This is a genomic window from Natrialbaceae archaeon AArc-T1-2 (assembly GCF_030273315.1).
Classification (GTDB): domain Archaea; phylum Halobacteriota; class Halobacteria; order Halobacteriales; family Natrialbaceae; genus Tc-Br11-E2g1.
On the sequence record NZ_CP127174.1, the window covers coordinates 400,857 to 512,433 of the forward strand.

A 111,577-nucleotide genomic window follows, 5' to 3' on the forward strand; every position below is an offset into this window, starting at 1 on the left:
GTCGGCCCGGATCGTCGCACGGTCGTCGACGACGACGGAGGGACTCTCGAGTCTCGAGGCGGCGACGGCGGCGTCGATCGCCGTCTCGAGGTCGAGCCGGGAGCGACGGCCGACGGCGGTGGCGTTACGGGCGAACTCGCGGATGTCGTCGACGAGCCGTTCGGTCCGGTCGAGCGTCGACTCGACGGTATCGTCGGCGAGTGGGAACTCCCACTCGGCGGGTGCGTCGTCTTCGAGCGCCGTCTCGACGGCCTCGAGTTGGCGTTTGAGATCGTTCGAGAGCACGTCGGCGACGGCCTCGAGCCGCTCGGTCTGACGCTCGAGACGTTCGGTGCGGTCTCGGAGCACGCGCTCGCGGTCGGCCCGGTCCAGTGCCGCACGGACGTTCTCGACGAGCGTCGAGACGAGGTCGACGTCGGTGTCGTCGAACGCGTCGGGCTCGAACGAACCGGTCATGAAGACGCCGTGGGTTCCGATCGGTGCGATGATCTCGGAGCGAAGCGGCGTCGCCTCGTTGTACAGCCCGTCGACCTCGCGGAGGTCGTCGAAGCGCTCGAGTTCGCCGCTGTCGTAGACGTCCCAGACGAGTCCTTCGCCCGTCTGAAACCGCGGAAGACCGGTGAACGTCTCGTGAGCACCTGCCGTGCCGGCGACGGGATCGAGATAGCCGTACTCGTCGTCGAGCAGCCAGACGCCGCTTATCGGGAGCCCGAGCAGGTCGCTGCCGGAGTGGACGGCGATCGCACAGATCTCCTCGGGATCGTCCGACCGGAGCAGCCACCGGGTAACCTCGTGTAACGAGTCGACGACGCGTTCGTACTCGTACTGATCGGTGACGTCCCTGACGACGGCGGCGATGTTCCCATCTCCCTGGTCGATCGGGACGAGCCGGACCTCGCCGACCCGGTCGGTGCCGGCTGCATCCGTAAACTCGATCTCGATCCGGCGACGGGTGGCGTTCCCGACGTCAACCTCGTTGATCGCCGTGCCGATCGCGACCGCGTCGCTGTCGTCGACCGCGGCCGCCTCGAGTACGGTCTCGAGGTGGTCGCCGACGACGGTCTCACGGTCGAGGTCGAGCGTCTCTTCGACGGCGTCGTTGATCGAGACGATCCGGGTGTGAGAATCGAGCGTCACGACGCCGTCGTGAAGGGCCTCGATGACGGCGTCGTGCTGGGCGAGTTTCGTCTCTCGCTCCTTGCGTTCGGTCACGTCGCGCATATAGACCGACAGCCCGGTCTCCGAGGGATAGGCACGGGCCTCGAACCACGTCTCGAGCGGTGTGTGATAGACCTCGAAGGAGACGGCGACCTGCTGGTCCATCGCGTGATGAAAGCCGTCGGGAAACTGCGTTTCGACCGTCTCGGGAAACGCATCCCACATCACGCGGCCGATCAACTCCCCACAGCTGCGTTTGAACAGACCTTCGGCGCGCTCGTTGAGATACGTGAACCGCCAGTCGGTGTCGAGAGCGAAGAAGGCGTCCGTAATGCGGTCGACCATCGGCTCGGAACGTCGGATCACGTGCGCTCACCGCCCGACGAGAGCGCGTGACGCCACGTCCTCGAGCACGAGGAGGTCGTCGTTTCGATCATTCCGACTGCTAACCATCCGTACTTGATCAGCCCGGTATTTCAGTGCCGTGGATAGTCGTCGACAGAACGCGTTCGTCCATCGGGATAGGCTTTCGAGTCCGGGTTTCTCCCGGGCAATATTGTGTAGTAAAAACAATATCAACACGAGAGAAGTACACAACGGCAGCTCCGACCTACACCGAAAACGCACCACAAATCGCCTGATATGTTACACCATCTCTCTCACTCGCCCGCACAAAGGAAACGGCATCTCCAATCACTCTACAACTATATTGTGTGATTAAGGGAATACTATGTAAACCCTTATGTGCAAGCGGCCAGTAGCAACGACTACACACTATGGCCGGTATGGACTTCCCGACCCCGGGCGTCTCTATCGAGTCGGTTACACCCGGGGAACTGAAAGAACGCATCGACGGCGAGAGCGTCGCGTCGATCGACGTCCCCTCCTTCGAATTCCTCGAGGAGGGTGACGACGGCGCACCCGAGGGGGCACGCCAGCTCTACGAGACGCTCCAGGAGCGCGTGATCATCTTCCTCGACGACGCCCTCACCGGGAGCGCTCACTACAGCGATGCCACCAGCCAGGAACTGCTCGCCGGTGACTGATCGACACCGAAGATAGATGATGATAGTCGAAGCCCTCCCGCTGTCGCTGGTCGCTGAACTGTTCCCCAACGGGATCGAACGCTACGCCGTCGGCGGACTGCTCGTCGGACTCGGCGCGGCAGTGATCTACGTCGGTACAGGGATCGCCGCTGGTGCGAGTACGTTCCTCGAGTCGACGCTGTCGTACGTCTCGAAGAAGTCGCGGTTCCAGCAGTTCCGATTCTCCCGGGACTGGCGGATCGTCTTCACCGTCGGGATCATGTTGGGTGCGTCGATCTACGCCGTCTTCTGGCAGGGCGGGGCCTGGACGACCGACGTCCAGCCCTGGCGGCTCCTGCTCGGTGGCGTCCTCGTCGGGATCGGTACTCGAATCGGGAAAGGCTGTACGTCGGGCCACGGCGTCTGTGGCATGGGATCGGCCTCCAGAACGTCGATCGTCGGCGTGATGACGTTTCTCGCCGTCGCGATCGGCACCGCACAACTCGTCCAGGCACTGGGGGTGAGTCCGTAACCATGCATCGACATCACCCGCTTTTCATGCCGTTGATCCTGCTTGGCGGCGTGATCTTCGGCTTCGGGCTCGCCTACAGCCACATGGCCCGTCCCGAGGTCGTGTTGGATTTCCTCCAGTTTGCCGACTTCGGGCTATTGTTCGTGATGTTCGGTGCGGCGGCCGTCACCGGCGTCACGTTCGCGCTCGTCCCGCGGTTGCGCGGTCGCGCGCCGCTGACCGGCGACGAGTACCGTCGCCGGCTCAAGTCCTTCGACCGGAACGTCCTGATCGGTGGTGCGATCTTCGGCGCTGGCTGGGGCCTGTCGGGTATCTGTCCCGGTGCGGCCTACGCCAGCCTCGGGATCGGGAACGTTACCATCCTCTGGGCGCTCGCCGGTATGTTCGCCGGCGCGTACCTCCAGGGCGTCTGGCGGAGCCACCGTACCGGCTCCGAGACCACGCCGGTCAGCGCTGACTGATTCGCTTTCCGTCTCGGTCGACGCCGTCCCGTCGAAGCTACGTCTCGTCCTCGACACTCTCGAGCACCCGCCGTGAGAACTCGACCTCGGTGAGGTCGTCGCCGAGCCGACGGAACCAGTCGGCCTCGACGCGCCAGGTTCCGCGGACCTCGCCGTCGGTCGTGAGCGACGTCGCCTCGAGCGTGACCGGGCTCCAGGTGTCGCGTTCGTCGGCACACTCGAGCAGCGTCCGGACGACGGTGCCGACCTCGTGGCTCGTGACCGACGACGGCGCTGCAACGGTCTCGTACTCAAGAGTCACGGTCTCGTCCTCGTGGGCCCACTCCGAGAGGTAGATTCCCTTTCCCATGAGCCGATTCTCGAGCGCCACGTCGAGTGGCCGCTGCTCGGTCATGGGATGACTTCGGTACCAGTCGGGAAAGAACCTCGTGTCGATCGCGTCGGATCGGTTCTACAGCGGTGCGACCAGGTCCTCGAGTGCGGCTCGTGGGTCGTCGGCTTTCGCGACGCCGCTTGCGAGCAAGACGCCGTCGGCACCGAGTTCGCCGGCAGCGGTTACGTCCTCGCCGGTGCTGATTCCGGCCCCACAGAGCACCGAGACGTCATCGTCGACGTTCGCCGCGGCTGTGACGGCATCTTCGACGACGTCGGGATCGGCCTGGCTGACGGGCGTCCCGGTACCGATCAGTTCGGGCGGCTCGACGGCGACGGCGTCGGGGCCGAGCGCCGCAGCGGCCCCGATCTGGGCGGGATTGTTCGCACAGACGACCGTCTCGAGGTCGGCTCGTTCGGCCGCCCGGACTGCACCGTCGACGTCGGCGAGTTTCAGCCGGTGCTCGGAGTGGTTGATCAGGGTGCCGACGGCTCCGGCGTCGGCGACGCCCTCCGCGAGCGTGTGGCCGGTGTTGCTGCCGTACTCGACCGGATCGACAGTCTGGGCCCACGTCTCGACGCCGGTCTCTGCGACGCGTTCGATGTGTGGAGCCTGCGGCGCGACGGCGATGCGTGCTGCATCCGTCGTCTCGTGTACGTCGCGGGCGGCTTCGGCGACGGCGACCGGGTCACACGGATACGTCTTCAGGTTGACGAGGACGAACATACTCGAAGGGGGTTTCGCTCGTCGGAAATAGTTTCCGAGTCGAAATCGGGACAGCAGACCGTATCATAACGACGGCTGTGAATCGGTACCGGTGCAACCGAGACCCATCTTGCGGTTGCACCGGAACGTAGTCACAGCCCTCATTATCAGTCCTTGCGCTCGACGACGTCACCGAGCGTGTAGCTTCCACTCGCCGAACCGCCGCTCCACTCCGTGTCGTCGCTGCTTCCGGATTCGCCGCTGAGACTCACCTCGAGGTGACGTTCGAGTTTCGCCTGTACGTCGTCACTCGGGAGAGTGTCGCCGCGCTCGAGTTTGCGAATCAGACTCGCTTTCTCGTTGAGCTGGTTCGCGAGCTCGGACTGGCTCAGTCCTTTCTGCTCGCGAGCCCGACGGATACGATCGTCGTAATCGGTCGCGAGCTCGTCCATGTCGTCGAACATGTCCGAACGGCGTTGAGAACTGCCGGAGCCACCGCTCGTACTCGAGTTACCCGAGGCGCCTCCGGTCGATCCGGATCCGGACCCCGATCCACCCGACCCTGTCGAGTACTTCGTCGAGGTGCTCGAGCTCGAACTCCCCGTCTTCACCTCGGTACCGAAGTCGGTACAGTTAGAACAGACGTCCAGTTCGGCACCTTCGACCTTGATAGTCTTCGGGGTCGACGTCTCGGCACCACACATCTCACACTGAACCATGTGAAAATGTATATCGTGCGGAGGTATAAACCATACGGCGACCGGTCAATCGCAATCGCGGTCGTAGTCCGCGCATCGCCGTCACTCGAGCGCTCGCCAGGCGTAGTAGAACCGCTGGACGGCGGTGAGGTGTCCGACAACTGCGAGGAAGACGAGCAGCCAGCCGACGAGCGTGAACCCAGCGTACGTCCCCGAAAGCGGATACGCGAAGACGGCGACGACGCCGATGATCGCGAGCCGATCCGCACGACCGACGACCCCCCCGTAGACGCGCTCGAGGCCGACCGCCTCGGCCTGGGTGCCAAGGTACGAGGTCATCACGACGCCGGTGACCGCTGCGAACCCGAGCAGGTAGTCGCCGACACCTGCAGCGAGGCCACCGACGACGACGATGTCGGCGTACCGGTCCAGCACGTGATCCAGCAGATCTCCACCGGCGGAGGCAACGTTCTGTTCGCGCGCGAGCGCACCATCGACGACGTCGAGCCAGCCGTTCAGAAAGACCAGAGCGGCGGCGACGACGTACCAGATCCGATCCGTCGTCCCACCGAGGTAGAAGGTGACGGCGGCGGCGACTGCCATCCCGAACGCCAGCACGCTAACGCCGTTTGGCGTCATCCCCATCCGATCGAAGCCGGTGACGAACGGATCGAGGACGTTCGAGACGTACGGCCTGAGTTTGTCGAGTGTCATGAGAGGAACTCGAGGAAGTCAACCTCGCCGGCACTCGGTTCGCGCTCGCCTGCGATTACGGCCTCGAGGTCGGCTGCTACCGCCTCCGGCTCGCGGCCGGTCGTGTCGATCTCGTAGACCGACTCGAGGCCGTGATTCTCGACCGCCTCGGCGAGGATCACGTCGAGCGCTTCGCTCTCTGCGTTCTCGGCGGCCTTTTCTTCGCTCTCGCCGCGATCGCTGAGTCGTCGCTCGAGCTCGTCGGGACGACAACGTAACACCGCGACCCGGTCGGCTTCGAGGTGGTGGGCGAGGTGGGACTCGATCACGACGTCCTCGCGCTCGGCGAGTCGCTCCTCGAGGGCCTCGAGATCGGCGACGACGCTGTCGCGGTCGGCGTCGACCGCCTCGTATAACCCGTCGTCCTCGATCAGTTCGTTGAGATGGAGTACCTCGAGACAGGTCTCGAGGCGGTCCGTTGCGGTCGTCTTCCCCGTTCCCGGCGTCCCGGTGACGGCAACTCTCATCGTGGGCTCACCTCCGCGCTCACACGTCGGTCACCTCGGTCTCTCCGTCGGCGTCTTCCGCTCCGGTCGCGAGCACCTCGTTGAGCGTCTCGATCGCGCGATCGGTCTCGTCTTCGGTACCGCAGGTGATCCGGATGCACTCGGGGAGCCCGAAGCTCGAGCAGTCGCGAACGATGACACCGCGTTCTTGCATCGTTTCGGCGACCGCCGTCGCATCGCCGACGTCGACGAGGACGAAATTCCCCTCGCTGTCCCAGACGGGGGCGTCGATCGTCTCGTACATGGCCGTACGCGATTTGCGGGCCGTCTCGACGGTACGCTCGACGTGTTCGTCGTCCTCGAGGGCAGCCAGTCCGGCCCGGCAGGCGAGTTCGCTCGCCGCGAAGGGGGTGTTCACCCGGGCGTAGGCCTCGCTCCACTCCCCAGGGACGACGGCGTACCCCAACCGAACGCCGGCGAGACCGTAGGCCTTCGAGAACGTCCGCAAGACGGCCACGTCGTCACGAGCGTCGTATCCGTTCCGTCCCTCGATTAAGTCCACGGCGCTGTCGTGATCGGCGAACTCTCCGTACGCCTCGTCGACGACCACGAGCGTCTCCTCGTCGGTTTCGGCGGCCAGGCGTTCGATCTCCGCAAGCGCCATCGTCGACCCGGTCGGGTTGTGCGGGCTCGTAACCCAGACCACCCGCTCGCCGTCGTAGCTCTCGAGGACCGTCTCGGCTGTCTGTGCGAAGTCGTCGGCCCTCGAGAGGGCGTACTCGCCGACTTCGCCGTGGTGATAGCGCGCGCTCATGCCGTAGTAGGCGAAGCCGGGCGTGGGCACGAGCACGCCGTCGCCCGGCTCGAGGGTCGCCCGATGGAGGTAGTCGATCGCGCCGTCGCCGCCGTTTGCGAGCCAGACCTGCTCGTCGGTGACGCCCCAGCGCTCGGCGATGGCGGCGACGAGGTCGGTGTGGGCGGCCTTGGGGTAGGAACTCACGTCCAGGGCGGTGTCGCGGATCGCCACGACGGCTGCAGGCGAGGGGCCGTGTGGATTCTCGTTCGAGGCGAGCTTGACGAGATCGGCGGGATCACACTCGAGTTCGCGAGCGACTTCCTCGATCCCGCGACCCGCCTCGTATGCGACGTGGTCGGACAGGTCGCGCGGGTGCATACGCCTACGGTTTTCTTCGACGGGTCTTAAGGGTGCTCACCTGTTCCGACCGCGATGGATACCTCGAGCGAGTCGCCGTTCACCATGGTCTCGAATCTCGAAAGCGGTGCTCGAGCGGACGGCCGGGTTCCTCTGCAGTCGAACTTCGAGGGGTTTATCTATCCCCGTCGGGTACGATGAAATGCGAAAGCGGGCTCGTAGATCAGCGGTAGATCACTCCCTTGGCATGGGAGAGGCCCCGGGTTCAAATCCCGGCGAGTCCATCCGAAATTAATTGTCTCAAGCTCTGTACCTCTTGATTTCCACACTTCAGGGGTGTTCTAACGGCTATCGATACCACAGTGCTGACAGCGGCGTTCGTGCTGGCCATGTTCCTGTTATAAATCTTCGATGAAATCGCGTCGCTGTTCCATCTTCTCACGGTCCGTCCGTCGGTCGTAGTGGCGCTCGAGGACTTCCGAGGAAACGTCACACCGGTCGCTGACGATCTCCTCGGGGATGTCCTCGCGAAGCTGGTACGTGATCGCGCCACGTCGAATCGTATGCGGCGACATGCTGCTCGGACACTTCGAGTAGTATCCGTAGTCGCGAGCTTCGCAGCTGACTGGCTTGCGCCCGTGTGGACACTCCTCGAGCAAGCAGGGCTGGGTGATCCGGTAGACTTCCATCCTGATGGGATCGGACCCCAGCCGGCCTTTCTCGCTCGTGATGAGCGGCTCACGGCCGTATTCATCGGTGACGTTGTTCCGGTGGAACCGGATGAACTCGTCGAGGACGTCACAGTAGTAGTCATCGAGCGCGAGCGGTCGCTCGGCCGGCTCCTGGTTCTTCAACGGTGTACCGGTATCAGGGCGATGCCGGAGCCAGATACACTGTTTGTCGGGTTCGTAGTCCTCGAGATCGATCGCCCGAAGGCTTCCCAGCCGGATGCCGGTGTGCCAGAGGACCGCGATGATGACGTGCTCGCGGCTCGCACGCTTGTACCGCTCGAGGTAGCCGATGATCTTCCGCGCACGCTCCGCGTCGAGCATCTCGTCGCGAGCCTCTTCACCGCGATCGACCTCCGGGAGTTTTACCCGCTCACGCATACCCGGCTCGACGGCGTCGATCGATGCACAGAACTCGAGGAACACGCGCAGTGTGGCGAGCTGTCCGCGAAGCGTGACGACGTTCACGTCCTGCTGTCGCCACACGCGATAACGGTGGAGATCCCGCCCGGTGAGGTCGTTGAGGTTGTCGATCCCGACCTCGTTGCACCACTCGACAAAGGCGTCGAGCCGGTACTTGTGGTTCTGGAGCGTCTTCTCACTCACCTCGAGTTCGCGGTGGGCGACGTAGAGTTCGACCGCCTCGCGTGGCGAGATGGGCTCGAGGTCGCTCATTGGTCACCTTGCTCGAGTTCACTTTTCGCGTCTACTGAACGATTCTCACCTACTGACCACCCTACATGTTTTTTATGCTGTGGGTCTTTGCCTGTGGATATGTCCCCGATAGAATTCGCTCTTGCGCTAATAGTGTACCTGCTGACCCTATCCGTAGTCGTTGTTGCTGGTTTGCTGTACGGGCGCTCCAACCTTGCCCCCAAAATACACAAGAGAGTTCGAGCGTTCTTGCCAGGACGTTCGACTAGGCGGCGTTGAATCTCTCCTGTACGGCGTTCGCTCATGCGTCCACCTCCCCGAGTTCGGACTGGTCGTCGGCGAGCCGACGCCGGCCGCGGGAGTTCTCGGGCTGGATGTCCCGAACCTCCTCGGCCCAGTCCTCGAGCTGGCGACGGACGCGCTCGAGTTTGTGCTCGAGTTCGTCGACGGACGCGGCACTCACCTCGGCTTTGATCTTGTCGCGGTCGTCGGTCGACGTCCCGCGGGTGAGCTCGGTCGTGATCGAGATCTCGTCGCTGTCGTCGCTCATACCTACACCCTCCTAGTCGCGTAGTTCTGGAGCGACCGGAAGACGCCGCCCTGACGGACTTCGCTACCGTCGTCGTAGGCGATGTGACCGCCAGCGTGGCACTCGGTACAGCGGTAGCAGATGGCGTTCGTGGTGCCCCAGGTCGTCCGACACGCGGTGCCACCACAGGTTTTGCAGGTGACGGTCTCAGGCGCGTCGATCATGCCGATCCCTCCAGGTCCTCGAGGAGGTTCGCGAGGTCGTCCGCGACGTCCTTGCGCTGGGCGTGCTTGGCGTTGATGTACGCCAGGTCGACGCCCCTGCCCCACAGTTCCGACGTCCGGAGGTCTCGAGCGAAGTCCGTCACGACGTGGTCGACGTCGCGGTGACCCTCGCCGGCGAGCCGGAGCCGGTCGGCGATCGTCTTCGGGAGGTCGCTGTCTCGAGGGTCGTCCCCGTCGTAGTCGATCATGGTCTCCGCGAGGCCGACGTAGGCCTCGACGCGACCGTCGACGACGACGTCCCAGCTGTCGATGTGGTCCTCGGTGAGTTCGTAGGTCGTCAGCTCGTCGTCGCTGTCAAGCAGCGTCTCGACCGCGGCGGCCTTCCAGCGGCGCTTGTTGCGGAGCTTCCAGAAGTCGGCGAACTCGGACAGCGTCTCGAGGTGGCGCTGGATCGTGACGTCGGCGCGGACCTTCTCGATCGTGTCGTCGCCCCGTTCGGTGACGCGAGTCACCGGGCCGGAAGCATCGACGAGGAACGAGTGCGGGAGCTCGAGCGTGCCGGGATCGTCGGCCGTCTCGAGTTCGTCGGCGAGCGTGTTCGCGTCCGACGTGACGACGCCGCCGTCGGGGATCGGCTCTTTCGACTCGTACTGTCGCTCGAGTGCGTTCGCACACACCCGACAGACGTAGCCGTCGGGCGTGATGACCTCCTGCCAGCCGTCACAGCCGGGCGTGTCACAGCGGTAGGGGCTGTGGTCGTTCATTGGTCACCTCCGTCGGTCGAGGTCACCTCGAGCCCACACGCCTCGGCCCGGCGGTGAACGCTCTCCTCGAGCAACTCCCTTGCGTCGGACGTGAGTGTGTAGCTGTTCGTCCGGCCGTCGAGCTCGCTACGCTCGAGGAGCCCGTCGGCGATGAGTGCGTCGAGGTTCTGGTACAGCCGCGGCGGGTTCACGTCGCTGTAGTGCTCCTCGAGTCGGTTCTGGATCGCGAGCCCGTAGGATTCCTCGCTGCTCGACTCGAGGTGAGCGATGGCCTCGAGCACGTCGCGCTGGAAGCTCGAGAGATCGCTCCAGGAAGTCGAGCGCTCCGTTTCGGCGACCGTCATTTCGACTCACCCCGATCGCGGGTGACCGCGTGGTCGTCGATCGCGGTGTTGATCGCCGTCGCCGAGCGCATCCCCTCGCCGTGGATCAGGTCCAGCGTGTTGATGACCTCGGTGAGAACGGCGTTCTGGTACTGCAGTTCCTTGGCGACTTGCTCGAGCGCATCGGCCTGGCGTTCGTCAGGGGACGGTTCGTCCTCTTGGTCGCCAGCCACTTCACGGAGTCGTCGGGGATTGTTCGAGACGCCGTCGGGAACGCCGCCGTCGCTTCGAGTCCGCGCACAGATTCGACACGCGGGCTCGTCGCGACGGGCGTCGTAGCCGTCCGCTCGAGCGCCACAGGCGCAGCGAGCGTCAGTGTTATTCCGCGGCGATGCCTCTTGTCGCGTGTGGGGAAGTGACCCCACAGAGGTTCCGTTGATCATATTCGGCTCCACGGAGCCACCTTCTGGGCGGCGTTCCAGCGCCGCCCGGTCTCACGTACCAACAAGAGTCATCTTCAGCCGAGTTGGTAGCTCCTCACCACCACAATTAGTGGACTATTGCATAAATGCATCGGTTAGGCAGTAGTAGCTGGATCTGTTTTTATCAGTAGATTCCGCACCATTAGGTCCGTATATCCCTTTATGGGAAGTAATGAGGCAATCCGGGACATGGATGACAATCTGGGATGACCGAATTCTCGAGATCATTCGGGATGAGGACGCCGGTCGAGTCGGTGATCTGACCGAGCGGGAAGCCGTCCGCATTTCGCAGTCTTCTGTCTCTCGCCGTTGCAAGAAGCTGGCAGAACACGGGCTGCTCCGACCGCTTGGCAACGGTGTCTATACGATTACCGAGAAGGGCGAGGCATATCTCGAGGAAGAGTACGACGCTGAAAACGAGGTCTATATCAACCGCAACGACTCGAGAGACGGCCCCACCGCAAGCGAGACCTCAGAAACGTGACGGACCGAAAGCCAGCCCGGTGGATGTGCACGCTCGACGAGCGCATCCTCGAACACCTCGAAGAGGAGTCGTGGTCGACGCCGCGCTACATGGAGCAGGCTATTGAACTGTATGCCTCGCGCGCTCGGATCCAGGAGCGGTGCCAGATGCTTACCCAAGTCGGACTCGTCACACCTGCCTTCGGTGACTACCACATGTATGAGATCACGTCGAAAGGTCAGGAGTACCTCGAGGGTGAGCTGGACGTCGAGGATCTCCCTCGACCTACGATTCATCGTCTTCTCTAGCTCGCATATGTGACTTGAAAAAGTAGTCTACAGTTACCAAAACCAATAAGTCTCCTGGATTAACATTCTTGAAACTGTTAGACATGGATCTTAAACGTCGCTCGATGTTGGCCGCGATCGGGTCAGCCGGAGTCTTATCTGGATGTCTTGCAACAGATGACGACGAACAGGACGATTCTGAGCCGGGTGGGTCAGGCCAAACGGACGAACCTGCACAATCAGCCGACGATGTTCTCGATCTTGGACCCGACCAAGACGGATCGGAGAACGAGCAGACTGCCCAAGACCTACTCTCAGACGAGGTCGATCCAAGTGTAGTTGAGGTCTATGCGACAAGGCCGAGATTGATCAGTATGGATGAAGACATGGGAACAATAAACGAATACACAGTTACGGTTCAAAACACCGGAACCAGTGGTGAAGTTGGGATCGAATTCCTGTGGGTCGAAGATATGGATGGCCCGATAGATGGCGTCGATGGGTTCGGAAACACACAGAAATCGAACGAGCGGATACTGTACTTCGACGCGAACGAACGACGGGACGTATCGTTCGTGGGTACGCCTCCAAGGGGATACGAGGGCTACGCGTTCGATCTATTCACAGCGACATTTGAGGGCGAGGTTCGGAACAGGGGTGGCCCCGGTGAAGTTGAAGTAAGACTCAAAGATCCAAATCTGATAGACGCTATTGTCGAGAGAAGAACTATTATTCTTGACGAAGGCGAGACGGAGCGAGTCGAGTTCACTGTTGAAAATCCTCTATCGGGTGATGAGTTCGAGATCGAAGCGGTTCCTGCGACGACGTAACCCCTTCTTCCGGCCTCAAAGCCAATTCACTTTGTTCCGTTCCCGTTGTTGAGCTTCTGGACTGTAGCTTCCCCGATAGTGCTCGAGGAACGTCTCGAGGTCGTTCCATCCGCCCCAGTCACACACCAGGAGTGGATCGACGTCAGCCGACGCGAGCGCAGTCGCCCACGTCCGACGGAGATCGTGGAACCCGAGGTGTGTCCACCCAGCGTCTCCGGTCTCCTCGTGCAGCTGGTCAGCTGCCGATCGGACCCACCGTCGGAGTGAGCGCGTACTCGAGACCTCGACGAGTGATCTACTGGCGGGCGCGTCTCGATAGTCGTCGATCGTACGGATGGTCGTTGCGAGATCTTGCGGCACCGGCGTCTCGCGGAACTTGTCACCTTTCCCGTGCCACACTCGGAGCATACTTCCCGCGTCGGTGTCGACGACGTCCTCGGGAGCGACGTCGAGGACCTCGTGCGAACGGAGTCCACAGCGAGCGCCGAGGGCGAACGCGATCCGTTGCTGGGTCCCGTCGGCAGCCTCGAGAAGTGCCGACACTTCATCTTGACTGAGCCACACTTTCATATCGTCGCGCTTCTCGTGCTGTTGTAGATTCATGGTGTCCGGCTTGCCTGCATGTCGGACAAAAACGGCCAGGAATCTAGTTTTTTCGGTGCTGCTCGAGGGTGGAATAGGGCTGATTCCGTCCGACTTTGGAGGAGTTCTCGGACAGCCGATTCACACGCAGTGTATTATTTGCTCGTCAGTTCGTCGTACTTTTCGAGCACGAGATCGAGATATTCGTCAGTCATTCGGCGAGGGTTCTGTACAGTGTGGAAGTCATCTAAGGCGAACGCGGTCTGCTCTCGGTCGAGTCCATAGGCGTGGAACGCCCCGGCATCGAGTTCGGCCTGGATCTCCTCGCGTTCGTCGGGATCGGTCGCGGCCTCAATCCCAAGCCGATCGCGCATCTCGGCGAACTCCTCACCGTAGCAGTTGAGACGAGCCGCTCGAGTCCAGATGTGTTCGAACCACTCGTCGCCTTCTGTGAGGCGGGGAACCTGTGACTCCTCGAACTTGTACATCACTATGTGGGTGTCTACTTTCGTCCTCATCAGGTAATCGAACGGGATGCTGTTGATCAGACCTAGAGCGGCGAAAAGCGATTCGTCCGTGAAGACACGTTCGTAGACGGAGTGCAAGGGCAACTCCTGCAAGTCCTCCTTATCGGGATTGATTTCATAGGGACGAAGGGTATGCAACGTATTCGTACAGACTGTTCCTGGAGGAATCACCGAAGCGATAATCGTTCGTTCGTCGGATGCTCTCGCAATGTCTCGGAAAACGATACGGTACTCAGTGCAGTCGAGGAGCACGTCTTGTTCGGACAGTTCTTCGCCGCGATGTTCATCAAGTAGATCGTTCACGAAGCCGATCTGTGAACCGCTGCCGTCGAACGCATCGTAGAGCCCTCGCTTGAGTTTCCGGAGGTTCTTTTCACGGATTCTGCGTTTGGCGCTCTTTTCAGGATTTGCGTCTTCGTCGACGCTCCAGAACTCGGGCGACTCTATGTCGACGAACGACGGATCGTAGCTGAACTGGTAGACGTTACTTCCACCATAGACGGGGTAATCGCCCTCGTCAGAATCCTCGACGAAACGATCGGTATCGCTGGTTCGGTGCAGTTCAGCATACGGTTCTGCGTACCATTTCCCATCCCGTTTTTCACTGATTGGTGGCTGTGCGAGTATGGTGTTGAGAACGTCCACTTCCTCCTGCGACTGGAGATAAGGGAAGATGCGCGCTTCCGGTGAGTATTCGCGAAGAACTCGCCTGGGGATGCGTAACGCATTCTCTTCAATATCGTCAAGAACATCCATTCCCACTTGCTGAAATATGCCTCGCAACTCCTCTGTCTTATATGAGTTTTTGAAAGTAACTATGCCGAAATTATACTGGTTGTGTATTTCGGGGAATATAATTCCTCTATTCTCGAAAGTCACCAATGACTGGATTGTCGTTTCGTCAAGGATGTGCGTTCGAAGATCCTTCGTCGATGCCCCGTTGAATATCGCCCCTGGCAGCACCTGTGCAGCGAACCCTCCCTCTCTGGTGAGCTGGAAAATTCGCTCGAGGAACAGAGCAGACAGGTCGTTCTCCGTTCCCTGTGACGTTCCGCCGATGGTCGGTTTCTGCATCGTGTACTCCCCAGACTCGTGGAAGTATTCGGAGACCACCTCGATCTCGTGTTGGTACTGCTCCCAGCCTTCGGCGATCCCGGGATCCTCGAGTAGTTCTTCCTGTCGGCGTTCCTTCTCCTCGGGGAGATACGACTGGAACTTCTCGTCGTAGCGGACGAAGTAGTCGTCGCGGGTCGGTCGGAGCCGATCCCACGGTGGGTTACCGACGATGACGTCGAACCCGCCGTCGGCGTACACTTCGGCGAACTCGAGCACCCAGTGAAATGGCGTATAGCTGTCGAGGTCATCTTGGGTCACGTCGTCGACGACGTCCTGGAAGTCGTCAAGGATGTCCTCGTCGAGTTCTTCCCGGTACTCCTCGAGCAGCTCGAGTGCGTTCTGCCGGTGCTGTTCGGCCTTCTCGGGGAAGGCTTTGTACTCCTCGTGAAGCTGGATCTCCTCGATGACGTCCTCATATCGAGAGCGAACGCTGTCTTCGGTCCAGCGCTCGAAGGTCGCGAGTCCCTCTTCAGTCTCTTCAGGGAAGCCGACGTAGCCGATCAGCGAGTTCCCCTGTCGAACGTTGAAAGTGATGTTCGGGAGTGCCAGCTCCTCGGTGTCCAACTCCACCAGATCTTCCGCCTCGAGTTCGGCAATGATCGAGAGCCACAGCCGGAGCTTGCCGATCTCGACGGCCGGCTCCATGATGTCGACGCCGTAGATGTTGTTCTGGACGGTCGTCTGCTTCAGCCGATGCCGGTGGGGATACTCTTCGGTCTTCTTCCACAGTTCTTGGCGGATGTTGGTGATTTCCTCGACGACAGAGGTCAGGAAGTGTCCGCTGCCCATACCCGGGTCGACGACATAGAGTTCGTCGACGTCGGTCAGTAGTCGGGTAATGAGATTCGTTGAGCCCGGAAGGTCGTCGATCAGTTCATAAACGGTTTCATATTGGTCGACTTCGGCTTTCGGCCACTCTCGTTCCTCGACGAGTGTCTCTTGGAACTGTTCTTTGAGAGCAGGCCGAACTGTCTGTTCGGCACTGAAACGCGTGATTTCTTTTGGCGTGTAGTATGCACCCAGATCGGCGTTCTGGTCACCGGGGTCGGTAGTCAGATAGTTGATCGTCTTCTCGAACACGGATCCCAACACGCTAGGGTCGATGTCGGTCGGACCACCGTCAGCAGAGAACTGGTACCGCTCGAGTAACTCGATGATGGACTCCAGGACGCTGTCCCGAACGTCGAAGTCCTGCTCGTCGATGTCGTTGTCGGTGCCTAACTCCGGACGGAACAGGCCACCGTTCAGGTAGGGAATATCGTCGTAGAGTTCAGTGTTTTCGACCTGTGATGGCCGGTCGTTCGGCTTCTTATTGAGAACCTCGTAGAACAGCGGATCGAAATACGTCTTGTACAGCGACTGGGGCTGAATGCTTGGATCGTATGTCTCGACGAGTCTGCTCAGAAGATTGGGGTCGACGATACCTTTGTCCTCGAGGAACTTGATGAAGATCAGTCGATTCATCAGATCGACGGAGAACAGACGCGTATCGTCGCCTGTCGCGTTCGGCGGTGCATCAACGCCGTCACCGACGAGACTCCTCGCACGCCGTTCTTCCTCCGTATCAGTGACGCCGAAGACGTACTTGATGTAGTCGTCATAGAACTCGTCTGTGATCTCCTCTTGCTTGCGTTTGATGACGTCCTGTGCATCGTCAATGATAGAACAGAAATTCTGGAAGTCAAACGTCCGGATCAGCTCGGCAACGCGTTCGCGTTCGTCGGCAGAAACCACCTCCATCGGGGGGTCGCCACGAGTCGTCTCGTTCTCGTAGAGCGTCTGAAAAACGGGCTGCAGATCCACCTTGCTGATGATGTTGTGAGTATACGAGTCAGGGTCGTACCGAACGAAGGCCCAGACCAGGCCGTCGGTCGCAAAGCCGAAGTCGGATTCGAACTCGCGCTGGCTGAGCCATGACTTCACCTGATCGAGCCCGTGTCCGCGGCCCTCGAGTTGTTTCTTTAACGGCTCCGCTTCGATCAGGAGACGTGACGAATCGACGCTTGGAATATCACGAAGCGAGACCGCGTAGTCAGCCTGCTCGCCTCGGGTCGTAGAAAACCCGCCCGCCTCGTATCCGTAGTTCTCGTACTGGAGTGCATCCAGTAGTGGCTCGATTACTCGATCCTTGGTGGTCGGTTCGGGATCCAATCGATCCCTCGTGTATTCCGACTTGAGAGTGTACTCTCCACGACCACGCGAGAACGTTTCGTCGAGAATGTCGTCGTCGATCTGTTCTCGAAGCTGGCGAATAGACTGTGCGACCGTCTCGATGATCCGGTCTTCGTCTGCTTCAGAGACCTGTGTCTCGAACTCCTCGATATTGAACTCCGTTTGAACCTCCCCTACCGACATTATATGACTCCCCGTTTCGAGTCATTGGAAAAGAAAGTATGCCTCTTGATTCCCGCCAGGTCCGCGGTTTCACTTCTGATCAGGTGTCCTCGATTCTCACTTCTGCCCCTACAGAACATGAAAGATGAGGTTATCAGTACGGGAATCGGACCCCGATCGCGGGTGAAATGTCCTCGAAGAGGGGGTTCGCGGACACTCGATAGTGATCTCTACGTTCTCGGCAAGTCACCTGGGTGAGTTCATGTGCGTACTGAAGGGTCTGGTATCGCTCGTTTCCAAACAGCTTTGGGAAAAGGTTAGTAACTGCCAGGTGCTTACCGGAAACCAACTTGGACAAGTACATCGAATGCACGAGCTGTGGGTTTGTTCTTCTCTCTGGGAGCATAACTGACCCAACACCGAAGAATTGGGACTTGTGTCCCGACTGCGGAGGAAATGAATTTAGTTTTACTGGTGGGTGATTCTCCTATACATATCGTGAACAATTCGTCCTTGAAGACGGCCTTCGCGGACAGGTTTATTTCCCACACGTGAGATGACGCAAGTCATGACGCGAATGACTGCCGAGGGGTTTTTCGGTGGGGCTGATGATCGGATCCCGAACCTTCAGTCAGCCCTCCGATTCGTTTCGAAACAAGAACCAACAGATGCAGCTCTTACGAACTGGATAATAGGAAACACAACTGCTACCTCAGAAGAGAATGTTCGATCGAATATATCGTTCCTCGAGTCGATCGACCTACTCGAGGCCACTCCTGACGGCTATCAGACCACGAACAAGGGCGAAGCCTTCTGGAGACAGGGCGAGCCGCAAGTCATGTACGAAGGGCTTGCGACAGCAGTCGACGGGTTTCGCGAAATCTGTCGAGCTATCCCAGCTGGTCACCGAACGATAGAGGACATACAGCAGCAACTTCGGCGTGCTTATCCCGACTATGAGTTACCGAAGGGCGTTGTCAGCAGGCACCTCGGCTGGCTCGAATCTCTCGACCTGGTCACCAAACAGGACGGTGTTTACTCGATCCCGATCGAAGACGGCGAGTTCGAAGTTGGTGAGACGTACAGTCGGTGGTTCATCCACGACGTCCTCAAGGGCGAACGGTACAAAGGAATCGCAACACCGAGTGAGCACCCTCTGATCTTCATCTTTACCGGTGAATCCGGTAGTGACTATGGATACGAAGACGAGTTCCTCGAGGACGATACCTTCCTCTACACCGGAGAAGGAACCGAGGGCGATATGACGATGGACGACGGGAACAAGGCGATCCGCGACCACAAGGAGAACGGTGACGATATCCACCTCTTCGAAGACACCGATATGCCCTGGATCGTCACGTATCTCGGCGAGTACGAATATCTCTCACATCGAACCGAGACACTGGTGGACGAAAACGATGACCCTCGCGACGCCTTCCGTTTCCGGTTAGCTCCCGTCGGCGGAACTGAGATCGAGAGCGAGGAGGGGACACCTCGCTCGCTGTCGGATGAGGAGCTGTTTCAAAAAGCAAAGCAGAGCTCTCCGTCAGGATCAACGACCTCGACGGGCAGCTCGAGCGGTAGCCGTTCATACCCGCGATCCGAGTTCGTCCGGGAATTCGCCCTTCGAATGGCGGACGGTGTGTGCCAGGGCTGTGAGGAAGACGCACCGTTCGTGAGCAAACAAGGTGAGCCGTTCCTCGAGGTCCATCACCTTACCCGTCGGAGTGATGGAGGGCCTGACGATCCGGAGAACGTCATCGCCCTGTGTCCGAACTGTCATCGCCGGGTGCACGAGGGCCGTCATGGCGACGAGTTTAATCAAAGGCTGAAGGAAAAAGTCAAGTCACGGAACGAAAAGTACCTTTAAACCCCTCAGAGACCGGCTTTGAGGACATCCGTCAGCACCGGTAAATCGATTCTCGAGTGAGGATGTCTCTCGTCTAAATAGGGGAAGGTCTCTCTGTTCTCTACTAATTGGTGAATTTGGAAAGTACCAAAAGAATCCTATACTCGAAGCATGTAGGTCCCACTAATGAATTCCAAGCTCCTCCCACTAGCACTCCTTGAGGTGAACGATGAGGAGCCAATAGAAGGAATAACCAGATTCATGAAGCTGGTTTTCCTGGCGCAAGAGGAGCGGCTAGGAAGAGATATCTACGAATATGTTCCTGGCCAATACGGACCCTTCTCAAAGGAACTCTATGATGATCTGGATAAATTAGAAAGAAAAGAGTTCGTAGAACGAGTTGATGAGCCGACTATCAAAGAGAATGATAGGCAGGTTTACCAGATCACGGATAAGGGAAGAAGAACTCTAAGGCAGGCAAGAGAGATTCCGGATAATGACTTTCCAGAAGCTGTAGAGTCAATCAGTGAATTAAAAGATAGTTATAATTCAATGGACTTGTGGGACTTGTTAGAGTATGTTTATGCGGAATATCCACACATGGCTGAAAACAGTGTCCTTGATATTCCTGTAGAGGCCTAATTGACCACTATTCGCCTTCATTGTTTTCCACGTCCTCCTCTTGTGCTTTCGCCATATCCTCTAACTCTTCAGTTTCATCATCGTCGTCATCCTTGGGTCGGTCATCAAATTTCCATCTCATAACTCTATCAGCATCCCTTATGTCGTCAAACTCTACGTGAGATATCTGAGCGTTGTGAAGATATGCATACCCTGTGAATTTGTAATGGTGTACAATCTCCCCATCTTGATTGTAAAAAAGCCGCCGTGGATTTTCTAAGAGAATATCCCTATCAGTGCTTATTTCGCCTTTATCTTCGATTCTTCCTTGTAGCTCATCTCCGTTTTGCATACGCACACGAACTTGGTACTTTTTCTTGGAAGACTCCGTTTCTATTATCGAGAAGAATTTATACCAGAGTCCTTGCCTACTTGCAACTCGGTCTCCACCAAATTCAGTATATCCTAATATTGCTCCCTGTACAGCCGAAATGAGAATAATAAACATATACACACCAATGGCAGATTGCGGTTCGGAAACAAGTTCTATTAGATCTCTATATGAGGCGAACCCTAGTTTATAGTTGCTATATAATAAGTAAAATATAACAACTGATAAAAGGCTTATACCAAAGCTTAGAGCAATTGTATCTGTTCGATTGAGCCAATCAGCACGATCAGTAATTAGAAGTCCTATTTTCACACCAGCTATACCAGGAAGTATCAACAATATAAGTGAGACCAGGTTCAGACCCAGTGAAATACCACTTACCATAGTCCTTGGGAGACTTTTCGTACATCAGGTACGTAAATGATACTACTGGACAAAACGATTCACACTCGACCGCACTCGAACGGCCGTCGCGAGCGGCGACGGGCCGTAAGACGCGATCGAGTGTTCAGTGACTTTTGTTCGGCAGTATGAATCGGCAAGTCAAAAATAGGAGCGAGTTACAGTCTATCTACGGGTAATCATCTGTATTTATAACAGACACTTCCCATGTCTCTGCATCTGTTCGGGTTACTCGAACCGGCTGATCTTTCACATTGCCCTCCTCGTCTACCAACCCCAGCGCCCGAAGCTCGCTCTTCGGGAGCACGACACCGCCCGACGTCCGACCAACTTGTACCAACTTGTGGATGGGCATGGCTACGTTTGTGGCTGGTACTGAATCTGTTTAAACATTGGTCTCACCAGTACGAGACTATGATATTCCCGGTTGCTATCACCACGGGCGTCCTCCTCGAGGTGAGGTGCTCGGAACACAGGAATGAGCGATTCCAGCCCAATGGATTGGTCGTGTCCCAAACTCGTCTAGAGTCGTAACTGACTCCTGTGGAAACAGGGTCACCTCTGGTACCTACCCCGAAGTGACCCATGCACGCCACAATCGACGCGCAAGTCACGGTTAGCATCGACTTAGACAAAACGCTACCGCTTGCCACTCTCGCTGAATCTCTCACAGAGCTTCACCTCGAGGCGACGATCCTCGAGGAGCTTGTCAAAAGCCTCGACGAGCGCCTCGTCGAGGCGTACTGTGGGGAGAAACACGCGCGCGGAAACGGCGATCGCCGTTTCCAGCGCGCCGGAACCACAACACGAACAGCTGTGACAACCGCAGGAGAGCACGAATTTTCCCTTCATCACGTCAAAGACACCGCTGCCACCGGTGACGATCCTACCTACTTCCGCCCTCTCGAAGATCTCATCAAATTCGACGGGCAGCGCATCTATCAAGAGGATATTTCGCTCCAGAGTACCGAACTCGCTACGTCGCTCAGCTTTCGTGATGCCGTTGCCCACGGCGACGGCTTCACTCCGATGCCTTCGAGAACCACGATCAACCGCCGAGTCCGTGAGTACGGCAGCAAACTCGGTGACTTCGTTCGTGATCGGCTTCCTGGGACGAATGCAGACACTGTCGTTCCTGACGGAACGAAGTGTCATAGCCAGGACGATCACTGCACGTACCACGACGTCAACGTCACTCTCGGACAGATCACCGAAGACAACGCGGAAACCACGCTCTTAGACGTCAATGTCAACGAACCGTGGGACGATACAGCAGAAGATCTCGAAGAGAACGAGGCGATCACTGACGACGCGACGGTCGTCAGTGACGCCGAGGAATCCCTCGTCGACGCCTTCGAGACCAGCTATCGATCTCATCAGCTCGATCTCGTTCATGTCGGTCGAACGCTTGGATACAAGCTGTGGAAGGACGGTACCTTTTCGCTCGAAACGCGGAAAGCGATCGCCTCAGACGTCACAAACGACTTGTTCCATCTGAAAAACTCGGTTGCGCTCCATGCATCGAGGAATGAGCGTTTGGCGATCCGCGAGCGGATCGACCAAACGCTCGAGAACCTCACGAAGGAGGCGTGGCGCTTAGAGCAACAGGACTCTCCAAAAGCAGCGGCGTACCTCCGAAAATGGGCACAAGCAACCGTCACATTCGCCGAACTCGCACTCGAGGGACAAGAGGTTCTGTGGACATCGAACGTGGTTGAACGAGCCATGGGCGAAATCTCGAAGCGGTGTAAAAACCAGTGGATGAGATGGACAGAGTCCGGCTTAGAATCGCTCCTCTGGCTCAATCTCGTGAGATATGCCGATTCCGAGCAGTTCGCGGCGTTCGCCGACGAACTGCTCGAGCGTTCAGCCAAAACAGCCATGACATTGGAGGTGTCAGTTGACGCTACCAGAGGCGAACTCTAGACGAGTTTGTGACGGGACCAATGGATTGGTCACGGAATTGGAACGCACTCGCCCGGACGCCAGGCGGCCTCGCCGCTCACGTCGTCGCGGCCGTCGACGGCAAGGTCGTCGCGAGTGCGTGCGGTCTCGAGTCAAATGAGTGGACCATTCTCGACCGTACAGACAGCCCCGTCCGCCTTTGCGGAACGTGTGCGAACCATTTCGGCGGAACCGGTCCCCGCCCGGTCGCCCTCGAGGAGACGGTGACCGTCCCGGTCGATGGCGTCGACGTCGCCCCGATCGGGACGTCGGCGACCCTCACCGACGCCTACCCGGGTGAGAGAGCGTGAGCCGGGACGATCTCTTCGCCGGCGTCGACGACGTCCAGGACGACGACTCGAGCAGCTGCTCACGGGACGATCGCGACGGCCTCGAGGGAACCGACTACGTCAACCCGCTCGAGTGGGCTCGTCATCTCGAGTACGACGAGGTCCACTCGTTCACCGTCGGGTTCGCCCCGGCGTTCCTGGCGATCGTGCTGGGCGAGCCGACGTTCATGTTCCTGACGGCGCTGATCGTCGCCGGGGCGTTCCTCCCGTGGCTACTCCGCAAGCGGCTCCGGTACTGTCCCCGGGAACCCCACTACTGCGTCGGCGGCGCTGTCCTCGGTGTCGTCGCGGCGGTTCCGGTCGGACTCGCCCTCGATCTCGTGGGGGTGCTACCCGCGTGACGGACACCGACCGTCGGCTCGAGGTGTCCGACGTCGCCGTCAGTCTCCTTGCCGCCGCCAGCACCGCGGCGTTCGCGATCGGCCGGCAGCGAGCCGACGCCAATCCCCGCGAGCTCCCGGCCGACCCGGACGACGACAATCGCGATGATCCAGACGAGATCGTCCTCGAGAAAGACGGGTCGGGGATCTACCGCCCATGAGCGAGGAAAAGACCCTCGAGGAGGTCTACACCGACCGCAACCTACTCGCCCTGGCGGCGGCAGAAATGGCCGTCCGGCTCCATCTCGCCCTGGGCCCGCCCGAGTCGGCGTACTTCGACGGCGGCTGGTATCGTCCGGAGGCGGACGACGCCGACGCCGGTGAGTGGGGAGTCGTCTCCCTCGAGACGCCGGAGGGACAGGCGAGCTGGCACGTTCCGATCGACCTCGCCCGGCGGTCGCACCTGACCGAGACCGTGCCCGACTGGGACGGTCACACCCGGCAGGTGAAGAACGACCGCCTTCGGCGTTTCACCGGTCTCGATTACTGACGCTGTTCGGCCCTCCAGGTCCTGACGCGAACGTCACGGCCCGGCCAATTTCCGTGTCCAATTTCGCCATTACGTCTCCCGATTCTCGGATTTTCTCTAATCTATTTCGACGCGTCCCGGCTACTACTATCGTGCATGGGTTCCCGCAGCGCGACCAGCGAACAACACCGCTCTCCTTCGGGGCCGCCCGACGGTGACGATCAGGCCGGCCCGACGCCCGAGGTTCCGGAGTCGGTCGCTGGCTACGATCTCGAGGAGCGATCAGAGACCGCGATCGAGTGGGTCGGTCAGAACGGCGGCGTGCCGCCGGTCCACATCGATCGTGACGGCTACGAAACCACCGTCCGGGCCCGATCCGACGGCACCAGGCGACACGGCCACCGATGGTACGTGACGGTCTACTGGGACGACGGCAACGAACGCGCCCAGCAGACCATCGCGAGTCGGCGGCTGGCGTTGGACGAACCCGACGACGGCTTTTCTCGAAACCGGGACGCCGCCCTCGAGTCCGCACTCGAGTGGATGAAAGAGAACCCGGCTGACGACGCAACCGACCAAGATGATACGATGAGCGACGACACCAGCACCTACGATCCGATAGCGGAGTGGAGCGACGGACAGCAATCACTCGATGGCGGCCCCGCGGCCGGCCAGGCGACCTTCGACGCTCCGCCCGACACGTCCGACCCGGAAATCGAGAGTATCGACGAGGTGAACGAGGGCGGGCTCATGGCCGACGAGCGGGAGTCGACTGGTGACCCGACCACGGCCGAACAGGAATCACTCGAGGTCGGGGCCGAAGCTCGCCGTGATCCCGAACAGGATGGTCTCGGTGAGTCCATTCCAGACGACGCAGGCACCGACGAGCCGGAGGACGAAGACCGCACACACGACGCTGTCGACGGCGACGAAATTCGATTCGGATCGATGGCCGTGGCCAACTCGTTTCGTGATGACAACGCGGAGCACCTCGGGCCGTCGGACGACCGCCGAACCAAGACCGTCTCCTTGGCGTCGGATGCCCCGGACCACGTCGTCGACGAGGCCGTCCGTATCTCAGAATCTGAGAAGGCCGAAGACGCCCAAAAGTTTGGACAGAACGAGCTGACCGACCACGAACGCGAGCAACTCGAGGACCGGGGGTCGTGGAAACCACATCGGCACTTGTTCCACGCCCAATCCGCGAAAGCGATCCTCCAGGGCCACGGAATCGACGACTGGCTCTCGTTCTACGATCCCGAGCTTTCGACCGACGAACACCGGAGCCACGCCGACGAGTGGAAACAACAGGAGGTCGGGGATCGACTCGACGTCGCCGACGAGCAACAGCAGGCCCGCATGGCGAAACAGGCCGAAAAGGTCCACGGCGAGATGTGCAACAACGCCGAAGACGCCTGTGCTGATGGCGAGCAGCCGGCGTGCGAGGCGCTTCTCGAGCAATGTGGGTACGACGAGGATGACATCGCGGAGCTGCTCGAGGCAGTCGAAGGGCTCGACGAGGACCCGGAAGACGTCTTCGCCGTTTCCGACGATGGCGACAGCCCCGACCTCGAGGCCGAGTCACGGTCGTTCGAGGCGTGGGCCCGTGACGTGATGCCCGAACCGCCGGAAGAACCGACCGACGAGGAACTCGCCCGGATCGCCCCGACGCCCGACCCCGACGACGTCGGCCGCGATCGGCTCCCAGGTCCAGCACTGGCGGCACTCAAGAAAGCATGGTCCGGGTACAAGCTCAGCCGGACCGAAGCACGCGACGCCCAGGACGACGCCGAGCACTACGCGGAGGTCATCAACGGCATCCGGGCCGTCCACGGTCAGAATCCGCTCGAGTTCGACGACCTCGAAGGGTTCGAGGGAGGCGAGATTCTACCCGACGACCCCGACGAAACGTACCCGACTGCAGACGGTGAAATGACAATGGAAGAAGCCGGCGCTCTCGGTCGGTTGGGGAGTAGTCTTCAATCGACGTTCGACTCGTATACGGGTGGTGACTGTCCCGGTGGTGAGTGCTACGACCCGATGGCAGAGTTCTAGACCGGCAACGCGTCGTCTAACAGCCCGTCGTCACCACTGAAGTGGGGTCGTTCCCGACCGCAGTTGTCGGTATCGACCTTCTCGAACTCGCCGGAGTGTTTGTTCTCGACAATCGCCTCGCGAGCCGTCAGGTCCTTCAGCTCGTTCGCGTCGAAGACACTCGCCTTGTTGATTTTCTCGATGTCCCGCTGCTCGCTCACGTGGAAGTAGACCCGACGGTCGGACTGTGAAAGGATCGTCAGCGGCATCAACGCCGGCCGCTGGGTTAGGTGGATCGTCTCGACCCCGTGTTTCCGGCCGCCGGTCTGCATCCGGTTCACGCGGCTGTCGAGCTTGTTCTTGTCGAGCACCTGGTGTGCCTCGTCACAGGAGACGAGTGCCGAGTCCGGGGCTTCGTCGATCTCGAGGTCCTTGCACAGCGCCATCGCGGCGGCACTGATCCGCCCGTACAGCTCGGCGATCTCCTCGTCGTCCAGCGCGTCGGGCACGACCCGGACCCGACGGTGGTTGAACAAGCATTTCGGCCAATCAATTGACTCGAATCGCTCCTTATCGACGACCAGGGTGCCGTAGAGGGCGTTGCCTTCGACCGAGAGCCCGCCTTCCTCGTCCTCGAGGTCGAAGTGGACCGCGATGTCGAAGTCCGGCACGCGGTCCTCGAGGAGTGCGCCGGTGTAGTAGCTCTTGCCGGTCCCCGACGCGCCGATGACGCTTACTCGAGCCATCGTTAGATCTCACAGCGGTAAATGCGGTTGTCGGTGGCCCACTGGCGGACGTCGACCGGATCAACCTGCCGGGGTGGCGATCGATCGATACCGAGGATCGGGTGGGCAGTCGCCATCGTCACCCACCAGTCGCCGTCGACGTTCGCGACGATCGCGAACTCGCCGACGAACGTCGATGCCCGCTTGAGTACCAGCCACTCGCGGCGCTCGAGCCCGTCCTCGAGGAGTCGATCGACGTCCGACAGACCGAGTCGCTCGGCCGTTAGGCACTCGGCAGCGCCTTCGATCGGCAACACTGCCGGTGGGATCAGGCTATCCATCGGTCTCACCCGGGCCCGTGTTCTTGACCCGCTCTTTCGCTGCGGTGAACTCCTCGAGCTCCTCCGCTTCGAGCATCTCCGCGAGAAGCTTCTCCCGTTCGGCGGCCTGCTCGTTGAACAGCTCGAGCAGCGGCTCCCATTCGCCGTCGACGATACCGGCGACGTAGAGGGCCATCTTCTCGGGCGTCACCATTTCGACGTTGACGTCAACGTCGTGCTCCGCTCCGATCCGCCGGAGGTCGGCCCGTTGCATGTTCACGAGGTCGGCCATGATGTCCGCCGGCGAGTCGCCCGTCTCGCCTTCCTGGAGGAGCATCTGTGCGATCTGCTCGGGGTTCGAGAGCGAACTCGCAATGCCCTGGGGCGTCATGTCGATCCCGAGGCTCGAGGCGAGTCCGTCCTGTCCACCCATCATGCCGATGCACCTCCGAGATTGGCTGCCTCTTTCAGCCGGGCAATCTGTTCGTCGCTGTCGGGACGCATCGCGACGGCGACGGCGGCACACGCGAGCGACGAGCCCAGCAGCGCCCACGCCGGATCGACGTCGTCGTCCCCGTCGACGAGGATGTACTCGTTTGCGAACTCTGCCCCGTAGTAGCCGAGGCGGAACGCCGAGAAGACGTCCTGAAGGTCGTCCTCGAGGGCCTCCTGTGTCTCGTCGTCGAGCCCGACCGTCGCGAGTTTCGCGGCGCCGTCCTCGATGGACGTCTGTAGCTTCGACGTCGGGTTGTCACCTGAAAACGTGAACTCGTCGGCCGGATTCGACTGGTCGGACGTCGACTCCTCGCCGGTCTCGTCGTCCTCGTCGTCCTCGACGTCGTCAACGCCAGCGAACAGATCTCCATCGGCCAAGTCGTCGTCGGTGAGTTCGACCTCCTCGATCTCGACATCGTCGGAATCCGGTTCGGACTCTCCCTGATCGTCGTCGACCGCGTCCTCGAGGGCAGCTGCCGTCTGCTCGTCGTCGGGTTGCGTTTCGAGTTCCGCCTCGAGTTCGTCGACCGTCTCGTCGAGTTCGTCAGCACGGGCCTGTTCGTCGGCGATCTCCGGCTGCGGCATCAGCTACCGCCTCCGTTGATCTTTCCGCGTTCCTTGAGCCCCTGTATGACCGCCCGGTCCGCCTCGAGCGGCTGGTTCGGATCCTGTGGGACGACTATTTCGCCACATTTCGCCTCCGACTCCTCGTCCGTGTCGGGCTCGAGGGTGACGTCGACGTCGTGGTCGTCAGAGTCGCTCGAGTCCGACGTCGAGCCGGACGAACGGGACCGATACCAGTAGACGGCCGCTGCGACGAGTACGACGCCGCCGAAGATTGCGAGCGTTCGTTTGGAGACGCCAAGCGACGGACCGCTCGAGTCGTCACCGTCGTCGTCTGCTGTCGGCTGCTGATTGCGGTTCTGCTGTTCCTGTTCGTACTGTGCTTCGATTTCGTCGATGGAGTCACTCATGGTGAGAACAGTCTGAATCGTCACAGTCGTCGCCCCAGTCATAGGGGACTTGACAGTGTGGACAGTGATCGGGATACCCGGTGACCGTGGTCGCGCAGCTTGGACACTCGAACGCGTGAACGTCCGGCTCCGGGTCCGGGTTTTCGTCGGGCGCTTCCTTGGTGTGATCGATGACACCGCCATCAGTCCGGGCCCGATCAGCCCGGCGATCGACGACGTCGTCGACGAGATCCTCCCACTCGGCTTCGTAGTCGTACTCCTCGAGCGGGATGACGTCTTCCGGATCGTCGGGGTCGCCGTCCGCGGGGAGGACGTGCGGATGCAGCGACTCGCGGAAGTGCTGTCCCGAGGTCATCGGTCCCCAGGACTCACACCCCCAGCAGAACGTCCGGTACTTGTTCCCCGGCTTCTCGCTGCGCTCGATGCGCTTTACGAGTACCGGGACAGTGCGAAGACTCGAGCAGTACCGACACTCTCGTCGGTCGGTCGCACCGTCACTCACGGTACGCACCGGCGGCTCGCCAATTCTCGGGTGCAGTTGCTATCCGGATCATCGATGGAGGGCGGCGTGAAATTGGGCGGTGCTTGGAGGGCCGCCTGTCTCATCATTCGTCCGTTTCTTTAAGTAGCTAAGCCCAATTCTGCCAATTCCCAATTAATTAGGCCGTATATCCGATGGAACGCCCTCGGTTGGGAACGCAATGGCGACGGTAAACGTTAGCCGGGCGACGAACACGCTTTCGTCGTCGGCATTCCTCAAGTCCGCTGTCCTCATCGTCGGGGGCAGCCTCGGTGCACAGCTGGCCACGAGCTATCTGCGATCGAACGTTTACGACGTTCAGTTCGCCGGCGGTGACGCTGTCTATGCGCTCACCGCTGCGTTCGTCACACTCGCGGTCCTCCCACAACAGTACTCCCGACCGCTCGCTCTCGGGATGGGTGCGACGTCGGTGCGCGTCATCCTGGCCGACTACGGTGTCGTCTGAGGTGATCGAACGCATGGAAATCCATCAAACCGACGTCGAGCAGGAAACGACGCTTCACTCCGGCCTCCCGTTCGTCGAGATGCAAGACGTCGCGGCCGGAGATCATCGAACGGCCGCCATCGAGATCACGGGCCCCGAGGGGTATCTCGTCGCGATTGACGCGGGCACCAACATCGCACCCGAGTTCCGCGACGACACGGGCGAGAAGCTCGACGGCTCGACGAAGGTCACCCTTCACAAGTGCTCGAAGCAGGGTGATCCGCTTCCGGGCGGACAGGTCTTCTCGGACACGCTGAACCGCTTCAAGTACGAGAAGATGCGGGTCGAACCCGACTACTTCCGGTACATCGACGACGAACTGATGATCGCCGAGCGCGAGATCGTCAAGCTGTTCGTCGAGATTCCGGAAGATGCCGCGGACTTCAGCGCCGAACAGTCCCGGCTCCACATCGGTGACGACACCAGCGACTTCGGGACGCCGGTATCGATCCTCGACACGGACAACCTCACTCCCGAAGAGAAAGCCGCCGTCGACATGGCGGCACAGCGGTGATCGACATGGCAGGAGACATCCAACCAGAGACCCTCAGCCACGCCACCGACGACGTTGACGTCGACCTCAACCAGAACCTCCTCGATCCGCAGCGCCACACTCGCGTCATCGAGTTTCTCGTCCCGGACAACCTCGAGTGGGTCGAGTACGACGCTCGACGTGACCCGGTCCGGTTCGTCCCCCGAACGATGCAGGAGTTCGAGAGTGCGGACTTCGACGACGGGACTGTCGCTGTCGACGCCAACCTCCAGCCGATCGCCGGCGAAACTGACCTCGAGGACCAGGAGTACCCCGCCGTCGTCGCCGTCGACACCGGAACGGGCGAGGAGGTCGACGTCGAGTCGATCGACTACGCCCTCAACGAGGTGACCCTCGAGGAGGTGCCGGATGCGGTGAAGCTCTATCCAATCATGAGCGACGGCTACCTCAAAGTCGAGGGTTTCAACCAGTTCGATCAGCCCCAGGGGACGCTGTTCCCGTGGGGCTTCCCGCTGTTCCGGTTCCACGATATGGAGCAGGACCGACGGGGACGCGAGATCAACCTCCACGGCTACGCTCGCTGGGATCGTCACGAGACGCTCGCGTTCAAGATCGACGCACCCCAGCAGATCGTCTGGGAGGACGAACACTACCCCGACAGCTACGTTTCGACCTTCGAGGTCGACGTGCGTATCGGCCTGTAAGCACCAATGGGCGTTCGTACCAGCGATTCCGTGGAGAACGGGACGACGGACGACGCCCGACCCTCGGACGAGCGCGACCTGTCGCCCGCCGATCCCTTTCTGATGGGATACGATACGTCCCGGATCAAACTGGATACGAACGCAGCCGAAGAGATCGGCGGCCTGCTCGTGCTCGCCTCGAGGGTTCTGTAACCGCGACATATGGGAGTTAGAGACCAAATCAGAAACTCCGAGGAGTATCAGCAGATCGTCGCGGAGCAGAGCCAGCAACAGCAACAGCACGCCTCGAGCCCCGGTGAGGCCGTGGCCCCGGTCGTCTCGCTCGAGAAGACCGACCTCCACTTTCTCACCCAGCTCGCGATCCTGTTCATGCTGGTTCTGATCTACCGCGAACTGACCAGCCGAGGTGAGATATAGTGCCGCTACCATCGGGGGACGACCTTCGCGACGCGGCAGACAGTGGTCTCCGGACGGCAACCGGAGATCGCGTCGGTGTCTCCGACGATTTCACCAGTACGGAAGACGCGACGGGCAGCGACGTCTCCCTCTCGAGTGACTTCACGTCGACCGACGACTCGGGCGGGGTGTTGAACGTTCTTTCCAGCGGTTACTCGGCAGCCGACTCGGCCACCAGGTCGATGTCCGACACCGTTCTCGACAACGAACGGTTCAGCATCCAGGACACGGCTCGGACAGGGCTGGCACAGGCCCCGATGTCGGCTGCGTACAGCCTCCGTGAAGGTGAGGCGACGTGGCTGGATGACGACGAAGTCGCAGAAGGGTTCCGCCAGCTCGACGACGAGATTACCGAGACAGTCGAGGGTGCCGTCGAAGGAACCGCCCTGGATAACACCGGCACTGATGCCCTTCGATGGGCTGGTGACAACATCGTCCTTGAGGGCGCTCGCATCGGGATTGGTACCAGCACCGGTATCGATACCCGTGAGGGAGAGACCGACTATACGCCCGGCCTGGCCGAAGCCGCCGATATCGGTCTGACAGTCGGGACCGCCGGTGCGGGTGCAGCAGCCACTCGAGGACTCCGTTCGGCCGACGAAGGCTCGGGGGCTCTTAGCCGCCTGACGAGTCGTTTCGGCGACGATGCCAGCGACGGACAGCGAATGATGACCGACGGCGGTCAGCCGGCTGACGGTGGCTTGCCCGACGTGTTCAATCCGGGGCGAGACGGCGACGGTGTGCTCCCGGCAGTTCGTGACGGTGATGGAGCAGCGACCGCGACTCGGTCAACGGACGACGCCACACGAACCGCAGAGGATGGTGACGCACTACTCCCGGCGGCCCGCGACGGCGATCGAGCAGGCGATCCGTTCACCAGGGCTGGAAACCGCTTTGGTGGCGACGATGCAGCCCAGGCCGGCACTCGAAGCAGCGACGACGCCCTGACGGCGACACGGTCCGATGACGGCGTCTTCCGGGTCGACGATGCGAGTCGGGCCGGAACACGAAGCGGTGACGACGCGGCCCAGGTCGGAGCTCGAACCGGAGACGACGCTGCCAGCGCCGGCTCGAGGACAGGTGACGACGCTGCTCGAGCTACTCGAACGGGGGACGACGGCGGGTCGCTCTCCCAACGGATTCGTGACCGCATCGGGCAGGCGAGTGCACGCACCGAATCGGTCACGAGCCGGGCGGGTCAGGCCAGTGCTCGAGCGAGACAGCGGGCTGGCCAAGCACTCCGTGGCGCGACTCCGAGCCGACGGACAGCGGCGCTCGTCGGTGGTGGCGCTGCGGCTCTCGTCGGTGGCGGTGCACTGTACGATACATTTCGTGACACCGGTGAGATGGTCGTCGAGACCGAGGACGGCGACCATCTTCGGATCATGGAAGAAACGAACTATCCTGAAATCGAGGAACATCGCCCTCACGGCGGTACCCTCGTATCGGTGCATCAAGACGGAGCCAAACGCGGCTACTCGATCATCACGCGAATCGAGGGTCGGACGGTGTACCTTCTCGACAGTGACGGCGAAGAGATCTCGTCGACGGTCGACATGGCCGAGTTCGAAGAGGCGTTGCAGCGAGGAGTGACCGCACGTGAGGATGCGACTGGCCGCGATCTAACGGGTGAGACCGATGAGTGACTTCAAAGCGCCCTTCGCGACGATTTCGGAAGCCGAACGGGCATACTTCCCGGACGAGGAGTCTGCCGGACCGACGGGTGACGACGGAGACGGCGGCTGGGGAGAGCTCGAGACGGTCGACGAGCTCGAGTTCGGCTGGGTTCTCCTGAAACAAGAACGGATCGACGGCTCTGATCGTCGATTCTTCCTCACTCGTGGCCACGAGAGCGGTATCGAGGTGATCGTCTCCGGTGGTAGTACCGAAGTCGTCGGCGAACAGACGCCGCTCGAGGACGTTCCCTCACACCCGAAGGAATCGGACGCCAGAACGGCGTACGAGAAGTGGCTCGACGAACACGAAGAGGAAGAACGCGACGATGAGGAGGCAGCCTGGAGCGAGTGGGAAGAGATCAACGTCGTCGAACCGTGGCACATCTACGGCCGATCGCACGAGGACGGCGAACGCGTCGAGTTCGTCGTCTCCGGTGTCCTCGAGGACGAGACCGTCGTCTACCTCGGACCCAACGGGGACGTCCGCGACGAGGCACACATCTACACGAGCATCGACGACGTCGAGGCCGCCCTCGAGGCGTACTTCCAGCACGTCGAGGACGCAAACGTCCCTGACGATCGACAACCGACCGGCGACGCACCGCCGATGGACGCCGTCGACAGCGGTACGCCCGCACCCGGTTCCGGCGGACTCGTCGATAGGGTCACCTCGAGCCCGGCACTCGCAATCGGCCTTCTCGGGGTTGCTGCTGGTGGCTACTACGCCTACCAGGAGGGATACCTATGAGCCGGATCAGGCTCGCGAAAGAGATCGCAGAACAGACCGGCAAGTCGGTTACCGATGCACTGCGGTACATCCGCGAAGTCGGTCCCCGAAAGGCCCGAGCATCGCTCCGAACGGCCAAAGAGGGTGGAAAGCGGTACTGGAAGCCGACTGCCATCGTCGGTGGGGTGTACGGCGGTGCCTACTACTGGCGCGAGCAGAACATCCGCAAGGCCGAACACCTGGCAGAAACCGCCGAATCCGACCAGGAAGCCCTCGAGAGCCTGATCGATTCCGATCTTCCGCCGGAAGCAAAACGGGATCTCATCGATCAGTGGGTCGACGAAGGAGTGTCCGATAGTGATGACGATGACGGCCCGCTCGACGGTCTGCTTGACGGGTTGATGGACGACGTCGTCACGATGGTCGTCGTCGTCATGGTCGTCGGAGCCATCTTGAACTACGCGCTTTCACAGACGTCGGTAGGTCCAAACTCGGTCAACGCTGGAGGTGCATCGACGTGATTCCGTCTGCGAGAGACAACGTTGACCGGATGGTCCAGCTGCTCGAGGACATCGCTCGGAATACCGGAAACATCGACGTTGACGTCGACAATGACAATCAGTCGGCTCAAGAATCGCTCCCGATTTCGATCGATCCACGAGATTTCCTCGTCATCGAAACGCCACAACTCGAGGGTTCCAACCCCGATGGTACGATCACGATCGAGCCGGGTGAGGTGGTCGAGATCGCACGGTTCGATACCGTCCCCTGCCATCTGATCGGCGTCGGAGCAAAAAATCAGCTGGACGTCGTTTACCGCCTCGAGGTCGACCATCAGAAAAGCCTCGCTGGTGGGTGGCGAAGTATGCCACTTGGCACGATGGGGTCGCCGTACTCGTTCGTCAAAGAGCTCGGCGTCACGTTTCCGGTTGAAGATCAGATCGTCTATAAGGCGAAATTATCCGAAGCAGCCGAGTCAACGGTCGACGTCAGCGGTAAAATCCTACTCAGACTATGACCACGGAAATATCGGACTGGTACGACTTGGATAGCATTAGAGACGATCTGAGCGGTGACTACGTGCTTGTCAACGATCTGGACGAGGATACTGACGGGTACAGTGAAGTCTCTGGCCTCGAGTGGGAGCCGTTGGGTGGCCCAGACGACCCGTTCACGGGAGACTTCGAGGGGCAGGGCCACGCCATCGAGGGGATGACGGTCAGCGGAGACTACGACGCGGCAGGCCTGTTCTCGGTGCTGGCTGGAGCCGAGATAACGGGTCTGGTACTAAAGGACGTCGACGTCGAGGCCGAGGGAACGGCTGGCGCACTCGCAGGAGGCGGGACCGCAGCGATCCAAGCCGTCCACGTCACCGGCTCGGTCGAATCGACAGACGGCACAGCAGGCGGCATAATCGGCAAACTAACCAACCACGAGGAGGTTTAAAAAATGGGTCGTGTCCCAAACTCGTCTAGAGTCGTAACTGACTCCTGTGGAAACAGGGTCACCTCTGGTACCTACCCCGAAGTGACCCATGCACGCCACAATCGACGCGCAAGTCACGGTTAGCATCGACTTAGACAAAACGCTACCGCTTGCCACTCTCGCTGAATCTCTCACAGAGCTTCACCTCGAGGCGACGATCCTCGAGGAGCTTGTCAAAAGCCTCGACGAGCGCCTCGTCGAGGCGTACTGTGGGGAGAAACACGCGCGCGGAAACGGCGATCGCCGTTTCCAGCGCGCCGGAACCACAACACGAACAGCTGTGACAACCGCAGGAGAGCACGAATTTTCCCTTCATCACGTCAAAGACACCGCTGCCACCGGTGACGATCCTACCTACTTCCGCCCTCTCGAAGATCTCATCAAATTCGACGGGCAGCGCATCTATCAAGAGGATATTTCGCTCCAGAGTACCGAACTCGCTACGTCGCTCAGCTTTCGTGATGCCGTTGCCCACGGCGACGGCTTCACTCCGATGCCTTCGAGAACCACGATCAACCGCCGAGTCCGTGAGTACGGCAGCAAACTCGGTGACTTCGTTCGTGATCGGCTTCCTGGGACGAATGCAGACACTGTCGTTCCTGACGGAACGAAGTGTCATAGCCAGGACGATCACTGCACGTACCACGACGTCAACGTCACTCTCGGACAGATCACCGAAGACAACGCGGAAACCACGCTCTTAGACGTCAATGTCAACGAACCGTGGGACGATACAGCAGAAGATCTCGAAGAGAACGAGGCGATCACTGACGACGCGACGGTCGTCAGTGACGCCGAGGAATCCCTCGTCGACGCCTTCGAGACCAGCTATCGATCTCATCAGCTCGATCTCGTTCATGTCGGTCGAACGCTTGGATACAAGCTGTGGAAGGACGGTACCTTTTCGCTCGAAACGCGGAAAGCGATCGCCTCAGACGTCACAAACGACTTGTTCCATCTGAAAAACTCGGTTGCGCTCCATGCACCGAGGAATGAGCGTTTGGCGATCCGCGAGCGGATCGACCAAACGCTCGAGAACCTCACGAAGGAGGCGTGGCGCTTAGTGGCGTTCAAAGCCTGAACTGATGGGTGAAACCGAGTGCGGTTGACCGGTTTCACTCATCAGTCGACGCTTGGAACGGTACTTAGAGCAACAGGACTCTCCAAAAGCAGCGGCGTACCTCCGAAAATGGGCACAAGCAACCGTCACATTCGCCGAACTCGCACTCGAGGGACAAGAGGTTCTGTGGACATCGAACGTGGTTGAACGAGCCATGGGCGAAATCTCGAAGCGGTGTAAAAACCAGTGGATGAGATGGACAGAGTCCGGCTTAGAATCGCTCCTCTGGCTCAATCTCGTGAGATATGCCGATTCCGAGCAGTTCGCGGCGTTCGCCGACGAACTGCTCGAGCGTTCAGCCAAAACAGCCATGACATTGGAGGTGTCAGTTGACGCTACCAGAGGCGAACTCTAGACGAGTTTGTGACGGGACCAAAAAATGGCAACTGAAATCGAAGACTGGTACGACTTGGACAGCATTAGAGACGACGTTGAGGGAGACTACGTTCTCGTGAACGATCTGGACGAAGACACTGACGGCTACGACGAGCTTGCTGGACCTGATGCAAATGATGGAAGCGGATGGGAACCCATCGGGGACTTCGATGATTGGTTCAGTGGGTCACTTGACGGGGGTGGGAACACTATTTCAGGTCTAACTATAGAAAGGGGGGACGAGCATGACATCGGATTGTTTTCCGTGTCTGAACTGGCAACATTCAAGGATATAAACATAAAGGATGCGTATGTCGAGGGTGACCAAGTGGTCTCCATCATTTCAAGTACGGGATCACTGTGCAACTTTATAGGTATAAATATAGAAAGTTCTACTTTAATAGGGTCCACGGTTGCGGGAACGATATATGGGCGCACGAACGTCCAGAGTGGTGAAACAGATGTTAGATACAAGCATAAACACATTCGTGTCGGACCGGACGTTGATGTTATAGCAAGTGGTAGTGGATGGGTATATACAGGCGGATTGTTTGGCGAACATTCCCTGGATGATGGAGAAGGGTCAGGAGGGGATATAGAAAATTGCGTTTTCGAGGGGACGGTTGAGGCTGATTTCCACACAGGTGGTATTTTCGGTGGTTTCGCGAGTAACGATGGGGAGGGAACAGACTACAACATAAGGGACTGCCACTTCAGAGGGGAGATTAAATCGACAGACGGGAGTGTTGGTGGCATCTTTGGATCTATACGCGTTTGGGACTCGGTTAATGTCGAGAATTGTTCGTCTACTGGTCGCATCGAGTTCGAAGGTGAAGATGAAGCCGATGGTTTAGGTGGAATTGTTGGTAGCACATCATTCGTAGATGAAGACGCTGATGGGGAGATGCAAAAATGCCACTCTGAAGTTGAGATAGAGGTGCCCGAAGATGTAGATGTATCTCATGTGGGTGGGATACATGGTACGAGTGATACATTCAATCCAAATCTTCAGATTAGAGACTGTAAATTCACAGGGCTGGTGGAAGGGCACAGCCAGGTTGGGGGAATATCCGGAAATATATCTGAAGGGGAAGAGGTGATTGAAAAATGCTTTGTCACCAACGAAGCGTCCATCACGGTATTCGAGGATGATGGAGAGTCCGGGGTAATATTAGGTGTAGATAAAGAAGGCGACGGGTCAGAAGTTGACGAAGTATACTCCGATCTTGACACAGATTTGCCCTTGATAGGAGAGTTAGAAGAAGGTGACAATACAGGTACGACGGAGTTCCTAACTACCGACCAGATGACCGGCAACGACGCGCCGGGGTACATGGACGGGTTCGACTTCGACGAGACGTGGGATACCACGGACGAGTACCCAATCCTCGCGGCCCTCGTCACCACGCCCTACGGCTATCTGTCGCTGGTGTCTGCAGACGTCACCGTTTCAGCGTCGGAGTCGGCGGGTGGCCTGGTCGGAGAGGTCGAGGCACAAGCGCCAGATGGGGCCGATGGTGTCGTTGTCGACAGTCGGACGGTCGGATATGTCACAGGCGACTCTGGCGGGACGGGTGGCCTAGTGGGAGTATCGTCAGCATCCCTCACTCGAGCAATCACGGGTGCCTCGGTCTCGGGGGAGACGGAGGGGGCAGCAATCGGGGTTCTCGATGGGGAAGCAACACACGTCTACGCGGGAGTCGAGGACCCAGATGACGAGCAACTGGTCGGAGATGATGAGGGGGCGGCCCTGGAGGAGTCGGAGGTACACGATCTCTCGGATGTGACGGATCACGACGCCCTCGAGACGCTGGACGAGTTCGACTTCGATGACGTCTGGGTTCGGGAGGCGTACGAAATCCCGCATCTGCAATTGTTCTCTCCGGGTTCGACCTTGTATTACGGCACCGTCACCGACGTCGATGGACAATTGGTTGAGGGGGCCGCTATCGAGACGCCGTACGGCTGGGTTCGGACAGACGTAAATGGCCGCTACGAGTTCGGTGGGCCGATCGAATCGTTCGAGATCACGGGACTATCCGGCACCGTCGACAAGGATTCACAGCCGGACGTTGACGAGCCGATCGACTTTCAGTTTGGCGGTCTCGAGGTTGTCCTCGAGGACCCATCCTCGGGCCGGCCTCTCGAGGACGTAATCATCGAGATCGGCCACGGGGACTTCTACGTCCAAACAGACGAAAACGGCGAGGTCAGGATTCCAACAATGCCGATCGAGCAGAAACGAGTCCTCGCCTTCGACACCTTCGAGCGGTACGCGAACGTGCTCACGGAAGGCCGATTAGTCGAGATCGACTTTACCGACGATCTGCCGGAACCCGATCCCGAGGAACCCTCCTTTGAGGACATAGCGATCCTCGAGTTCGAGGTCATTGACGAGCGAAGCAATCCGATCAACGAGACGACGGCAGTGGTCGACATCTTCGGCGCGATCACCGTAAGCAATCGAGACGGCGAGCTGCTCGTTCCGGTTCCGACCCACTCCATAGAGCCGACGATCATCTTCGCAGACGATGATCCGAGATACCGAACGCGGCGACTTGAACTCGATCCGGCTGACGACCCTGACGTCGGCGAGTTCATCCTCACAGAAGCAACCCACTCGGTGAATTACTGACATGGAACGAAAACAATCCGATCAGTTTGCTGGATCGTCTCCGATCTCGTACCTGGCCGACTTCCCAGGCGCGAATCCGGCAGAGGACACAGTCGAGGTAACGATCACGGGAAGTGATGACCTAATCGAGATCACGCCATCAGAGGATATAACGGTCGACGAGATCGCCGAAACCGTTGATGTGCTGGTCTCTGGAGACGTCTCCGTCTCGTCGATCAGCGAAACGGTGACGGTCCAAGAGGACACTCCTCTGGACGTGTCTGGATCGACAGTCACGGTTCAGGAGGACACGCCTATTTCCGTCTCAAGTGACGAGACGCGAGAAATCGGAAAGGCTCGAGTCCAGGACTCGAGCGGCGTTCTCGTCGACCCGCTCGACGCAGACGACATGACTCCTGTTTCATCGATGACGTCAATGGTTGGGAAGGCTGACGCCGCTTCAATTGATCTGGGACCCCATCGCAAGGACGTCGACGTTTACTATGACGTCACGGGAGCGGCCACCGTCACGATCGAGGTGTCGGCCGACGGCGACACGTGGCGTGAGCTCAGGGAGATATCGACGGACGATGCCGAGACGTCGGTCGTCTCCGTTTCGACGTCGTACCAACACGTCCGAGCCTACGCCGATGAGAACCTGGAAACGATCGAAATAGCCTCAAAAGGATCCTAATACGGTGCACGATCTGATATGAGCACTGACTCGTCTAACGACGTCCCCTCGAATCACGAGCTGTCGGAACGTATGACCCGGATCGAGCAGAAACTCGATCACGTAGCCGACCTCCTCGAGCGGATGGAGGGTGACGTCGAAGAAGATCTCGAGGACGTCGAAGACGAACTCGAGGATATCAAGCCGAAGACCTCCCGGCTGTGGCTCCTCTACCGAGCAGGCAAGTGGACGACGGGCCTGCTGGTTGGCTCGGGGATTGCGGCAGCGGCGGTGACGACTGTCTTCTAAAACCGGCTCTTGCCTAACTTAGCGAAACAACCATCTATCTGCTGACATTGATACAGATTAGCGTGCAAGATATAGAGCATGAAGTCAGCAGAAGACTATAGTTCATTTCGAATCGTCAGCAGCGAAACAGCCGTTGGTACGTGTACATATCCCTCACAGAAGAGAACTCGAAATCAGAGCCACCCATCGGGAAGTTCATCTTGATGGTTATCAATTAGTTCAAGCAACGGTTCAATCTCGTCCCACTTTGGTCCTTTACTGATTTCGTTTGTGTTTCGGTCCCACGTGATGTAGCCCATCTCAGCAAGTTTCGGGAGATGGCTATGCACCAGTTCCGTTTTCAGAACCGTTGCTTCCTCGTTCTCTGAAAACTGATTGAGTGGGTCGCGGTCGTCATCATCCTGTGGATTATGCTCCAAGAGTGCCACAAGCAACTGTCGTCGGTACGGATTCGAGAGTGCGGATACCGCAGCGTCAAACGCTGTCTCTCGATTCACCACAGTCATACAACTACTAACGTAGCTACATGGTTACATGTGGGGCATGGTGTGCCAATGTTCCCGTCTCGAAGACTCCTAATACTGCAAGCGATTGCTCAGAGACCGTTCTGTGAACTCCTCTGTATTGGTCGTTTCAGCACCCTATCAGAGTTGTCTCTCCGTGCAAGATACGCGCGTTGTATTCATCACTCTACTCGTGATGGCTTGCTTATATGATTTCGGGGGGGGGGCGACCGACACAGAGACCGAATTCAGCACGACTGGGACATTCTATTCAGTCCCAAGGGGAACACCGAGGAGCGACCACACCGTTATCTGATTTGGTCGCCTACTGAGAATGATGCCAGATGACAAACAGGGCCGAGACGAGAAAGCAGAGGACGAAGAGCGACGCCAGCCAGAGCGGAAGCGAGAGGAAGTACGTGACCGCGTCCATGAAGAGCGAGCAATGGCCGGCGACCCTGATGGGCGGCTTGGTGAACTTGATAAAGCACTCGAAACCCAGAATTATCCAACCACGACAAACGAATTGGTTGAGGCCTATGGCGACTACGATATCGAAACACAGCGCGGGACGGAATCCCTCGAAGAAGTACTTGCCTCGACTGATGACCAAACGTTCGTCTCCGCCGATGACGTTCGAAGTCGGATACTGGGATTGATCCACCGTTAGGGAATGCAGCCCAATAGCCTCCGTCTCGCTAGTCGTTCCCCCTCCTGAATTAGAAACGTGTCTCCTCTGCATCCACCGATTGGGGCCGAACTGGAGTTCCTCGTTGATGAATACGCGCGTTATCTTGCACGGTAGGTTATGACAAATTTCGGGCATAACTGTTTCACTCAGTTCGGTAAGAGCCCTAAAAACGGAAGAAGGGACTATGCTGACGCTTTCTCTGCCGACATGACGACGTCTTCACCGTCGGTGTACCGCATTGGTGGGACGACGACCCACACGTTCTGGTTTCCGGGCCAGACGGACAGGAACCCGAGCTTCTCGAGCGGCTTGATCACGTCGTCGAGGACGGCCGACTTCGGCGTGTCGTTGTCGTAGAGCTTGTTCTTCGCAGTCTCGAGTTTCACACGTGGCTTGTCCTTGTACGGAGCATGGGCCCGCTCGTGGAGCGTCCGGTAGGCGTCGGCGAGCTGTTCGTCGTCGGGGAGCACTGGCTGTGGTCCCTCGAGGTCGCCTTTCGCTTCGACCTCCTTGCGAACCAGCTCGCGGAGCTTCTCGCTGCGGCTCTTCTCTTCGCGATCGGCGATCTCGTCGAGCTGCTCGAGCAACCCGTCGGGACAGCCGAACGACACCCGGCTCGAGGGGTTGTGATCCATCCGGCCCATCAGCGATTCACCCCGATTTGCATAAGCCGTGAATACGCAGACGGCGTCGACTTTCGCAGTTCGTATGCAAGGGGGGTATGGGTTCCTTCGGAGGCCTCTATCTCGCGGGTGTGCGTGCGCGTCATGGCTGGACCTCCCGGTCCTGCTGGACCCGTTCGATGTCGGTGTCGTGTGGGTTCCCCTCGAGTGCCTCGCCGGTCGCCTGGCGCATCTCGAGCTCGTCGTCGGGGCTGCCATCGGTCTCGGCGACGTCGATCCGGCCCAGGAACGTGGCCTTGCGAAGCGTACAGAGGTGGGCACAGGGACCGTCGTGGTACTGCCAGCCCTTGCAGTCACACCGACCGACGTACTCGCTGTCGTCGATCCCGAGCGCACAGTAGTGGACGTCCTCACCGTCCCGGAGCGTGACCTTGTACCCGAACCGGCCGAACGGTTCGATCAGGGCGTCGTCCGGGTGCGCTCGAGCCCACGACTCGGTCCGGTCGTCTCGTTCGGCCTGAAAGTCGACCGGTTCGACGTCCGACGGCTGCGGGAAGGTACTCACTGTTCGACACCTCCGCCGTACCGCGATTGATCACGGCCGAGGAAACCAAGTGCCCGCCCGGCGAGTCCATGATTCTTGCGCCGCGAACGAACTCGCGAGCGGCGCGAATCGTCGTCGGTGTCGTGAAATCTTTCGTCGGCCCCGGTTCGCTCGAGGGTGCGGTTTCCAAACGGCGTCTCGACGGGTCCAGGTTCGAGGGCCACGCTGTCGACGCATGACTGGACGTGGCCCTGCCTTAGCCTCGGTGATACTGTCGGCAATATGAGACCTCGTTCTCGCATATCGAAGAGCGCGTTGAAATGTGCAGTCGTATCCTGCATACGCACGCGGTGCAACTAAGACGCTTTTTCTGGTGTATTGTCCCGTGCTATCGCCACGTTCTCGAACAGCTGGGACGTCCCTCGAGTCTCGAACCGATGCGCGATCACCGACTGCACCGACGCTAATCCATTCATGACTGACATCGGCTATCACGTCTCACACGAGCAGTTTGCACCGAGCGATCTCCTCGAGTGGATCCAACGTGCACAAACACAGGGATTCGATCACGCGCTCGCGTCGGATCACTTCCATCCCTGGAGCGAGCAACAGGGCGAGTCGGGGTTCGTCTGGTCCTGGCTCGGCTCGGCGATGGAAGCGACCGACATGACCTTTGGCACGGTCAACGCGCCCGGCTACCGCTATCACCCCGCCATCGTCGCACAGGGCGCGGCGACGTTGCGGGAGATCTATCCCGGGCGATTCTGGCTCGCTGTCGGCAGCGGTCAGATTCTCAACGAGGGGATCGTCGGGACCGACTGGCCGGTCAAACGCGACCGGAACGCTCGCCTCGAGGAGTGTGCCGAGATCATGCGCCGACTCTGGGACGGCGAGGAAGTGACCCACCACGGTCGCGTCGACGTCGAGCAGGCGAAACTGTACTCGCGTCCCGAGACGCCACCGCCATTGATCGGTGCGGCACTTTCCGAGGAAACCGCCTCGTGGCTTGCCGAGTGGGCCGACGGGATGATCACGATCGCCACGCCGGATCACGAAGACGACGCCAGCCGCGTCGAGGCGTTCCGGGAGAACGCACCGGAGAAACCGGTCTACCTCAAGGCCCAACACTCCTACGACGAGACTGACGAGGCCGCACTCGGGGGCGCATACGAGCAGTGGCGCAACCAGTGCGTGCCGGGAACGGTGACACAAGAGCTCCGGACGCCCGAAGAGTACGACGCCCTCGGTGCCCAACTCTCCGAGGAACACGTCGAAGAACACGTTCGCGTCTCGGCAGATCCCAAAGAGCACGTCGACTGGATCGAGGCGGACCTCGAACTCGACGTCGACAAAGTGTTCCTCCACAACGTCAACACGAACCAGCCGGAGTTCATCGATACGTTCGGAGAGGAGGTGTTGCCCGCACTCGAGTGACGGCTCCGTCACGTGCCGATCCGCTCGACGTCTGCCACCTCGTCGGAATCGTCCTCGGTGGCGTAGCCTTCTGGTCGTGTTTGCGAGCCGTCCCGAACGGTACGTCTTTCACGCCAGCCTGGAAAGGGACGGTCGATGACGGACACGGTCGACGTCCAGGCGGTGACGATCGGCGTCGGAACGGTGGTTGCGATCCTCGCACTCGCCTACGGAACGCTGATCAGCGAGACGCTTCTGGGTGTCGCAACGATGACGATCGCGGCGGTGGCGTTTGCGGCCACGTTCGCGGCGGTCGCCGTCCTCCACGGGGCTTACGGCCGGTCGGATATGGCACTCGCACACGGGGGTGCGGCCGTCGGCTGGCTGCTCGTGGTGTTCGCCTCGAGGGCACTCGGCGTCGTCGCTGGCCTCCTCGTGCTCGCCGCCTGTGGGTCGTACATCGCCGTGGTGACGATCCGTGCCCGAAACGAACAGTCGGGCGACGTCTCCGGAACCTGATATTGGGTAGGGGAACGGCGGTCGGCCGACCGCGATCGAGCGAGGTCAATTCTTAACACGGTTGCACTCCCATCCTACGGTATGCATCGAGGTGTCTCCGGTGGTGAGTAGTCGTGGCATCGGTCGGTTCGCGGTCGTCGTCGTCGGGGCCGCACTGTTCGCTACGGTCGGTGTCGTGCTGTTCGTCGTCTTTCCCGACACGCTCGCGGATCTGTTCGGCGTGATCGTCGCGCTCGTCGTCGTCCTCCTGGGGATCAAGTTCGCGGGCAACGTCGCTGGCTCGCTGTTTCCCTCCTACGACGTCGCCGAAGTCGCCGTCGAGGGACCGATCACCCGTAGCGGGAGCGGCGGACCGTTGCCCTCGAGTCCACGGTCGACGCCGGCAGACGCCATCGTCGAGCAGATCGACCGGGCGGACGACGACGATAGCGTCGAGGCACTGCTGGTGAAGCTGAACACACCCGGTGGTGAGGTCGTCCCGAGTGACGACATCAAGCTCGCGGCAGAACGGTTCGACGGACCGACGATCGCCTACACGACCGACGTCTGTGCGAGCGGGGGATACTGGATCGCAAGCGGCTGTGAGGAACTCTGGGCTCGCGACGCGAGCATCGTCGGCTCGATCGGCGTTATGGGCTCGCGCGTGAACGCGAGCGATCTCGCAGAGAAGGTCGGCCTCTCCTACGAGGGGTTTACCGCAGGCGAGTACAAAGACGCCGGGATGCCCCTCAAAGAGATTGACGACGAGGAGCGCGAGTACCTCCAAGGGCTGGTCGACGACTACTACGATCGCTTCGTCGAACGCGTCAGCGACGGCCGCGAACTCGAGCCGGCCGAAATCCGCGAGACGGAAGCCCGGGTGTTCCTCGGTGAGAAGGCCCACGAGATCGGTCTCGTCGACGAACTGGGAACCCGCGAGGAACTCGAGGACGCCGTCGCCGACCGCCTCGAGCGAGACGAGGTCGCTGTCGAGGCGTTCGAGCCGACACGGCCGTTGATGCAACGCGTCGGGACGGGTGCCCAGCGCGTCGCGTACGCTTTCGGTGCGGGAATCGCGAGCATCGCGGACGACCGCGGGTTTCGGCTGCGGACCTGACGTCGGACCGGAAACGAGCCGAAAAACGAGTGAGTGGTTTTATCGTCGCGGGGAACCCATCGGAAACCGTGACTACGCTGGTCGTCTGCCTCGATCGGACCGACGACGTCGGCCGCAAGACTGGCCTGCGGACGCCGATCGTCGGCTGGGAGGCAGTCCGTGCGCTGGTGACCGACGTCGGTCTCGCAGACCCCGAGGACTCGAGTGTCAACTCGTTGCTCGAGACCTTACACGTCGCAAAGCGACTGCGCGACGACGACGAGGATCCGGTCGTCGCCGTCGTCTCGGGGGATCGCGACTCGATGGTGAGCGCAGACCGCGCGGTGGCGACCCAGCTCGACGACCTCATCGCGGAGTACGATCCCGACTCCGCGATCGTCGTCATCGACAGTGCCGAAGACGAACGACTCGTTCCGATCGTCGAGAGCCGCGTGCAGGTCGACTCGGTCGATCGCGTCGTCGTCCGGCAGGCCCGTGACATCGAGTCGACGTACTACCTGCTCAAGCAGTTTCTCGCCGACGAGGAGCTTCGACAGACGGTGCTGGTTCCGATCGGGCTCGCACTCTTGGTCTTTCCGTTGCTCGCGACGCTCGTCGGTCCCGCCGAGGGGGCGGCAGCGATCACGACCGTCATCGGGCTGTTCCTGCTGTACAAGGGCTTCAGCGTCGACGAGATCGTGACCGGACTCGCACGCCGGGTCCAGGAGTCGCTGTACACGGGGCAGGTGTCGGTCGTCACCTACGTCGTCGCCGGCGGACTCACGCTCGTCGGGCTGTTCGTGGGCGCACTCGGCATCTCCGGCCTCGAGGCGACCTCGGGCGTGTTCCTTCCGGCGATGAAGTTCGCCTTCGACAGCGTGCCGTGGCTGGCGATGGCAGCACTCACCGCGAGTGCCGGTCGACTGCTCGACGAGCTCATCGGCGACGAACCCATCAAGGGATCGTACCTCAACCTGCCCTTTATCGTCGTCTCGGTCGGGCTCGTCGTCCGCGGGTTCTCCGCGTACTTCCTCGAGCGTGGCGGGATAATCGAGCCGTTCGTCGTGCCGCCGATCGACGTCGGCGCACTCACCGTCGATAGCTTTGCGATCACGGCCGGCGAGCGTCTCGCCATGTTCGTCGTCGCCGCGTTCGTCCTCAGTCTCGTCGGCGTCCGCGTCGCGGCTTCCTTCGGCGGCACCGGCTCCGAGGACGTACGCGACGGAACTGACGTCTCGGACGCCGAACTGGTCGATGGGACTCCCGACTCGGGACTGACCGACGGCGGCGCGGCGTCTGACGTCGATCGCGAGGACGACGCCGGGTAGTCGTCGTCATCGTCATCCATTTCCTTTCACCGCGCTAGGTTCGGCCATGAGCGACGCGACCGGGGCGTGGATTGGCCTCTTTTCGGGCGGAAAAGACTCCTCGTGGGCGGTGTATCGGGCACTCGAGCGCGGATTCGACGTTCGGCGGTTGGTCACCGTCCACCCCTCCTCGGAGTCGTACCTCTATCACGTCCCCGAGACCGAACTGGCTACGCTCGCGGCCGAGAGCATCGGCATTCCGATCGTCGAGGTCGATCCCGAGGACTTCGACGCCGACGTTGCCACCGACTCGAGTTCGCAGGGCGACGCCGAACTCGAACCGCTCGAGGCCGCTCTCTGCGAACTCGACGACGAACTCGAGGGCGGCGTCGCCGGCGTCATCGCGGGAGCCGTCGAGAGCGAGTACCAGACGAGCCGCATCGAAGGGATGTGCGACCGCCTCGAGTGTGACCTGTTCGCTCCGCTGTGGCGCGAAGATCCCCTCGAGCTCGCCGAGGCGATGCTCGAGGCGGGCTTCGAGACGAAAATCGTCCAGGTCGCAGCCTACGGACTCGACGAGTCCTGGCTCGGTCGCACACTCGATCGGGAAGCGATTGGCGAACTCGAGGAGCTCAACGAGGAGTACGGCGTTCACGTCCTCGGAGAGGGTGGCGAGTTCGAGACCCTGGTGGTCGATGCGCCGCATATGGACCGGCGGATCGATCTCGAGTACGAGACCGAGTGGGACGGTACCCGGGGTCGGATTCGAGTGACCGATGCTCGGCTGTCCGGCTAAAAGAGCGGTTCGAGTTCGTCCTCGTCGTCCTCGACGAGGCTCTCTAGGTTCTCTTCGCTTTCGGCCTGGATCTCGTCGATGTTGTCCTGGGCTTCGATCGCGACCTGCTGGAGGCGTTTGATCCGTGGCACCTGGGTCACGCCCGACAGCAGGATCGACGCGGAGACTTCTGGGATCTCACGCGGGTAGTCGCCACCGCGAACCTCCATGCTGCCGGTTTCCTCCTCGAGCCACTTGCGACCGCGCTCGATCCCTTTTCGGTTGAGATACTCGCTGGGGCCGGAGAGAACGAGCAGGGCGCGCTCTGCACCCTCTATCTCACAGGGGAGGGTGAGTCGGCCGAGTGCGGCCTTGCGGACGAGACTGGTGATGCGGTTCGTCGTGTTCGCGGCGTCGAGTTCGGTTCCGTCAGTGCCGCTGTCCGTAAAGCGTGAGAGGAGTCCGCCGCCGGTGTTGAGTTCGACCTCCTCGGAGGCGTAGCCGACGGTCGAAACGCCACCCCCTGAAAGCGTGTTGATGATCTCGCTGGAGTCGACGACGCTCTCGGCGACATCTTCACCGCTGCCGACCTCGCCGGCACCGAAGAGGACGCCGAACCGGCGGACGATCTCGCCGTTGATCTGTTCGTAGCCCCCCTCGACGGACTCGCCAGCCGTCCGCCAGGAATCGTTGTCGAAGACGAGCAGGTTGTCGACCTCGCGAACGAACGTCTGAAACGAGCGGGCGGCGTTTAACGTGTAGATGCCGCCCTCGTCGGTGCCGGGCAACACGCCGAGACCGTAGACGGGAACCGTGTAGATCCGTTTCAAGTGTTTCGCGAGGACGGGAGCGCCACCGGAGCCGGTCCCACCACCCATCCCGGAGACGATCAGAAACGCGTCGACCTCGTGTGTCGGAATCGTGTCGATCGCGTTCTGGATCTCGTCGATGTCCTCCTCGGCGATCTCCGCGCCGAGTTCGTTGTCCGCGCCGACGCCGTGGCCTTTCACGCGGGCCTGGCCGATGAGAACCTGGTTCTCTTTCGGGATACGTTCGAGTCCCATCAGATCAGCCTTCGCGCTGTTTACCGCGACGGCTGCCCGGACGAATCCGCCGTCCGTTCGTTCGTCGAACTCGAGGAACCTATCGACGATTTTCCCACCTGCCTGTCCGAATCCGATCATCGCCAGCTTCATTGTTTGTCAGGGGGCTCCGTTGCCTTGAGAACAGAGTGATCGGAAACATAAACCTTGTGATGGCGTGAATGTCATCACGAATGGTGTATTTCGAGATCCGCCTCGAACCGGCTCACGAGAGGGTGACGACGCCGATCGTGATGATAGATGTATCAGACGATATCGTTAACTCAAGTCAGTATTTTTACAACAGCGTGCGACCGACCGAGTTCGGTCCGTCGGCGTCTGCTGCGGGTCAGCGCCGAACGAGATCGGAGATGCGATCAGTGAGACCGCCGTCGGCACCGAGTTTAAGATAGTAGGCGTCGCCGTCGTCTTCGTAGTAGTCGTCGATTCGGCGTTTGATCTCGAACCCGAGGTGTTCGTAGAACTGGAGCGCGTTCTCGTTCGTCGTCCGGGCGTGGCAGGTGACCGTGCTGTTGTCTTCGGCGACGCGGGCGACCAGTCGCTTGCCGACCCCCTCGCCGCGACGGTCCGGCGAGACGGCAAGAAAGAGGATGTAGCCGTCACGTCGGACGGCAGCGAAGCCGACCAGCTCGTCGTCTTCGGCGTAACAGTATACCGTTGCGCGTCGGAAGGCGTCGGTAAAGAACCCACGTCGCTGTTTCAGCACACCCTCTCGTTGGTGGATGTGCTCTTTCAGCTCCCAGGCGTCCTCGACGAGATCGTCATTACCCGGGCCGACGACGTGGATGTCGATCTCGACGCTCACTACATAGCATTAGCAGGGACGCAACTATAACTCCACCGGCACCGGACGGTGTCGGGAAGCGACGGACATACGGTTCGGGCCGTCGAATCCATCAAAGCATGGGTTTCGAACTGCGCGATCACACGGCCGACGTCGCCGTCGCCGCGACCGGCGACACCCTCGAAAAGACCGTCGCCGCGTTCGCGGACGGACTCGCGGCGGCCTGTGCCGAAGACGTACCCGACGTCGGCGATCGATTCGAACTCGCCGTACACGCCGAGAGTCGCGAGGCGCTGTTGTTCGATTACCTCGACGAACTGATCTACCTGCGAGACGTCCGTCGGGAGCTTCCCGTCGACAACCGCGTCGAGCACCTCGATGGTCCCGACGACGAGGACGGAACGTGGCGACTCGAGGCGACCGCCCGCGGCGTTCCGCTCGAGGAGGTAAGCGCCCGCGAGGTGAAGGCAGTGACGTATTCGGAGATGCGCCTCGAGGAGACCGCCGAGGGGTGGGAGGGGTACGTCGTGCTCGACGTCTGACACTCTGATGGCTGTGCCTGTGTTCCGGCGGGACCACTAAGACGTTCGCGGGCGACGATGCGCCGGCCGGACCGTTTTGAGGAGGGGAGACGTATCGCGTACACGTTCGACCATGTCACTTCGTTCGCGCTCAAGCACGCTCGCGTCGTTCGTCCTGATCTCTCTCGGATTGCTCGTCGCCGTCGATCCCGTAGCCGCCCACGAGGAGTACGTCGTCGAGGAGGAACGGAACGTCGGCGTCGCGGAGTTTTTCGCCGACGCGGTCGCCGATCCGCTCGTCGTCGGTCCGCTACTCGCCGGCGCGGTCATCGTCGCCGGCGTCGTCGCCGCCTACCTCGCGTTCGATCCAGCACCCCAGGACGTCGCTGCCTTCCGGTACGCTATGCGGGAGTACGTCGAGTACGTCCCGTGGCTGCTCCGGATCTCGGTCGGGATTCCGCTGATCGGCGCCGGGTTCGAGGGCTACTTCTTCAGCCCCGCCGTCGAGATTCAGATGCGCCTGCTGCAAGTTGCGCTTGGCTTTCTGTTGCTTTTCGGTCTGGCGACGCGAGCCGTCGCGCTCGTGACGCTCGCGGTCTATCTCGCAGGAGCCGTCGTCTGGCCGACGCTTCTGTTACAACTCGAGTTCGTCGGTGCGACGGTCGCGATCGCGATCGTCGGCAGCGGGAAACCCAGTGCCGATCACGTCCTCGCGCGGCTGGCGGGCGGCCCGGGAACGATCTACGGACGCATCGACGTAGTCTACGAGCGAGCGCGGCGGACCAAAGACCGTCTCGCACCGTCGGAAGCCACCGCTCCGACGGTCGTCCGCGTCGGACTGGGGGCAACGTTTGTCTTTCTCGGGGCGACCCAGAAACTCCTCCAGCCCGGACTCGCGCTGGCGGTCGTCGACCGGTACGATCTGACGGCAGTCGTCCCCGCCAGCCCCGAACTCTGGGTGCTCGGTGCGGGACTGGCCGAAGTGACGCTGGGACTCGCGTTGATCGTCGGGGCGTTCACCCGCGCCGGCGCGGCCGTCGCGATCGCGATGTTTTCGCTCACGCTGTTTGCCCTTCCGGACGACCCCGTCCTCGCACACGTCGTCCTCTTCGGGATGGCGTCCGTGTTGCTCATCACCGGCGGCGGGCCCTACTCCGTCGACAACCGGATGGAACGCCTCGAGGACGACCTCGAAGCGACCGTCCCGTCCACGGTGACGTAGATCTGGGAGCGACCTTCCAGCCGTCCGGACAGACGAACTTCTTTCACCGTCGGTGTCCGACGTAGACGTATGACCACGTTCGAAACAGACGGCATCACGCTCCACCAGGTAGAGGAGTACATCTGGGAGATCCCACAGGAGGGCGGGATGCGCGCTCCAGCCCGGGTGTTCGCGAGCGAGCGACTGCTCGAGGAGATCGCCGACGACAAGACCCTCGAGCAGTTGCAGAACGCGACGCACCTGCCGGGGATCGCCAAGTACGGCATCTGCATGCCCGACGGCCACCAGGGCTACGGCTTCCCCGTCGGCGGCGTCGGCGCGTTCGACGCCGAGGAAGGCTGTATTTCGCCCGGCTCAGTCGGCTATGACATAAATTGCGGAGTTAGAATGATGGAAACGAACCTCTCCTACGACGACCTGCAGGGTCGCGAGGAGGAACTCGTCGACTCCCTGTTCGCGAACGTGCCGTCGGGACTGGGAGCCGGCGGCATCGTCGAGACGGACGTCGAGACCATCGAGGAGATCTTAGAGGGTGGCGTCGAGTGGGCCCTCGAGAACGGCTACGCCGTCGAGGACGACCTGCGCTGCTGTGAGGACGAGGGCCACCGCGAGGAGGCAGACGCCTCGAAGATCACCCAGAAGGCCAAGGATCGGGGGAAGAACCAGGTCGGCTCGCTGGGGTCGGGGAATCACTTCCTCGAGGTCCAGCGGGTCACCGACGTCTTCGACGACGAGATCGGCTCGGCCTACGGCCTCTCCGAGGACCAGATCGTCGTGCTCATCCACTGTGGCTCGCGGGGACTGGGTCACCAGACCTGTAACGACTACTTGCGAAAGATCGAGCAACAACACCAGGGACTGTTGAACCAGCTGCCGGACAAGGAACTCGCAGCCGCACCCGCGGGCTCGCAACTCGCCGAGGACTACTACGGGGCGATGAACGCCGCGATCAACTTCGCGTGGGTCAACCGCCAGCTAATCATGCACCGCACCCGGAAGGTCTTCGAGCGGGTCTTCGAGCGCTCGTGGGAGGCCATGGAGATGGAACTGCTGTACGACGTGGCTCACAACATCGCCAAGAAGGAGACCCACGAGGTCGACGATGAGAAGCGAGAGTACTTCGTCCACCGCAAGGGTGCGACGCGGGCGTTCCCCGCTGGTCATTCCGAGGTGCCCGAGGTCTACCGCGACGTCGGCCAGCCCGTCATCATCCCCGGCAGCATGGGCACGGGAAGCTACGTCCTCTCGGGAGGCGACCGGTCGATGGAGCTCACCTTCGGCTCGACGGCCCACGGCGCGGGCAGAGTGATGAGCCGAACCCAGGCGAAAAGCGACTACTGGGGTGAGGACGTCCGGGACGAACTGCGTGACCAGCAACAGATCTACGTCAAGGCCGACTCCGGCGCGACCGTCGCCGAGGAGGCCCCCGGCGTCTACAAGGACGTCGACGAGGTCGTCCGCGTCTCCGACGAACTCGGCATTGGCGACAAGGTGGCACGGACTTACCCCGTCTGTAACATCAAAGGCTGAACGGCGACGAACCGAGCTCGGACTCGCTCCTCCGGCAGTACGCTATAGTTCCTGCCCGCCGATAGTACGATCCGATGTTCGAGACCGACGCCGATCGTCGAACCAGGCAAGCGGGTGAGCTGCCGTGACCGTCGAACTCGATGGCGAGACGCTCACGCCGGAGGACGTCGCCGCGGTCGCCCGAGACGACGAGGACGTTTCGGTCCCCGAACCCGCTCGCGAACGGGTTCGAAAATCGCGCGAGCGGATCGCGGACGTCCTCGAGCGCGACGAACCCGTCTACGGGGTGAACACGGGCTTTGGCGAGCTCGTCGACCAGCAGATCCCGGGAAACCGACTCGAGACGCTCCAGACGAATCTGCTGCGAAGCCACGCGGCCGGGACGGGCCGAGAGCTCACTCGCGAGGAGGTTCGAGCGACCCTCGCCGCACGGGTCAACGCCCTGGTGACGGGCCACTCCGGCGTGCGCGAGGTCGTGGTCGACCACCTCGTGGCGATGCTCAACGGTGGCGTCCACCCCGTCGTGAAATCCCGTGGGAGTCTCGGGGCGAGTGGTGACCTGGCACCGCTTGCACACGCCTCGCTCGTGTTGATCGGCGAAGGCGAGGCGGACGTCGACGCCCCGACGGACGACGACCCCGAGCGAACCCGTCGCCTCGAGGGCGCGGCTGCGCTCGAGGCGATCGACCGCGAGCCCCTGACGCTCGCCCCAAAAGAGGGGCTGGCGCTCATAAATGGCACCCAGCTGACGACCGGACTCGCCGCGCTGGCCGTCGTCGACGCCGAATCGCTCGCATCGACGGCCGACGTCGCGGGCGCGCTAACGACGGAGGTGACGCTGGGGACGACGGCGTCGGCGGAGCCGACGATCCACGACGTCCGGCCCCACGATGGCCAGCGAGCGAGCGCGGCGACCGTTCGACGGCTCACCGCAGGAAGCGACGTCGTCGAGGCCCATCGCAACTGCGATCGGGTCCAGGATGCGTACTCGCTTCGGTGTCTCCCACAGGTCCACGGCGCCGTCCGGGACGCGGTCTCCCACCTCCGCGAGGCCGTCGAGATCGAACTCAACAGCGCGACCGACAACCCGCTCGTCTTCGACGCGACGGGGATCGACGACCGCGCGTCGGGAACCGACCGGGCGGCGGTGCTTTCGGGCGGGAACTTCCACGGCGAACCGCTCGCGCTTCGACTCGAGTACGTCCGGCTCGCACTGACCGAACTCGCGACGATCTCGGAGCGACGGATCGACCGCCTGGTGAACCCGAACCTGCAGGAGCCACACCTGCCACCGTTTCTCGCCCCCGACAGCGGCGTTCAGTCGGGGTACATGATCGCCCAGTACACCGCCGCTGCGGCGGTCAACGAGCTGCGAGCAACGGGAACGGCCGTGACCGACAACACGCCCGTCAGCGGTGGCCAGGAAGATCACGTCAGCATGAGCGCCACGGCCGCGTTCGCCGTTCGTTCGTCGCTCGAGTCCGCTCGAACGGTCCTCGCGACGGAGCTCGTCTGTGGAGCGCAGGCTCGTGAGTACGTCGGAGACGCGTTCGACGACGTCGACGACCTCGAACTCGGCGCGGGCACCGACGCGGCCTACGACCTCGTTCGCGAACTCGTCGCGCCGCTCGAGACGGACCGTCCCGTCCACGCGGACGTCGAGGCAGTCGTCGAGGCGCTCGAGGCCGGCCTGCTCGAGGACGCAGTCACGGCGGCGTGTCCGGACTGGCTCGAGCGATCGCCGATCGACGCTGGTGGACCGACCGGGACGCGACGCTGACGACCGGATAACGTTATACCGTTCGGGGGCGTAGAACCGTTCGCCTCGAACAGAGGCAGTCCGGTACGAGGGGAACCGGAGCCTTGCTGTCACCACCACCTACCGCCTCTCGCCGGACAGTTGTGCGCTACGTGCGTGTAGCGACAATCGGTACGTCTCTTCCCTACTCAACGGTACACCCTAAACAGTTAGGCTAACAGTGCGTTCACTCGACGTCGGTTCCGGATTCCTCGAAAAACTCCGCCAACACTTCGTTCAGCGCCTTCCGGAGGTGTTGGTGCATCGTCGGCGGCGAGACGTCCATCGCCTCCGCGAGTTCCTCGCCGGTACTTGCCCGCGGCCAATCGAAGTAGCCGCCGTGATACGCAAACCGGAGGGCGGTGAGCTGTCGGTCGGTGAGCCTGTCGACGATTCGTTCCCGTCGCTCTTCGGCCGTGTGCACCGGCCGACCGACCTCCCGTCGTGCGGTAAGCGTCACGTCGTCGTACACCGACCGCAACGCGTCGATCAGTTCCCGGACGTCGGCGTCGTGGGGGACCTCGAGGAGGACCATCGCGATGCCGTCTTCGACGGTGATGTCCCGAATCGTCGCCCCGTAGTTCGCAAGCGTCCGCGCCCCCGATTCGTGAAGCCGGAGTTCGATCGTACACTGGTCGGCCCCGTCGTGGACGAGCCGACACTCGGCGACGGAGTCGTGGTCGGACGCTTCGGCCATCACCGTCTCCCCGTCGAGACCCTCGACCGTCACGTACTGGTAGATCTTCCCGCGTGCGGTCTCGCCGATCCACTCGAGCGAGCAGGTGCAATCGTACTCCTCGGAGAGATAAAAGGAAAGCGAGTCGCCGTGCTCGACGCGGACCTCGAGTTCGACGACGGTGTCGGCAAAGAGCAGCCGCCGATTTTTCACGGCGGTGATCGCGAAGCCGATCGTCTCGCCGAGCAGCCGAAAGGCGTCTTCCTCACGCGGGCTGAACGCATCGTCGCGACTCGCGTAGACGACGAGTGCACCGTAGCTCGTCGTATCGTGTTCGATCGGAATGGTAATCGCAGACCTGACGTCGTCCTCGCGAGCGGCACGACGGACCCGCTCCGAAATCCGCGGTTCGTCGGCCATCCGGTTGCTGGTCCGAACGACACCCGTCTCGAGCGTCTCGAGTACCGGCTCTCCGTCCCAACTCGACTGCTCACGGGCGAACTCGAACAGCGCCGTCGTTTCGCCCGCGGCGGTGCGAACGACGATATCGTCGCCGTCTAACTCGCCGATCCACGAGCCGGTGTACAGCTCTGATTCGACGAGCTGTCGACAGGCCTCCCGTTCGATGGCCTCCCGCGTCGGCGCTTCCACGAGCGTGTGAATGACCTGTCGGACGACCCGGTTAATGTCGTTGAGCGTCACGAACTGGTCGCGCTGGCGACGCAGCGTCCGCTCTCGTTCGACGCGTTCGGTGATGTCCCGACCCAGCCAGACGACCACTCGTCGGCCGTCGATCGTCTCGTCGAACGGGACGACGCGTGCCTCGTACCACCGCCGCCCCTCGGTCGTCTCGACCTCGTACTCGATCGACTGGACCTCCTCGGTCTCGAGGGTACGATCGAGACACGCCTGTAAGTCGGCGGCGACGTCGGCGGGGAACGCGTCCGAGAGGTGATGGTCGACCAGCTCGTCGGCCGAGACAGTGTACAGGTCGTCGGATTCGGGACGGACCGTCGCCTCGAGGTAGTAGCCGTCCTCGTCGATGAGAAACGCCTCGTCCGGCAGTCGTTCTGCGAGCAAGTCGCGAAACCGACTGCGCTCGTCGTCGGCCGCGTCGTCGTGTTCGTCGGCGACGGTCACGATCCGATCCGCGAGCGTCGCCTCGTCCGACGGCGGGACGTAGTCGGCCGCCCCGCGTCTGATCGCGACGGCCGCGAGCTGTTCGCTTCCCTCCCCGGGTGCGACCACGACCGGCGAGTCGACTGCGTCGTCGTCCTCGACCGCCTCGACGTCCTCGAGGAGCTCGCGTGCGACGGTTGGACAGTCGGCAGCGACGACGAGACAGTCCGTTTCAGGCGCGACCGTTCGATCGATCGCGTCCGGGTCGGGGCGGTGAACGTCGAACCGTGGGCTGTCGGTCAGCCGGTCGACCGACTCGACGTCGCAGTCGCTGGGCGCGAGAACGGCGACCACGATCTCGCGGTCGTCGGACGTCTGCCACGTTCGGTCCCCCTTATTTTCTGCGTCGGTCATTCATTCGAAAGGTCACTGTGGTTCCGACGGCACAGCGACGGTGTCAGCCGTGACAATCGCCGTCTAGACACGATCGAGCTCGATTCCGATATGGTTGGCGGCTATATGTAACGATACCTACTGCCATCAATTTCTCCACCGAGGAGCCGTCGAACTCCGTTCACCCCGTTCGAGTTGCTACCCCCGACGCAGGCGGCTCCGTGACCACTACAGGTGACCGTTCGATTTCAGCTCCGCGATGACGTCGTCGACGAGCTCGTCGGCGGTCTCGTAGGGAAAGTCCTCCCCGCCGGAGAGTTCGGCGTTTAGCTCCATCGCCGTCATCGAAAACTCGCCGGACTCGAAGGTCGTTCCCGGTCCGGCAGGCAGCGCGGGGACCAGTTCCATCGGACTCGAGACGGGATACTCCGCCCCGTCGAACGCGTCGGTTAGCTGCTCGCGAAGGTCTGTTTCGTCTACCATCGTATGCGTCGATTCCGGCCGACGGTAAAAAGAGGCGACGAATCGATCCGGAAGCAACGTGACCGCCGGATTCCCACAACAGTAATTATCACGGAGCGTCGTTATCGAAACATGGCAAAAGATACCGTCAGGTACCCCGACGAGGTCGTCGACGAGATCGACGCGCTCGTCGAAGACGGTATGTTCGAGAGCAAATCCGAGTTCTATCGCTTCTCCGCGGAGTACGTCCTCACGCTGATCAACCCCGACCACGACGTCGAGACGTTCAACTTCGAGGAGATCAGGGACGAACTCGAGATCGACGTCGGCGATCACGCCGCAGCACTCGGGGCAGACGGCGGCACCCTCTTTCTCGAGGCCGTGATCACCGTCCGCAAACACGGCCTGCGTGGCGATTACGAGGCCGCCGAACGGTTCATCGACACCCACTACGACGCGACCGACCAGGAGTGTCTCATTCTCGAGGAACTGCTCGGCACCTACCGAAACGGGACCGGAGAGCCGGCCTGACGGCCTCGCGTTATAGGAACGGCTCGCCGAGTGCCTCGAGGTCGACGTGGTCACGAACGAGCGAGGCGGCGCGGTCGTACGGCGACGTGGCCTCGCCGACGTCGTCGGTGGGCGGGCGCTCTCGGCCCGCCTCCCGGTAGACGCAGTCGAGAAACGCCTCGCGGACGGGATCCTCGTCGAACAGGCCGTGGAGGTACGTCCCCAGCACGGTTTCACGAACGGCGCTGTCGGGATCCAGCGGCGACGGGAGGTCCGCGAGCACGCGGGTGCGGCCGGCGTGGATCTCGTAGCCCGAGACGGTCCCGCGCGCACCCGCGATCGGCCCCGCGCCCGAGACCTCGACGGTCACCTGCTCGAGGCGTTTCTCCTCGCCGAACGCGGTCTCGACGGGCAACAGCCCGAAGCCGGGGACGACCTCGCGGTCGCCGGTCCCCTCGAGGGCGGCGTTCGTGATCCGCTCGCCCAGCAGCTGGTAGCCGCCACAGATCCCGACGACGGGGCCGTCGAAGCGCTCGAGGGCGTCCGCAAAGCCCGCCGCACGGAGCGCGAGCAGGTCGTCGACGGTGTTTTTCGTCCCCGGCAGGACGACGGCGTCGGCCTCGGCCAGTGGCTCGTCCACGTCTCCGTCGACGGGAACGTAGGCGACCCGCACGCCCGCCACGGCGGCGAGTGCCTCGAGGTCGGTCGCGTTCGAGAGCCGGGGCAGGCGCGGGACGGCGATCGTGACGCTGTGTGCGGGGTCGATCCCGTCGTCGTCGCCGTCGACGCGGCGCTGGTCGGTCGCCGGCAACGACACGCTGTCTTCCTCGGGCAGTCCCGGATCGTCGTAGGGGACCACGCCGAGGATCGGCACGCCCGTCCTGGCCTCGATCTCGTCGATGCCGGGCTCGAGCAGGGACGGGTCGCCCCGGAACTTCGTGACGACCGCGCCGACGATTCGCTCGCGGAGGTCCTCGGGGAGCAGTTCGATCGTGCCATAGAGGCTGGCGAAGGCACCGCCGCGTTCGATGTCCACCAGCAGGAGGATCTCGGCGTCGCCAAAGCGGGCGGTCTCGACGTTCGCGAGGTCTCGCTCGTGGAGGTTGATCTCGGCGATGCTGCCCGCACCCTCGGCAATTATCACGTCGTGATCGCGTGCGAGTCGCCGGTGGGACCGTTCGGCGGCTGCTCGAGCGCGCTCCCAGTGGCGCTCGTAGTACTCGCCAGCGGGAAAGTGGTCGATCGCCCGCCCCTGGAGAACGAACTGGCTCTCGCCGTCGCCGCGTGGTTTGAGCAAGACGGGATTGGCGTCGGTCGTCGGCGTGACCCCCGCCGCGCGGGCCTGGACGAACTGGGAGACGCCGATCTCGCCCCAGGCGTCGCCGTCGTCGCCGTCGTCGCCGTCGCCACCCTCGTCGGCCCGGGCGACCACCCGCGCGTTGTTGCTCATGTTCTGGGCCTTGTAGGGAGCGACGTCGACGCCCCGGTCGGCAAGCAGCCGACAGAGGCCGGCCGCGATCGTCGACTTGCCGACGTGACTCGCCGTCCCGGCGACCAGGATCGTCCGCGTCATCGGGTAGAGGCGGTCGCTCGAGGCTATTCGACCTGTCGATTCTCCTCACTCGCGTCGATACCGGCGACCCCAGCGCGGGCCGGCCCGACTCGAGAGGACGACCCCGACCGCACCGACCGCCAGCCCGGCCACGGCGAGCGCGCCGGCGACCGGCAGGGTGGGCGGGACGACGACGAAGCCAGCGACGAGCGTCGGCACGAGCGGGACGGCGACGCCGACGGTGAACGCGCCGAATCGGAGCGTGTCGAACAGGAACTCGTTCGGCGAGAAGCCGGCGATGAAGACGGTCAGCCCGTAGTAGTACAGCGAGTAGCCCGCGAGCACGACCGCGCCGACGGCCGCGTCGAGGGCGGTCGCGTCGAACCAGACGACGGCGACGAGGTAGGGCAGGGCCATCGTCGGCGCGCCGACCAGCACGAAGGCGGTGCGTTTGGCGTCGAAGACGGCCTCGAGGGTGACGGGGTGGATGCGGTAGGCCTCGAGCGAGTCGAACTGGGTCAGCCAGTTGTAGGTCGTGAACGCACAGAGCCCGAGCACGCCGCCGAAGAAGATCCCCGGCGCGGGCGCGACGCCCGTGATCGCGTCGACGACGCCAACGAGGAAGGCGACCAGCGCGAGCAGGATGGCCGCCGAGACGAACGGCTTGAGCACGCCACCCGAAGAGCGGGCCAGGTCCAGCAGCGTCTTCGCGACGAGTCCGTCCGCCCCGACGGGCAGGGCGTCCTCGAGTCGGCCGAACCGGTCGCTCGCGGTCCGGGTCGGCTCGCTGTAGGTCGGGTCGTACACCCGCAGCGAGAGTGCGCCGACGGCGACCGTGCCGACGGCGAGCGCGAGTGCCGAGGTGATACCGCCGTCGTCGCTCACGAAGATGCGCCAGAGGGTCCCGCCGTAGCCGGCCAGCCACGCGAGGGACACGACACCGCCCAGGGCCGCTCCGATCGCCCACGCCGGCACGCCACGCGTTCGCAATGCGATGCCCGCGACGGTGACGGCCATCCCGGCGACGAACGACAGCACGAGCGAGGCCCACAGCGTCCCAACCACGACCGGCGTCGTCGCCGAGAGCCCGACCAGCGGGACGATCCCGACCGCCATCGGCAACACGAACAGGACGCCGTAGTAGGCGGCGTCTTTCAGGAGGAAGGCCCCGAGCAGCCACCGCCGGGACAGCGGCAGCGTCGCCGCACTCGAGAGCACCAGCGTGAGCTCCCCGAAGACGTTCTCGAGCATGTCCGAGCCGGCGAAGCCGGCCGTCCCGCTGTAGAGGCCGAAGGCGAGCGCGAACGCGTGGAGGCCGGCGACGACCCGCTCCGTTTCCGTCCCGGTCGCCGCGAGTGCGGCCGCCGCCCCCGCCACGAAGGCCGCGATCAGGACGGGAAACCCGAGAAAGCGCCGGCCGCCGAACAGCCGCGCGTGGAGTCGCCACTCCTCGCGAACCAGCGCGGCGAACACCGTCCAGTCGGTCCGGCGGCTCATTCGACGACGGCCTCCGGGACGTCCCGCGTCGTCCCGTCGACGTGGGAGAGAAACGTCTCGAGCAGCGGCTCCTCGCGCCCCTCCGCGAGGTCGCGTTCGGCGACCAGCCGGCCGTCGGCGACGATGCCGACCCGGGTGCAGATCTCCTCGGCGACGTCGATGTTGTGCGTCGAGACGACGACGGCGTTGCCCGCCTCGGCGTACTCCCGGAGGAACTCCTTGACCTGCTCCTGGACGAGCGGATCGAGGTTCGCGAGCGGCTCGTCGATGAAGACGGCCTCGGGTTCGTGGAGGAACGCGGCCGTGATCATCACCTTCTGTTGTTGCCCCCGCGAGAGATCGGTGTGTAACGTCTCGAGTTTGCTCGCGAACCCGAGCCGGGCTGCCCACCGTTCGGTCCGTTCGCGAACCGTCTCGGTGGGGAGGTCACGGACCGTCCCGACGAACGCGAAGTACTCCCGCGGGGTGAGAAAGCTCGGCGGCGTCCCCTGCTCGGGGAGGATGCCGACGCGACGGCGGGTCTCGATCGGCTCGGCGACCGGATCGGTATCCAGCACCGTCGCCGTCCCGCTGTCGGGTCGGATCTGTCCCGTCAGCACCCGGATCGTCGTCGTCTTCCCGGCCCCGTTCGGGCCGAGAAAGCCAAAGAGCTCCCCACGTGCTACCTCGAAACTCAGCTCGACCAGCGCGTCGACGGACCCGTAGGCTTTCGCGAGCCCGTCTGCACGTATGGCGACCATCGAACGGGACGTCGTTTACAGGACGTGCCAATAACTGTGCTGGCAGCGGCAGACTGGCGACTCGCGCCCGCCTCGCCTCGAGGCCGTCGTTCACCGAGTGCGTCTCGCAGCCGAAGCTTTATCCCTCGAGTCCGAACCCGACCGTATGCCGACGCTGGGCGAGACGGTGGTCGTCGCCGCGCTCGCCGGCTGTGCGACCGGACTCGGCGCGTTGCCGACCCTGGTCACCGACCGGGTCAGCCACCGCGTCTACGACGGCGCGATCGGGCTCGCCGCCGGCATCATGGTCGGCGCGGCGGTGTTCGCGCTCGTGGTGCCCGGGCTCGAGCTCGGCTCCGCCTGGGAGGTCGTCGCCGGCGTCCTCGTCGGCGGCGCGTTCCTGCTCGCGACGAACGCACTCCTGCCACACGTTCACCTCCGGTTCCGGGCCGACCGCCTCGAGGGAACTGCGGCGCTCGAGGCCAGCGGGACGACGCCTCCGGACGACGACCTCCGGCGGGCACTTTTAGTCGGTGCGGCAGTGACGATCCACAACGTCCCCGAGGGACTCGCTGTCGGCATCGCCTTCGGAAGCGGCGAGGCGGGGCTTGGATTCCTCATCGCGACGGCGATTGCCGTCCAGAACGTCCCCGACGGGTTCGCGATGGCCGTCCCGGCGGATCGGGCCGGCGTCTCGTGGCCGAAGACGCTGCTTTACACGACGCTGTCCGGCGGCCTCCCGGAGCCGATCGCCGCCGCCGTCGGCTTCTCGCTGGTCGCCCTCGTCACCGGGCTCTTCCCGGCCGCCGCCGGCTTCGCCGCGGGCGCGATGATCGCCGTCGTCTTCCGGGAACTGGTCCCCTCGAGTCACGGCCACGGCTACGCCGACACTGCCACGGCGACGTTCGTCGCCGGCTTCGCACTCATGCTCGTCGTCGACACCGTCCTCGCGGTCTGATACTCCGTCTCTCGACTATCGAATCGGACGGGGAGACACACGGTGTGACCGACGACACGAGTCAGTCCCTGATCCGGACGATCCCCTCTTCGAAAACCTCCCGGTTCGGGACGATGTACTCCTCGGAGTCGGACTCGATTTTCGTCACGAAGAGGTCGACCTCCTGGACGATCCCCGTCCGGTCGCCGATCCGGATCCGGTCGCCGATGCTGTAGGGCTGCTCGAGCAGCAGGTAGATGCCGACTGCACTCGAGACGAGAAAGTCCTTGAAGGCGTATCCACCGACGAAGACGACGCCGGCGGCGTACACCGTCAGCAGGATGACGAGTGCGAGCACCTGGACGCCGACCTGTGCGAGCGCGATGAGGAAGGTGACGTACAACACCGAGTACTTGACGACTTTCGGAACGACCGAGACCTCGGGCAGTTTGACGCTCCGGAGGTACTCGCTGACGACCAGTTCGGCCTTGTCGGCGATGATGAAACCGACGATGAGCACGAGCACGGCGATGAAGACCTGCGGGATGAACGCGGTAAGCTGCAGCCAGAACGCGTCGGTGTCGATGAGCCGGGCGATGTGGACGGCGGTGAGGATGGCGATCCCGTAAATAAACCACGAACTCAATCGGGCGACGATCTCGACGGTCGACGTGCCGAGTGACTGGGCGGTCCGTTCGAACGGGGTTCCCTCGACGGCGTCGGGAACGCCAGCGGCGGCGAGCAGTTCCTCGTTGAGCCGACCGACGAGGTAGCCGACGACGAACCCCAACAGGAGCACGATCGCCGCGATGACCGCCGGCTCGTCGATGAGCGTCTGCCACTCTACCATATCAGTACTCCTCCGGGTCGACCTCGAGAACGAGTTCTCCGCCCTTGAACGCCCGTACCAATCCGTCGCTTTCTGAGAGGACGATCGCCGTCGCGTTCGTGTCCCGGGTGATCGCCCCGCCGGCCATGTGTCTCGCGCCGAGTCCCTTCGGGATGTCGACACCCTCCGCGGAGGGCTCGAGATAGCGGTAGGCGGAGACGATCTTGCCCGAATCCGAGATGACGAACGCGCCGTCGAGCCGGGAGAACTCCTTGAGCATGACGTTGACGATCGGATCCCCGACGTGGACGTGGGACTTCTCGAAGGGGTTGTACGACAGCGGCCGGGACTTGTTCATCACCTTCCCGGCGTCGCCGACGACGAACAACGCGCCGACGGGTTTGCCCTTCTGGCCCTTCTGACCGAGCTCGATCGCCAGCTCGAGGACGGCCTTGATCACGTCCGGCTCCGCCCGAGATCTGGCGAACAGGTTGTAGATGCCGGTCTGTTCGTCGGCGTCGGCTCGCACCCGCGAGACCGTGTCGATCTCGTCGCCGAAGACGCCGATCGCACAGGCGAGGACGTCGCCGTCGTCGATCACGCCGTTGTCGAGTCCGCCCTCGAGTGCGAACCGCACTCGGTCGGTGACGTCGGTGAACTCGATCGGGAGCTCGACGAAGGTATCGGCCCCGACCGCGTTCTCGGTGCCGACGACGACCACCTCGAGGTCGTCGGTCTCGGCGACTCGCTCGTGAAACGAACTGCTCGGCGAGAAAAGCGCAACGACGTCGGCGTCCGACAGAAGGTCTTCGAACACGTCGTCTAGTCCGGCCATTAAGTAGTACACCTGGCCCTGCTCGAATAAGCGTTGTGGACCGTCTGACACCTGCTATCGACTGTCCCGGAGATCACTCTCCCGCTCGAGGGTGCGACCGTCCGGACTGTTCGATCAGAACGGCTGTCGTTCGGGCGCGAGAACCTATCGTACAGCCGTTACAAAGGCATATTGGCGCATATCCCCGAGTCGCAGGTGATGGCCGTCATACTGCCGGCTGTACGTCGTGACAGATTCTCACCGCCACGGGGTGGCGAGAATCGTTACACAGTTACAGCCGATAGTATCAGCCCGTTCTCGAGACGGAGACGGACGGTGAGTCGTCCGTGACCGGTGACCGTGTCGAACGATACGCGAACGCGATCGTCTCACACAGTCGTCTCGTCGTCGTCGCCGTGTTGATCGTCACGCTCGTCGTCGCCGCTGGCGCGGCGGTCGGCGAGACCGAAGACGCCGGCATCGGCGAGTTCGAGACCGACTCCCCCGAGACCGACGCGCTCGAGGAGATCGAAGCGACCTACGGCACCGACGACGCCGTGGTCGCCCAGCTGGTCGTCCGCGAGGAAGATGGCGACGTCCTCACCCGGGCGTCGTTGCTCGAGGGGCTGTCCCTCCAGCAAGACGTCCGTGACGATCCGGCCCTGAACGCGACTCTCGAGGACGAGGGCTTTCTCGCCTTCGAGAACGCCGTCGCGACCGCCGGGATCAGAGGCGAGCAGTTCGAGGAGCTGAACGAATCCGCCGCGGAACTCGAGGCGGAGTTCGAGGCGTTCAACGAGACCGCCGAAACGCTCGAGGACGATTTCGAAGCGCTGAACGAGACGGCAGACGAACTCGACGAGCAGGAAGCAGAGATCGCGTCCCGTGAGGCCGCACTGGAGCGCTCGAGCGATCGCCTCGAACGCGACGCCGACCGGCTCGCGGAGGACCGCACACAGCTCGAGGCCGACCGGGCCGACCTCGAGGAACGCGTCGAGACGCTGTCGGCAGCGTTACACGAGACCGTCGAGTTGCAGACGGCCTACGACGAGGCCGACGCCGAGACCGAACGCGAGGCGATCGACGAGGCGATCGAGCAGACCTGGACCGACGCGGCCGCCGAGGCTGACCTCGATCCACAGCAACGCGAGGCGTTCGAGGCCGTCGGCACCGAGGTCCGCGAGCTGACGACCGAGGGCGGCGGGGATCCGCCGGCCGAGGACGCGATCGAGCGCGGGGTCGCAGGCGTCCTCGAGGACGAGTTCGAAGACCTCGAACAACGCGGCCAGGAGCTGGACGAACGCGCTCAGGAGATCGAAGAACGCAGCGAACGCATCGACGACCGCTCCCGCGAACTCGCGAGCGACGCCGGGGAACTCGGCGAGGCACGCGAGGCCTTCGGCGAGCGAGCCGACGACCTCGAGGAGCGCGCGGACGAGCTCGAGGCGTGGGGCGAGGACCTCCAGCAGCGTGCCGAGGATCTCGAGGCCGAGTTCGAGGCCGCCGAAGAGGCGGACGAACCGTCGCTCGAGGAACAGATCGAGTACCTCGAGGGCCTGACCGAGAGCGAGTTCGAGGAGCTACTCGCCGACGTCCTCGATCCCGACGCCGACGAGAGCGAGGACGCCTACGAGTTCCTGCCGACCGACTACGACCCCGGTTCGACGACCGCCGAGTCCCGGATCGCCCTTCTCTTTCAGGTCGACGACAGCGGTCCCGACGACGACCCACAGGCGGCATACGACGCCCAGGTCGAGATCGACGCGCTGGTCGAGGAGCGCTTCGACGACGCCTTCGTCTTCGGCCAGGGGATCAGTGACGAGGCGTCGGCGAACGCCGTCGGCGACAGCTTCGCGATCATCACGCCCGTCGCGCTCGTGCTCGTCCTCGTCGTCCTCGCGGTCACCTATCGCGACGTCGTCGACGTCCTCATCGGGCTGGTCGGCATCGGCGTCGTGATGGCCTGGCTCGCTGGAATCATGGGCTGGCTCGAGATCCCGATGAGCCAGTTGCTCATCGCGGTTCCGTTCCTGTTGATCGGGCTCTCGATCGACTACGCGTTGCACGTGGTGATGCGATACCGGGAGGCCCGGGCGGGCGTGCTCTCGGCGATCGAGGGCGAATCGACCGACGGCGGAACCGTCGGCGTCGCCGCGGGGATGGGACTCGGTCTGGGCGGCGTCGTCCTCGCGCTCGGGGCGGCGACGGTCTCGACCAGCGTCGGCTTTCTCTCGAACGTCGTCAGCCCGCTACCGGCGATCCAGGACTTCGCGGTCCTGAGCGCCGGTGGCATCGTCGCGACGTTCGTCGCCTTCGGCGTGTTCGTCCCTGCGCTCAAAGTCGAGGTCGACGGCGTCCTCGAGAACCGCGTCGGTCGCGACCGCGCGAAGTCGCCGTTCGGCGTCGACACGGGCGCCGCCAACCGCGCGCTGCGTGGCGTAGCGAGCGTGGCCCGCCGGGCACCGCTCGCAGTGGTCGCCGTCGCCCTGGTGCTCGCGATCGGTGGGGCCTACGGCGCGACCGGCATCGACACGGAGTTCAACGAGGCCGACTTCCTGCCCGAGGACGCACCCGACTGGGCACAGTCCCTGCCCGGCCCGCTTGCTCCCGAGACGTACACGATCGCCGACGACGCGGAGTACATCGGCGAGAACTTCCGCGACGCGGACAGCCAGACCCAGATACTGATACGCGGGGACGTGACCGACCCCGACACGCTCGCGGCGATCGACGACGCGACGGCCGACGTCGACGGTGACGGCACGATCCTCGTCGGACCGGACGGCGACCCCGCCATCGAGGGGCCACACACCGTGATCCGCGAGGTCGCCGCCGACAACGAGACCGTCGCGGCCGCCCTCGAGGATCGGGACGCGACGGGCAACGACCTGCCAGACGAGGACGTCGCCGGCTTCTACGACCGCCTCTTCGAGGTCGATCCGGACCGCGCCGAGGAGGCCCTCTACCGGACCGACGACGGCGACTACGAGACGGCCCGCCTGCTCGTCGACGTCCGCGGCGACGCCGCCGCCCAGGACGTCGCAGACGACAGCCGCGACCTCGCCGGGGCGATCGAGGACGGCGGCTCCGTGACCGCGGTCGCGACCGGCGGTCCCGTGACGACCGCCGTCGTCCAGGACGCCTTACTCGAGACGCTCGTGCAGGCCTTCGCCGTGACGCTCGTGGTCATCCTCGGGTTCCTGACCGTGCTGTACTGGGTGCGCCACCGGTCGCTCTCGCTCGGCGTCGTCACGCTCGCACCGGTCGTCGCAGCGCTCGCCTGGCTGCTCGGGACGATGGCGATACTCGAGGTGCCCTTCAACAGCGAGACCGCAGTGATCACGAGCCTCGCGATCGGGCTCGGCGTCGACTACAGCATCCACCTCGGCGAGCGCTTCGTCGCCGAACGGTCCGATCGGGAGCATTCGAGAACCGACGCCGACGCGAGCGACGACCTCGGAGAAGCGATAACTGCCACCGTCACGGGCACCGGCGGCGCGTTGCTCGGCAGCGCCGCGACGACGGCGGCCGGCTTCGGCGTCCTCGCGCTCGCACTGGCCCCGCCGCTGCAGCGGTTCGGCCTGGTGACGGGGCTGAGCATCGTCTTCGCGTTCGTCGCCTGCGTCGTCGTCCTGCCCTGCCTGCTCGTCGTCCGCGAACGACTGCTCGAGCGCTGGATCCGATACCGGTGACCGTCGGTCGGCGTAGGTTCAAGTACGAACGGCGGCCCAGTCTCGCCGATGAAACTCGATACGCCAGTACGACCGCGACTGCGATCGATCGCACCGCCACGTGATCTGCGAGCAGATGGGACGTAGAGCCCTCGTCGCCTACCGGCGACCCGACGCCCGGTACGACGTCCACTACAGCCACTGGGGTGGCGAGAGACTCTCGCTTGTGACCGCGCTGTCAGCCGACGCGCCGCTGGCCGACGGCGCGGTCGACGTCGATCCGCTCGCCGTCGGCGTCTCTCTCGAGTGCGTCCTCGCGTGCCACCTCGACCCCTGTACGTACGAGGCGCTGTATCTCGTCTCTCCCGACGTCGCCCTCACGCCGTATCGGGTCTGCTGGCTCGAGTGGGGCGACGGCCGCGACAGCGACCGAAAACGGGATCGAGACCGTGGTGCGATCGTCCCGGTCGAACCGGGCGGACGCGACCACGAGGTCCGCGCCTGGTTCCGAGCGATCAAGACGACGCTGTCTGACCTGTGTGAGATGGGCGCGATCCGGCGACAGGCGGCGACGGCGTACCTCGAGGCACGGGTGTGCGAGGACGAGCACGGACACGTCTACACCTACCGGCGAGGACCGTCCAGCGACGACGAGACGTGCGCCAAGGAGGGCGACGACACACCCGACGATCGCTCGAGGTAACGGACCTATCGTTGCCAGCGGGCGTCGGCGAGCGTTCGCTGGACGGTCTCCTGTCCGACGGCCTCAGCGGGCGTCGGCGAGCGTTCGCTGGACGGTCTCCTGTCCGACGGCCTCAGCGAGCGTCTCGAAGCCGGCCCGTTCGGTCCGGTCGCTCGCGTTCGCGAGCAGTCGCGAGACGATAAACTCGGGCGTCGAGCGGCCGACGGTGCCAAAGCGAGGCTGGTAGTCGACCTGCAGCTCGAGGTCGGGATCGAGTCCCTCGGCGAAGATGCCGTCGACGCGAGCCGTCGGCGGGAGCGGCTCGAGGTCGTCGGCCAGGTGGGTGACGAACACGCCGAGTGCGTCCCGGTCGACGGTGAGCCGGACGAGTCCGTGGAGCAAGTCGGCGGCGCTGCCCGGCTCGGTGATCGCCTCGAACTCGTCGACGAGCATCAGGGTTCGCCCGCCGTCGGCAAGCGGCGGCACGATCGCTCGCAGCGTCGACTCGAGTACGCCCGCGTTGAAGCTTGCGTGACGCCGGTGAAAGACGATCCGCTCGACTGGCGTCACCTCGGCGCGGTCGGCGGGGACGGGAAGCCCCATCGAGGCCAGCAGGACGACCTGACACAACGTCTCGAGCAGCGTCGTCTTCCCGCCGCTGTTTGCCCCCGTCAGGACGGCGACGCGTTCTTCGCCAGGCATCTGTTTCTGTTCGCCGCCTGCGAGGCCGTGATCGCCGAGCGCGTAGGTCACTGGCTGAACCGTGAGGTCACCGCGAGCGGCGAGTGCGAGGTTGCGGGCGTTCCGGACGGCGATCGCCTCCCGGTCACCCTCGAGGTAGGTCGGCCGCGTACAGTCGTACGCGAGGGCGAACCGGGCGAGCGACACCACGAGTGCGGTCTCGTCGACGGCCGAGACGGCACGGTCGATCTCCTCGCGTGCGTCGTCGATCGTCGCCTCGAGGTCGCTCGCGACCGTCTGCTCGCGCTCGTCGATCGCCGACCGGAGGTCAGACTGCAGGTTCCGGAGCGTGGTTCGGACGAAGTCGGTCGCGTCGACGGGATCGGCCGCCATCGCCTCGCGGACTCGGTCGATCGTGACGTCGGTGTCGTTCACGAGACGATCCTCGAACGCCTCCCGGAACCGGGAGACGTCCCGAGCACCGCCGGCGTGGAGGTCGTCGATCAACTCGCGGGCGTTCGCGTCCAGATCCTCGATCGTCTCCAGCGTCTCCCGGAGCCGATCGAGTTTCTCGTCCGCCCCCTCACGAACCCGACCGTCCGCGAGTGCTGACAGCGCGCTCGCCGCGTCCTCGAGCGTCTCGCGTTCGAGATCGGCGACCGCCTCGAACGGCCCGCCCTCGACGCCAGCCTCCTGCAGGGCGAGAGTGGCCTCGACGGCGGCGCGTTCGCTTCCCTCGCGGTCGTCGTAGCGTTCGTAGGCCGCGAGGACGGCCTCGCGGTCGCCGTCTGCGAGCGAAACCCAGACGTCGCGGGCGTCGAGAACGGCATCGAGACGTTCGGTCATCGCCTCCCGGCTCTCAAGCGGCGTGAGCACGCGGACCCGATCGGCCGCACGCTCGGTGACCGCGTGCTCGACGAGCAACTCGAGTACGTCCTTGTACGCGTCGCGGGCGTCGCTCGTCGCGAGACGGTCCACCCCGTCGTCGCCGATCGCCCGCCGGAGAATGCGCGTCGCGCGGCCGCGTGGAATCCCCGCGTCCGTCAGCGCCCGGACGTCGCCGTTCTCGATCGCCGCCACCGCCTGCTGGGTCCCGAGTTCGGCTTCGAGCGTCTCCCGGGTCTTCGGGCCGACCCCCCAGTACTCCTCGAGGCGCATACCCGAGGGATGTAAGTCACGTCTCTTGAAGATACGGTATCGGAGACGTCAGAACGGTTCGCGACGCGGTACCGGGCGGGGGGTGGGAGCCCCGCCCTGGCGTGAGAGACATGAGCGCACTCGAAGCGGGGGGCGAGTCCATCTTCGAGCGATCCGGGCACGAACGCACGGCAATCAGCCGGTGAGCGTGTCGTGGTCAGGGGCCGAGCGTGCACCCGACGGGGCTGTGACCCCGCACGTGGATGTGTGACGAGACTCGCCCTTTGTTATGGACCGTCGGATCGACCGTTAGCGTCCAGACAACCCTACAAACCGCTGCGTACGGACGTATAGCACTCAACTACGGACCGGACGACGGTTTCGTGAGGACGAACTGTCACGCGAACCGACGCGGTCGACGCAGACGGCAGATCGTCGACCGTAGGTCGGCAGTAACCGACCGTATCCGATCCATTACGCGAATCGGGACGGTCGATGGGCTCTGGCTCGTATCCCGTACCGGCCGACCTCGGAGAATCGGGTCGTTAATACCGCCATAGAGCGGTTTCGGCCCGGGTTACAAGCCGGATAACTACGTCCGGATACGGGGACTGTCCTGCCATGATCGAGTGCACGAACTGTGAAACTGCCCAGTTCCTGCAAATCACTCAGAGCCGCGTCTACTTCGAAGATGGTGAGATGATAAACGAAGTCAGCGAAACCTACACGTGTACGCTCTGTGATGGAACTGGAACGTACATCTACCGGGAGGACGACGAGGAAACCGTTACCGGGGACGTGGTGGTAACCAAAGAGCGCCCACGGTTTGCCTGACTCGGACCGGTCCGTCGCCGAGACACGACACGACGCGACGTGACGCAACGTCTCGTTCACCGCTCGATCGTATCCGCCCGATCCTGGCTCGTCTCGCGCTTGTCGTTTCGGGAGCCGTACTGTCGCCTGGCTACCGCGGCCGCTCGTCGATCCGTGTCCCACTCCTCGAACAACCCGTACTCGGTCATCGTCTCCATGCCGGCGATCACCGCCGTGAGCTTGATGCCGACCAGCGGGATCTCGGCGACGGAGACGATCACGTCCGCACGGACGACGGCCCCGTCTCGCAACACCACGTCCAGCACGTCGACGATCGCGTCCTCGTCTTTTTCCGGTTTCATCGGTATTCGTCGGTTCCACGTCCGTCTCTCGGGTCGTCCTCGCTGCCCAGTTCGGGTGCGAACGTGTACGGCGGCCACGGTCCCGTAAACCGGACCTCGCGACCGGGTTCGGCCGCGACGTCGTCAAGCAACGCGCCGATCTCTCCCGCTTCGTCCTCGGTCGCCAGAAGCGTCATCCGACAGACCGTCTCGCCGTCGTCCGTGCTCCCGTCGGCCGCGGCGTCGCCGCCTGCAACCCTCGTACTCGCCGTTCGCTCGAGTTCACGAACCTCGCGGGCATGCGGCTCGAGGCGCTCGCGAAGGTCGGTCGAGACCGCATCGCGTCGGGCTCGCCGTCGTTCCCGTATCCGGTCGTCGAACTGCTTCTCGAGCAGGAACGCCGTCCCGTCGTCCGCGTCGTCGATCCGTTCGCGTAGCTCCGAGAGTCGGTCGTCGCGCTCGAGCAGCGTCGCCTCGTCGATCGGATCGGTGCGGACGACCTCGATCCGGTACTCCCAGTGGTCGGCGAGCGCGTCGAGCGCCGCGACGATCCCCTCCCGTTCGTCCCGGAGCCACGTCCGGACGACCTCGTCGTCGCCGCGGACGATCGTGTCGAACTGGAACGGCAACGGGGTGCCGAAAGCGTCCGCGGCGTCGTCGACGACCGACTGGTGGCGGACGACCCACCGGCGGATCCGCTCGAGGTCGGCCGAATCGTAGAGCTCGTCGCAGGCGTGGACGACGGCACCGATCCCGTCATCGACGACGACCGAAACTGCCTCGTCGTCGATTCCGGTCGTCTCGAGGCTCGCGTCCGTCTCGTCTGCTCGGACGACACAGTAGAGGTATCGCCCCTCCTCGAACTCGGGGGGACCGTCGCTTCGGTCCGTCCCGGCCGGATCGCCGCGGCTCACCGCTTCTCACCCCCGAGGACGGACTCTCCTGGCTCCCGTCGGTCCCTATCGAGGCGTTCGATCGCGTCCGCGACCAGCCCGTCGAGGTCCTCACGGAGCGTCGCGACGTCGTCTTCGATCCCCTGGTCGCGTTTCATCGCCTCGAGTTCGTCCTCGATCGATGCGAGCTGGCGACCGAGGCGTTCGATCTCGGCCTCCGAGAGCGATCCCGCCTCCATCCGGCGGACGGCCTCACGTTCTAAGGCGTCGACGAGCAGCTCGACGACGGTGACGACGAGAGCGACGACGCCGTCTGCACCGCCGTCGCCGACGTCGATCGTCGTCATGGTTCCTCCGTCGACCCGTCGGTCGCGTTCTCGTCCGATTCATCGTCGTCCCGGAGATCCGTCAGCGACTCGCCGATCCCGCCGCCGTCGTCTCTCGAGTCCGATTCTGTTCGCACGCTCTCTGCGGACGCATCGTCGGCGGACTCGTCGTGCGTCGAGCCGTCGTCTGTGGCGGTGACGTTGACGCCTCGGGTGGGGTCGACCGGGACCCTCGGTCGCTCGGTCTCGGCGAGTGCCGGATCGTCGACGGCGTCGGCGACGCGTCGCATGTCCGTTCCCTCCGGGAACTCGAGACCGTACTTCGCTGCCGTCTCGAAGGAGGCGATGGCAGCTCGGACCTGAACGCCAAGCAGTTGCGTATCGCCGATGGAGACGGCGATGTCGGCGTTGATGACGACGCCTTTGTCGAGTAACATCTCGACGACCTCCGCGAGGTCGGCTTTCTGTCTGCTCGGCTGGAACTCATCCACCATCTGACTCACCCCCGTCGCCGCCGCGTCGTTTCTCGAGTTCGCGCTCGAACCGTCGGCCGTAGATCCGGTCGAAACCGGGTGCCGTCGAGCCCTTCACCTCCCGTGGCACCGTCGATGATCGGGCGGTACTGCCGACGTCGGCCCGGCCGGTTGCCATCGTCGAGACCGCCGTCGGATTCCGGGAGTTCGTGCTCGTATCTTTCCGACGCGTCCGTTCCCGGTTGTACTCGTAGAGCTTCTGGAACGTCTCGTGAGTGTATAACAACGCCTCGCGGAACTCCTCGATGCCGGTCATCGCTTTCGTCTGGATCATGGTCTGGTAAGCCTCCGTCTCTGCGGCGTCCATTCCGATCGAGTCACCGCCGAGGTCGAACGAGCCGAACTCGTCTGTGGCCGCGTCCGTAACGTCGCCCTCGATCAGCTCCTCGTCCTCGTCGCCTACGAGCGAGTCGTCGTCCGCGACGGTCTCGGCCGCTTCTCCGAGCATGCTGTCGTCGTCGGTTTCGTCGACCAGCTCGTCGGTCGTCTCCTCGAGATCATCTTTGGCGTCCCACAGCTCGGAGACGTTCGCGGCGTTCCAGGTCTCTACCAGATCGATCGCCTGGATGACCTGCCTGATTTCGATGACGTCGCTCGCGTCACCCTCTCCGAGTGCGTCGGGGATCTCGCCGGCGTCGATCGCCGCGAGCAACTCGTCGCCGTCGACGGCCTCCGGGAGCTCGGCGAGGTCGATCGCCTCGAGGGCGTCCTCGAGTTCGTCGACGAGGGAGACGAGCACGTCGACGGTGTCGCGGAGGTCCTCGAGCTCGTCGGACTCGAGTTCGTCGGCAATCGAATCGAGGCTCTCGACGTTCTCGAGGTAGTCGTCGACCGCCGACAGACGCGCGTTCGCATCCTCGAGAATCGACTCGAGGCCGGCCGGCTCGTCACTCATGGCGACCCGCCTCCGGTTCGACGGTGACGGTGAGAATCCCGTTGTGGAAGGTGGCCTCCGCCGTCGACGCTGTCCAGGGAACGTGAACACGCTCGAGTGCGCGATCTTCGACGCCGACGACGAGTTCCGTGTCGTCGTAGCCGACGACGACGTCGTCGGGATCGATCTCTCCGAGATCCGCGGTGACGAGTAGTTCGTCCTCGCGGGTCCTCGTGGTGACGTGGTACTGACTGGCCGTCGTTCGTTTCCGGCGGGTTCCCGGACGATCGCTGTCCGGTCGTCGACGCTCGAAGTCGTCTCTGGACGGACGGTTCTCGCTTTCCTCGAGGTCGTCGAGACCGGACCGAACGGCGACGGAGTAGTCGAGCGCCGTCCGACCGGATCGCCGCCGATCGGATCGGGACCCCTCCTCTATTCCCTCGAGTGCAGCGAGCAGGTTCGAGAGCCACCCACCGATCGTGGACGGCTCCTCGGGCTGGTCGTCGGCCGGTCCGTCGGTCGGTCGGTCGGGTGGATCGTCGCTCATTTTTTTACCTCCACGCGGCCGCTTGCGAGCTCTTCGTGAACGTCGCGGGCGATTTCGAGTTCCGTCTCGAGTTCGTCCTTGCGTTGTTCGTACTCCGTCTCCGACCGTTCGCCGAGTTCGTACAGCAACTGATTTTCCTTGAGATCGTCTTCGATCTCCTCGATATCGTACAGTTCGTCGAGCGCGAGCGTGTGAATGGTGTCGACGATGCCGACGAGCGGTCGGATGAGGAGGTCGTCGAGGACGAACATGGTCACTCGGCTCCGATCTGGATGTCGACGAAGCTGTACGGTGCGAACGGTCCCGTGTACCGAAACTGCAGGTCGTCGTGTGACTCCTCGAGGTCTGCGACGGCCCGATCGAAGGCGTCGCGCTCCTCGCGGGGGACGAGATACGAGCGGTTCGTGACGAGTCGATCGCTGAACAGACCGTTCTCGACCGACTCGTCGGCGATCGGCTCGAGTTCGTCCCCGAGGCGGTCGACGATCGACTCGCGTTCGACTCGGGCGTCTTCGTCGCGGACGACCTTCAGCCCGAGTTCGACCGCCCCCTCGACGTCGCGCATGGCTCGCTTGAACGCCGGCCGCCCGCCGCGCAGGACGTTTTTCAGGGCGCGGTCGCTCTCGAAGACCATGCCAAATCGCATCGGAACGACGGTCCGTCCCCCGTCGGCTTCCATGATCTCGCGCAACACCTCGTCGTGACGACGCGCGTCTTCGTCGGTCCGTTCGGGCTCTGTCGTTTCGACGTCGGAGACGAGCGCGGCGAGACGGCGATGTTGGATCGGGTACACCGTCTCCCCACCCGCGACGGCGTCGGTCTCAAACTCGAGGGCGTCGTCGGTCGTGACGACGCCGTAGACGTATCGGTTGGTCACTGTAATCACCTCATAGTCGATCGGGACTGGCGCTGCCGGAAGACCGGATCGCTAGCAGTCCGAGTCTCGTCCGTCGTACGAGAGACTCGCCCCTTATCGTGGTGCTTGCACCAGCAGCGTTCCGGGCACCGTTGCCCGTTCTATGGATCATCGTCCCGGTTTTCGACGGCCAGTCCGGCAGTCCAGCCGGTATCCGGGCGTGTCTACACACGATTTATCCGAGACGGCTCCGACGCGCTAGCAGCCAGTTCCGTGGCGATGGCCGGCGGTCGGTAGCGGTCTCGAATAAGAAAGCATATGCGAGTGCAGTCGTCAGCACACGTTGTAATGCGCGAGGACAGGACCGTTGTCGATATACTCGAGCGAGTACGGGAGTCCCGTCGGCGAAAGCGCTGTCCCGACTGCGAGGCTGTCGCTTCGATCCGTGGGGTCAGAGGGGAGTACTGGTGGGAGTGTCCGAACTGCGATGCGATCGGGATCGGATACAACACCCGTTCGGCCGCCCTGGAAGGGCTACAGAACCGCCGTAGCTGATTTTTCCCGTCGGGCTTGCACCAGCAGCCTGAACCGTGATACGCATTCGTGGCTCACGCCAAACCGTATGGCACAACCACAGCGCCGACCGGATTCCTCGAGTCTCGCGGAAGTCCTCGACCGCATCCTCGACAAGGGTGTCGTCATCGACGTCTGGGCACGCATCTCGGTCGTGGGGATCGAGCTGCTCACCGTCGAAGCCCGCGTCGTGGTCGCGTCGGTTGACACGTTCCTCCACTACGCCGAAGAGATCGCCAAGATCGAACAGGCGACTGCCGAAGGCGACCTCGACGAACTCGAGGAACTCGAGGTCGAGACCCGGCCCGAATCGTCACCGAAGTCCGCGACGGAGTGATCGCGGTCGTGGCCGACCGATCGTCCTCGCGCGAACGGAAGGTCCGCGGAACGAAGATCAGGACCGACCGCCAGGCGAAAGGAAATCGACGCGCGAAAAAGACCGCGAAACGGATCGGAACGCGGGGTAACGATGGTGGCGGGAGCCGCGCCGAGAACGGGGACGCCCCCCTCACCGATCCCGACGACGTCGAACCCGATCCGTTCGTCGCCACCGACGAGGTCGCGGCGATCCGCCGTCGAATAACTGGCTGGCTCGCGGCCGACCAGCCGGTTCACCTGATCGGGCCGACCGGCAGCGGGAAGACGGCGCTCGCGCTGTCCGCCGCCGCCGAACGCGGCCGACCAGTCGTCCGGGTCGACGGCGACGAGTCGGTCGACACCGCCGCGCTGGTCGGCGACTACGCCGGCGGGGAACGCTACGAGGAGGACGACCGGTTCGTAAGCGGCGTCCACAAACACACCGAGATCGTCCGACAGCGGTGGGTCGACAACCCGCTGTCGGTCGCCGTCCGCGAGGGAGCGACGCTCGTCTACAACGAGTTCTCCCGGAGCCCGCCGGCGGCACACAACGTCTTGCTCTCGGTGCTCGAGGAAGGCGTCCTCGAGCGACCCGGCAAGCGCGGTGCAGACCGGTCGATCGACGTCCATCCCGAATTTCGCGTGCTCGTCACGTCGAACACGGCCGAGTACGCAGGCGTCCACGACCAGCAGGACGCGTTGCTCGATCGGTTCGTCGGCGTCGGTCTCGAGTACTACGGTTCCGAGACCGAACGCGAGATTGTCTCGGCACACGTCGGTCTGTCGGACGAGGACGTCGACCGCGTCGTCTCGAGTACGCGACGACTGCGCGAGGAGGTAGACGTCGTCGTCGGAACGCGAGCGGCAATCACGGCGGCGAACGGACTCGCGGTTTTCGGCGGTGAGGACGACGGGACCGAGGACGAACCGCTCGTGGACGTCTTCACGGACGTCCTCGCGCCCAAGGTCGCGGGGAACGGCGACCTAGCCGACCTCCGGGAAACGATCGAACGCACACTCTGACGATGGCAGACGCAGATACGAGCGACACCGAAACCGGAGCCGACGATCGATGCATGGCCCTCACCGCGGACGGCGAGCGCTGTTCGCTACCGGCCCAGGAGGACGGCTTCTGCCATCAACACGACGAAAGTGATCCAACAGTGAGCGACACCGAAACCGAACAGCCACAACAGGAGGAATCGGAACCGGCCGACGAGACGAGTGCAGACGCGGAGACGACTGACCCCGACGCCGTCGACGCGAGCGACGTCGACGTCGACGACGACCGGATCGAGGCGGTGTTGTCGATCCGCCAAACGGTCAAGTCGACAGCCGGCCAGCTCATCGGTCGCGAGTTCGACGGCGTCAGCGAGGTCACCGCCGTCGAGGACGGCTGGCGGGCAGTCGTCGAGGTGGTCGAACGCCGCGCCGTGCCGGACACCCAGGACATCGTCGGCCGGTACGAGATCGACCTCGACGAGGACGGCGTCGTCGAGGGCTACCGCCGACTCGACCGGTACCGCCGCGGCGACAGCCTCGAGTTCGACAAACCCGTCGAGTAGGGACGACCCACGTTCGTCGCCAGTCGGCTCCGCGAGCCGTCGCTACCCTACAGCGAGAGTCCGGCGTGCCACCGGTCGACGCCGGCCTCGCGTTTGATCTCGTCCATTCGTGCGAGCAGGTGGACCGCGAGCGAGGCGGTCTCGGCGGCGCGATACGCACCTTCGGTGCGGAACTCCCCCGAGTCGCGGTCGGCGTAGACGGTACAGACCGCGCCCGCACGGAGCCCATAGAGGTTCGCGAGCGTGAGGATGGCACTCGCTTCCATCTCGACGTTCGCGACGTTCGCTTCTTTCAGCTCCTCGAGCAGTCGCTCCGAGCCGGCGGCCTCGAAGCCGTCGACGCCGGGTCGGCCCTGGCCGGCGTAGAAGGAGTCGGCGCTCATCGTGATCCCGGTGTGATAGTCGTACCCGAGCCGTTCGGCCGCGGCGACGAGTGCGCTGACGACCTCGCTGTCGGCGACGGCGGGGTAGTCCTCACGGACGTACTCGTCGCTTGTTCCTTCCTGGCGGAGCGCCCCCGTCGTGATCACGAGATCGCCGACGGCCATTTCGGGCTGGATCGCGCCACAGGAGCCGACCCGTACGAGCGTGTCAGCGCCGACGCGGGCGAGCTCCTCGACGGCGATCGCTGCGGAGGGGCTGCCGATCCCCGTCGAAGTGACCGAGATCGGCGTTCCCTCGTACGTTCCCGTCGCCGTCCGGTACTCGCGGTGGTGAGCCCGGACCTCGCCGTCGTCCCAGCACGCGAGCACCTTCTCGACGCGTTCGGGGTTTCCCGGCAGCAAGACGGCGTCGGCGACGTCGCCGGGCGCGACCTCGAGGTGGTACTGGACGTCGGCGTTCGGATCTTCGCTATCGGCTGGCATTCGACCGCCGGGTTCGATCCGGCGGCGTATATAAATGCGGGGCGGCCAAAGGCCGAGTATGACACGGGGCGCGCTCGCGGACACCGACGTCGATGCCATCCAGCACGACCTGGTCGCCCTCGAGCCGGAGACGACGCTCGTCGACGGCGAATCGCTCGCGCTCGTCTGCGACGAGAACACCGAGAAGAAACGATGTCACCGGACGATACTCCGAGACGTACTCGAGGATCGACTCGCCGGCTCGGACTCGAGCGACTGCTGACCGACCGACGAAACGCGTGTCGTACTCGCTCGCCCTAGGCAGCGACAGCGGGTTATCGCTCGAGCGCGTGACGTCTTCACATGTACCACGTCGAGGTCTTCACGGAGATCGATGCGCCGCCGGAGGTCGTCTGGGAGGTCTTGCTCGAGTTCGACGCCTATCCCGAGTGGAACCCCTTCATACGCGAGATCGACGGGATCCCGATCGAGGGTGAACGGCTCCGGGTGCGGATCGAACCACCCGATTCTCTCGGAGTGACGTTCCGGCCGACTATCGTTATCGCCGAGAAAAACCGCCGACTCGCCTGGCTCGGTCGACCGCTGGTGCCGTTCGTGTTCGACGGCTACCACGAGTTTCACCTCGAACCGATCGACGACGGCCGGACCCGGTTGCTCCAGCGCGAGACGTTCCGCGGTGCGCTCGTTCCGCTGTTGCTCGACGCGGATCGGATCGAACGCGGCTTTCGAACGATGAACGAAGCCCTCAAAGAACGGACGGAGCGACGGGTTCTTGCCTCCTCGTGACGCCGCATCGATCTCGCGCTGTGACCTCGGGGGCCCCTCTCGTAACCTCGTACTATTGTGTCAATTCAGACCCATAACGAAGGGTATCGGTACTGACCCTCGGACAGATGTCGCTCGAAACAGCGTCCGACTCGGCCGAGTACACCGTCAGGCGATTCGAACCTGGCGATCGGGACGGGGTCCTGTCGTTACTCGAGACGCAGTGGGACGAGCGCCCGAGTGCCGACTGGTTCGACTGGAAGTACCGCGAGGATCCGTATCTCGCACACGTACCGATCACGCTCGCGGAACGAGAGGGCGACGTCGTCGCCGTCCAGGGCTATCTCCCGTGTCCGATCCGCTGGGGAACGCAGGTCGTTCGTGCGCTCAAGCCCGTCGACGCCGTGGTCCATCCCGACCACCGACGACAGGGGCTGTACACTCGGATTACGGAAGCGGCAATCGACTATTACACCGACGGAGAGCCGGCCTTTTTCTTCAACTTTCCGAACGCCGCATCGCTCGCTGCACAGGAGAAACTCGGCTGGCACGAAGTCGACGTCGTCTCGACGTTCCATCGAGTACAACGCCCCGGTGAACTGCTCCCGTCCGACGGCACGATGCTCCCGCTCGATCGAGCGGCTGACGGCCTCGCACGGGCCTACCTCGGCGTCCGTGATCGGCTGTCGACGCCCTCGGACTGGTTCGAGGTGACGCGTCACTCCTCGGTTCCCGCCGACGTCCTCGAGTCCATATACGAATCTCACGTCCCACGGGAGTTACACACCCACCGCGAGAAGCGGTTGTACCGGTGGCTACTCGACGCGCCCGGTCACGACCACACCGCCTACGTTGCGCGCCACGACGACCGGCCCGTCGCGAGCATCGTCACCCGCACCGTAGACGGGCGAATGGTAGACATCGTAGACGCACTTCCGATGCAAGACGGACACGAGGCGTTCGAGACGCTGCTCGCGGCGGTCGTTACCGACAACGTAGACGCCGCCGTCCTGTCGACGGCGGGGCGGACGCTTCCGCGCGAACTCCTCTCGCGGTTCGGGTTCGTCAGCTTCGAAACCGCGCTTCTCTCGCGTCTGCGAACGCCGACGTACATGGCAGTCCGACCGCTCTGGCAGGACGAGGCGACCTCGCTCTCACGGCGTCCGCTCACGGAGCCGGCAAACTGGCGACTCTCGTTTCTCGAGGTGAAAGATTGATCGAACGGGCCGGCCGACGGGTCCCGGACAGAGTTAAGCCCGACGCCGGTGAGAGACGCCAACGTCTATGTCCACGATCGAACGCGAATTACCGGCGGACGCGGCCCGGTACGTGTTTCGCATCGAATGTCGACTCGAGCCGACCGTCGACGAGGTTTCGGTCGTACCCGATCGATTCCAGACGACGATGTACCGAACGGCAGCCCCGCCGGGTGAGGACGGCTGGCTGTTCTTCAGGAACACGCTCTGGCGCGGCGAACTCGAGGATCCGGATCACTTTCGGCGCGTGGCAGAAGACGTCCTCGGCGTGTCGGTCACGTCGGTCTCGTTCAGCGAGTTACAGACGGGCGAGAAGTACCTGGCGGAACTCGAGACAGCGATCGGGGACTCACTCGAGACGTTCAACGCCGACACCGTCGAGGAAGCGCTGACGAAGTATCTGGGAAGTTCGGTACGCGTCGTTTCGGACTGATCGTTCGACGGTGTCGAGTGCGCGTTCGGTCTCTCATCGCGGAGCCGAATCGAAACGAGTGGTCGACTCGAGGTCGTCTACGCGCTATACCGCCGGACAGAACGGCTGATACATTCACCGGCGGACGTTCCCGGTGATAGTGTATCAAAGCATCTGTCCGACGGTATACCGGCTCATCTGGGGACGACAACCGACACGAACGACCGAGAACGATCAAAGTGGTTAGGAAGATGTGATATGTCGCATCGGCTCGTGTTTCAAACTGTGACGATACCGTGTCCCGAGTGTCTGGAGGAGGCGGGAAAGATAGTAGAACGTGAGATACGAAATCCGGGAGTGAAGCGAACGTACGAATGTGAAAACTGCGAGCACCGCTGGGACGTGGTTTTCTGACGGTCCGGACGGCCGGCCGCTCGCGTTTCTCGAAATCGATCGTTCGTCGAACCCTGGTTCGGTATCGTCGCATCCCGAACTGGCGTTTACAGCGGACCCGGCCGACAGTCTCCGGAACTCTCCACAGTGGACGGTCTCGCCGTGCCGTCCTCGAGGAGGTGACGTCACAGGTGACTGGGAAAACAGTCGTAGTATTGCGATTTCGGATATCGGTGCCGTGGTCACAACAGAGAAGTGCCCACCCAAGCGAGAGGGGGATACAACAACTCATGGACGACGATTTTTCGGCGCGGTACACTACGTCACGTCTACAAAAACTTTCAATCGTTGTTGCAGTTGCATTCCTCGTGTGTGGGCTTGTCTTCCCACCGCCAGCGGATCTCTCTCGTGAGGCACTGATTACACTCGGCGTATTCGGATTCGGGTTAGTGCTCTGGCAGAGCAAAGCTATCCCGCTCGTGGCGACGAGTCTCCTCGTGGTCGGACTGTTGTATGCATTCGGCGTCACGGAGTCGTTTCAGGCAGCCACCATCGGGTTCGCATCGACGCTGTTCTTTTTCTTTTTCACAATCCTGCTGCTTGGACACTCGATCTCTAAAGTCGACCTCGATGCGCACGTGGCCCAACGGCTCCTAGAAACGTCGACTACCCCACAGACGTCGCTTCATCAACTGGGGAAGTATCTGCTCGTGATGGCGTTCGTGGTACCGTCAGGGCTGGCGCGGATCGTGTCGTTTACCCCCGTTATAGAGAAGGTCGGCGAGAGATACGGACTCGGCCGAGACGCCGAGTTTACCACCGCTTCCTTTCTCGTACTCGGGCAGCTGAACCCGATGATGTCCATCATGCTGATGACCGGCGGTGGGATCTCGATCATCGGTTCCCAGCTCATCGATACCGCCGGCTATCCGATTACGTGGACTGAGTGGGCACTCTACATGATTCCACCGACGCTCATCGTGTTCGGACTCGGATTCGCCGCGATCACGAAGCTTCATCCGCCACGAACGAACGCCTCACAGCTACCCGATACGAATCACCGTGATACCAGTCAGAGTCAACTGAACAGGGATCAACGTATCGTCGCGATCGTAATGGGAGTGACGTTGCTTCTGTGGGCTGTCGGATCGTTCGTTGGACTTCCAACGGTCCTCCCGGCGATTCTCGCCGTGGCAGCACTGTCGGCCCCTTACGTTCAGGTACTTACAGTCGAGGACTTTGCCGAAATTAGCTGGGGTATCCTCTTTCTCATCGGTGCGATGCTCTCTCTGATCGAAGTGTTAGAAGAGACCGGAGCGTTCGAGTGGCTGATCGACGGAATTTCGATGGCGTTCCCGTTCGACGCAGTTGGTTCAGTTGGGGTCGTAGCGTTGTTGATAGCGATCGTCGTCATCGTTCGGTTGCTGTTTCCAAACGCGTCTACGTCTCTCATCGTTCTCATGCCGATGATCATCAGCTTCGGCCAGCTGTACGACGTGAACGTCCTCTATCTCTCACTCTCTGTCGTCATAACGGTCGGGTCCACTGCGCTTCTCCCGATCCACATGCCGCCAGCACTGCTCGCGTACAACGCCGGGTACGTCAGTATACGTGACGTATTCGGCTACGGGCTCGTGATGATGGCGGCTGCAGTGCTCAGTATTTGTTTTGCATGGACGATATACTGGCCGATACTAGAGCACGCGCTGTTGCAGCCGTAACGACCGAGTGGCCTCCAAGGGTGTCCCCTGCACTCACGGACTGCCGCTTTTGTCGACGTTTCGATGAACCGACCGAGACAGCGGTTTCCGACCCTTTTTGACACTCAGGGGTGTCACTCTCTGCTATGGCCGCAACCGGGCGCGAAATCATCTGGGGGAGCCCTACAGCCCCTCGAGTCGAGGTAATCGGCGGGTTTGCGGTACTCGTTCTGATCACACTGATCACAACGGTAGCGACGAACGGTCTCGGAACCGATCATCCCGTTAGACGGTTTTTCTACGACGTCGGGCTTCCAGTGATCCTCTTTTATGCGCCCGGAGCAGCCGCCGCCGTCGGCGCCTATCTACGATGTGGCGCAGTAACGTGTTTAGTGGTTGGTCTGATTCCGGCCGCGTTCTTCGTGGTCGTTGCGGTCGTCGGTTCAACCGTCGGCGCTCCAGGGGTCGGTGGCGGAGACGCGCCGCTTTGGAGTATTACTCTCGCATTCGCTACGATCAGTATGATCACCGCTGGCGTTGGATTCGTCGTGGGGGTCGTCGTCGGCACTGTCGGTAGGTAACATTTCGATCGCGTTGACGGCCATCCGAATACGACGATCTGTCCCCTAAACGCTGAAACACGTACGGAATAGCTATGCTATCACATGGCGTGATAAACATGTTCGGCGGAAGTTCCAAGGGACGATACCGAAACATTCCACCGGGATGAGTCAAGAACCACTCTACGAGCGTCTTGGAGGCGAAGACTCGATTGCAGCGGTCGTCGACGCGTTCTACGAGCGCGTCCTCGAGGACGATCGCGTTGCACACTTTTTCGAAGACACGGACATGCAAAAGCAGCGGGCACACCAAACGCAGTTTCTAAGCGCCGTTGCCGGCGGGCCCGTCGAATACAGCGGGGAAGACATGGAATCGGCACACGATGACCTGGAGATCCGCCAAAAACACTTCGATGCAATCGCCGAACTCCTCGAGGAAGCGCTCCTCGAGTTCGACGTCGACGACCGAGAGCGCACCGACGTGCTCGAGGCGTTCGCGAGCTACGAGGACGACATCGTGACGAGTTGATGCCGTCTCCGTGACTAGCGTTTGAATCAGACTACCGGACAAACCGGTCCACACACCGGTCGCACGCGAGACGCAATCGGATGATGATTGACCGGCGGCCAGTAGTATACGGACAGTCTCGTCTCTCGACTCGAGTCGGCAACGTGCTTATACGCCCACGGCCCCGAGCGTCGAGTAATGACGTCTTACGTCGACCATCACGACCGCCCGCCGGATCGGAAGGCGACCCTGTTCTGCCAGCAGTGTGGCCACTCGAGCGCACCGTCGGGTGACTGGATCGTTCGTGACGTCGTGGACGGATACGTTTACGACTGCCCTGACTGCGGCCACGAGATCACGCACAGAAAACGATTCGATCGAACGTCGTCTTGGGTGCCGGCCGACGACTAACACAGAGTGCTGGCACCCGGTGTTGCCGTTCGAGATGACCGGTGACGGAATCGGTGACTTAGCCTGTAAGAGTTAAGTCATCGTGGTACATAGCGGCCACTATGGCCGCTCACGGCCGCCCCGCACTGCGGGATCTGTTCGACGAGTCGCCGACGCCGCACATTGCCCATCCTCCTCGGACCCATCATCGTGACTTTTACGTCGCCACTGACGGGTCGTTCCGGGAGGCCGGTGGCGGACTCGGCGCCGTAATCGAAACGCGCGACGGTACCCGCGTCGCACGCGTCGCGACGACCGATACACCGCCGAACAACAACGTCGCCGAGTACCGGGCGTTACATCTCGGGCTCGACGTCCTCGCCGCCCGCGCCCCGCCCGACGCGCGGATCGGCGTCCTCGTCGACCACGACGATCTCGCAAGCGACGTCAACAACGCCGTGCTCGCCACTGACCGTCCGGACCGGAACCCACCTCGTCCGTTTTCGGTACCACCCGCGAGTGCTAACCACTGGCGTGGCATCCGGGCCCGTCTCACCGGATTCGGCGAGGTCCGTGCGGCACGCATCGCCAGCGATCAGAACCCTGCCCATCCGCTCGCGAACGCCCCGGATCGGTACGCCCACGTCAACTGCGAGCCCGATCGGTGTGTTCTTCCCGACCCGCCGGAGCCGGATCCATCCCCGACGGAGTTTCCGCCGCCGTCGCGAGCCGACCGCAACGGCAGCCGCGCCTCCGATTGAGTCGCTACCGGTACCGTTATCCGCCCGCCTCGAGGAGTCGACGCCGATGAGTCTTCGCGTCGCGGCCGCCGCTCCCTTCGTCCAGAACGGAACCCGTCGGATCCGAGAGAACGAGTTCGTCGTCGCTCTCTCGCTCGACCGGGACTGGTTCTCGCCCGATCAAGCAAAGCGGCTGGTCGACGTCGCCACCCAGGAGGGGCTGTTAGAGCGTGACGGCGACGACCTCGTGGCGACGTTCGACCCCGCGGACGTAACCGTTCCCGAGGAGTTCGTTCCCGACGAAGACGTGCTTCGCGAGCGGTCGGCGTTCGAACGGGTCCTCGAGGCCCTCGTCGCGGAGGGACTGGAAAAACACGAAGCCGTCGGCGCGATCAACGCCCTCCAGAACGATCTCGAGATCACGATCGAGGTCGCGGCGGTGGTCTACGCCCGCCGGCAAGGCGTCGACGTCTCCGAGCTCGTCCCCGTAGCGAAGTCGGCGCTGCTCGAGGCGAGAGAGGAAGAGTAGATCGCACCCTCGAATCGAAGACTGTTAGCCGCACGCGCCTCGAGGTGACGTATGGTCGAGGATCGGGTGACGGACGGTCGACGAATCGCCGAACTGCTCGCCTCGGAAGTCGACGGTCGCGAAGACGGCGAACTCGCTCGATTCGCGGTCGAAAACGCCGATCGGGACGTCGAACCGACGGACGACGGAGCGCGTGCGTACGACGTCTACCGCGACGGTGACCGGATCGGACGGACGTTCGTCCACCCCGATCGGGTCCGTCTCGAGCTCGCGGTCGACGCCGACGCGATCGGAGACGAGGGAGTCGACGACGCCGACGCCGGGTTGTCCGTGCGGTCTGACGGTCCGTCGACGACCGTCGTCGTCGCACGTGGCGCAGCGGTAAAACGGGCGACGGACGTCCTCGAGGTGGCGAGTCGGTCTCTCGGTCGGAACGGGCAGTTCTGACGAGACGTGTCGTTCGATACGTCCGGCCATAGCTTATTGTCAATTGAGATGACATCTGACTCCGGAACATGCTCGGTCACTACGAACTCGGGTTGATAACGCTCGTGCTCGCGGTCGTCGCCACGATAACGGGATTCGTCATCCTCGGGAACCGTCACGGATACGGACCGACCGGAACGGCCCGGACGTTGAACCGGTGGGCACACATCGTCCTCGGCGTGTTGTTGTTGATCTTCGTGATCCTGACGTATCTCATCACGCCGCCGCAGACGATTCCGTAGCCGCTGGCGTCGTCGGTGATCGAGGTCGCCGTAGCGACGCGCCCGTGCTCGAGCACCGACGACCAGCCGGCCCGCAGTAGCTTTCGACACCGTTAATTTACCCCAATCAGTTCGTCCGCATATAATGGTCTCCGAGGTGGCACTCACGGTCGATCTCGCTATTATCCTCGTGAGTGCAACGCTCGTCGGATTTCTGGCGAAGCGGACGGGCCAGCCGACGGTCATCGCCTACATCGTGACGGGAGTCCTGCTGGGTCCGGCCGCCCTCGGACTCATCGAGGTCACGGATCTCACGGAAACGCTGTCGGAGCTGGGGCTTGCGTTCTTGCTGTTTTTGCTCGGTATCAAGATGCGACTCGAGGACGTCCAGCACATCCTCGCACCGATCGTCAAGATTTCGATTCCCCAGATGATCGCGGTCGCACTCGCGGGTATCGGCGTGTCGCTGGCGCTTGGGTTTGGCGTCTGGGAATCGGTGTTGATCGGTCTGGCGGTCATGTACAGCTCGACGGCGGTCGTCATCAAGATGCTCACCGACAAGGACGAGGCGACCTCGCTGCACGGCAAGATCGACGTCGGCGTGTTGCTCGTCCAGGACATCGTCGTCGTTATTCTGCTCGCGGTGCTCGCAGCTGGCCGCCCGGACGACGCAGCCGAGATCGCGACGACGCTCGTCGTCGTCCTCGTCCTCGTCACGATCATCACCGCCGCGGCCATCGCCGCGTCACGGTTCGTGTTACCGGTCGTGTTCCGCCGCATCGCCGACAACAAGGAAGTCTTCTTCCTCATCGCCATCTCGTGGGCGTTCGTGTTCGTGTTCGTCTCCGACAATATCAACCTCTTTCTCGCGCCGCTTGGGGTCGAGGCGTACATGTCGATCGAGATGGGGGCGTTCCTGGCTGGACTCGCCATCGCACAGTTGCCATACAGCAAGGAGCTGCAAGACCGGGTCAACCCGCTGACCGACCTGTTCGTCATGGTGTTTTTCGTCACGGTCGCGCTGGATCTTGCACCCGAGCAGCTCTTTGCGTACACCCAGGAGGCGATCGTCGCCGCGCTGGTGTTGATGCCCGTCAAGTTCGTCATCTTCTTCTACCTGATCGACTGGCAGGAGTTCAGCCTCGAGACGACGTTTCTCGGGAGTGTCAACATGATGCAGATCAGCGAGTTCGGGATCATCGTCACGGCTGTCGCCGTCGAGGGTAACTTCGTCGAGCCGGAGGTGCTCGGCTTCGTCACCCTGCTTGCGCTGTTTACGATGAGCGCGTCGGTGTACTTCATCGAGTACAACCACCAGCTCTACGACCGTCTCGAGCCTTCGCTCTCGCGGTGGGACACCGACGACGAGTTCGAGGAGGGCAGACGCGAGTATCGCGACCACGCGATCGTCATCGGCTACGACGAGGTGACCCGAAACGTCGTGCCGCTGCTTGCGGAACATTTCGAGGACGTCGTCGTCATCGACCGGACGGTCGATCACGTCGAGACGCTCGAGGCGGAGGGCTACGACGCCATCTACGGCGACTTCCGCAACGCGACGATCCGGAAGGACGCGGCCGTCAAGAAGGCGGCGTTCGCCCTCTCGTCGTCGGTCGAGCCGGCGGTGAACAAGGCGTTGCTCAGAGAGGTGAGCGAGGAGGCGACCGTCTTCGTCGAGGCAGAACGCGTCGAGCACGCACGTGAACTATACGACAGAGGTGCCCACTGTGTCGTCATGAGTCCACAGCTCGCTGGCGATCGATTGGCCGACTACCTCGAGGCGTACCTCCACGAGGACGTCGCGCTCGAGCGGGCTATCGAAGACGACGTCGAGCTGTTGCAGAGTCAAGCGCCATTCCCCGACACGTACGAACGACTCCGAGGTGGTCTCGATGACTGATCTGCTCACGACGGTGGCGATCGTCTTCATCGTCGCAGGCCCCTTTCTGCTGGTTGCCAACCGGTTCCAGCTGCCGACGGTCCCGCTTCTCATCCTCGCAGGCGTCGTCGCCGGTCCGTTCATCGACGAAGAACTCACGCTCGAACTCGCACAGTACGGCATCGCGTTGCTCGTATTCTCCTTCGGGGTCAGCGTCCAGTTTTCCGGCGTTCGGACGGTTTTTCTCGACAGCGAGGTCGTTGCGCTCGGCCAAATTCTCGTGGTCGGCTCACTGGGCGTCGGGTTCGGACTCGTCTTCGGTGTTCCGGTTGAGGAGGCGATTTATCTCGGCATCGCCGCAGCCCTCTCGTCGACAATCGTCGGAACGTCACTGTTCCAGACGGAGATCAGACGGGATCTCGTTCGCGGACGGCTGGCCGAGGCGATTCACCTGGGCCAGGACCTGCTGGCTATCGTGCTGATACTCGTGCTGGCAGCGGAAACGCTCGCTCTCGGTCAGGTCGCACCGCTCGTAGCGTACGGTCTCGGGTTGGTCGTCGCCGCCGTCCTCGTCAATCGATACCTGTTCGACGTCATCGGAGAGTTCGCGGGAGATTCCGACGAACTCATGATCGTCAGCGTTATCTCGCTGCTTGTGGTGTTCGTCGGTGCGGCCGAGTTCGCTGGCGTCTCGATCGTTGTCGGCGCCTTCGCCGCCGGACTTGCAGTCCGTCACGATCCCGTCGAGTACCTCGGACTGTTCAACGGCCTCGAGTCGGTCAGGGACTTCTTCGTCGCGATCTTCTTCGTGACGATCGGCGCGCTCGTCGTCCTGCCGTTCGTCGAGATCGGGTGGAACGAGTCCGTCGAAAAACTGCTTCTCACCGGCGGTATCGTCCTCCTGACTGCTGTCGTGAAGCCGGCGATCACGACGGGCATCCTGATCTACCAGGGATACGAGACACGCACGGCGACGCTGACGAGTCTGAACACCGATCAGGTCAGCGAGTTCTCGTTAATCATCGCGATCGAAGCGGCATTGCTCGGCGTGTTATCGCCGTCGCTGTTCGACGCGATCATTCTCGCCGCCGCCGTGACGATGGTGACCTCGACTATCACCGGTAGCTACAACGAGAAAATCTACCGGGTGCTGGCAACTCACGGAGTGCTCGATGGAACGCACCGGAAAATCGACGAGTGGAGCGACGTTCCCCAGAACACCAGCGATCACGTCATCGTTGTGGGTTACGGTCGGCAGGGACGGCAACTAGTCGAGGCCTGTGAGGATCTCGATCAGCCGTACGTCGTCATCGAGAACGATCCAGTCCGCCGAGACGAGGTCGTCTCGGAGTGTGACGCGTTCGTCTTCGGCGACGCGATGGAGCGGTACACCTGGGAGAAAGCGAACGTCGAGACGGCCCGGATCGCCGTCTCAACTGTCGACTCCGACCCCGTATCCAGGCGCATCCTGTCGTTCGAGTTCGACGCCGACGTCACGCTTCGTGCCAGTGACGAGGAGACGGCGCTCGACCTGCTCGAGGAGGGTGCACTGTACGTCACCGTTCCGGAGCTGCTCGCCGGACAGCGACTGACCCAGTACGTTCAAGAGCTGCTCGAGGGCGATCTAACGCCGGAAGAACTCCGCGAGGAACGGATGGCGGTGCTTGAGGAACGGCCAAGAGTGGGGCATCCTGATAGTACAAACGCGCCCGTGACGAGATGATGAACGACCGTCGTCCGGTCGTCGACGGGCGGTTCGATCGAGAATCGACTGCCGAACGATCGTCAAGCCTTTCGTCGATCCGCGCGAACCGCAACCCGTGTTCGAGTCCGCCGCCGCGATACGGATCCTTCGGAACCTCGTCGTCTACGCCGTCGGTGTCGGGCTGCTCGTCGTCGCAGCACTCGGACTCGCGGAGGCGATCGACGTCTCGGCTGCCGTCGCCGGCGTGTTGTTCACTGTTGGCCTCGCGCTCGTGCTCGTCGTACACGAGTACTTCGGCGGACCCGTGTGATTTTATCCCTGTCGGCGAGACTCACGGCGCGTCTCAGACGCGTTCGTCCCGCGTCGCGAACCCGTACCGTTCGAGCGCCTGGAAATAGTTCCGGTGCTCACGCTCGAGTGTCGACGGGTCCGTTTTCTCGGCGGCGAGAGCGTCGACGGTCACGAGCAGTTGTTCGCCCGCGAGGACGTTCGGCACGGCGACGTGGGTCGCGCCGGACTCGAGCAGTTCGCTCGCTACCTCGGCGGATTCGGATCGCAACAGGATATCGGCGTTGGTCTCGAGTTCGAGGGCCGCCTCCGACACCGGACGGTGGTCCACGGTCGAGCAGACTAACGCCGCGTCCGCTACCTGCGCTTTCATCCACGGATACTCGGCTAGCGCGTCACCGAGGACGTAGTTACGACACTCCGCGTCGAGTTCGTCCCACAGCACCGGATCGTTCTCGAGGACGACGTAGGATCGGCCGAGTTCCTCGAGTGTCTCGACGATGCGGCGGCCGATCCGACCGTAGCCGACCACGACGACGTGGTCCTCGAGGTCGTCGACGCTGCTTCGCTCGTCTACCTTCCGGGTCCGCTGGCCACGGAAGAGTCTGGCGACGACGGTCTCGTAGACGGCGTCCTCGATCCGTCGACCGAGAAACGTCAACAGCATCGTCGCCGCGGCGGCGAGGATGATCGCATCGAACAGCATCGGTGCGATCGTCCCCATCAACAAGGCCTGGATCGCGATGATCAACGCGAACTCGCTGACCTGGTTCAGACTCGAGCCGGCGAGGAACGCGGTCCGGGCGTCGTACCCCTCGTAGACGAACGAGAGGATGTGCACGAGCGGGTTCAGGACGAGCACGAGCGCCGCGAGCGCGAGCGAGATGAGCAGGACCTCGGCCGAGGGGATCGCGACCAGCGCCCCGACGGTGACGAAGAAGATGGCGACGAAGAAGTCCGTGATCGAGTCGATCCCGTTCTGGACCTCCAGTGCCTGCGTACCGTCGCTTCGGATGGCGACACCGGCGGCGAAGGCACCGACGACGATCGAGAGGCCGACGTACTCCGCGGCAGCGAGGAAGGCAATCAGGATCGAGATGCACCCCACGAGCACGAGTTCGCCGTCGCCGTCGGCCAGCCGTACCAGCAGCCGAAACCCGTGCCGGTAGATGAGCAGGCCGGCGACGACGAACAGGACGCCGTACCCGATCTGTGCCGCGACCGCGTCGGCCGTGACGACCTCGGTACTCAGGATCAACAACAACGCGATCGCGACGAGGTCGTCGAAGAAGTGCACCGACGACGCCAGGCGGCCGTGGACGAGGTTCTCCCGGATCTCCGAACCGAGCACGACGCCGCCGACCAGCGAGGAACTCAACACGACGGTCGCGCTGAAGTAGACGGCGTTGCGAACCTGGTGGTCGAACCCCAAGACGTCGCCGAAGGCGTAGCCAGCGGCGAACGCGAGCGGCGCGACGACGATCAGTTGTGTGAACGCCGCGATCTCCGCGTCGCGAAGGACTGACTCGAGGTCGCCGAAGTCGATCCGGATGGCGAAGACGAACACGAGGAAGGCGATCCCCCACTGGGCGAGGACGATGATCTCCTCCTGTGTAACCGCCTCGAACCTGCCCGCGATCAGTCCGGCGATGATGTAAAATGGGATGGGGGAGAGACCGAACTGGTTGGCGATCAGCGACAGTAGTCCCGCGGTCACGAAGACGATGGCCAGGGTGACGACGAGCGCTTCAGTCACGGAACTCACCTCCGGAGCGTCGATCTTCGAGCGCGTCGGGATCGGGGTCGGCGTCGAGATCGGCCGAATCGGTCGGATCAGCGTCGACGCCGGCGCTCGAAGGGGCCTCGTCTTCCCCGAACCGGCGTCTTTCACGTCGCCGCCGCGCCTCAATCGCGTCGACGTCGCGGGCGACGGCGTCCTCGAACGCCGCTCGGTCTGTGACGTACAGTTCGACGTACTCGCTTACCTTCTCGGCGGCCAGGTGGGTACTCATGATGACGTAGGTCGCGCTGCGGTCGTACAGCGCGCGGGCGTCGCCGATTCGCTCCGCCTCGACGAACACCGTCGCCTCGTCGTCGACCTCCGCGAGCAACGCCTCGTTGACCTCCCGTTCGACGCTCGAGCTCAACACGAAGTCGGCGCCTTTGAGGTTCGCCTCTTTGCGAACTTCGGTGTGGCGGAAGTCGCCGAAGACGTAGTCGTATCGCCCCTCTTGCTCGAGTTCCTCGATGTGATCCGTTCGTCGGTCGATGATGACCACGTCACCGAACTCCGCTTCGAGACGCGGCAGGGCGCGCTCGGTGATCTCGTCGTACCCGATTGCGATGGCGTGATCCTCGTAGGTACTGATCTCGGCGTCTTTCCCCTCGTCGGACTCGAACCGCCGGAACCAGGGCTCGAGCCGTTCGTAGATCGTGTGGTTGTACGCGATGATGTAGGTCGAGATCCCCATCGTCAACAGCGCCATCAGGCTCAGGTAGCCGAGCACGTCCGGCCCGATAAGGCCTTGATCGATCGCGAGCGCACCGACGATCAGCGAGAACTCGCTGACCTGGACCATGTTGATCGAACCGAGGAAGGAGGTTTCGACGCCGAACCCCTCGCGGTCGATGAGATAGAACATGATCCAGAAGTTGCCGACCATCAGAACGACCGACGCGACGATCGCCTGCCACCAGTAGGCCAGCAGGCTCGAGAGTCCGTCGATCTGGAGGCCAATGGTGGCGAAGAACACGAGGATGAAAAAGTCCGTGATCGGCGTGATTCGGTCCTCGAGTTCCTTGCTGTAGGGCAGTTGTGCGATGCTAAGCCCCGCCAGAAACGCGCCAACTTTCGGATCGAGGTCGGCGCCTTCGGCGATGGCGACGAACAGAAACGCCCAGGCGATAGCGACGATGAGGAATACGTCCTTGTTGTCCGCGATGCGCCGGAAGAGTCCGGGGAGGATGTATTGGGACGAAAACAGCGAGAAGAGGGCGATAAAGGACATCATCACGAGGATGACGCCGAGCGTCGAGGCGACATCGGCCGCGCCGCCGAGTTCGTCGGCGGCGAACAGTGCGAGGACGACCACGAGGTAGATGTCCTGAACGATGAGGACACCGACGTCGATCTTCCCCGGAAGACTGGTAATCTCATCTTTATCAGTGAGAATTTTGACGATGATCGGGGTCGCGCCGAAGACGGTAGCAAGCGAGATGACGAGAATCTCGGTGGTCCCGAATCCGAGCGTCCACGCTACCAGGAACGCCAGTGCCGTCTGGAGGACGGTTTGCCCGATGGCGACGTTCGTCACCGCGGGGAGGATCTCGCGAATGTCCTCGAACCGCATCTTCAGGCCCAACAGGAAGAGCAGGAACGCGAAGCCGAGATCGGCCATCAACTCGACCAGCCCCTCTTCGGTCACGATATCGAGCGCGACCGGTCCGAGGATGATCCCCGTGAGGATGTACGCGATGATCGTCGGCTGTCCGGTTTGACGGGCGATCAACCCGATAATCGTGGCTACGACGACGATGATCGCGAAGTCGGCGGCGAGTGCGATTTCACTCATCGAGCTATCCGACCCGTTGGTCGGTTTGCTAATCCGGCGGTTATAGGTTGTCGTTCGGACGCCCGTTTTCACCGTTCGTCCCGGCGTTTCACGGCCGGCGAATGTGAGTAAGAAACAAGTATGAGTACCGATAACACGTGGGGTATGGTTGGATGGGCGATACTGTTCAGTATGGTCACTGCGTTTTCGGTGATCATCTGGTACATCCGGTCGGAAGACGTTCTGTATACGGCCTGAAATCGCCACGACGCGTTCCGGCCGTCTACGCGCCAGGACGCATCACCGACCGGAGCCGACGGCCGACTCGGTCGCTCGAGTCCGCTCGAACGGACCGGGCGAATACGACGTGTCCGTGTGACGTCCTCGTTCTCACGCGACGAGATTGTTGATCGTGATCCCGACGAACACCAGGAGCACGACCTCACTTACGATCCACGAATGCGTGTTCATCCAGGTTCGGACCGCCGGCAGCAACGTTTCCGCACGGTCGCCGATCGTAAGCAAGGCGAGCGACGGAAGGGAGAGGAAAAGAAGCGTCAGCAAGACGAAGCCGATAGCGTACCACAGCGGGTCGCCGTGGCTCGCGAGGTAGGTCCCGACGGTGATCGACGTGAGGACGTCGGTCGGGAAAAATCCCATCAGCAGGAATCCGAGCCGAAACGAAAACCGCGGACTCGCAGTCTCCAGTTTCCCCATCCACGCGGGCGGTTCCGACTGTTCGCGTTTCAGATAGGTGTGTGCCATCGCGGCGAGAAGAAAGACGAGCACGAACAGATGGAGCGGCCGATTCGACCCGGTCTGTCGGGTGACGCCGCCGCCGAAAAAATACGCGAGCGTGACGACGAGACTGATCGAGAGGGAGGCACCGAAGACGAACGCGGCCGAATTTCGCCGCCAGTCCTCGCTCGTGGCCAGAAAGATGGCGCTAAGGATCTGTGGTCCCCCGATCATGACGAACACCAGCGGCAGGATCACCAGAACGTTCATCGCTCGAGAGCCCCGTGGGAAGACTCGAGCCGTCGATCGCTGCTCGAGTCGCGTCCTTCACGATCGGGATCGACGATGGCGGTTCGAAAACCACACCTCGGGCGGTGACCGTCGTCGATCGAGTCCACACGTCTCGCGTTCGAGTGCACTGGCTACCAGTACGACGTCTGCCTTCAAAATATTCACCTGTGAGAAGGTGAGTGGGGACCGGAGACAGAGAGTGAGCGCGACCAGCCGATGAATCACGTGGTCGCCGGCGAGGGTGTACACATCGTCACGTCCCCGTTCGTGTAGACGGTCGCCTGATCGGGCCGACAGAGCCGCTCTTGCGAGATCTGTTCGGTCCGGCCGTTCCCGTCGTCGTCGACGAAGTAGACCGCATCGGTCGACTGCGTCGATCGATAAACCACGTAGTCGTGCTCTGCAACGCCATCGTCGGGGACCGTCGCCGTCGTCGTCGACGGGTACGCGCCGGTTCTGGTGATCAACGTATGGTAGGGATGGTCGGTGTACAGCCGCTGATCGGGACGGATCTCGCTCCCGCTCGGCGACCCGGTCAGCTCGGCGATCGATTCGGCTGCTGCGAGTTCGGATTCGTCGTACGCCAGTCGTTCGTGTTGATCCGAAAAGACCGGGTTGTCGGCGTTGCTCTCGGCGGCAAAGATCATCGCACCCGGGTAGACGAGCACGAACACCACCAGGACGGCGACGACGATCGCAGGTGTGAGTTTCCCGCTAAGCGTTCGGAGCCCGATCGCACCGAGGATCGCCATCGGCGCGTAGAGGAACGCGAACCACCGCGTCGGGATGAAGTTGTGAATCCCGAACATCGGCAGCCCGAGTACGAACACGAGCATGAACGCCGTCGCCAACAAGAGCGTAAACACCGACTGTTCGGCACGACGCCTGTGGACGACGTACAGACAGCCGACGAACGTCGCCCCGAGCAAGAACAGAAAGCCGAGGATGTCGATGTAGGGGACGAGCTGTTCGAGCAGTGTCGGCGTCGCTTGTGCAGCCTCGGCATCGGCTTCGTCGGATGGAGAGTCACTCGCGATGTTGAGAAAGCCGGCGGACTCCTCGAGCGTCTCGGTGAAAAAGCTCAGCACCGTCGCCAGAAACGAGTCCTGCCGGTACGGCGTCAGCGACCAGACGAAGATCGTCAGCCCGACGTTGAAGACGACGAGTCCGACGAGGTTGACCGGTTTCTTCACCCGGAAGACGCTCGTGTCGAGTCTCGTCAGTCCGAGTGGGCCGACGACGAACACGAGCTGTGCGACGAACGCCGCCAGTAGCAACACGAGCATGATGAACGTCGACACCTGGTGAGTGAGGATGACGGCAACGCTCAGCAGAAGCAACACGGAGAAATCCCGGATCGTGTACTCGATTCGCATCACCCGCAACAGCGCATACAGCATCCCGAGGAAAAAGACGAGCCCCAGACTCGTCGGGATGAGGTGGATCCCCCACATCGTGACGTGGCTGGCGACGGCATAACACGCCGTTGCCAGGATCGCCCACCGCTGTGAGACGAGCAAGTTCGTGGCTGCATAGACGAGCAAGACGGAAAGCGGCATCACGACTCCCACCGAAAGGATCACCGCGAGTCGGAGCGGGACGTCGTAAATCAGCGCCGACGCAGCCACCAGGAGGTGATAGAACGGCGACGCGTAGTGTTTGTCATCGGAGATCGCACCGAGCGATCGCTCCGTCAGGATCGCGTGTGTGAGCTCCGCGTGAGTCCAGATGTCGATTCCGACGTACCCCGGCGTCGCATACAGCGCGGTAAACCGGAGGACGAACGCGAAGACGACGATCTGAACGAGCATCATCCCCGGATGGAACTCCCGATCGTCCGCGAAGACGATCTGGCCGATCAGGAGAGTCCCGACGACGCTCGCCAACCCGAAGAAAAGCGGCGTTCGGGTCCCCTGGATCACGGTTACCGTCACGAGTACCGCAAGTCCCGTCAGAACGATACTCGGGAGTGCAAGCGTCACCCTCGCCGGAAGCGTCGGCAACGACCGGGTGCCGTCGTCCTGATACAGCGCGAGGAGATACAACACACACGCGGTTCCGAGCAGTATCGGAACCGTATTCAGATAGACCTGGGAGGTGAGAAATCGCAGCGGAAAGAGCACTACCGCGACCAGCAGACCACAGATCGCCGCGACCGTATCGAGACGCAACGGACGCAGCTCCGACAGCGACCTATACGCCATGGCTGACACCCGTTCGATGGTCGAGACCGTCGCCTCGCTGGAGCACCCGGCGGTAGACGTCGAGGAGACGATCCCCGAGCGACTCGAGTCCGAGCCCATCGATCACGTTCCGACCGTCGGATCGGCCCCCGTCGGCGAGAAGTCGCTCGAGGCCGGCGACGAGTTCGTCGTCGTCGTCGCTTACGATACAGCGTGTCACCCCCTCGAGCGTCTCCCGGACGAAGCCGACGTCGGTCGAGACGATCGGCAGGTTACACGCAGCCGCTTCCTTGACGACCATCGGGCCGCTTTCACGTTCCGACGTGACGAGGAGGACGTCGCTCGCGTTCATGTAGTACGGAATTAGCTCGTACTCGACGTTTGACACCGTCCGCAGGTCGACGTCGGCGTCGACGTCTGCCCGCTCGAGGAGCCGTCTCGCTCGCGGGAAGTCCTTGACCGACCGGGTCCGGTCGTACGGAAAGAGTGCGATCGGGCGATCGGTGTCCCAGCCGACGCGTTCGCGGGCCTCTCCTCGCGGGATCGGCCTGAACAGGTCGGTGTCGACGCCGAACGGGATCAGTTCGTGTTCGGTCTCGAGTTCGGCCGACATCGCCGGGCTCGGGACGATCGCGGCGTCCGACCGGCGGGCACCGAACCGGCTCAACGAGCGAAGCCAGGAGCGCTCGCTCATCAGGTCCGTCCCCCACAGGGTCACGACGACCGGCCGGACCGGCTGGGCGATCGCGAACGGGGCGACGAGCCCGTAGTTCGCGTGTACCAGGTCGTACTCTCCGGATCGGATCGCCGACAGCACCCTCCGGTAGAACGTCGCGTACGCCGTCGGCGGGCGGGACGAATCACCCCCGTGCTCGCCGGGGACGCCGAGGACTGTACAGTCGATGCCACGATCTTCGAGTACGGCGACCTGCTGGTCGAAAAACGGCCGTGGCGACGTGACCAGCTGTAACACGTGCATCGTTATCCCGTGTTGGCGACAGGCGGCGTTCGGTCGGTCCGATGTGATCGCGCGAGCGTTTCGAGCTGTTGGACGACGAGATCCGCCACGTCGATCTGGTCCTCGAGCAGTCGTTGGCGACGCCGTACCCACGTGCTTCGCGGCTGTTCGACGATCGACGCGGCCCGCTCGAGTCCGCGGACGTGTCGCTTCGCGCCATGGAAGCCGAACAACAGACCGTACTTCCCCCCGAGCTCGTCCGTATACCCGAGCGAAAGGGGGTTTACGTACACTGCCGGCGTGCCGAGGACGGCCGCCTCCGCGGCGGTCGTCGCCCCTTCGCTCAGGACGACGTCGGCGTAGGCGAGCAGGTCGTGCATTCGATCGGGCGACGTCGTGAACTGGTAGGATTCGAGTTCGGGCGGTAGCGTTCCTTCTGCCGCGAGTAAGACCCGCAAGCCAGCGTCCTCGAGCCGATCGACGATTGCACCCGGTTCGTCGACGCCGCCGTGGCCGACGTCGTGTGAGGCCTGCCAGCTACTCAGCCGAACGACAGCGTATCGGTCCTCGTAGCCCAGCCCGACCGCATCGAGAACGGCCGGATCGGGAGCGAACCGGTCGGGATGGAGGTACGCGAGTTCGTGATAGCCCGGATAGGTCACCTGCTTCGGCCCGAGGTCGTCCCGGTAACACTCCGGCGTACAGATCACGTCCGCGAACGGGTACGCGAGTGTCGTAACGAACGTCGCGTGTTCGGTGTCGTAGTAGACCAGGCTCTTCGCGCGTGTCATCGACCCGACGTGTGAGGCGGCGACGCCGCCGATCGCCGTAACCACGTCCGGGTCGATCCGGCGTACCCGCCGCAGGAGCCGCGTCTCGTAGGTCGCTTGCACCGCTGCGAGCGAGACCAGCGAATTCGATTCGCCGGCCAACACCTCGTGATCGATGTCGTAGGCCTCGAGGAGGTCGATCGCCACGTCGTTTTCGCGTGCGAAGACGGAGACCTCGTGGCCGCGAGCCGTGAGCTCCTCGATCGGGTGGCGAAAGAAGTGAACGTGACCGGGATGTTGAATCGTAACCACGATTCGCATCTCACGCCACCTCCGCGTCCCCGATGCCGTCTCGGTGCGCGCTCATGGTCACACCCTCCGGTAGAGAAACCCCGCCTCGACGGCCGACGCCTCCTCGAGTGCACCCGTCACGTCGATCAGTGCGGGGTCGGGTTCCAGTTCGGATGCGACAGCCTCGAGATCCAGCTGCTCGAACTCCGCGTGTGGCGTCGCGAGCAAGATGGCGTCGAATCCCTCGAACGAGAGCGTCGACTGTACGTCGATGTCGAACGCGTCTCGGACCGCGTCGTCGTCCGCGAAGGGGTCGAAGCCCGCGACGTCGACGTCGTACTCCGCGAGGCTGTCGACGACGTCGGCGACCTTCGAGCTCCGGATGTCGGCGACGCCCGGTTTGTACGACAGTCCAAGCACCAGTACGCGACTCTCACGCAGCGTCTTGTGACACCGATTGAGCGCCTTGATCGTCAGTTCGGCGACGTGGTCGGGCATCGACTCGTTTACCGTTCGGCTCGTCTGCAGAAGTTCCGGCTCGAACCCCTCCTGGGCCGCGCGGTACGCAAAGAAGTACGGATCGACCGGAATGCAGTGACCGCCGACCAGCCCCGGCCGGTAGTCGTGGAAGTTCCACTTCGTGCCGGCGGCCTCGAGGACGGCTTGGGTGTCGACGCCCATCCGCTCGAGCGCCATCGAGAGTTCGTTGACGAACGCGATGTTGAGATCGCGCTGGGCGTTCTCGACGACCTTGCACGCCTCGGCGACCTCGATCGACGGCGCACGGTAGACGCCCGCATCGACGACCGACTCATAAAGCGCCGCCACGTCCTCGAGGACGGTCTCGTTCTGTGCACTGACGACTTTGACGACGTCCTCGAGACCGTGATCCGGGTCGCCCGGCGTGGCGCGTTCCGGCGAGTACCCGACGAAAAAGTCCTCGGCGGCAGTGAATCCGGACGCCTCCTCGAGTGCTGGAACGAGCACCTCACGAGTCGAGCCCGGGTAGACCGTCGACTCGAGGATCACCGTCGTTCCCGGTTTCATCTTCGAGCCGACCGTCGCCGCGGCGCTCTCGACGTAGCCGAGGTCAGGCCGATCGTTGCCATCGATCGGCGTCGGGACGGCGATGACGACGTAATCCGCCTCGCCGATTTCGGCCGCATCGGAGGTGTACGAGATAGCATCGTGTTGCACCCGCTCGTCCGAGAGATCGCCCGTCGTATCGACGCCGCGTTGCAGTCGATCGATCGTCCCGTCGTCGACGTCGTATCCGATCACGCGGTAGTTCGACTGCGCAAAACCGACCGCAAGCGGCAACCCGACGTAACCGAGCCCGACGACGCAGATCGTCGTCTCCCGTGTCGACCGTTCCTCGGTACGCTCGAGAGCGGTTTCGCTGTTCGTCGCGTCGAACGCATATCGGTCGCTCGCTCGATCGTCGTCTCGCTCGTCCGCGTCGTTGATTATCGTGGTCATGGCTGATACGTTCCGTGGCCGTCACACGCGATCGTGTGACCGGGCTTCGATCGGTACGGGTACGCCCCGAAACCGGCGGGGGTACGCCTCGAGTTCGTTGACTCGTCCGGGCCAGTTTACTATACCACGAATAAACAGTTGCAGCAGTACGACCGGTCGACGTCCCCGTCGCTTCGGGGCCACTATCGGATTCGCCGGACCAAAGTTGATGCAATGGTACGGATCCTTAGAACGTTGTTAAGCCCGCTGTATCAGTCTATAATGAAGGTCCCGTAGCTCCCGTTATCGATGCGGTCGGCGTCGCTCACGGTCGCCGTGAGCGAGTCAGTCGACCGTAGTAGAACTGCGAAACCCATGGTGTCATATCTCCCGACCGGAGTCGGAACCGCACTCGTGTCGAGCCCAACCACCACTGTGTCGGTCGAGACGGTTCCGCTCTCGACGTCTTATGGCGCGTACGCGGTTGTATCGTCGCTCGGGATCGGCGACCGATCAGGGGGGTCGTCGTCCTGGATGCAGCCGCTTCGCGCGGCGTGGTCCTGGGAGATGGCCCTGGTCGCGGTTCTCTTTTTATTGATCGGTGTACTCGTCGCGTTACGCGCGACAGAAGTGCTTTCAGAACGCGACGTCGACATTCCGTTTCGTTCGACGGTTACGGGCGTGACGAACGAACCGGGCGAGACGGACCGCTCGCAACCCGACGATCGCTCGGGCTACGAACGGTACCTCTCACCGGAGACGCCGCCGGAGCTTTTAAGCGACGAGGGAAAGGTCGTTCGGCTGCTCGTCGCAAACGACGGATACGTTCGCCAACACCAGATCGCCGACGAGACCGGATGGTCGAAGTCGAAAGTGAGCCGTATCTGCTCACAGATGCACGCCGAGGGGACGATAGAGAAACGATCGATCGGTCGCGAGAACGTCATCACCCTGGCCGAAGTCGAACTAGACGAATACGGCTCCGACGACGTCGAAAATCCGTTCTCTCGTAATTCGGGCACTCGATAACGACGATCGCCCGGCTCGAAAATTGTCGCAGCTGAAACCGTCTTTCGTACGGTATAACCCATGGCGACCGTCTTATCCGTCGTATAGTAATGGCTGCTGTTTCCCTTAGCAGCGCGTGGAGACCCCCGCCCGTCCAGCAGTGGACGACACGCGGGTAGGTGATACCAATGACACGGAACAGTACTGCACTCCGGGCAGCGGTCTCGAACCGATCCAGTACGATCAGGACAGCCGCTCGTCGGCACCCCCAGGACGTGCCATCCCGGGAGGGGGTGGGCGGCTGATGTGTGGCATCATCGCACGGGTCGGTGACGGCAACGCGACGGAGACGCTGCTTTCGGGACTCGAGAACCTCGAGTACCGGGGGTACGATTCGGCGGGGATCGCGGTTCAGAACGGATCGGGCGTCAAGGTTCACAAGTGCTCCGGCGACGTCTCCGACCTCGAGTCGACGCTCGATTCCCGTCCGTCCGGAAACGTCGGGATCGGGCACACGCGCTGGAGCACGCACGGGCCGCCGACCGACGAGAACGCACACCCGCACACGGACACGGCAGGCGACGTCGCAGTCGTCCACAACGGCGTCATCGACAACTACGATCAGCTCAGGACGGAACTCCAGGCAAACGGCCACGTGTTCGAAAGCGACACCGATACGGAAGTGATCCCACATCTCATCGACGAGTACCGGGAGACGACCGGCGACACCGAACAGGCGGTTCGGCGAGCCGTCGACACGCTCGAGGGCAGCTACGCCATCGCTGCGATCGTCGACGGTGAAGAACGGATCTACGCCGCACGCAAGGGATCGCCGCTCGTTCTCGGAGTCGACGACGAGGAGTGGTTCCTCGCGAGCGACGTCCCCGCATTCCTCGAGTACACCGACGAGGTGATCTACCTCGAGGACGGCGACCTCGTCGTCCTCGAGCCCGACTCCTACCGGCTCACCGATCTCGAGGGCAATCCGATCGATCGGTCGGTAGACACCGTCGACTGGGATCCAAAAGACGCCGGGAAAGGCGAGTACGATCACTACATGAAAAAGGAGATCCACTCCCAGCCGACGGCGCTCTCGAACACGATCGAGGGCCGGATAGACGACGGCGACGTCGACTTCGCGGACCTCCCGCCCGGCGCGTTCGCCGACGTCGAGTCCGTCCAGCTCGTCGCCTGCGGGACGTCGTATCACGCGGCGATGTACGGCGGACAGCTGTTACGAGCGGCCGGCATCCCGGCGACGGCCCTCCGTGCGAGCGAGTACGAATCGGTCGCAGGCCCGGTCGACGAGAACACGCTCGTCGTCGCGGTTACCCAAAGTGGCGAAACTGCCGATACGCTCGAGGCCGTCCGGACCGGCAGCGCTCGAGGTGGGCGGACGCTCGCGGTCACCAACGTGGTCGGCTCGACCGCCGCACGCGAGACCGACGAGGCGATCTACATCCGAGCCGGTCCGGAAGTCGGCGTCGCAGCGACGAAGACGTACTCCTCGCAGGTCGTCACGCTCGCGTTGCTCTCCCAGCGCATCGCCGCGGACGTCCCCGATGCGACGCCCGCCGACGACCGGGCGGCGATGCTCGATGCGCTCGCGGACCTGCCACGACACGTCGAGACGGTCTTAGAGACGAGTCGGGCCGAAACGCTCGCAGCGGAGACCCTCGAGAGCGAGGCGTACGTCTTCGTCGGCAACGGGTTCGGCCACTCGGTGGCACTCGAAGGGGCGTTGAAGTTCAAAGAGATCACGTATGAGCACGCGGAGGGATTCGCCTCGGGGCAGCTCAAACACGGTCCGCTCGCGCTCGTGACCGAAGAGACACCCCTGTTCGCGGTCTGTACGGGTGGTGACGACGAGAAGACGAAGACGAACGCGATCGAGGCCCGCTCGCGCGGTGCGCCGGTCGTCGCCGTCGGCCCCGACGACCATCCGCTCTGTGACGTCGCGGACGCTCACCTGTCGGTGCCCGAAACGCATCCGGTCTGGGCAGGGCTGCTCGCGAACGTCCAGTTACAGCTGCTTTCTTACTACGCTGCGAAGCTGCTCGAGCGACCGATCGACAAGCCGCGCAACCTCGCAAAGAGCGTGACGGTCGAGTAAGTTCTTCCGCCCTCTGAGAACGAATTTTCTGCCGTTCCGATCCGACTCTGTGCGCGGACACGTGTTACTTGTTGGGTGGCGGGCCTGCCATCGTGACGTGGTTTGTGTCATCGGGTGTCGGCGTCCTCCCCGACCGCAAGGGTCGGAGCATCCGTCTTGTACCGCCTGTGAATATAGCGCGCGAAGTCACCTCCGTCAAGCGTCGAACCGGACACCTGCAGTCGGTTCAACTCCCGCGTTCAGGCTTGATACTGCCGGACGTGAGTCGTGAACGATTCTCGACGCCCCGGGTGGCGAGAATCTTCACACAGTTACGTCCGATAGTATGAGGAATCCTTAGTACCGTTCCAAGCGTCGACTGATGAGTGAAACCGGTCAACCGCACTCGGTTTCACCCATCAGTTCAGGCTTTGAACGCCACTTAGTCTTCCTCGAGCGTTAACGTGACCGTTTCGTCGTCGCCGTCGATCTCGACGTCTTCCGTCGTCGCGTCGTAGTCGTCGGCGTCTGCAGTCACCGTGTACTCGCCGTCGTCGAGATCGTCGAACTCGGCTTCGCCATCGTCGTCGACGTCCTGCTCGTCGTCCGGACCGAACCCGATACCGAACCCAGCGTCCTCGAGTTCGACGGTGGCGTCGTCGATCGGATCCCCGTCCTCGTCTTCGACCAGGACCGTCAGCGCGTGCGTGTCGTCATCATCTTCTTCGAGCGTCAGCGCAATCGTCTCGTCGTCGCCGTCGATCTCGACGTCTTCCGTCGCCGCGTCGTAGTCGTCGGCGTCTGCAGTCACCGTGTACTCGCCGTCGTCGAGGTCGTCGAACTCGGCTTCGCCATCGTCGACGACGACCTGTTCGCCGCTCGAGTCGCCCTCGAGTTCGACGGTGGCGTCGTCGATCGGATCCCCGTCCTCGTCTTCGACCAGGACCGTCAGCGCGTGCGTGTCATCATCGTCGTCCTCTTCGAGCGTTAGCGTGACCGTTTCGTCGTCGCCGTCGATCTCGGCGTCTTCCGTCGTCGCGTCGTAGTCGTCGGCGTCTGCAGTCACCGTGTACTCGCCGTCGTCGAGGTCGTCGAACCCGGCTTCGCCATCGTCGGCGACGACCTGTTCGCCGCTCGAGTCGCCCTCGAGTTCGACGGTGGCGTCGTCGATCGAATCCCCGTCCTCGTCTTCGACCAGGACCGTCAGCGCGTGCGTGTCGTCACCGTCGTCCTCGGTTTCGTCTCGCTCGTCGTCGTCACCGTCGTCCTCGGTTTCGTCTCGCTCGTCGTCGTCGGTTTCTTCAGGATCGTCCTGGTCGTCCCGCTCGTCGTCGGTCTCGTCTACGTCGTCGCCGTCTGCATCGTCATCGGTACCATCGTCCGTCGTGTCGTCGTCGCCAGCCGGCTCCGGATCCGAATCCGGTTCGCCCCACTCGTCGCTCACCTGTCCGAGCGAGTTGCTGACAGTCGCACCGCCCATAGCGAGTGCCAGTCCGGCTACGAGCAACACGATACCGCTGACGGTGAGAAATACCTGGACACTCGTTTGTATCGACCGAGTCGAACCCTGCTGTCGGACGTTTCGTCTCATTGTCGGTATCGGAGTGCAGTACAGCGTTCGATCGATCAGACCGCCGTCCACAGGAGGGTTCCCGTGGTGTACGCCGTGGTATCGGCCCGTGCTGGACTGGGCGGGGTGTTCCGTTGGCCGCAATCTCGACAGCGTACAGACACAGACGGTTGCATCGCTTGCAGTTGCGATAGCAGGGCGGTTCACTATACGGCGGATAAAACGGTTTCACTGACCGAAATGGCCGTACGGAACACGACCCGTTGCGGTGTCAGTCTACATGAAGCTGTCCAGTCCGGTCTGTTCCTGTCCGGACTCGACTTCCTCCCAGGAGACGTCAAGTGCCTCGAGAATGCGTTCGATCGGTCCCTTGAGCGTCTTCTCGAGCATCTTGTCGTAGTCGACTTCGAACGCTTCGGGGATCTGGTCTTCGTACTCGAAACAGATGACGTCCGGATCCCGTTTGAACGAACCGTACAGCGGATCGGTGCGGGGATCGAGACCACGTTCGTCCTCGACGCGCTCGAAGTAGCCGGGATCGACGCGCTCGAGGTAGAGTCGCTTGGGTTTGCTCCCACGCTGGACGTTCGTCCCCAGAAGCAGGTTCGCGTACTTCGCTCCCCGAACCTGTGCCGTGTCGGTGTCGTAGTCGTCCAGTCGCTTGCCGATGCCGCCCGGAATGGCGATCTCCTCGAGGCTCACCTCGCCCGCCTGGAACTCCTCGATGACGCCGTTGACGTACGCTTTGACGGCCTCGACGTCGCCTTCCGTGACGACGGTCTCGATGACCTGGTGTTGAACCTCCTTCGTGATCGGCGCGATGTCCGAGCGCTGATACTCGAAGCCGGTAATGTCGATGTCGTCGACCTCCTTGCCCTCCTTCCAGACGATGTGGCCGGCGTAGCGTTTTTTCTTGCCGGCCTGAAAGAATCGACGATAGAGCTTCTCGAACTCGATCTGAAAGCGATGTTCAGCGGCGTTCAACTCCTCGCGTGCAAAGTCGTCGTAGCGGCCGTTGACGTACTCCTCGATATCGAACGATTGCTCGATGGCGTCGTCGACCGCGACGTCCGAGTCGAGCTCGAGCATGACGCTGTCGGTATCTCCATAAGCCACCTGATAATCAAGCTCCTCGGCAGCGGTTTCGGTGAATTCGATCACCTCGCGGCCTGTCGCCGTAATTGCTGCGGCCGCTTCTTTGTCATATAGTCGGAATTGTTCCCAACCCGACACGCCGTACAGGGACTGTCCGACGAACTGGAACGTGCCGTTTCGTCCCGCGAGCAGGGTGTGGTTGTCTTCGACGGTGACACAGTACACCCCGTTTTCGGCCTGGCTCCGGGATCCGCTCCGGTGCATCCGGAGCGTGTTCTTCGACGCTTCGGTCACGTAGATCCGCCACGAGCCACTGTCACGGCTGTAGTTCGCCGTCAGCCCGAGATGGGCACAGAGCCGGAGGACGTCGTCCCGGAGCCGTTCGCTTGCGGTCGAGTACCGCCACGAGTTCACCTGCCGATCGCCGTCGCCGTCGACGAGCGTCTCGAGGAACAGCCGTTTCTGTCGTCGTGAGCGGTCGAAGACGAACTCCGGGATTCGCTTTTCGAAACTGTCGCCGCCACAGCAGTCCTCGAGGAAGTCCCCGAGCAGTTTCGACGTGAACTGGTAGGACTGGTCGTCGACGTAGTAGTCAAGCTCCATCCTCTCGAGCAGGTCGCCGATCGACGCGTGGTGGTCGACGCCGCCGTCGGCGACGGCCGGTCGGTCCTGGGCGACTTTGACCGTCGTCGATGAGCCCCGGACGTTCTCGCCGAATTCCTTTCGGTCGGAGGTGTAGACGTTCCCCTCGGTGACGTACCATGCGAGCAACTGGAGGACGTCGTCGCCGTCGTAAGTCCGTGGAATCCACTTCCGTCCGGATTCTCGGTGGATGTAACTCGTCTCACAGACCTCCTCGATGTAGTCGCGATGCTCCTCGAACTCCGCGGCGGTGAAGACGTACCCGACCTCGCCGACGTCGGCTTTGGGCACCCGGCGGGGCGTCCAGCCGAGTTCGGCGGTAAACGTGTGGCCGTGGACCGACGGCCGGACCCAGACCTCGTACTCGCCGGCGACGAACTCGGTGAGATCGACGTCCTCGAGGTCCTCCCCCTCGGGCCCGTCCCAGTCGTGGGGCAGTTCGTAGTTCGTCGCCCGGTCGAGGTCGCCGGCCTCGACGAACCGGTACTCGTCGTCGGTGATCCCGTTGGTCTCGTTTTTCCGGACGAGCATCCGGTGGTTCGGCGTCACGCGGAAGTCGATCTTGCTCGTCTCGATGTCGACGAGCTCGCCGTCGTAATCGGGGTAGGTGTGGGTCTCGACGACCGGTTTCACCTCCATCTGTAGCGTCTCCGGATCGAGCGAGTACACCTCGTCGCCGACCTCGAGGTCGGTGATCCCGCAGACGCCGTCGGGCGTCAACACGTTCGTATCCGGGGTAAAGCAGTTCATGATGACCTTCACGGCACCCTGCTGGCGGTCGTACTGCTCGTACTCGGGCGTCCCGGGCTCGTGTTCGTTTCGCAACGCCTTCTTCTCCTCGCGCTCGGCGAGCAGCTCCGTAATCATCTCGCGGTTGACGCCGTCGGGCTCTTTGCGGAAGTGGGTGGGCTCGGGTTCGGTGGGCGCGACGAACGTCTCCCCGTCGTAGGCGTCGGGATCGACCTTCGTCTCCGGGGATGCGTTAACCGTTGTCATGCACATCGGATACAGTGACTGACCGACCCACTGGAAGTTTCCACCCCGCCCCGCGAGAACGACGTGGTTCTCCGCGGTGGTAACGCAATACACGTTCCCATCGTGGGATTCGACGGTTGCGTTCGAGGACTTCTTGAACGAGCCGCGCTTTCCAACGGAGACGTACCAGGTTCCGTCCTTCTGTTTCGATACTGTCGGTTTGTGGCCACATCGAACCGCGAGCCGCGAGACGGCACGCATGAGGTGGTCGCTTTTCGTCCAGAACTTTCCGAGTCCGGACTCCGCCCGTTCGCCATCGCCATCGATCATCGTCTCGAGAAGGCCCGAAAGATAGTCGGCATCGAGGGTGAATACCCATTCGGGGAGGCACTTGGTCGCGTACCCGTTCCCGCAGTTGTCCTCGAGCCACTCGAACAGGTACCGGTTCGAGACGTTGATTCCCCGCTGGTCGACGGTATAGTTGATGCCCATCCGATCGAGGAGCGACCGGATTCGGTCGCGATGAGGACCGTTGGACTGATGGATCGTCAGCCGATCGTTACCTCGGTCGAGACTTCCCTCGGTGACGTACCAGCCGAGAAACTCGAGCCAGTCGGCCATTTCGAAAGACAGTGGCGTTTCACGGTGTTTTTTTCCGTATTTCAGGAAAACGTCGGCGGCGTGGCTCCGCACAGCCGCCTCGTGTTCGCGGAACACGGATAGTGGGACGAGATATTTACCGACCGCTTTCTCGATGCCCATTGCAGCCGACGATCCGTGAACGAGGTCGAGCGACGACTCGACCGCGTCGGGCACTCGATGACGGAACGAGCGGAGATCGTCGTCGGTGTAGACGACTACGTGCCCACCCGCAACGTCCTCGTAGAGATCGAACGTCTCCGGAGTGGCCCCGGGCATCGGCTCGTGGTTCGGAAACGCGAACCGGTCGGTTTCCGGGATGTCCCGATACTCGAGGAACTCGAAATCGTCCGGCTCGAGTCCGTCCCAGCCCCGGGTATTCGAGACCAGGAATCGATGGTTCTCGGTTACTTTGAGGTCGTGGGTATTCCCGCTGAGATGGTGGAGACGATCGAACCGGTTCTCGTATTCGTGTGTTTCGGCAACCGGTGTTATCTCACACTCGAACGTGTCCGGATCGAGCGTATATACGTCGTCACTGACCTCAAGATCCTTGATATTCTTCGGACCGTCGGGTGTCAGTAGTTCTGTGTCGCCGCTGAAGCACTTCAGGTCCAGAACCGTCACATTTTCTTTAACCCCCGTGATCGGCTCGAACACCGCCCCGCCCTCGTACTCCTCACCGCCTTCCTGCTGGCCCTTCGAGGGGAGCACGAACCGGCCGTGGGCCTCGTGGAGGACGTACATGTCGACCGCGTCGCCCGGCGTCGGCGCGTCCTCGAGTTTGCAGCCGACGAACGAGCGCACCTCGTCCCAGAAGGGGATGATCTCCTGCTGGCGGTCGAGTTCGACACAGAGTTCGACGTCCCGGAGGTTGTACTCGAGTAAGCGTTCGGGGTCGTCCTCCCAGAGGTCGCCGATGTCGCCGGGGTAACGTTCCTTGCCGACGCCGAGTTCCTGTTCGCCGACGGCGTCGAGCCGATAGGAGTCCAGTTCCGAGAAGACCATCCGCTGGTAGCCATACAGCAGGTCGAAGACGACCCGCCCTTTCACGTCGGGGCCACCCCAGCCGCTGCGCCAGACCTCGTTCACCCGCGAGAGCCGATCCGGTTCGAGGTCGTAGTCGTGGTGGGGACCGTTCAGTTCCTCGAGGCGATCGAGGAAGTACGGAGCGTCGAAATCCTCGAAATTCCACCCTGTAAGGACATCTACATCAACGTCGTCGACGTAGTCGAGGAACGCCTCGAGCATGGCCTCCTCCTCGGTGAAGGTCCGTACCTCTCGATCGATCTCGCCTTCGATCGGCTCGTAGCCAGCGAGGTCTTCGGGGATCGGCCCGTCGCCGTCGGGGGCGTCGTAGAGCCAGACGACGTACTCGTCGCGGTAGGAGTCGTGGCTGGTGAGACAGACGATCGGTTCCTCGCCGTCCTCGGGAAAGCCCGAGCGGTCGTCGACCTCGATGTCGAAGGTGAGCACGCGGGGGTCGGCGTCGACCTCGGCGGCCTCGACTTCCTCGTGGGGGACGACGAGCGAGCCGTCCTCCGCCCGGCGTTCGGGCACCCGGATGCCGCTGCGGACGTCCTTGTCGATCAGAAAGCGGTTGGGAAAGAGGACGTCGGCCTCGTAGTGCTCGAAGTCGTCTCTGACCTGGCCGACGTCGCGTGGCGTCTGGCCGAAGATCTTGGTGAGGTTCTCGCCACGGATGCTCTCGTAGGGTTCGCCATCGTGGTCTAGCTCACGGCTGCCGGTGATCCGGTCGTAGGCCTCCTCGGGTGGTCGCTCGAGCGTCTCCGTCGGCGCGTAGAAGTAGGGGCGAAAGCCGACGACCTGGACGTGCTCTAAGTCGTCGTCGGTCGTCCGGCCGAAGACGTGCATGATCGGCCGTTCGTCGTCGCCGTAGCCGGCGATCGTGTAATCGACCTGCATCACGGCGAGTTCGCACTCGCCGTTGGCTTCGGGCAGAGTCTCTTCGATCGGGTCGACCACGTCGTAACCCACACCCCCGCCGTTACCGGCGACGTGTTGTGCCTCTTCGATCAGCCGGTCGTCGGGTCCGGTGAACTCGTCGAGCCCGGTCTGCCCCTCGTCGGTCATAGTGCTGGCGTTAGCGGCCGTCGAATAAAAACCCCAACAATGACGTCGGATGCAGGTGCGAATTTCGGGGGAGGAGAAAGACATATAATATGGTAACACATAGCACAGACCGAGGTGACTGACGTGTCCACCCGTGTGAACGACGACGTGACGGACGGTATCGACGATCGTAGCCAGCCAGCGGGCATCGAAACGATCGAAGCCTACGAGACCGACGATGGCGTCGTATTCTACGACGCCGAGAATCCACTTGCGTGGGTGGAGACAACTCGAACGCTCGAGCTCGAAGAGTTCGCCTGAGTATCCAACGGGAACCTTTTTTCGGCGTCGCCGTCGTACCGAACGGTAGTGCTGGACCGAGACGACGAGAAATCAGGTGCGTTCGACCCCGAGTCGGAGTTCGACCTCTTCGAGAAGACCGAATACGAGCCGGAAGAGTACGACCCGGAAGCAGAGTTTCGCGATCCGAACTCGGATACGATCACGATCCCGGAAGTCGAGACCGACGAGAGCGACGTCCCCTCGGAACTTCTCAAGACGTTCTGGGCGACCGTCATCGTGGTCAACGCCGCCGTTCTCTTCGTCTCGGTCGGAGTCATGATTATCGGCTTTCTGGGCCGGTTTCGTGACGGGGGCGTCCTGATCGTCGGCGGGCTCGCCCTGTTCGGGTTCGCCTACCGACGGTATCGCGCGTTCCGTGACAGCGACACCGAGTACGAACCGCTCGACAGCGACGACGACTCGGCGACGGCCGACGAGCCGGACGCAGAAACCGGGCCGACCGAAACGGTTTCGAACGTCGAGTCGAAAGATGAGGACCGAGACTGCGACGAATGAAACCCGTACGCGACGACGACGGCACCCGGTATCTGCTTCTCAAACGATCCGCGGAGGCGAGTCTCGTTCGGGATCCGACGACCGGCAACGAGTGTTACGTCCGAAACGACCGCCTCGAGCCCGAAGAAGACGCGACCGTCCTCGAGACGGCGGCCACCGGCGTC

Annotated in this window: 118 protein-coding genes, 1 tRNA gene and 2 pseudogenes (2 of these 121 only partly in view); 68 read left to right on the top strand and 53 right to left on the bottom strand. The window is 62.6% G+C overall.

The genetic code is table 11. From position 1 onward, the window contains the following. Positions 1-1,503 carry the 5' portion of a PAS domain-containing sensor histidine kinase gene (locus QQ977_RS01910; RefSeq protein ID WP_285927223.1) on the bottom strand. The gene continues 372 nt to the left of window position 1, outside the view, so 1,503 of the gene's 1,875 nt are visible here — the first part of the coding sequence; it begins with the start codon at positions 1,501-1,503; the stop codon falls past the left edge of the window. A 506-nt stretch (positions 1,504-2,009) separates the two neighbouring features. On the opposite strand from QQ977_RS01910, the pseudogene QQ977_RS01915 reads away from it, so the two are divergent. The 3 genes and pseudogenes from QQ977_RS01915 to QQ977_RS01925 form a co-directional block, all read left to right on the top strand. Then, positions 2,010-2,174, top strand: a pseudogene (locus tag QQ977_RS01915) (MBL fold metallo-hydrolase); the annotation flags it as partial. A 49-nt stretch (positions 2,175-2,223) separates the two neighbouring features. After that, complete coding sequence (locus QQ977_RS01920) at positions 2,224-2,715, top strand: YeeE/YedE family protein (protein WP_285928731.1); 492 nt, start codon at positions 2,224-2,226, stop codon at positions 2,713-2,715. A gap of 2 nt (positions 2,716-2,717) precedes the next feature. Then, complete coding sequence (locus tag QQ977_RS01925) at positions 2,718-3,176, top strand: YeeE/YedE family protein (protein WP_285927224.1); 459 nt, start codon at positions 2,718-2,720, stop codon at positions 3,174-3,176. 37 nt (positions 3,177-3,213) lie between these two features. On the opposite strand, the gene QQ977_RS01930 is transcribed toward QQ977_RS01925, so the two are convergent. From QQ977_RS01930 to hisC, 6 genes are all read right to left on the bottom strand, one after another. Further along, positions 3,214-3,570, bottom strand: a complete 357-nt coding sequence (locus tag QQ977_RS01930; RefSeq protein WP_285927225.1) for a hypothetical protein — start codon at positions 3,568-3,570, stop codon at positions 3,214-3,216. A 57-nt stretch (positions 3,571-3,627) separates the two neighbouring features. Further along, entirely contained in the window at positions 3,628-4,275 is a 648-nt protein-coding gene (tpiA, locus tag QQ977_RS01935; protein WP_285927226.1) for a triose-phosphate isomerase, read from the bottom strand. 146 nt (positions 4,276-4,421) lie between these two features. Continuing rightward, positions 4,422-4,973 (bottom strand): multiprotein bridging factor aMBF1, encoded by a 552-nt coding sequence (locus QQ977_RS01940; RefSeq protein WP_285927227.1) that lies wholly within the window; start codon positions 4,971-4,973, stop codon positions 4,422-4,424. Positions 4,974-5,054: 81 nt separating this feature from the next. Then, positions 5,055-5,666: a CDP-alcohol phosphatidyltransferase family protein gene (locus tag QQ977_RS01945; protein ID WP_285927228.1), complete on the bottom strand. Its 612-nt coding sequence runs from the start codon at positions 5,664-5,666 to the stop codon at positions 5,055-5,057. Continuing rightward, entirely contained in the window at positions 5,663-6,172 is a 510-nt protein-coding gene (locus tag QQ977_RS01950) for an adenylate kinase family protein (protein ID WP_285927229.1), read from the bottom strand. Before QQ977_RS01950 ends, QQ977_RS01945 begins: the two co-directional genes overlap by 4 nt. 19 nt (positions 6,173-6,191) lie before the next feature. After that, complete coding sequence (hisC, locus tag QQ977_RS01955; RefSeq protein WP_285927230.1) at positions 6,192-7,325, bottom strand: histidinol-phosphate transaminase; 1,134 nt, start codon at positions 7,323-7,325, stop codon at positions 6,192-6,194. A gap of 191 nt (positions 7,326-7,516) precedes the next feature. Between hisC and QQ977_RS01960 the strand changes: the two genes are divergently transcribed. Continuing rightward, positions 7,517-7,588, top strand: a tRNA-Ala gene (locus QQ977_RS01960). A 114-nt stretch (positions 7,589-7,702) separates the two neighbouring features. Here QQ977_RS01960 and QQ977_RS01965 read toward each other — a convergent pair. The 6 genes from QQ977_RS01965 to QQ977_RS01990 form a co-directional block, all read right to left on the bottom strand. After that, positions 7,703-8,707 carry a tyrosine-type recombinase/integrase gene (locus QQ977_RS01965; RefSeq protein ID WP_285927231.1) on the bottom strand — a complete coding sequence of 335 codons (1,005 nt, stop codon included), beginning with the start codon at positions 8,705-8,707 and terminating at the stop codon, positions 7,703-7,705. A gap of 280 nt (positions 8,708-8,987) precedes the next feature. Beyond that, positions 8,988-9,236: a DUF7389 domain-containing protein gene (locus tag QQ977_RS01970; RefSeq protein ID WP_285927232.1), complete on the bottom strand. Its 249-nt coding sequence runs from the start codon at positions 9,234-9,236 to the stop codon at positions 8,988-8,990. Positions 9,237-9,238: 2 nt separating this feature from the next. Then, positions 9,239-9,439 carry a hypothetical protein gene (locus QQ977_RS01975; RefSeq protein ID WP_285927234.1) on the bottom strand — a complete coding sequence of 67 codons (201 nt, stop codon included), beginning with the start codon at positions 9,437-9,439 and terminating at the stop codon, positions 9,239-9,241. Further along, entirely contained in the window at positions 9,436-10,203 is a 768-nt protein-coding gene (locus QQ977_RS01980; protein WP_285927235.1) for a hypothetical protein, read from the bottom strand. The genes QQ977_RS01975 and QQ977_RS01980 overlap by 4 nt, the downstream gene beginning before the upstream one ends. Next, positions 10,200-10,547 (bottom strand): helix-turn-helix transcriptional regulator, encoded by a 348-nt coding sequence (locus tag QQ977_RS01985; RefSeq protein ID WP_285927236.1) that lies wholly within the window; start codon positions 10,545-10,547, stop codon positions 10,200-10,202. The genes QQ977_RS01980 and QQ977_RS01985 overlap by 4 nt, the downstream gene beginning before the upstream one ends. Beyond that, a complete protein-coding gene (locus QQ977_RS01990) occupies positions 10,544-10,969 on the bottom strand; it encodes a hypothetical protein (RefSeq protein ID WP_285927238.1) in 426 nt (141 codons plus the stop codon). The genes QQ977_RS01985 and QQ977_RS01990 overlap by 4 nt, the downstream gene beginning before the upstream one ends. Positions 10,970-11,180: 211 nt before the next feature. Here QQ977_RS01990 and QQ977_RS01995 point away from each other — a divergent pair, with 211 nt between their 5' ends. The 3 genes from QQ977_RS01995 (at position 11,181) to QQ977_RS02005 (ending at position 12,588) form a co-directional block, all read left to right on the top strand. Further along, a complete protein-coding gene (locus QQ977_RS01995) occupies positions 11,181-11,492 on the top strand; it encodes a MarR family transcriptional regulator (protein ID WP_285927239.1) in 312 nt (103 codons plus the stop codon). Between the two features lie 23 nt (positions 11,493-11,515). Next, positions 11,516-11,779, top strand: a complete 264-nt coding sequence (locus tag QQ977_RS02000; RefSeq protein ID WP_285927240.1) for a winged helix-turn-helix domain-containing protein — start codon at positions 11,516-11,518, stop codon at positions 11,777-11,779. A 104-nt stretch (positions 11,780-11,883) separates the two neighbouring features. Then, a complete protein-coding gene (locus QQ977_RS02005; protein ID WP_285927241.1) occupies positions 11,884-12,588 on the top strand; it encodes a hypothetical protein in 705 nt (234 codons plus the stop codon). A gap of 15 nt (positions 12,589-12,603) precedes the next feature. Here the strand turns inward: QQ977_RS02005 and QQ977_RS02010 are convergent, their stop codons facing one another. After that, a complete protein-coding gene (locus tag QQ977_RS02010) occupies positions 12,604-13,191 on the bottom strand; it encodes a tyrosine-type recombinase/integrase (protein ID WP_285927242.1) in 588 nt (195 codons plus the stop codon). Positions 13,192-13,325: 134 nt separating this feature from the next. Beyond that, entirely contained in the window at positions 13,326-17,168 is a 3,843-nt protein-coding gene (locus QQ977_RS02015; protein ID WP_285927243.1) for an Eco57I restriction-modification methylase domain-containing protein, read from the bottom strand. Between the two features lie 547 nt (positions 17,169-17,715). On the opposite strand from QQ977_RS02015, the gene QQ977_RS02020 reads away from it, so the two are divergent. Next, positions 17,716-19,017 carry an HNH endonuclease gene (locus QQ977_RS02020; protein ID WP_285927244.1) on the top strand — a complete coding sequence of 434 codons (1,302 nt, stop codon included), beginning with the start codon at positions 17,716-17,718 and terminating at the stop codon, positions 19,015-19,017. 165 nt (positions 19,018-19,182) lie between these two features. After that, positions 19,183-19,638, top strand: a complete 456-nt coding sequence (locus tag QQ977_RS02025; RefSeq protein WP_285927245.1) for a PadR family transcriptional regulator — start codon at positions 19,183-19,185, stop codon at positions 19,636-19,638. Positions 19,639-19,645: 7 nt separating this feature from the next. Here QQ977_RS02025 and QQ977_RS02030 read toward each other — a convergent pair whose 3' ends face one another. Beyond that, the gene (locus QQ977_RS02030; protein WP_285927246.1) at positions 19,646-20,392 is read right to left on the bottom strand and encodes a DUF6338 family protein; all 747 of its coding nucleotides are present in this window, start codon (positions 20,390-20,392) and stop codon (positions 19,646-19,648) included. Positions 20,393-20,995: 603 nt separating this feature from the next. On the opposite strand from QQ977_RS02030, the gene QQ977_RS02035 reads away from it, so the two are divergent. The 6 genes from QQ977_RS02035 to QQ977_RS02060 all read left to right on the top strand — a co-directional run bounded on the left by QQ977_RS02035 (position 20,996) and on the right by QQ977_RS02060 (position 25,608). Continuing rightward, positions 20,996-22,336, top strand: coding sequence for an ISH6 family transposase (locus QQ977_RS02035; RefSeq protein ID WP_285926620.1), 1,341 nt, complete (start codon positions 20,996-20,998; stop codon positions 22,334-22,336). Positions 22,337-22,356: 20 nt separating this feature from the next. Continuing rightward, positions 22,357-22,665, top strand: coding sequence for a hypothetical protein (locus QQ977_RS02040; protein WP_285927247.1), 309 nt, complete (start codon positions 22,357-22,359; stop codon positions 22,663-22,665). After that, a complete protein-coding gene (locus QQ977_RS02045) occupies positions 22,662-23,045 on the top strand; it encodes a hypothetical protein (RefSeq protein ID WP_285927248.1) in 384 nt (127 codons plus the stop codon). The genes QQ977_RS02040 and QQ977_RS02045 overlap by 4 nt, the downstream gene beginning before the upstream one ends. Then, positions 23,042-23,245, top strand: a complete 204-nt coding sequence (locus tag QQ977_RS02050; RefSeq protein WP_285927249.1) for a hypothetical protein — start codon at positions 23,042-23,044, stop codon at positions 23,243-23,245. Before QQ977_RS02045 ends, QQ977_RS02050 begins: the two co-directional genes overlap by 4 nt. Further along, the gene (locus QQ977_RS02055; protein ID WP_285927250.1) at positions 23,242-23,574 is read left to right on the top strand and encodes a hypothetical protein; all 333 of its coding nucleotides are present in this window, start codon (positions 23,242-23,244) and stop codon (positions 23,572-23,574) included. Before QQ977_RS02050 ends, QQ977_RS02055 begins: the two co-directional genes overlap by 4 nt. A gap of 135 nt (positions 23,575-23,709) precedes the next feature. Then, positions 23,710-25,608, top strand: a complete 1,899-nt coding sequence (locus QQ977_RS02060) for a hypothetical protein (protein WP_285927251.1) — start codon at positions 23,710-23,712, stop codon at positions 25,606-25,608. Here QQ977_RS02060 and QQ977_RS02065 read toward each other — a convergent pair. Genes QQ977_RS02065 through QQ977_RS02090 form a run of 6 tightly spaced genes read right to left on the bottom strand, consistent with a single transcriptional unit; the run spans position 25,605 to position 28,603 of the window. Beyond that, positions 25,605-26,333 (bottom strand): ATP-binding protein, encoded by a 729-nt coding sequence (locus QQ977_RS02065; protein WP_285927252.1) that lies wholly within the window; start codon positions 26,331-26,333, stop codon positions 25,605-25,607. The two genes, QQ977_RS02060 and QQ977_RS02065, sit on opposite strands and share 4 nt — an antisense overlap. Positions 26,334-26,335: 2 nt before the next feature. Continuing rightward, positions 26,336-26,653, bottom strand: a complete 318-nt coding sequence (locus tag QQ977_RS02070) for a hypothetical protein (RefSeq protein ID WP_285927253.1) — start codon at positions 26,651-26,653, stop codon at positions 26,336-26,338. Further along, on the bottom strand, positions 26,646-27,068 hold the full coding sequence (locus QQ977_RS02075; protein ID WP_285927254.1) for a hypothetical protein: 423 nt from the start codon (positions 27,066-27,068) through the stop codon (positions 26,646-26,648). Before QQ977_RS02075 ends, QQ977_RS02070 begins: the two co-directional genes overlap by 8 nt. After that, positions 27,065-27,712, bottom strand: a complete 648-nt coding sequence (locus QQ977_RS02080; protein WP_285927255.1) for an acyl-CoA dehydrogenase — start codon at positions 27,710-27,712, stop codon at positions 27,065-27,067. The genes QQ977_RS02075 and QQ977_RS02080 overlap by 4 nt, the downstream gene beginning before the upstream one ends. Continuing rightward, a complete protein-coding gene (locus QQ977_RS02085) occupies positions 27,712-28,101 on the bottom strand; it encodes a hypothetical protein (protein WP_285927256.1) in 390 nt (129 codons plus the stop codon). Before QQ977_RS02085 ends, QQ977_RS02080 begins: the two co-directional genes overlap by 1 nt. Beyond that, positions 28,094-28,603, bottom strand: coding sequence for a hypothetical protein (locus tag QQ977_RS02090; protein ID WP_285927258.1), 510 nt, complete (start codon positions 28,601-28,603; stop codon positions 28,094-28,096). The genes QQ977_RS02085 and QQ977_RS02090 overlap by 8 nt, the downstream gene beginning before the upstream one ends. A gap of 199 nt (positions 28,604-28,802) precedes the next feature. Here QQ977_RS02090 and QQ977_RS02095 point away from each other — a divergent pair, with 199 nt between their 5' ends. The 14 genes and pseudogenes from QQ977_RS02095 to QQ977_RS02160 all read left to right on the top strand — a co-directional run bounded on the left by QQ977_RS02095 (position 28,803) and on the right by QQ977_RS02160 (position 39,758). Next, on the top strand, positions 28,803-29,087 hold the full coding sequence (locus QQ977_RS02095; protein WP_285927259.1) for a hypothetical protein: 285 nt from the start codon (positions 28,803-28,805) through the stop codon (positions 29,085-29,087). Between the two features lie 13 nt (positions 29,088-29,100). Beyond that, positions 29,101-29,640: a hypothetical protein gene (locus tag QQ977_RS02100; protein ID WP_285927260.1), complete on the top strand. Its 540-nt coding sequence runs from the start codon at positions 29,101-29,103 to the stop codon at positions 29,638-29,640. Positions 29,641-29,645: 5 nt separating this feature from the next. Continuing rightward, positions 29,646-30,323, top strand: coding sequence for a hypothetical protein (locus QQ977_RS02105; RefSeq protein ID WP_285927261.1), 678 nt, complete (start codon positions 29,646-29,648; stop codon positions 30,321-30,323). Positions 30,324-30,329: 6 nt separating this feature from the next. Then, positions 30,330-30,515, top strand: a complete 186-nt coding sequence (locus QQ977_RS02110; RefSeq protein WP_285927262.1) for a hypothetical protein — start codon at positions 30,330-30,332, stop codon at positions 30,513-30,515. A 9-nt stretch (positions 30,516-30,524) separates the two neighbouring features. Then, positions 30,525-30,740 (top strand): hypothetical protein, encoded by a 216-nt coding sequence (locus tag QQ977_RS02115; protein WP_285927263.1) that lies wholly within the window; start codon positions 30,525-30,527, stop codon positions 30,738-30,740. Then, the gene (locus QQ977_RS02120; RefSeq protein ID WP_285927264.1) at positions 30,740-32,425 is read left to right on the top strand and encodes a hypothetical protein; all 1,686 of its coding nucleotides are present in this window, start codon (positions 30,740-30,742) and stop codon (positions 32,423-32,425) included. The genes QQ977_RS02115 and QQ977_RS02120 overlap by 1 nt, the downstream gene beginning before the upstream one ends. After that, on the top strand, positions 32,418-33,203 hold the full coding sequence (locus QQ977_RS02125) for a hypothetical protein (protein WP_285927265.1): 786 nt from the start codon (positions 32,418-32,420) through the stop codon (positions 33,201-33,203). Before QQ977_RS02120 ends, QQ977_RS02125 begins: the two co-directional genes overlap by 8 nt. Further along, positions 33,200-33,703: a hypothetical protein gene (locus QQ977_RS02130; RefSeq protein ID WP_285927266.1), complete on the top strand. Its 504-nt coding sequence runs from the start codon at positions 33,200-33,202 to the stop codon at positions 33,701-33,703. Before QQ977_RS02125 ends, QQ977_RS02130 begins: the two co-directional genes overlap by 4 nt. A 29-nt stretch (positions 33,704-33,732) precedes the next feature. Beyond that, positions 33,733-34,200: a hypothetical protein gene (locus QQ977_RS02135; RefSeq protein ID WP_285927267.1), complete on the top strand. Its 468-nt coding sequence runs from the start codon at positions 33,733-33,735 to the stop codon at positions 34,198-34,200. Next, on the top strand, positions 34,197-34,628 hold the full coding sequence (locus QQ977_RS02140; RefSeq protein WP_285927268.1) for a hypothetical protein: 432 nt from the start codon (positions 34,197-34,199) through the stop codon (positions 34,626-34,628). The genes QQ977_RS02135 and QQ977_RS02140 overlap by 4 nt, the downstream gene beginning before the upstream one ends. 88 nt (positions 34,629-34,716) lie before the next feature. Then, a pseudogene (locus tag QQ977_RS02145) lies at positions 34,717-36,142 on the top strand (ISH6 family transposase). Positions 36,143-36,166: 24 nt separating this feature from the next. Next, positions 36,167-38,797 carry a hypothetical protein gene (locus QQ977_RS02150; protein WP_285927269.1) on the top strand — a complete coding sequence of 877 codons (2,631 nt, stop codon included), beginning with the start codon at positions 36,167-36,169 and terminating at the stop codon, positions 38,795-38,797. A 1-nt stretch (position 38,798) separates the two neighbouring features. Continuing rightward, the gene (locus QQ977_RS02155) at positions 38,799-39,470 is read left to right on the top strand and encodes a hypothetical protein (RefSeq protein WP_285927270.1); all 672 of its coding nucleotides are present in this window, start codon (positions 38,799-38,801) and stop codon (positions 39,468-39,470) included. A gap of 18 nt (positions 39,471-39,488) precedes the next feature. Beyond that, entirely contained in the window at positions 39,489-39,758 is a 270-nt protein-coding gene (locus QQ977_RS02160) for a hypothetical protein (RefSeq protein ID WP_285927272.1), read from the top strand. Between the two features lie 173 nt (positions 39,759-39,931). Here the strand turns inward: QQ977_RS02160 and QQ977_RS02165 are convergent, their stop codons facing one another. Further along, complete coding sequence (locus tag QQ977_RS02165) at positions 39,932-40,186, bottom strand: DUF7344 domain-containing protein (protein ID WP_345783346.1); 255 nt, start codon at positions 40,184-40,186, stop codon at positions 39,932-39,934. Positions 40,187-40,598: 412 nt separating this feature from the next. Between QQ977_RS02165 and QQ977_RS02170 the strand changes: the two genes are divergently transcribed. Continuing rightward, positions 40,599-40,931, top strand: coding sequence for a DUF5789 family protein (locus tag QQ977_RS02170; RefSeq protein ID WP_285927274.1), 333 nt, complete (start codon positions 40,599-40,601; stop codon positions 40,929-40,931). A gap of 203 nt (positions 40,932-41,134) precedes the next feature. On the opposite strand, the gene QQ977_RS02175 is transcribed toward QQ977_RS02170, so the two are convergent. Together QQ977_RS02175 and QQ977_RS02180 are read right to left on the bottom strand one after the other, a co-directional pair. Next, on the bottom strand, positions 41,135-41,587 hold the full coding sequence (locus QQ977_RS02175; protein WP_285928732.1) for a ribbon-helix-helix domain-containing protein: 453 nt from the start codon (positions 41,585-41,587) through the stop codon (positions 41,135-41,137). A gap of 130 nt (positions 41,588-41,717) precedes the next feature. Next, the gene (locus tag QQ977_RS02180; RefSeq protein ID WP_285927275.1) at positions 41,718-42,140 is read right to left on the bottom strand and encodes an SWIM zinc finger family protein; all 423 of its coding nucleotides are present in this window, start codon (positions 42,138-42,140) and stop codon (positions 41,718-41,720) included. A 453-nt stretch (positions 42,141-42,593) separates the two neighbouring features. Between QQ977_RS02180 and QQ977_RS02185 the strand changes: the two genes are divergently transcribed. From QQ977_RS02185 to QQ977_RS02205, 5 genes are all read left to right on the top strand, one after another. Then, the gene (locus tag QQ977_RS02185) at positions 42,594-43,553 is read left to right on the top strand and encodes a TIGR03885 family FMN-dependent LLM class oxidoreductase (RefSeq protein WP_285927276.1); all 960 of its coding nucleotides are present in this window, start codon (positions 42,594-42,596) and stop codon (positions 43,551-43,553) included. Positions 43,554-43,688: 135 nt separating this feature from the next. Beyond that, positions 43,689-44,051 carry a hypothetical protein gene (locus tag QQ977_RS02190; RefSeq protein ID WP_285927277.1) on the top strand — a complete coding sequence of 121 codons (363 nt, stop codon included), beginning with the start codon at positions 43,689-43,691 and terminating at the stop codon, positions 44,049-44,051. 100 nt (positions 44,052-44,151) lie between these two features. Then, entirely contained in the window at positions 44,152-45,147 is a 996-nt protein-coding gene (sppA, locus tag QQ977_RS02195) for a signal peptide peptidase SppA (RefSeq protein WP_285927278.1), read from the top strand. 68 nt (positions 45,148-45,215) lie between these two features. Continuing rightward, complete coding sequence (locus tag QQ977_RS02200; RefSeq protein WP_285927279.1) at positions 45,216-46,454, top strand: DUF373 family protein; 1,239 nt, start codon at positions 45,216-45,218, stop codon at positions 46,452-46,454. 46 nt (positions 46,455-46,500) lie between these two features. Further along, entirely contained in the window at positions 46,501-47,229 is a 729-nt protein-coding gene (locus QQ977_RS02205; protein ID WP_285927280.1) for a diphthine--ammonia ligase, read from the top strand. Here QQ977_RS02205 and QQ977_RS02210 read toward each other — a convergent pair. Both QQ977_RS02210 and QQ977_RS02215 read right to left on the bottom strand, forming a co-directional pair. Further along, positions 47,226-48,404: a tubulin/FtsZ family protein gene (locus tag QQ977_RS02210; protein WP_285927281.1), complete on the bottom strand. Its 1,179-nt coding sequence runs from the start codon at positions 48,402-48,404 to the stop codon at positions 47,226-47,228. The genes QQ977_RS02205 and QQ977_RS02210 overlap by 4 nt on opposite strands. 235 nt (positions 48,405-48,639) lie before the next feature. Next, positions 48,640-49,116: a GNAT family N-acetyltransferase gene (locus tag QQ977_RS02215; RefSeq protein ID WP_285927282.1), complete on the bottom strand. Its 477-nt coding sequence runs from the start codon at positions 49,114-49,116 to the stop codon at positions 48,640-48,642. Between the two features lie 98 nt (positions 49,117-49,214). Between QQ977_RS02215 and QQ977_RS02220 the strand changes: the two genes are divergently transcribed. The 4 genes from QQ977_RS02220 to hutH all read left to right on the top strand — a co-directional run bounded on the left by QQ977_RS02220 (position 49,215) and on the right by hutH (position 54,148). Then, positions 49,215-49,637, top strand: coding sequence for an archease (locus QQ977_RS02220; RefSeq protein ID WP_285927283.1), 423 nt, complete (start codon positions 49,215-49,217; stop codon positions 49,635-49,637). Positions 49,638-49,749: 112 nt separating this feature from the next. Further along, entirely contained in the window at positions 49,750-50,838 is a 1,089-nt protein-coding gene (locus tag QQ977_RS02225; protein WP_285927284.1) for a DoxX family protein, read from the top strand. Between the two features lie 69 nt (positions 50,839-50,907). Then, positions 50,908-52,368: an RtcB family protein gene (locus QQ977_RS02230; protein ID WP_285927285.1), complete on the top strand. Its 1,461-nt coding sequence runs from the start codon at positions 50,908-50,910 to the stop codon at positions 52,366-52,368. 124 nt (positions 52,369-52,492) lie between these two features. Then, a complete protein-coding gene (gene hutH, locus QQ977_RS02235) occupies positions 52,493-54,148 on the top strand; it encodes a histidine ammonia-lyase (RefSeq protein WP_285927286.1) in 1,656 nt (551 codons plus the stop codon). Positions 54,149-54,353: 205 nt separating this feature from the next. On the opposite strand, the gene QQ977_RS02240 is transcribed toward hutH, so the two are convergent. Beyond that, positions 54,354-56,375, bottom strand: coding sequence for a bacterio-opsin activator domain-containing protein (locus QQ977_RS02240; protein ID WP_285927288.1), 2,022 nt, complete (start codon positions 56,373-56,375; stop codon positions 54,354-54,356). Positions 56,376-56,582: 207 nt separating this feature from the next. After that, positions 56,583-56,837, bottom strand: a complete 255-nt coding sequence (locus tag QQ977_RS02245) for an MTH865 family protein (RefSeq protein WP_285927289.1) — start codon at positions 56,835-56,837, stop codon at positions 56,583-56,585. Between the two features lie 111 nt (positions 56,838-56,948). On the opposite strand from QQ977_RS02245, the gene QQ977_RS02250 reads away from it, so the two are divergent. Then, on the top strand, positions 56,949-57,347 hold the full coding sequence (locus tag QQ977_RS02250; protein ID WP_285927291.1) for a ribbon-helix-helix domain-containing protein: 399 nt from the start codon (positions 56,949-56,951) through the stop codon (positions 57,345-57,347). Positions 57,348-57,357: 10 nt separating this feature from the next. On the opposite strand, the gene QQ977_RS02255 is transcribed toward QQ977_RS02250, so the two are convergent. From QQ977_RS02255 to QQ977_RS02265, 3 genes are read right to left on the bottom strand one after another with little or no spacing between them, the layout of a single operon-like run. Next, a complete protein-coding gene (locus QQ977_RS02255) occupies positions 57,358-58,899 on the bottom strand; it encodes a cobyric acid synthase (RefSeq protein ID WP_285927292.1) in 1,542 nt (513 codons plus the stop codon). 45 nt (positions 58,900-58,944) lie between these two features. Further along, complete coding sequence (locus tag QQ977_RS02260) at positions 58,945-60,375, bottom strand: hypothetical protein (RefSeq protein ID WP_285927293.1); 1,431 nt, start codon at positions 60,373-60,375, stop codon at positions 58,945-58,947. After that, positions 60,372-61,115 (bottom strand): ABC transporter ATP-binding protein, encoded by a 744-nt coding sequence (locus QQ977_RS02265; RefSeq protein WP_285927294.1) that lies wholly within the window; start codon positions 61,113-61,115, stop codon positions 60,372-60,374. The genes QQ977_RS02260 and QQ977_RS02265 overlap by 4 nt, the downstream gene beginning before the upstream one ends. A 145-nt stretch (positions 61,116-61,260) precedes the next feature. On the opposite strand from QQ977_RS02265, the gene QQ977_RS02270 reads away from it, so the two are divergent. Then, the gene (locus QQ977_RS02270; protein WP_285927295.1) at positions 61,261-62,052 is read left to right on the top strand and encodes a ZIP family metal transporter; all 792 of its coding nucleotides are present in this window, start codon (positions 61,261-61,263) and stop codon (positions 62,050-62,052) included. Between the two features lie 61 nt (positions 62,053-62,113). On the opposite strand, the gene QQ977_RS02275 is transcribed toward QQ977_RS02270, so the two are convergent. Together QQ977_RS02275 and dacZ are read right to left on the bottom strand one after the other, a co-directional pair. Next, positions 62,114-62,881: a mechanosensitive ion channel domain-containing protein gene (locus QQ977_RS02275; RefSeq protein ID WP_285927296.1), complete on the bottom strand. Its 768-nt coding sequence runs from the start codon at positions 62,879-62,881 to the stop codon at positions 62,114-62,116. A 1-nt stretch (position 62,882) separates the two neighbouring features. Further along, positions 62,883-63,695: a diadenylate cyclase DacZ gene (gene dacZ, locus QQ977_RS02280; RefSeq protein WP_285927297.1), complete on the bottom strand. Its 813-nt coding sequence runs from the start codon at positions 63,693-63,695 to the stop codon at positions 62,883-62,885. A gap of 326 nt (positions 63,696-64,021) precedes the next feature. Here dacZ and QQ977_RS02285 point away from each other — a divergent pair, with 326 nt between their 5' ends. Both QQ977_RS02285 and QQ977_RS02290 read left to right on the top strand, forming a co-directional pair. Continuing rightward, a complete protein-coding gene (locus QQ977_RS02285) occupies positions 64,022-67,366 on the top strand; it encodes an MMPL family transporter (RefSeq protein ID WP_285927298.1) in 3,345 nt (1,114 codons plus the stop codon). A gap of 115 nt (positions 67,367-67,481) precedes the next feature. Continuing rightward, the gene (locus tag QQ977_RS02290; protein WP_285927299.1) at positions 67,482-68,048 is read left to right on the top strand and encodes a DUF6735 family protein; all 567 of its coding nucleotides are present in this window, start codon (positions 67,482-67,484) and stop codon (positions 68,046-68,048) included. 63 nt (positions 68,049-68,111) lie between these two features. On the opposite strand, the gene QQ977_RS02295 is transcribed toward QQ977_RS02290, so the two are convergent. Further along, complete coding sequence (locus QQ977_RS02295) at positions 68,112-69,866, bottom strand: MutS-related protein (protein ID WP_285927300.1); 1,755 nt, start codon at positions 69,864-69,866, stop codon at positions 68,112-68,114. A 600-nt stretch (positions 69,867-70,466) separates the two neighbouring features. Here QQ977_RS02295 and QQ977_RS02300 point away from each other — a divergent pair. Then, on the top strand, positions 70,467-70,679 hold the full coding sequence (locus QQ977_RS02300) for a hypothetical protein (RefSeq protein WP_285927301.1): 213 nt from the start codon (positions 70,467-70,469) through the stop codon (positions 70,677-70,679). 56 nt (positions 70,680-70,735) lie between these two features. On the opposite strand, the gene gvpM is transcribed toward QQ977_RS02300, so the two are convergent. Genes gvpM through QQ977_RS02340 form a run of 8 tightly spaced genes read right to left on the bottom strand, consistent with a single transcriptional unit; the run spans position 70,736 to position 75,049 of the window. Further along, entirely contained in the window at positions 70,736-71,020 is a 285-nt protein-coding gene (gene gvpM / locus QQ977_RS02305; RefSeq protein WP_285927303.1) for a gas vesicle protein GvpM, read from the bottom strand. Further along, complete coding sequence (gene gvpL, locus QQ977_RS02310; RefSeq protein ID WP_285927304.1) at positions 71,017-71,913, bottom strand: gas vesicle protein GvpL; 897 nt, start codon at positions 71,911-71,913, stop codon at positions 71,017-71,019. The genes gvpM and gvpL overlap by 4 nt, the downstream gene beginning before the upstream one ends. After that, positions 71,910-72,239 (bottom strand): gas vesicle protein GvpK, encoded by a 330-nt coding sequence (gene gvpK, locus QQ977_RS02315; RefSeq protein WP_285927305.1) that lies wholly within the window; start codon positions 72,237-72,239, stop codon positions 71,910-71,912. Before gvpK ends, gvpL begins: the two co-directional genes overlap by 4 nt. Beyond that, entirely contained in the window at positions 72,236-72,712 is a 477-nt protein-coding gene (gvpJ, locus tag QQ977_RS02320) for a gas vesicle protein GvpJ (RefSeq protein ID WP_285927306.1), read from the bottom strand. Before gvpJ ends, gvpK begins: the two co-directional genes overlap by 4 nt. Continuing rightward, positions 72,702-73,646, bottom strand: coding sequence for a hypothetical protein (locus tag QQ977_RS02325; protein ID WP_285927307.1), 945 nt, complete (start codon positions 73,644-73,646; stop codon positions 72,702-72,704). Before QQ977_RS02325 ends, gvpJ begins: the two co-directional genes overlap by 11 nt. Continuing rightward, positions 73,639-74,172, bottom strand: a complete 534-nt coding sequence (locus tag QQ977_RS02330) for a gas vesicle protein GvpH (protein ID WP_285927308.1) — start codon at positions 74,170-74,172, stop codon at positions 73,639-73,641. Before QQ977_RS02330 ends, QQ977_RS02325 begins: the two co-directional genes overlap by 8 nt. Continuing rightward, a complete protein-coding gene (gene gvpF, locus QQ977_RS02335) occupies positions 74,169-74,423 on the bottom strand; it encodes a gas vesicle protein GvpF (RefSeq protein ID WP_285927309.1) in 255 nt (84 codons plus the stop codon). The genes QQ977_RS02330 and gvpF overlap by 4 nt, the downstream gene beginning before the upstream one ends. Positions 74,424-74,425: 2 nt before the next feature. Further along, positions 74,426-75,049, bottom strand: coding sequence for a GvpL/GvpF family gas vesicle protein (locus QQ977_RS02340; protein ID WP_285927310.1), 624 nt, complete (start codon positions 75,047-75,049; stop codon positions 74,426-74,428). 327 nt (positions 75,050-75,376) lie between these two features. Between QQ977_RS02340 and QQ977_RS02345 the strand changes: the two genes are divergently transcribed. From QQ977_RS02345 to gvpO, 4 genes are all read left to right on the top strand, one after another. Further along, the gene (locus tag QQ977_RS02345) at positions 75,377-75,583 is read left to right on the top strand and encodes a hypothetical protein (protein ID WP_285927311.1); all 207 of its coding nucleotides are present in this window, start codon (positions 75,377-75,379) and stop codon (positions 75,581-75,583) included. 67 nt (positions 75,584-75,650) lie between these two features. Next, entirely contained in the window at positions 75,651-75,938 is a 288-nt protein-coding gene (gene gvpA, locus QQ977_RS02350) for a gas vesicle protein GvpA (protein ID WP_285927312.1), read from the top strand. 8 nt (positions 75,939-75,946) lie between these two features. Beyond that, a complete protein-coding gene (gene gvpN, locus QQ977_RS02355) occupies positions 75,947-76,981 on the top strand; it encodes a gas vesicle protein GvpN (RefSeq protein WP_285927313.1) in 1,035 nt (344 codons plus the stop codon). Positions 76,982-76,983: 2 nt separating this feature from the next. Continuing rightward, the gene (gene gvpO / locus QQ977_RS02360) at positions 76,984-77,523 is read left to right on the top strand and encodes a gas vesicle protein GvpO, halophile-type (RefSeq protein ID WP_285927314.1); all 540 of its coding nucleotides are present in this window, start codon (positions 76,984-76,986) and stop codon (positions 77,521-77,523) included. Between the two features lie 47 nt (positions 77,524-77,570). On the opposite strand, the gene QQ977_RS02365 is transcribed toward gvpO, so the two are convergent. Continuing rightward, a complete protein-coding gene (locus tag QQ977_RS02365) occupies positions 77,571-78,389 on the bottom strand; it encodes a nucleoside phosphorylase (protein WP_285927315.1) in 819 nt (272 codons plus the stop codon). 58 nt (positions 78,390-78,447) lie between these two features. Here QQ977_RS02365 and QQ977_RS02370 point away from each other — a divergent pair, with 58 nt between their 5' ends. From QQ977_RS02370 to QQ977_RS02440, 15 genes are all read left to right on the top strand, one after another. Continuing rightward, positions 78,448-78,651 carry a hypothetical protein gene (locus QQ977_RS02370; RefSeq protein ID WP_285928762.1) on the top strand — a complete coding sequence of 68 codons (204 nt, stop codon included), beginning with the start codon at positions 78,448-78,450 and terminating at the stop codon, positions 78,649-78,651. 80 nt (positions 78,652-78,731) lie between these two features. Next, positions 78,732-79,175 carry an SRPBCC domain-containing protein gene (locus QQ977_RS02375; protein WP_285927316.1) on the top strand — a complete coding sequence of 148 codons (444 nt, stop codon included), beginning with the start codon at positions 78,732-78,734 and terminating at the stop codon, positions 79,173-79,175. A gap of 107 nt (positions 79,176-79,282) precedes the next feature. After that, positions 79,283-80,371: a GNAT family N-acetyltransferase gene (locus QQ977_RS02380; protein WP_285927317.1), complete on the top strand. Its 1,089-nt coding sequence runs from the start codon at positions 79,283-79,285 to the stop codon at positions 80,369-80,371. A gap of 67 nt (positions 80,372-80,438) precedes the next feature. Then, on the top strand, positions 80,439-80,843 hold the full coding sequence (lwrS, locus tag QQ977_RS02385; RefSeq protein ID WP_285927318.1) for an LWR-salt protein: 405 nt from the start codon (positions 80,439-80,441) through the stop codon (positions 80,841-80,843). Positions 80,844-81,505: 662 nt separating this feature from the next. After that, the gene (locus QQ977_RS02390; RefSeq protein ID WP_285927319.1) at positions 81,506-82,936 is read left to right on the top strand and encodes an SLC13 family permease; all 1,431 of its coding nucleotides are present in this window, start codon (positions 81,506-81,508) and stop codon (positions 82,934-82,936) included. A 125-nt stretch (positions 82,937-83,061) separates the two neighbouring features. Further along, positions 83,062-83,496: a hypothetical protein gene (locus QQ977_RS02395; protein WP_285927320.1), complete on the top strand. Its 435-nt coding sequence runs from the start codon at positions 83,062-83,064 to the stop codon at positions 83,494-83,496. Positions 83,497-83,641: 145 nt separating this feature from the next. After that, a complete protein-coding gene (locus tag QQ977_RS02400) occupies positions 83,642-84,004 on the top strand; it encodes a group I truncated hemoglobin (protein ID WP_285927321.1) in 363 nt (120 codons plus the stop codon). Positions 84,005-84,181: 177 nt separating this feature from the next. Further along, positions 84,182-84,394, top strand: a complete 213-nt coding sequence (locus tag QQ977_RS02405; protein WP_285927322.1) for a hypothetical protein — start codon at positions 84,182-84,184, stop codon at positions 84,392-84,394. 101 nt (positions 84,395-84,495) lie between these two features. Beyond that, positions 84,496-85,134, top strand: coding sequence for a ribonuclease H (locus QQ977_RS02410; RefSeq protein WP_285927323.1), 639 nt, complete (start codon positions 84,496-84,498; stop codon positions 85,132-85,134). A 46-nt stretch (positions 85,135-85,180) separates the two neighbouring features. Continuing rightward, a complete protein-coding gene (locus tag QQ977_RS02415) occupies positions 85,181-85,642 on the top strand; it encodes a DUF2240 family protein (protein ID WP_285927324.1) in 462 nt (153 codons plus the stop codon). 51 nt (positions 85,643-85,693) lie between these two features. Further along, complete coding sequence (locus QQ977_RS02420; RefSeq protein WP_285927325.1) at positions 85,694-86,089, top strand: hypothetical protein; 396 nt, start codon at positions 85,694-85,696, stop codon at positions 86,087-86,089. Positions 86,090-86,157: 68 nt separating this feature from the next. Next, entirely contained in the window at positions 86,158-86,370 is a 213-nt protein-coding gene (locus tag QQ977_RS02425) for a hypothetical protein (RefSeq protein ID WP_285927326.1), read from the top strand. Between the two features lie 124 nt (positions 86,371-86,494). After that, the gene (locus tag QQ977_RS02430; RefSeq protein ID WP_285927327.1) at positions 86,495-88,249 is read left to right on the top strand and encodes a cation:proton antiporter; all 1,755 of its coding nucleotides are present in this window, start codon (positions 86,495-86,497) and stop codon (positions 88,247-88,249) included. After that, positions 88,242-89,951 (top strand): cation:proton antiporter, encoded by a 1,710-nt coding sequence (locus QQ977_RS02435; protein WP_285927328.1) that lies wholly within the window; start codon positions 88,242-88,244, stop codon positions 89,949-89,951. Before QQ977_RS02430 ends, QQ977_RS02435 begins: the two co-directional genes overlap by 8 nt. A 97-nt stretch (positions 89,952-90,048) precedes the next feature. Beyond that, complete coding sequence (locus QQ977_RS02440) at positions 90,049-90,243, top strand: hypothetical protein (RefSeq protein WP_285927330.1); 195 nt, start codon at positions 90,049-90,051, stop codon at positions 90,241-90,243. Between the two features lie 33 nt (positions 90,244-90,276). On the opposite strand, the gene QQ977_RS02445 is transcribed toward QQ977_RS02440, so the two are convergent. The 7 genes from QQ977_RS02445 to QQ977_RS02475 form a co-directional block, all read right to left on the bottom strand. Continuing rightward, entirely contained in the window at positions 90,277-91,977 is a 1,701-nt protein-coding gene (locus QQ977_RS02445; protein ID WP_285927331.1) for a cation:proton antiporter, read from the bottom strand. Beyond that, positions 91,970-93,793: a cation:proton antiporter gene (locus tag QQ977_RS02450; protein WP_285927332.1), complete on the bottom strand. Its 1,824-nt coding sequence runs from the start codon at positions 93,791-93,793 to the stop codon at positions 91,970-91,972. Before QQ977_RS02450 ends, QQ977_RS02445 begins: the two co-directional genes overlap by 8 nt. Positions 93,794-94,162: 369 nt before the next feature. After that, positions 94,163-94,780 carry a GAP family protein gene (locus QQ977_RS02455; protein ID WP_285927333.1) on the bottom strand — a complete coding sequence of 206 codons (618 nt, stop codon included), beginning with the start codon at positions 94,778-94,780 and terminating at the stop codon, positions 94,163-94,165. 242 nt (positions 94,781-95,022) lie between these two features. After that, entirely contained in the window at positions 95,023-97,005 is a 1,983-nt protein-coding gene (locus QQ977_RS02460; RefSeq protein WP_285927334.1) for a hypothetical protein, read from the bottom strand. After that, entirely contained in the window at positions 96,995-97,963 is a 969-nt protein-coding gene (locus QQ977_RS02465) for a glycosyltransferase (RefSeq protein WP_285927335.1), read from the bottom strand. The genes QQ977_RS02460 and QQ977_RS02465 overlap by 11 nt, the downstream gene beginning before the upstream one ends. Positions 97,964-97,965: 2 nt before the next feature. Next, the gene (locus QQ977_RS02470) at positions 97,966-99,033 is read right to left on the bottom strand and encodes a DUF354 domain-containing protein (RefSeq protein WP_285927336.1); all 1,068 of its coding nucleotides are present in this window, start codon (positions 99,031-99,033) and stop codon (positions 97,966-97,968) included. Between the two features lie 48 nt (positions 99,034-99,081). After that, positions 99,082-100,482, bottom strand: coding sequence for a nucleotide sugar dehydrogenase (locus QQ977_RS02475; RefSeq protein ID WP_285927338.1), 1,401 nt, complete (start codon positions 100,480-100,482; stop codon positions 99,082-99,084). 513 nt (positions 100,483-100,995) lie between these two features. Between QQ977_RS02475 and QQ977_RS02480 the strand changes: the two genes are divergently transcribed. Then, complete coding sequence (locus QQ977_RS02480; RefSeq protein WP_345783347.1) at positions 100,996-101,490, top strand: helix-turn-helix transcriptional regulator; 495 nt, start codon at positions 100,996-100,998, stop codon at positions 101,488-101,490. A 283-nt stretch (positions 101,491-101,773) separates the two neighbouring features. Beyond that, positions 101,774-103,582 (top strand): glutamine--fructose-6-phosphate transaminase (isomerizing), encoded by a 1,809-nt coding sequence (gene glmS, locus QQ977_RS02485; protein WP_285927340.1) that lies wholly within the window; start codon positions 101,774-101,776, stop codon positions 103,580-103,582. A gap of 421 nt (positions 103,583-104,003) precedes the next feature. Here the strand turns inward: glmS and QQ977_RS02495 are convergent, their stop codons facing one another. Both QQ977_RS02495 and QQ977_RS02500 read right to left on the bottom strand, forming a co-directional pair. Beyond that, positions 104,004-105,041, bottom strand: a complete 1,038-nt coding sequence (locus QQ977_RS02495; RefSeq protein WP_345783348.1) for a carboxypeptidase-like regulatory domain-containing protein — start codon at positions 105,039-105,041, stop codon at positions 104,004-104,006. Positions 105,042-105,407: 366 nt separating this feature from the next. Then, positions 105,408-110,576 carry a DNA polymerase domain-containing protein gene (locus tag QQ977_RS02500; protein ID WP_285927342.1) on the bottom strand — a complete coding sequence of 1,723 codons (5,169 nt, stop codon included), beginning with the start codon at positions 110,574-110,576 and terminating at the stop codon, positions 105,408-105,410. A gap of 114 nt (positions 110,577-110,690) precedes the next feature. Here QQ977_RS02500 and QQ977_RS02505 point away from each other — a divergent pair, with 114 nt between their 5' ends. The 3 genes in view from QQ977_RS02505 to QQ977_RS02515 are tightly spaced (at most 48 nt apart) and all read left to right on the top strand, a layout consistent with a single transcriptional unit that may run on beyond the window. Further along, positions 110,691-110,876 (top strand): DUF7331 family protein, encoded by a 186-nt coding sequence (locus QQ977_RS02505; protein WP_285927343.1) that lies wholly within the window; start codon positions 110,691-110,693, stop codon positions 110,874-110,876. Positions 110,877-110,924: 48 nt separating this feature from the next. Beyond that, positions 110,925-111,413, top strand: coding sequence for a DUF7322 domain-containing protein (locus QQ977_RS02510; RefSeq protein WP_285927345.1), 489 nt, complete (start codon positions 110,925-110,927; stop codon positions 111,411-111,413). After that, positions 111,410-111,577 carry the 5' end (the start) of a DUF7346 family protein gene (locus QQ977_RS02515; protein ID WP_285927346.1) on the top strand. It continues 300 nt past the right edge of the window, so only the first 168 of its 468 coding nucleotides appear in the window; its start codon is at positions 111,410-111,412; the stop codon falls past the right edge of the window. The genes QQ977_RS02510 and QQ977_RS02515 overlap by 4 nt, the downstream gene beginning before the upstream one ends.

What these genes read in the sequence shown, in the direction of transcription:
- QQ977_RS01920 (WP_285928731.1), top strand. Translation starts at nt 2,224, where the DNA reads ATGATAGTCGAAGCCCTCCCGCTGTCGCTGGTCGCTGAACTGTTCCCC.
- QQ977_RS01925 (WP_285927224.1), top strand. Translation starts at nt 2,718, where the DNA reads ATGCATCGACATCACCCGCTTTTCATGCCGTTGATCCTGCTTGGCGGC.
- QQ977_RS01930 (WP_285927225.1), bottom strand. Translation starts at nt 3,570, where the DNA reads ATGACCGAGCAGCGGCCACTCGACGTGGCGCTCGAGAATCGGCTCATG.
- tpiA (WP_285927226.1), bottom strand. Translation starts at nt 4,275, where the DNA reads ATGTTCGTCCTCGTCAACCTGAAGACGTATCCGTGTGACCCGGTCGCC.
- QQ977_RS01940 (WP_285927227.1), bottom strand. Translation starts at nt 4,973, where the DNA reads ATGGTTCAGTGTGAGATGTGTGGTGCCGAGACGTCGACCCCGAAGACT.
- QQ977_RS01945 (WP_285927228.1), bottom strand. Translation starts at nt 5,666, where the DNA reads ATGACACTCGACAAACTCAGGCCGTACGTCTCGAACGTCCTCGATCCG.
- QQ977_RS01950 (WP_285927229.1), bottom strand. Translation starts at nt 6,172, where the DNA reads ATGAGAGTTGCCGTCACCGGGACGCCGGGAACGGGGAAGACGACCGCA.
- hisC (WP_285927230.1), bottom strand. Translation starts at nt 7,325, where the DNA reads ATGCACCCGCGCGACCTGTCCGACCACGTCGCATACGAGGCGGGTCGC.
- QQ977_RS01965 (WP_285927231.1), bottom strand. Translation starts at nt 8,707, where the DNA reads ATGAGCGACCTCGAGCCCATCTCGCCACGCGAGGCGGTCGAACTCTAC.
- QQ977_RS01970 (WP_285927232.1), bottom strand. Translation starts at nt 9,236, where the DNA reads ATGAGCGACGACAGCGACGAGATCTCGATCACGACCGAGCTCACCCGC.
- QQ977_RS01975 (WP_285927234.1), bottom strand. Translation starts at nt 9,439, where the DNA reads ATGATCGACGCGCCTGAGACCGTCACCTGCAAAACCTGTGGTGGCACC.
- QQ977_RS01980 (WP_285927235.1), bottom strand. Translation starts at nt 10,203, where the DNA reads ATGAACGACCACAGCCCCTACCGCTGTGACACGCCCGGCTGTGACGGC.
- QQ977_RS01985 (WP_285927236.1), bottom strand. Translation starts at nt 10,547, where the DNA reads ATGACGGTCGCCGAAACGGAGCGCTCGACTTCCTGGAGCGATCTCTCG.
- QQ977_RS01990 (WP_285927238.1), bottom strand. Translation starts at nt 10,969, where the DNA reads ATGATCAACGGAACCTCTGTGGGGTCACTTCCCCACACGCGACAAGAG.
- QQ977_RS01995 (WP_285927239.1), top strand. Translation starts at nt 11,181, where the DNA reads ATGAGGCAATCCGGGACATGGATGACAATCTGGGATGACCGAATTCTC.
- QQ977_RS02000 (WP_285927240.1), top strand. Translation starts at nt 11,516, where the DNA reads ATGTGCACGCTCGACGAGCGCATCCTCGAACACCTCGAAGAGGAGTCG.
- QQ977_RS02005 (WP_285927241.1), top strand. Translation starts at nt 11,884, where the DNA reads ATGTTGGCCGCGATCGGGTCAGCCGGAGTCTTATCTGGATGTCTTGCA.
- QQ977_RS02010 (WP_285927242.1), bottom strand. Translation starts at nt 13,191, where the DNA reads ATGAATCTACAACAGCACGAGAAGCGCGACGATATGAAAGTGTGGCTC.
- QQ977_RS02015 (WP_285927243.1), bottom strand. Translation starts at nt 17,168, where the DNA reads ATGTCGGTAGGGGAGGTTCAAACGGAGTTCAATATCGAGGAGTTCGAG.
- QQ977_RS02020 (WP_285927244.1), top strand. Translation starts at nt 17,716, where the DNA reads ATGACGCGAATGACTGCCGAGGGGTTTTTCGGTGGGGCTGATGATCGG.
- QQ977_RS02025 (WP_285927245.1), top strand. Translation starts at nt 19,183, where the DNA reads ATGAATTCCAAGCTCCTCCCACTAGCACTCCTTGAGGTGAACGATGAG.
- QQ977_RS02030 (WP_285927246.1), bottom strand. Translation starts at nt 20,392, where the DNA reads ATGGTAAGTGGTATTTCACTGGGTCTGAACCTGGTCTCACTTATATTG.
- QQ977_RS02035 (WP_285926620.1), top strand. Translation starts at nt 20,996, where the DNA reads ATGCACGCCACAATCGACGCGCAAGTCACGGTTAGCATCGACTTAGAC.
- QQ977_RS02040 (WP_285927247.1), top strand. Translation starts at nt 22,357, where the DNA reads ATGGATTGGTCACGGAATTGGAACGCACTCGCCCGGACGCCAGGCGGC.
- QQ977_RS02055 (WP_285927250.1), top strand. Translation starts at nt 23,242, where the DNA reads ATGAGCGAGGAAAAGACCCTCGAGGAGGTCTACACCGACCGCAACCTA.
- QQ977_RS02060 (WP_285927251.1), top strand. Translation starts at nt 23,710, where the DNA reads ATGGGTTCCCGCAGCGCGACCAGCGAACAACACCGCTCTCCTTCGGGG.
- QQ977_RS02065 (WP_285927252.1), bottom strand. Translation starts at nt 26,333, where the DNA reads ATGGCTCGAGTAAGCGTCATCGGCGCGTCGGGGACCGGCAAGAGCTAC.
- QQ977_RS02070 (WP_285927253.1), bottom strand. Translation starts at nt 26,653, where the DNA reads ATGGATAGCCTGATCCCACCGGCAGTGTTGCCGATCGAAGGCGCTGCC.
- QQ977_RS02075 (WP_285927254.1), bottom strand. Translation starts at nt 27,068, where the DNA reads ATGATGGGTGGACAGGACGGACTCGCCTCGAGCCTCGGGATCGACATG.
- QQ977_RS02080 (WP_285927255.1), bottom strand. Translation starts at nt 27,712, where the DNA reads ATGCCGCAGCCGGAGATCGCCGACGAACAGGCCCGTGCTGACGAACTC.
- QQ977_RS02085 (WP_285927256.1), bottom strand. Translation starts at nt 28,101, where the DNA reads ATGAGTGACTCCATCGACGAAATCGAAGCACAGTACGAACAGGAACAG.
- QQ977_RS02095 (WP_285927259.1), top strand. Translation starts at nt 28,803, where the DNA reads ATGGCGACGGTAAACGTTAGCCGGGCGACGAACACGCTTTCGTCGTCG.
- QQ977_RS02100 (WP_285927260.1), top strand. Translation starts at nt 29,101, where the DNA reads ATGGAAATCCATCAAACCGACGTCGAGCAGGAAACGACGCTTCACTCC.
- QQ977_RS02105 (WP_285927261.1), top strand. Translation starts at nt 29,646, where the DNA reads ATGGCAGGAGACATCCAACCAGAGACCCTCAGCCACGCCACCGACGAC.
- QQ977_RS02110 (WP_285927262.1), top strand. Translation starts at nt 30,330, where the DNA reads ATGGGCGTTCGTACCAGCGATTCCGTGGAGAACGGGACGACGGACGAC.
- QQ977_RS02115 (WP_285927263.1), top strand. Translation starts at nt 30,525, where the DNA reads ATGGGAGTTAGAGACCAAATCAGAAACTCCGAGGAGTATCAGCAGATC.
- QQ977_RS02125 (WP_285927265.1), top strand. Translation starts at nt 32,418, where the DNA reads ATGAGTGACTTCAAAGCGCCCTTCGCGACGATTTCGGAAGCCGAACGG.
- QQ977_RS02130 (WP_285927266.1), top strand. Translation starts at nt 33,200, where the DNA reads ATGAGCCGGATCAGGCTCGCGAAAGAGATCGCAGAACAGACCGGCAAG.
- QQ977_RS02135 (WP_285927267.1), top strand. Translation starts at nt 33,733, where the DNA reads ATGGTCCAGCTGCTCGAGGACATCGCTCGGAATACCGGAAACATCGAC.
- QQ977_RS02140 (WP_285927268.1), top strand. Translation starts at nt 34,197, where the DNA reads ATGACCACGGAAATATCGGACTGGTACGACTTGGATAGCATTAGAGAC.
- QQ977_RS02150 (WP_285927269.1), top strand. Translation starts at nt 36,167, where the DNA reads ATGGCAACTGAAATCGAAGACTGGTACGACTTGGACAGCATTAGAGAC.
- QQ977_RS02155 (WP_285927270.1), top strand. Translation starts at nt 38,799, where the DNA reads ATGGAACGAAAACAATCCGATCAGTTTGCTGGATCGTCTCCGATCTCG.
- QQ977_RS02160 (WP_285927272.1), top strand. Translation starts at nt 39,489, where the DNA reads ATGAGCACTGACTCGTCTAACGACGTCCCCTCGAATCACGAGCTGTCG.
- QQ977_RS02170 (WP_285927274.1), top strand. Translation starts at nt 40,599, where the DNA reads ATGCCAGATGACAAACAGGGCCGAGACGAGAAAGCAGAGGACGAAGAG.
- QQ977_RS02175 (WP_285928732.1), bottom strand. Translation starts at nt 41,587, where the DNA reads ATGGATCACAACCCCTCGAGCCGGGTGTCGTTCGGCTGTCCCGACGGG.
- QQ977_RS02185 (WP_285927276.1), top strand. Translation starts at nt 42,594, where the DNA reads ATGACTGACATCGGCTATCACGTCTCACACGAGCAGTTTGCACCGAGC.
- QQ977_RS02190 (WP_285927277.1), top strand. Translation starts at nt 43,689, where the DNA reads ATGACGGACACGGTCGACGTCCAGGCGGTGACGATCGGCGTCGGAACG.
- QQ977_RS02205 (WP_285927280.1), top strand. Translation starts at nt 46,501, where the DNA reads ATGAGCGACGCGACCGGGGCGTGGATTGGCCTCTTTTCGGGCGGAAAA.
- QQ977_RS02210 (WP_285927281.1), bottom strand. Translation starts at nt 48,404, where the DNA reads ATGAAGCTGGCGATGATCGGATTCGGACAGGCAGGTGGGAAAATCGTC.
- QQ977_RS02220 (WP_285927283.1), top strand. Translation starts at nt 49,215, where the DNA reads ATGGGTTTCGAACTGCGCGATCACACGGCCGACGTCGCCGTCGCCGCG.
- QQ977_RS02225 (WP_285927284.1), top strand. Translation starts at nt 49,750, where the DNA reads ATGTCACTTCGTTCGCGCTCAAGCACGCTCGCGTCGTTCGTCCTGATC.
- QQ977_RS02230 (WP_285927285.1), top strand. Translation starts at nt 50,908, where the DNA reads ATGACCACGTTCGAAACAGACGGCATCACGCTCCACCAGGTAGAGGAG.
- QQ977_RS02240 (WP_285927288.1), bottom strand. Translation starts at nt 56,375, where the DNA reads ATGACCGACGCAGAAAATAAGGGGGACCGAACGTGGCAGACGTCCGAC.
- QQ977_RS02245 (WP_285927289.1), bottom strand. Translation starts at nt 56,837, where the DNA reads ATGGTAGACGAAACAGACCTTCGCGAGCAGCTAACCGACGCGTTCGAC.
- QQ977_RS02250 (WP_285927291.1), top strand. Translation starts at nt 56,949, where the DNA reads ATGGCAAAAGATACCGTCAGGTACCCCGACGAGGTCGTCGACGAGATC.
- QQ977_RS02255 (WP_285927292.1), bottom strand. Translation starts at nt 58,899, where the DNA reads ATGACGCGGACGATCCTGGTCGCCGGGACGGCGAGTCACGTCGGCAAG.
- QQ977_RS02260 (WP_285927293.1), bottom strand. Translation starts at nt 60,375, where the DNA reads ATGAGCCGCCGGACCGACTGGACGGTGTTCGCCGCGCTGGTTCGCGAG.
- QQ977_RS02265 (WP_285927294.1), bottom strand. Translation starts at nt 61,115, where the DNA reads ATGGTCGCCATACGTGCAGACGGGCTCGCGAAAGCCTACGGGTCCGTC.
- QQ977_RS02270 (WP_285927295.1), top strand. Translation starts at nt 61,261, where the DNA reads ATGCCGACGCTGGGCGAGACGGTGGTCGTCGCCGCGCTCGCCGGCTGT.
- QQ977_RS02275 (WP_285927296.1), bottom strand. Translation starts at nt 62,881, where the DNA reads ATGGTAGAGTGGCAGACGCTCATCGACGAGCCGGCGGTCATCGCGGCG.
- dacZ (WP_285927297.1), bottom strand. Translation starts at nt 63,695, where the DNA reads ATGGCCGGACTAGACGACGTGTTCGAAGACCTTCTGTCGGACGCCGAC.
- QQ977_RS02290 (WP_285927299.1), top strand. Translation starts at nt 67,482, where the DNA reads ATGGGACGTAGAGCCCTCGTCGCCTACCGGCGACCCGACGCCCGGTAC.
- QQ977_RS02295 (WP_285927300.1), bottom strand. Translation starts at nt 69,866, where the DNA reads ATGCGCCTCGAGGAGTACTGGGGGGTCGGCCCGAAGACCCGGGAGACG.
- QQ977_RS02300 (WP_285927301.1), top strand. Translation starts at nt 70,467, where the DNA reads ATGATCGAGTGCACGAACTGTGAAACTGCCCAGTTCCTGCAAATCACT.
- gvpM (WP_285927303.1), bottom strand. Translation starts at nt 71,020, where the DNA reads ATGAAACCGGAAAAAGACGAGGACGCGATCGTCGACGTGCTGGACGTG.
- gvpK (WP_285927305.1), bottom strand. Translation starts at nt 72,239, where the DNA reads ATGACGACGATCGACGTCGGCGACGGCGGTGCAGACGGCGTCGTCGCT.
- gvpJ (WP_285927306.1), bottom strand. Translation starts at nt 72,712, where the DNA reads ATGGTGGATGAGTTCCAGCCGAGCAGACAGAAAGCCGACCTCGCGGAG.
- QQ977_RS02325 (WP_285927307.1), bottom strand. Translation starts at nt 73,646, where the DNA reads ATGAGTGACGAGCCGGCCGGCCTCGAGTCGATTCTCGAGGATGCGAAC.
- QQ977_RS02330 (WP_285927308.1), bottom strand. Translation starts at nt 74,172, where the DNA reads ATGAGCGACGATCCACCCGACCGACCGACCGACGGACCGGCCGACGAC.
- gvpF (WP_285927309.1), bottom strand. Translation starts at nt 74,423, where the DNA reads ATGTTCGTCCTCGACGACCTCCTCATCCGACCGCTCGTCGGCATCGTC.
- QQ977_RS02345 (WP_285927311.1), top strand. Translation starts at nt 75,377, where the DNA reads ATGCGCGAGGACAGGACCGTTGTCGATATACTCGAGCGAGTACGGGAG.
- gvpA (WP_285927312.1), top strand. Translation starts at nt 75,651, where the DNA reads ATGGCACAACCACAGCGCCGACCGGATTCCTCGAGTCTCGCGGAAGTC.
- gvpO (WP_285927314.1), top strand. Translation starts at nt 76,984, where the DNA reads ATGGCAGACGCAGATACGAGCGACACCGAAACCGGAGCCGACGATCGA.
- QQ977_RS02365 (WP_285927315.1), bottom strand. Translation starts at nt 78,389, where the DNA reads ATGCCAGCCGATAGCGAAGATCCGAACGCCGACGTCCAGTACCACCTC.
- QQ977_RS02370 (WP_285928762.1), top strand. Translation starts at nt 78,448, where the DNA reads ATGACACGGGGCGCGCTCGCGGACACCGACGTCGATGCCATCCAGCAC.
- QQ977_RS02375 (WP_285927316.1), top strand. Translation starts at nt 78,732, where the DNA reads ATGTACCACGTCGAGGTCTTCACGGAGATCGATGCGCCGCCGGAGGTC.
- QQ977_RS02380 (WP_285927317.1), top strand. Translation starts at nt 79,283, where the DNA reads ATGTCGCTCGAAACAGCGTCCGACTCGGCCGAGTACACCGTCAGGCGA.
- lwrS (WP_285927318.1), top strand. Translation starts at nt 80,439, where the DNA reads ATGTCCACGATCGAACGCGAATTACCGGCGGACGCGGCCCGGTACGTG.
- QQ977_RS02390 (WP_285927319.1), top strand. Translation starts at nt 81,506, where the DNA reads ATGGACGACGATTTTTCGGCGCGGTACACTACGTCACGTCTACAAAAA.
- QQ977_RS02395 (WP_285927320.1), top strand. Translation starts at nt 83,062, where the DNA reads ATGGCCGCAACCGGGCGCGAAATCATCTGGGGGAGCCCTACAGCCCCT.
- QQ977_RS02400 (WP_285927321.1), top strand. Translation starts at nt 83,642, where the DNA reads ATGAGTCAAGAACCACTCTACGAGCGTCTTGGAGGCGAAGACTCGATT.
- QQ977_RS02405 (WP_285927322.1), top strand. Translation starts at nt 84,182, where the DNA reads ATGACGTCTTACGTCGACCATCACGACCGCCCGCCGGATCGGAAGGCG.
- QQ977_RS02410 (WP_285927323.1), top strand. Translation starts at nt 84,496, where the DNA reads ATGGCCGCTCACGGCCGCCCCGCACTGCGGGATCTGTTCGACGAGTCG.
- QQ977_RS02415 (WP_285927324.1), top strand. Translation starts at nt 85,181, where the DNA reads ATGAGTCTTCGCGTCGCGGCCGCCGCTCCCTTCGTCCAGAACGGAACC.
- QQ977_RS02420 (WP_285927325.1), top strand. Translation starts at nt 85,694, where the DNA reads ATGGTCGAGGATCGGGTGACGGACGGTCGACGAATCGCCGAACTGCTC.
- QQ977_RS02425 (WP_285927326.1), top strand. Translation starts at nt 86,158, where the DNA reads ATGCTCGGTCACTACGAACTCGGGTTGATAACGCTCGTGCTCGCGGTC.
- QQ977_RS02430 (WP_285927327.1), top strand. Translation starts at nt 86,495, where the DNA reads ATGGTCTCCGAGGTGGCACTCACGGTCGATCTCGCTATTATCCTCGTG.
- QQ977_RS02435 (WP_285927328.1), top strand. Translation starts at nt 88,242, where the DNA reads ATGACTGATCTGCTCACGACGGTGGCGATCGTCTTCATCGTCGCAGGC.
- QQ977_RS02450 (WP_285927332.1), bottom strand. Translation starts at nt 93,793, where the DNA reads ATGAGTGAAATCGCACTCGCCGCCGACTTCGCGATCATCGTCGTCGTA.
- QQ977_RS02455 (WP_285927333.1), bottom strand. Translation starts at nt 94,780, where the DNA reads ATGAACGTTCTGGTGATCCTGCCGCTGGTGTTCGTCATGATCGGGGGA.
- QQ977_RS02460 (WP_285927334.1), bottom strand. Translation starts at nt 97,005, where the DNA reads ATGGCGTATAGGTCGCTGTCGGAGCTGCGTCCGTTGCGTCTCGATACG.
- QQ977_RS02465 (WP_285927335.1), bottom strand. Translation starts at nt 97,963, where the DNA reads ATGCACGTGTTACAGCTGGTCACGTCGCCACGGCCGTTTTTCGACCAG.
- QQ977_RS02470 (WP_285927336.1), bottom strand. Translation starts at nt 99,033, where the DNA reads ATGCGAATCGTGGTTACGATTCAACATCCCGGTCACGTTCACTTCTTT.
- QQ977_RS02475 (WP_285927338.1), bottom strand. Translation starts at nt 100,482, where the DNA reads ATGACCACGATAATCAACGACGCGGACGAGCGAGACGACGATCGAGCG.
- QQ977_RS02480 (WP_345783347.1), top strand. Translation starts at nt 100,996, where the DNA reads ATGCAGCCGCTTCGCGCGGCGTGGTCCTGGGAGATGGCCCTGGTCGCG.
- glmS (WP_285927340.1), top strand. Translation starts at nt 101,774, where the DNA reads ATGTGTGGCATCATCGCACGGGTCGGTGACGGCAACGCGACGGAGACG.
- QQ977_RS02495 (WP_345783348.1), bottom strand. Translation starts at nt 105,041, where the DNA reads ATGGGCGGTGCGACTGTCAGCAACTCGCTCGGACAGGTGAGCGACGAG.
- QQ977_RS02500 (WP_285927342.1), bottom strand. Translation starts at nt 110,576, where the DNA reads ATGACCGACGAGGGGCAGACCGGGCTCGACGAGTTCACCGGACCCGAC.